This is a genomic window from Niallia taxi (assembly GCF_004005475.1).
Taxonomy (GTDB): Bacteria; Bacillota; Bacilli; order Bacillales; family Cytobacillaceae; genus Niallia; species Niallia taxi.
The window spans coordinates 1-115,343 of the sequence record NZ_RZTZ01000012.1; the positions used below are offsets into that span (position 1 = coordinate 1).

The following is a 115,343-nucleotide window of genomic DNA, read 5'->3' on the forward strand; positions in this document are numbered from 1 at the left end:
GTAAGCTAGTAAGATCCCTGAAAGATGATCAGGTTGATAGGTTTGAGGTGGAAGCGTGGTGACACGTGGAGCTGACAAATACTAATAGATCGAGGACTTAACTAAAACGAAAAGCGGAAAAAGCCCGCTTAAATTGATAGGCTTTTGAAGCTGGACATGAAAGATTACTCAAGCTTTTTTCTTACAACATAATCTAGTTTTCAGGGAATAAAACCTTGACAAATTAATTAAGGATATGATATTATATAATCTGTTCTTAAAAAATAGTCTGGTGGCGATAGCGAGAAGGTCACACCCGTTCCCATACCGAACACGGAAGTTAAGCTTCTCAGCGCCGATGGTAGTTGGGGGCTCTCCCCCTGTGAGAGTAGGACGTCGCCAGGCATACCATTATTCCGCAGTAGCTCAGTGGTAGAGCACTCGGCTGTTAACCGAGCGGTCGTAGGTTCGAATCCTACCTGCGGAGCCATAAAAACATTGAGTAATATGTTAGCAGCTTGCTTCCATAGCTCAGCAGGTAGAGCACTTCCATGGTAAGGAAGAGGTCACCGGTTCGAGCCCGGTTGGAAGCTTAGAATAAACAATAAAGGCCCATTGGTCAAGCGGTTAAGACACCGCCCTTTCACGGCGGTAACACGGGTTCGAATCCCGTATGGGTCACCAATATATATGGAGGATTAGCTCAGCTGGGAGAGCATCTGCCTTACAAGCAGAGGGTCGGCGGTTCGATCCCGTCATCCTCCACCATTTTTAATATAATAGAAGATTTTAGATACACGCCGATGTAGCTCAATTGGTAGAGCAACTGACTTGTAATCAGTAGGTTGGGGGTTCAAGTCCTCTCGTCGGCACCATTTATGAAATAAGAATTATTGTAATCCAATATTCGGAGGGGTAGCGAAGTGGCTAAACGCGGCGGACTGTAAATCCGCTCCTTCGGGTTCGGCGGTTCGAATCCGTCCCCCTCCACCATTTCAAATTGGACAGAGAATGTCCTTTTATTTTTGGGCTATAGCCAAGCGGTAAGGCAACGGACTTTGACTCCGTCACTCGTTGGTTCGAATCCAGCTAGCCCAGCCAAGAGCCATTAGCTCAGTTGGTAGAGCATCTGACTTTTAATCAGAGGGTCGCAGGTTCGAATCCTGCATGGCTCATATTTATTTAAAAACCAAGCAAACATTTGCTTGGTTTTTTTATGTATTTATGATTCATTAAATATGCGAGACATTAATTCCAATGTACTGTAATAGTATATAGGAGGCATATTTCGCAGTTAATGAATTTTATCAGTTTGCTTTAATAAAACTGTCATACTTATTCAGCAATTCGTCTAATTTTGCGCTTATATCAATTACTTTTGGGTGCGAAAAAGAAGTGAGATTTGCTAAATAGATCATCTTTTCTCGATGCTCCTCAATATCTTTTAACAACTTTTGCTCACACATTGGCTTCACCCTCATCCATTAGTTAATTTTCATTCTATCTGAAAAAAATTATGTTGTCATGATTTTAACATATTATTCCCTTTTTTTATAACCAATCTGAAAAAAATTAAACCACATGTTGTCATAATTTGTTAAAATAGTAGTAAAGTCATTCAAAAGTAGTAAATATACATATTAAGAAAAATGTTTAAAGTTACTTGCTTCCTGTTCCTCTTTAGAAGGAAGATGGATATATCAGTTTTTACAGGAAAAAACATGATTCTTTTATTTAGGTTTATTTTGGAAGGGCAGACATCCAATTGAATAATTTCTGTTAACTCTTTTTTTTTGTTCGGAGCATTGGATTTTAATTTATTAAGCTAAAATAGAAAAAAATAAAAAAAAATGAAACCTTATTCGCTATCGATACGTATTAATCGATTAGCCGCATTTAGAGCGGGGGTAAATAGATGGAAGCATTAATAAAAAAGAGAATTAAGCAAGTGATAAAAGGGGATCAAAATGCGTTCGGTGATATTATTGACATTTACAAGGACAAAGTGTTTCAAATTTGTTACCGGATGCTAGGGAATAGACATGAAGCGGAGGATATTTCACAAGAAGCCTTTCTTCGAGCATATGTTAATATAAATCGTTTTAACATGGACTTGAAGTTTTCTACATGGCTTTATCGAATTGCGACAAATTTATGTATCGACAGGATTAGAAAGAAAAAGCCAGACTATTATTTGGATGCTGAAGTGCCGGGTACTGATGGTCTGAATATGTACTCACAAATTTCTTCAGATACAAGGCTGCCTGAAGAAGATGTGGAAAGCTTGGAACTGCAAGCGTTGATACAGCGTGAAATATCAAAGCTGCCAGAGAAATATCGATCTGTGATTGTACTAAAATATATTGAAGAGCTGTCTCTAAACGAGATTAGTGAAATTCTTGAGCTGCCTCTTGGTACAGTGAAAACACGCATTCACAGGGGAAGAGAAGCTTTAAGAAAGCAATTACGGCATGTCTAATAAGAAGGTGAAAGAATATGACTTGTTCAACAGAAGTTATAGAATATATGCATCAATATCTTGATGAGGAAATCCTAGAACAAGATAAAGTAAAGTTAAAAAAACATCTGGATGAGTGTGAGGACTGTGCCATTCATTTTCATGAATTGAAAAAGACGATTGCATTAGTTCAAAGCACCTCCCATATACAGGCTCCAGCAAATTTCACTGAGAATGTGCTTGGACTTTTGCCAAAGGAAAAGAAACAGGCAGTTTTCAAAAGATGGGTGCGTAACCATCCTATTTTTGCAGCAGCATCTTTATTCATTGTACTGATGGTTTCAAGTCTCCTTTCTGCGTGGAATGAAAACCATGAATTTTCGGTGTCAAAGCAGCCTAATCTTGTCGTTGAAAATGATACGGTAATTGTTCCTAAGGGAGAAGTTGTTGAAGGGGACATTGTAGTTCGGAACGGTAATATAAAGATAGAAGGACAAGTAAACGGAAATGTCACTGTTATAAATGGGCAGAAATATATGGCCTCATCCAATCAGGTTACAGGTGAGATAGAGGAAGTAAATGAGGTCTTTGATTGGCTTTGGTACTATATTAAGAGCACTTTGGAAGATATAACTAATGTATTTAAAAGTGAAGAAGGAAGTAGTGGAAGTCTCCCTGCATATTGATTGCAGGGTTTTTTCTATTGTAAATAGTTGGGTTAAAAATATTAGATGAATCATATAATAAAATCAAGATTTTTCCTTTCTGTATGCACAATTACCTAAATCATTCTTCTGTTTTTTAAATTTAGTTTGTCCAGATTGGTATTAAACGCAAATGTGATATAATATGATAATTGTAGGTAAACAAAAAGAAGCAGCGATTGCTTATGAAATATATATGCTTTGGAGGAAGGAAAATGTCGTTAGCAGATTTCCCTTTTTTAAAATATTTAGCGAATACAGTGGACATTCTCCTTGTGTGGTATGTCATCTATAAAATCCTTATGATAGTAAAGGGCACAAAAGCAGTCCAATTATTAAAAGGTATCTTTGTGATTCTGATTGTAAAGCTGCTAAGTGATTATTTTAACTTGCAGACAATGGGAACGATGATGGAGCAAGTGATTCAGTGGGGTGCTCTTGGTCTTATCATCATTTTCCAAGGGGAGCTTAGAAGGGCGCTTGAACAGCTCGGCAGAGGAAAGTTCTTTTCACGAAGCGGAATACCAGAAGACCAGGCACAACAGCATGTGGTCGATTCCATTGTAAAAGCAGTCGATTATATGGCAAAAAGAAGGATTGGTGCGCTTATCTCCATTGAAAGGGAGACGGGCATGAATGATTATATTGAAACCGGAATATCCTTAGACTCAAAAATATCATCTGAATTACTAATAAATATCTTTATTCCAAATACTCCTCTGCATGATGGTGCCGTTATATTGCAGAAAAATAATATTGCTGCTGCCGCCTGTTATCTCCCATTATCAGAAAGTCCGTTTATATCAAAGGAGCTGGGTACAAGGCACAGAGCAGCGCTAGGCATCAGTGAGGTAACAGATAGCATAACGATCGTTGTTTCAGAAGAAACAGGGTCCATATCTATTACTAAAAATGGTGATCTCCATCGAGAGCTTAAATTGGAAGCATTTAAAGAACTACTGTCCAGTGCGTTAATTGCACCTTCTGCCAGACATGCTTCTTCTGTTAAGTGGGGCTGGAAGGGGAAGAATAAATGAATAAGTTATTTGACAGAATCGGTGAAAGTAATTGGTTTATGAAGGTAATTGCCTTTGCATTGGCATTGTTGCTGTTTTTATATGTATATGACGGCAGCGACAAATCCAATGATGTGAACGTTCCTAGTTCAGAAGACTCTGGACTGGTAGAGGATATGCCTGTAAAAGTGTATTACGATACAGATAATCTTATTGTTTCTGGAGTTCCGGAAACAGTGGATGTGAAACTTACAGGTCCGACTGTCCATGTTCAATCAGCAAGACTCCAAAAGAACTTTGAAGTGTATGTCGATTTGACTGATGCGGAAATTGGTACAAAAGAGGTTGCTCTTCAAGTCAAGGATCTGTCTGATAAGCTGGAAGCAGTCATCGATCCGGCCACTATCGAGGTTACATTGAAGGAAAAAGTATCAAAAGAAGTGAGTGTGGAAGCTGAGTATAACAGCAGCTTAATTGCAAAAGGTTATTCAACTGGAACAGCAACAATCAGTCCTTCCACTGTAACAGTGACAGGTGCAAAAGATGAAATTGACAAAATAGCTTATGTGAAGGCAAACGTAGAGCTTGAAGAAGGGACTAGCAAGGATATTAGCAAAAAAGCTGAAATATCTGCGTTAGACAGCAGTTTAAATAAATTAGATGTAGAAGTGGAACCAGAAACGGTGGAAGTGAATATCCCTGTAACAAGAACAAGTAAAACAGTTCCAATCAATATTGTGGAAAAGGGAGATCCGCCAGCTAATGTTACGATTGATTCCATAACATTAAACAAAACAGAAGCGACAATTTCAGGTCCAGAAGATATACTAAAAGAAGTGGACAGTACAAGAGTTGAAGTTGACCTGAGTGATATAGACAAGGATCAAAATATAGAGCTTCCTGTGATCATCTCAAACGGGGTAACAGCTGTAGAACCAGAATTGGTAACTGCAACCGTTAAGGTGACGGTAGGGAAGGAAGATACAAGTTCAAATGAATCTGCAAATGAGGAAGAGGATTCAGATGAGACAGCAACTATAGAAAAAACGAGCACGAGAACAATAAGTGGAATACCAATAAGTATACAAGGCTTAGGAAATGAGTTTGAGGCTGAGATAACAGATCCGGTTGATAAAAGCGCAAGCCTCGATGTAACAGGAGCAAACGACATTGTAAAAGGCTTGGCTGCATCAGATTTTTCTCTGTTTCTGGATTTGACAGGAATGTCTGCTGGAGAGCATGAGGTCCAGATTATGGTCGAAGGTCCGGATGATATTAGCTGGGAACTGGCAAAAGAGACAGCAAGTGTTTCAATAACGGAAAAAGATGCTTAAAAATTGATAAAGATTCATATTAGTTAGAAGGAGCGATTTAGGAATGGGTAAATATTTCGGTACGGATGGAGTACGAGGAGTAGCAAATAGTGAACTGACACCTGAAATAGCATTTAAGCTTGGAAGGTTCGGTGGCTTCGTCCTAACAAAAGATCAAGATCGACCTAAAGTGTTAATTGGTCGTGACACTCGTATTTCAGGCCATATGCTGGAGGGAGCCCTCGTAGCAGGATTGCTTTCCATTGGTGCAGAGGTAATGCGTTTAGGTGTCATATCTACACCAGGTGTATCCTATTTAACAAAAGTTTTGGGAGCACAGGCTGGAGTAATGATTTCCGCATCCCATAACCCTGTTGCCGATAATGGCATCAAGTTTTTCGGTCCAGATGGCTTTAAGCTTTCAGATGAGCAGGAATTGGAAATTGAAGCATTAATTGATCAGGATGTTGACTCACTACCAAGACCAACTGGAGCTGACCTTGGACAAGTTAATGACTATTTTGAAGGCGGACAGAAATATCTTCAGTTCTTAAAGCAGACTGTGGATGAAGAATTCGAAGGAATTCATGTGGCGCTTGACTGTGCACATGGTGCAACATCGGCTCTTGCTATGCACTTATTTGCAGATTTGGATGCGGACATTTCAACAATGGGAGCATCTCCAAATGGATTAAATATCAATGATGGCGTAGGTTCTACACATCCGGAAACATTAGCCGAATTCTTAAAGGAAAAGCAAGCTGATGTTGGATTGGCATTTGACGGCGATGGTGACCGTTTGATTGCGGTCGATGAAAAAGGAGATATTGTTGATGGTGACCAAATCATGTATATATGTGCTAAGTACATGAAAGAGACTGGCCGACTGAAGCAAGATACCGTTGTATCCACTGTAATGAGTAATTTAGGTTTTTATAAGGCTTTGGAACAGCATGGTATTAAAAGCATTCCAACTGCAGTAGGAGATCGTTACGTAGTGGAGGAAATGCGTAAGAATGGTTATAATCTTGGCGGAGAGCAATCTGGTCATATTATTTTCCTTGATTTCAATACTACTGGTGACGGACTATTAACAGGTTTACAGCTTGTGAATATTATGAAAGCAACGAAGAAGCCTTTATCAGAGCTTGCCGGAGAAATGAAAAAATTCCCGCAAAAACTTGTGAACATAAGGGTAACGGACAAGTATCATGTAACAGATAATGAGAAAGTAAAAGAAGTCATCAGTAAAGTGGAAGAGGACATGAACGGAAACGGCAGAATTTTAGTCAGACCGTCAGGGACAGAACCTCTTGTTCGCGTAATGGCAGAGGCTCCTACTAGTGAATTATGTGATGCATATGTCAATATTATTGCTGAAGTAGTAGAAAAGGAAATGGGATTGAAGGAATAGTAAGTCAGTCACATTATTATATAAGATGAATAGGATAGAGGGTAAGGAAGTTCGCTGATCGAATCTTCTTTATCCTCTTTTTTCATAAAAAGTAATATGTATTATGTATTAGTATTTGACGAATTATTTGTAAGTAAGGTATGATTAATCTGCTTTTGTGAAAAAAGCAAACGAAAGAAAAGGAGGGAGATTAAGAAGATTAGTTATACAAAGCGCCTGAACTAGCAGTGGACGAAGCGTGTGCTAGTTGACGAGGAGGAGGTTTATCGATATTTCGGCGGATACCTCCCGGTTATGTAGCAGATCGAGAGCTTTATTTTAAAACATTAAGGCAACTTAATGCACAAAGAATAGGGCATGCTAATATAAATGTTTATAAAAAATTACAGAGATAGGGGAGCAAGTTGTCCCCTAGTAAGGCTTCTTGCTCCCCTAGAACGGAGGAAAAGAAGTATGTGTGGTATTGTTGGTATTATCGGAAACCCGGATGCAAAAGAGATTTTATTAAAGGGCCTAGAAAAGCTTGAATATAGAGGATATGATTCTGCAGGTATTGCTCTTAGCAATGAGGCTGGAGTGAAGGTCTTCAAGGAAAAAGGCAGAATTGCAGATTTGCGCAGCATTGTGGATGAAACAGTCACTGCTGAAATAGGAATTGGCCATACTCGTTGGGCTACACATGGAGTACCAAGCAGATTAAACGCACATCCGCATAAAAGTGCTTCTAATCGTTTCACAATTGTTCACAACGGAGTCATTGAAAACTATGATCTGTTAAAAAAGGAATACTTGGCAGATGTTGAAATGAAAAGCGATACGGATACAGAAGTGGTCATTCAGTTGATTGAACACTTTGTTGAAAGCGGCAAAGATGTTAAAGCAGCGTTTGTGCAAACTTTAAAAATGCTAAAAGGCTCTTATGCTTTTGCATTATTAGATGAACAAAACAAAGATGTAATATATGTTGCCAAAAACAAAAGCCCGCTTCTTGTCGGTCTTGGTGAAGACTTCAATGTAGTAGCGAGCGATGCGATGGCTATGCTGCAAGTGACAGATCAATATGTTGAGCTTGTAGATAAAGAAATCGTGCTTGTATCAAAAGACAAAGTAGTTATTGAGACTTTAGATGGAGAAGTTATTTCCCGGGAAGCTTATACGGCAGAATTGGATGCTAGCGATATTGAAAAAGGAACTTACCCACACTATATGTTGAAGGAAATTGACGAGCAGCCGCTTGCTATTCGCAAAATCATTCAACAATATAGAGCTGAAGATGGGAAGCTGACAATTGATCCGGCTATCATTGATGCTGTTAAAGCAGCAGACCGTTTGTATATTATTGCTGCAGGTACTTCTTATCATGCAGGTTTGCTCGGTAAGCAATTTATCGAAAGCTTGGCGAAGATTCCAGTAGAGGTTCATGTTGCGAGTGAATTTAGCTATAATATGCCGTTGCTTTCTGAGAAGCCATTGTTTATCTTTATTACTCAAAGTGGTGAAACAGCGGACAGCAGAGCTGTGCTTGTGCAAGTGAAGGAGCTTGGTTATCCTGCTATCACGATAACAAATGTTCCTGGTTCTACACTTTCTCGTGAAGCAGATTATACATTGCTTCTGCACGCTGGCCCTGAAATTGCTGTTGCTTCTACGAAGGCTTACACTGCACAGATGGCAGTATTGTCCATCCTTGCAGAAGTGACAGGAAGAAGCAAAGGCTATGACAGTAGCTTTGACCTAGTGCATGAGCTAGGTATTATCGCTAACGCAATGGAAGTTGTTTTTGAACAAAAAGAAGAACTTGAAACGATTGCTAGAGAATACCTGTCTACAACAAGAAATGCATTCTTTATTGGCCGCGGAATCGATTATTATGTTGGTCTAGAAGGTGCGCTTAAGCTAAAAGAAATCTCTTACATCCAGGCAGAAGGTTTTGCAGGCGGTGAATTAAAGCACGGCACAATCGCTTTAATCGAAGATGGAACACCAATCATTGCCTTAGCAACACAGGAAAGTGTCAACTTGAGCATTCGTGGAAACGTTAAAGAGGTAGTTGCACGAGGTGCAAATCCGTGTATCATTTCTATGAAAGGTTTGGAAATGGACGGTGACCGCTTTATTGTTCCAGCTGTGCATGAGTTATTGACACCCCTTATCTCTGTATTACCGCTGCAGCTTATCTCTTATTATGCAGCACTTCATAGAGACTGTGACGTTGATAAGCCACGCAATTTGGCTAAATCTGTTACTGTTGAATAATAGTTATTTAAGTGCCCCTGTAGTCTCCAGACTGCAGGGGTTTTTTGTATTAAAAGTAAGTGTTAACCAAAAAAGCAGATTCTTGTCTTTTAAATAAACAATTGACAGAAAAGTAAAAAACAATTATTATAGTTGAGAATGATAATCATTGTAAAATGTGGTGAATCGAGCTGTGCTTAACATAAATTATTAAGGAAGTACCTTATCACTTTCGCCACTAATAAACTATTAATATATAAGAGGGGATTAAGTCATGCATACAAAACGTAGAAAGCCATTTCTTCAGCTATTGCTATTTTCAATTGTAGCAATCTTGGTTTTAGCAGGTTGCTCCAATTCTTCATCAAATGACTCAGATAAAAATGAATCTGCTTCTTCCAATTCAGATTCTGAATATCCAATAACAATTAAACACGCTTTAGGCGAAGCGGTTATTGAAAAGAAACCAGAACGTGTTGTTACAATTCAATGGGGAAATCAAGATGTGGCTTTAGCTCTTGGAGTGACTCCTGTAGGTTTCTCAGCAGCAAACTTTGGAGTACAAGATGACAGTGGTTTACTGCCTTGGACAAAAGAAAAGCTGGACGAGCTTGGTGTGAAAGACCCTAACGTATTCCAAGATACAGACGGACTTGATTTTGAGGCTATTTCAGATGCAAAGCCTGATGTAATTCTTGCTGCTTACTCTGGTATTACACAAGAAGATTACGATACTCTTTCTGAAATTGCTCCAGTTGTTGCATATCCAACTGCAGCTTGGGCAACAACTTGGCGTGAACAAGTTGAATTAAATGCAACTGGTATGGGAATGAAAAAAGAGGGCGAACAGCTTATTACAGATATTGAAGATATGCTTAAAGAGAAAGCATCTAAATACCCTCAAATTGAAGGCAAAAAGGTTGTTTGGGTTAACTTCTCAGCAGATGACTTGTCTAAATTGCATCTTTACACACCAGTTGATTCACGTGTTGCCTTCTTAAAAGAACTTGGTCTTGACTATCCAGATAGTGTGAAGGATTTAATTACAGACCCTAACAGTTACTCTCTAGAATTGAGTGCTGAAAACGTAGAGGCTCTTAATGATGCTGACGTAATTGTTGGTTATGGTAATGATGAGCTATATAACACAATTAAAGCTGATCCATTGCTTGGAAATATTCCTGCAGTTAAAAGAGGTTCAGTAGCATTTATTGCAAGTGACACACCATTGGTTGCTGCGGGAACACCAACTCCGCTTTCAATCGAATACACTATTGATGATTACCTTGAGCTAATTGGCGGAGCAATTGATAAAATAAATGAATAGTTTCTTCTTTCCAAAAGGTAAACAGATGGACCTGCATGTTCCAAAAAACTTTAAGCTGACTATAATTTTATCCATTATATTGTTGATTGCTTGTATTGTAGCTTCACTAGCATTTGGTGCTCGTGTAGTCAGTTTTCAAGACATTTTAGATGGTTTGTCTGGCAAAAATGAAGATTCGTTTGGGGCAAATATTGTACGTAAACGTTTGTCCAGAACAGTTTTCAGTTTGCTATGCGGAGCAGCACTTGGAGTATCTGGCGCACTGATGCAGGCTATTACGCGAAATCCACTGGCAGATCCCAGCATACTTGGTGTGAATACTGGTGCATCATTATTTGTAGTTTGTGGACTAGCATTCTTTAATATTAGTACAGCAAATCAATATATATGGTTCGCTTTACTGGGAGCAGCATTAACGGCAGCATTTGTTTTTGGAATTGGTTCAATGGGACGGGGCGGAGCAACACCAATAAAGCTTGTATTGGCGGGAGCTGCAACAACTGCAGCTCTCTCTTCCCTTGTCACCGCTATTTTAATTCCAAATTCTTATGCGATGGATCAATTCAGGTTTTGGCAGGTAGGCAGTGTGGGCTCAGGTACATGGGATTCTATCACAACCTTCCTTCCCTTTTTGGCTATTGGCATTCTTATTGCCTTTATTTCGGCCCCAGCATTGAACGCTCTTGCTTTAGGGGATGATGTTGCAACAGGACTCGGTGTGAGGCCTGGATTTTTGCGTCTTGGAGGAGCAATAGGCGGAGTTGTGCTATGTGGGGCAGCTACTGCATTAGCAGGTCCTATTGGCTTTATTGGTCTGATGTCTACACATGTGATGAGACTTATTCTTGGCCCGGATGTACGTTTTGTAATACCTATGTCAGCTATTACAGGGGCAATTATATTAACGTTTTCTGATGTGATTGGAAGACTAATTGCTAGTCCTGGAGAACTCGAGGTTGGTGTAGTTACGGCATTTATAGGTGCACCGATCCTAATTATATTAGCTAAGAAATCGAAAGTGCGGTCATTATGAAAAATCAATTTGGTGAAATAAACTTTATTATGACAGGCATCAGGAAAAGACGGCGGCGCTGGATACAAGTTACTAGCTTACTGTTTGTGCTAACTTGTATTCTTTGCTGCGCGATGCTATTGCTTGGAAACACTATTTATCCGATTCAGGAAGTGATTCGTTCCCTTTCCGGTGAGCGGATTGCAGGTGTTACTTTTGCTGTAAATACGATACGTTTACCAAGAATGCTAGCTGGTTTATTTGCTGGGTTTGCTTTCGGCGTTGCAGGCTACATCTTTCAAACAATGCTGCAAAATCCACTTGCAAACCCAAACGTATTAGGTATAACATCTGGCTCAAGTGCTGCGGCTGTTTTATGTATTACGATGTTCCATACGAGTAATGCAGTTGTTTCCTTTGCTTCTGTTATTGCAGGTCTCATTACGGTTGTTTTTATGTATTTGCTTTCTCGGGGAAAATCCTTTTCGATTGGCCGGTTAATACTTATTGGGATAGGGATACAGGCTATACTTGACGCAGTCATATCCTATCTTTTGCTAATTGGTTCACAGCAGGATATTCCAGCAGCACTTAGATGGCTTAATGGCAGTCTTAATGGTTCAAAAATAGATGAATTGCCGCCACTTATTATTACAGTCGTTATATTTACTCCAATTGTTCTCTTGTTAGGTAAACAATTGAATATTTTGGAGCTTGGTGAGCAAATGGCATCTTCGCTTGGTGTCTCAACAGATAAAACAAGAGTTTTACTTATTGTCAGTTCTGTCTTTATGATTGCTATTGCAACAGCTACAACGGGTCCCATTGCGTTTGTCTCCTTCCTTGCAGGACCGATTGCTAATAGATTAGTAGGCACTGGATTCTCTAATATTTTGCCGGCAGGTCTTGTAGGAGCCAGCTTAGTTTTAGTAGCAGATTTAGTTGGACAATTTGCATTTGTATACAGATTTCCAGTCGGTGTCATAACAGGCTTGCTTGGTGCACCATACTTAATCTTGCTATTAATTCGAATGAATCGGAAGGGAGAATTGTAATGGAAACGATACATGATTTTCGAGCGCAAAAATTAATAGCAGGCTACGATAATAAAATGATATTAAACGAAATTGAGCTGAAAATTCCCAGCAATAAAATCAGTGTTATTATCGGAGCAAATGGCTGCGGGAAATCGACACTGCTAAAAACCTTGGCTAAATTAATTAAGCCATCATCTGGTGAGGTTACTCTTGATGGTAAAGCAATCAGCAAAATTCCACCAAAACAATTAGCACGGGTTTTAGGTATATTACCGCAATCGCCGGTTGTTCCAGAAGGGATAACAGTAGCCGATTTAATTGGCCGTGGAAGATTCCCGCATCAATCATTGTTAAGTGGCTGGTCGAAAAAGGATTATGATGCGGTTGCAGAAGCAATGGAAATCATGAAGATTACAGAGTTTGCAAATCATGACATTGATGAGCTGTCAGGCGGTCAAAGACAACGTGTCTGGATTGCAATGGCACTCGCACAGCAAACGGATATTTTATTTCTAGATGAGCCGACAACCTTTTTAGATATTACGTATCAAGTGGAGATATTAGATTTGTTAACAGATCTTAATCGGAAATACGGCACGACAATTGTGATGGTTCTTCATGATATCAATTTGTCAGCTCGTTATGCTGACTATATATTTGCTCTTGAAAAGGGCAAGCTTGTAGGAGAAGGAAAGCCATCCGAGATAATTACAAGTACATTAGTAAAAGAGATATTTGGTCTGAATTGTACGGTTATTAATGACCCTGTTTCAGCAACACCTTTAGTTGTACCTAAAGGCAGATATCATGTTAAACCATAATAGCGATCCCTCCAGTTTAAAATGACTGGAGGTTTTTTATTTTAGCTCGTTTAGGTCTTGGTGCTTATTTTAGCTGTATTGTAACTTTTTAAAAGGATATTCGTAAAGCCTCTCGAAAAGGTTTGATAGTAAGCTATAAATTAATTAAGAGGAGGAGTTAGAATGTCTTTAAACAAATACGGTGTGCTAAAGGGCAAAGCAGTTGATGTGATGATGGGAAGCGGAGAAAATCCTCATTATCAAATTCATATACGGGACGAAGAAGGCGTTGATTACCGGATTGCAGTCAATATTGAGTCACAGTCGTATCCGTCTGAGGTTCTTTTCTATGTGGGAGAAGATTTTAATTCAGAGGACATCTCTAAGCTGCCTGCGTTAAAACATGGGTTTACGCTAATAAAAGAAAATAACCCTGACATTGGACTTGATTATGTTAGAGGCAATCTCTTTGATCCTCAAAAAATGGTTCCACTACCAGCAGATATTGATGGGGCGGACAATGACCTGAATGAGAAGCTGCAGTTTTATGTGAAAGAGGCGCTTGAACGGGATGCGGTTATCTATGCTTTTGGGGAAAGATGGGGGCCAGAGAATACTTTGGCTGATCGTTATTTCCACTTTAAGCCTGGTAATGGCATTCATGATATTCATATGAATCAAGGCAATGTGGGCAGATGGAAAAAGGATAATGGTGTTTGGCAGGATGGCGGCATCCTTATTCACTTTGAGGAGGAAAATCGCTGGGTAGGTATTTTTCTTGCGTTCCAATCACAATCATGGTGCACAGATGAAAACGGACATGCTATTAAGCCTGTGGAGGAATGCAGTTATTTAACGGTAAAGTAAAGGGGTGTGCGTCATTAGATCAGAACAAGAAATGCTTGAGCTTATCCTTACTGTAGCTAAAGGCGATGACAGAATTAGAGCGGTGTATATGAATGGATCAAGAGCAAACCCAAAGGTAAAAAAGGATATTCTGCAGGATTATGATATCGTTTATGTTGTCACAGAAACAGGACTCTTTATAGGGGATGAAGCATGGATCCAAGTGTTTGGCGAGCTTATCATGATACAGGAGCCTGATAGGATGGATTTAGCTGCTGGTCTTGAGGTGGACGTGAGCAGATCATATAGTTATTTAATGCTGTTTACAGACGGCAACCGGATTGACCTTCATATTGAAACAAAGGAAGCGATGCTTGAGCAATATGGAAAAGATTCACTGACAATACCTTTGCTTGATAAGGACGGAATTCTCCTGGAAATACCATTTGCCTCTGATGACAGCTATCATATAAAGGAACCAACTGCTATACGATATTTCCATGTTTGCAATGAGTTTTGGTGGTGTCAGCAAAATGTTGCAAAAGGAATATGGCGCAAGGAGATTCCATATGCCAAAAATATGGCAGAAACAATTGTCAGACCTATGCTTGATGAAATGGTGTCATGGTGGATTGGCATGAAGCACCATTTCCAGGTGAGCTCAGGCAAGATGGGTAAATATTTTCATGAACTTTTACCAGAGGAATATTGGAATATGTATAGGCAGACATATGGGGACAGTAGAGAAGAAAATATGTGGCAGTCCTTATTTATGATGAATGACTTGTTCAGGCTTCTGGGAGAAGAGGTAGCAAAGCAGCAGAATTTAAGTTATCCAGCCGAAGATGATATAAAAATGACGAAATTTTTGAAGCGACTCAGGAGCATGCCTATTCATGCAGAAAATATCTTTTAAGGACTGTGGTCTTTATTTTTGTTTTCCCTTTCGATATAGTTAGAAGATAGAATTGCACACAGGTAAAAGAGGCAGTTTTCTAGCGCTAAGGGGGAATACTTCATGAGAAAATACAAAACATTGCTGTTTGATGTAGATGATACTTTATTGGATTTTGCTGCAGCTGAGCGAGCGTCACTGAGTATGCTGCTGGAAAGCCAAGGAGTTCTATATGATGCTGAAAACCATAAAATTTATTCACAAATTAACAAACGACTTTGGAAGTCCTTTGAAGAAGGGCTGATTTCAAGTGATGAATTGTTCAACACGCGCTTTACCCTGCTGTTTAAGGAGCTTGGAAAGTCGGTTGACGGTCCGGAATTGGAAAAGCATTACCGCAGGGGACTTGGAGAGGGACATTATCTCATGAGTGGTGCGTTGGAAGTTATTACAGAACTGAAGGACCATTTTGATTTGTATATTGTGACAAATGGTATTTCACAAACACAGGATCGACGTTTAAAGCTGTCAGGGCTTTTTCCAGCTTTTAAAGCTGTTTTTGTATCGGAGGATACAGGCTTCCAGAAACCGATGAAGGGTTTTTTTGACTTTGTTTTTGAGAGAATTCCTAATTGCGAATTAAGTGAAACACTGATTATTGGAGACTCATTAACTGCAGATATTAAAGGTGGCATTTTAGCAGGTATTGATACTTGTTGGGTGAATCCTAATGATATTGAAAACACCACAGAATGGAAGCCTACCTATGAAGTGAAGAGCTTGGATGAGCTTTACAATGTTTTAGAAGTTACAAGGAAGACAGAATCTGTTTAATAGTTGAGCCATCTTTTGCAGATGGCTTTTTTTTATAGAATCAAACTATTTGAAGTTTTTATAGGTCGAATGAGACAATCTATATAGAAGAAAGGGAGGTCATATATATGAAAACTTTAGTCGTAGGTGCAAACGGGAAGATAGGAAAAATCCTTGTAGATTTACTTAAGGAAGAGGATAAGCACACTGTCAGGGCAATGGTTCGTTCAGCAGAGCAAAAGGAAGCTTACACAAGCCAAGGTGTGGAAGCAGTGCTTGCAGACTTAGAAGGAAGTGTCGACGAGTTGAGCAAAGCAATGGAAGGCTGTGATGCGATTGTGTTTACTGCTGGGTCAGGTGGAAGCACTGGTGCTGATAAGACGTTATTAATTGATTTAGACGGTGCTGTGAAAACGATAGAGGCAGCTGAAAAGGCGGGAATTGAACGCTTTATAATGGTTAGTGCTTTACAGGCACAAACAAGAGAAAACTGGAATGAGCATATATTACCTTACTATGTTGCTAAGCATTATGCTGACCGCATGTTACTCGCTAGCAAGCTTAATTATACAATTATCAGACCAGGTGGACTTACAGATGAACCTGGTACAGGACTGGTGCAAATTGAAGAAAACCTTACAAGGGGTTATATTCCGAGAGCAGATGTTGCAAAAGTGATAGTGGCATCACTTGATGATTCAAGAACATATAAGCGTTCCTTTGATTTGGTTTCAGGGGAAGCACAACTACCAGAAGCTTTTAATGGTTTGGCATAATAAAACGAGATAGGATTTTTCCTATCTCGTTTTGTTTGTTTATACAGCGTGGAAGTTTGTTCCATCTGTTACTGCTTTGACAACACCGGCACGAATGACGAAGTCTCCAAAGTGTTCACCATCTAATCTTTCTCTTGCGTAGCGCGGAAGAAGGACACCAAGCTCGCTTAAGATCTCTTCTTCACCGACATTTTCACGGTACAGCTTGCTCAATCTGCTGCCGTTAAAGGCTGCGCCAAGATACATGTTGTATTTGCCAGGACCTCTTCCGATAAATGCGATTTCAGCTATTGTGTGTCGAGCACACCCATTAGGGCAGCCTGTCATTCTAATGGTAATTTCTTTATCACGCAAGCCGTTTGCATCAACGATTTCTTCGATTTTATCGATTAAACGAGGCAGATAGCGCTCAGCCTCTGCCATTGCAAGACCACATGTCGGCAATGAAACACAAGCAAGGGAGCTTCTGCGCAGCGCAGAGAAGCGCTTGCCATCTAATAACCCGTATTGTTCAATCAGCTCTGTAATTTTTTTCTTATTTTTTGTTGAAATATTAGCGATAATTAAATTCTGATTAGCAGTTAGGCGGAAATCACCTGTATGGATTTTTGCAATTTCACGTAAGCCTGTCATCAGCTTGTAGTCATCAAAGTCTTTAATACGGCCGCCTTCAACAAATAATGTGAAATGCCATTTTCCTTTGACGCCTTTTTCCCAGCCATATCTGTCGCCATTATGATCAAAGTGGAATTCTCTTGCTTCTTGTAAGCTCCAGCCAAGACGGTATTCTAACTCTGCTTTGACATTTTCTACGCCGAGGCGATCGACTGTGTATTTGAAACGGGCATTTTTACGGACAGAGCGGTTTCCATAGTCGCGTTGGATGGTAATTACTTTTTCCGCAACCTCTAATACTTGCTCAGGCTCACAAAAGCCGATAACCTTACCGAGCTGCGGATATGTTTCTGTATCACCATGTGTCATACCCATACCACCACCGATGGAAATATTGAAACCAACCAATTTTCCGCTTTCAACGATTGCGATAAAGCCAAGATCTTGTGAGTAAACGTCCACATCATTGGAAGGTGGAACAGCTACTCCTATTTTAAACTTTCTTGGCAAGTAAACAGGACCGTACATTGGCTCTATATCTTCCTCTACTGTTGGAGAAGAAGCTACTTTTTCCTCATCCAGCCAAATTTCATGATAAGCGCGTGTACGTGGAAGCAAGTAATCACTTAATCTTTTAGACCAGCTGAATACCTCGCCATGTACTTCCGACTGGTATGGATTAGGATTACACATTACGTTCCGGTTAACGTCACCACAAGCTGCAATGGTATCAAGCATGGATTGGTGAATTTCCTGAATCGTACTTTTCATATTCCATTTCAAAATACCGTGCATTTGAAATGCTTGGCGTGTTGTAAGCTTTAACGTTTGGTTTCCAAAACGTTGGGCAAGATCATCCATTTTCAGCCATTGCTCAGGTGTTGCGACACCTCCGGGAGTCCGAACTCGAAGCATGAATTGATAGGCAGGCTCTAACTTTTGCTTTTGACGTTCATTACGAAGGTCACGGTCATCCTGCAGATAACTTCCGTGAAATTTCATTAGCACGTTATCATCGTGTGGGATACCTGATGTTAGCTGCTCTTGCATCGTATCCTTCAAGCTTCCGCGTAAATAGTTGCTGTCTATTTTTAATTGTTCATTTGGTGAGGGCGGTCCTTCTGGTGCAGTTAGTATTGGTCTAGCCATTGGAAAAACTCCTTTCAGTTAATCTTAATAAACATCACGCTGGTAGCGTTTATCCTGCTGCATTGCTGCAAGGTATTTTTCGGCATCTTCACGGTTGAGATTGCCTTCTTTTTCAATGATGTTAATTAATGTTTGGTGCACGTCATGAGCCATATGCTTTTCATCGCCACAAATATAAACTGAGGCACCTTCCTGCAGCCACTCGAATAATTCCTTGCTGTGCTCAAGCATACGATGCTGGACATAAACTTTTTCGGCAGTGTCGCGGGAGAATGCGACGTTCATTTTTGTTAATACCCCACTTTTAAGGTAGTTTTGCCATTCAGTTTGATAAAGGAAGTCTGTGACAAAATGCTGATCTCCAAAGAACAGCCATGATTTTCCTTCAATCTCTGCTTCCTCACGCTCTTGCAGGAAGGATCGGAATGGAGCGATTCCTGTTCCGGGTCCTACCATAATGACAGGAGTTTCAGGATTTTCAGGAAGCTTAAAGTTTTCATTTTGCTGAATAAAGACAGGGATTTTATCACCTGGGTTTAAGCGCTCCGCACAAAGAATGGAGCAAACACCTTTCCGATTACGGTCATGTGCGCTGTAACGGACTGCTCCGATCGTCAGGTGAACTTCTTCAGGATTTGCTGTATAGCTGCTTGCGATAGAATACAGACGGGCAGGTAATTTACGTAATTGTGCAACAAAGGTTTGCGCGGTAAAATTCCAAGGCCCGAAGTCCTTAATTAAATCGAGTAAGTCTCGTCCATCAATATACGCTTTCAATTTATCCTGGTTTTCCTTTTTAAGAAGATCCTGCAACGATTCGTTTGTCGAGTACGCTGTGAATTTTTCTATTAAAGGCTTTGTAAGAACAGTTATTTCAAATTCGGAAAGCAAAGCTTCCTTAATGGAGCGTATCTCGCCTTTTTTATTTATTGAAACAGTTTCCTCTGCATGAAAGGACAGCTCTGTTAGCAGCAGGTCAACAAGCTCTGGCTCATTTTTTGGATAAATTCCAAGGCTGTCACCAGGTTTATATGCTAGACCAGAGTTTTCAAGCGAAAGCTCAATATGAAGTGTTTCTTTATTTGAGCCTCTGCCGTTAAGGTTCTGGATTTCGAGTACCTCTGCAAGGAAAGGCTTTGATCTTGAATATTCTGTTTCTGAGAGTGTTGCTAATTCTTGTGTTTCTACGCTTGAAGCGGCTGTGCTTGTGTTTCCAAGCTCGCTCAACACACCTTCAAGCCATTCATTTGCCGGTTCTTCAAAGTCTAAATCACAATCAACGCGTGGTAACAGGCGCTTGCCGCCGATTTCCTCTAAGCGTTCATCAAATTCCTTACCAGTTTGACAGAAGAATTCATAAGAACTATCGCCGAGAGACAAAACGGAGAAGTTTAAGTTCTCTAATTTTGGTGCTCTTTTGCCATGCAGGAATTCATGGAATGTTAATGCTGTATCTGGCGGGTCTCCTTCTCCATGTGTGCTGACAATAATAAGTAAGTTATTGAGTTTCTTAATATTGTTTGGCTTAAAGTCACTCATTGATAATGTAGTGACTTGAAAACCTTTATCTGTCAGTATTTTCGCACTTTTTTTGGCAAGGTTTTGCGCATTTCCTGTTTGTGATCCGAAAAGGATTGTGACCTCCTTAGAGGCTGGTTCTGCAGCAACTGGTGCAATCGATGCAGCAGGAGTTTCGGCTGTGGGAACGGCCGCATTTGCGCTGACTGATAAGGATGCAGAAAGATAGCCATTCAGCCATATTTTCTGACTTTCGGATAAGGTTGGCAAAAGACGGTTCAACAGCTCTGTCTGTTCCTGGTTAAAAGGACTGTTCGTTACTAGTAATTGCAACAATATTCACCTCTTTAAAAAAAATCGATTCCATTTTCAACATTGTTTTTTTAAATCATATTTTTCATTCGGAACTAAGATTAGATTCTAAATTTATTAATCCAATAAGACAAATCGGATTTTAGGCAGAATCTTTTTCTGAAAAAAAAGGTATATTCTTAGTGCATATATAATTGTACTTTACTGGATGTTAAAGAATTAGTAAAATACATTTAACTTATTGGAGCTATTAATAATCTTAATAATAGCTATCATAATAAATTCGGTTTCATCTGATGAAAGGGAGTGTTTTTGTTGCAATATGATGCGTTAAAAACATTTGTCACACTTGTAGAAGTAAAGAACTTCACTAAAACAGCTGAAATTCTTTTGATGTCTCAGCCAAGTGTAAGTCTGCATATAAAAAATTTGGAAAAGGAATTTCAAACTAAATTGTTTGAAAGGTCGCCAAAATATTTAAAGGTGACTCCTACTGGAGAAATTCTTTATGACTGTGCAGTTCAGATGATCACTTTATATGAACAGACAAGGCAGAATATATTAGAGCACCATCATGCCATTAAAGGAGATTTAAAGATAGGTGCGAGCTTTACTATAGGTGAGTATATATTACCGCCACTGCTGCTTGAGCTTCAAACAACTCATCCAGATTTGGCCCTGCAAGTAACAATTGGTAATACGGAAGAGGTAGTAGAGTCAGTAAGACGCTACCAAGTTGATATTGGGTTAATTGAAGGTCAGACAAATGACAAGGAAATTTCTGTCCATCCCTTTATGGAGGACGAGCTGTTTGTTGTTTCTTCTGCTAAGCACCCTCTTGCTAACAAGGACAAGGTGCCTATGAAGGACCTGCAAAACCAAGCGTGGATAACTCGCGAGATAGGTTCAGGCACAAGGGAGTATTTGGATCATGTAATTCGTTCCAACGCATTGAAGGTAGGGACACTTCTGACAATAAGCAGCAACCAAGCGATTAAAGAAACGGTCATTAATGGTATGGGTTTGACGCTTTTATCTAAATGTGTGATTGAAAGGGATATTCAGGCAGGTAATCTTTCTGCAATCACGCTTGAGAAGGAAGTATTTAAAAGGACACTCTCCTATGTGTATTCGCCAATTATGAAGGAGAAGCAAAACGTAAAAACATTTATTCAAGCATTGAATAAGAAATATCCGTTTCATGAAGAGGAGCAGGATAAATAGAAATTCTTTTATGTGAAAAAATGCATAAGAAACGATAAACCGCAAATAGCTAGAAATAAGGCTTTTTTTAGTCTGTCACCTATTGTCTCTTGCGTATTTTGTAGTATGATAACGAAGAAGATTTTTTTCGTTAAAAGGAGTTAAGTTATGAACAAGAAAAATAAGACATTCCGAATTGTCCTATTAGGGATGCTTTCTGCCATTATTATTATTCAAACCACGATCCCGTTTTTAGGATATATACCGATTGGACCGCTTAGTTTGACGATTATTCAGGTGACAGTTATTATCGCAGCAATTGTCCTTGGACCAAAGGAAGGAGCCATTGTTGGTGGTATTTGGGGACTTATCACATTTATCAGAGCATTTGTAGCACCAACTAGTCCAATTGCGCCAATTGTTTTCACAAATCCGCTCATATCTGTGCTGCCTCGGGTTTTAATTGGTGTTGTTGCTGCATATGTATTTCATCGAATTCTTAGTGAAAAGCTTAGTGAAACAGTAAGAATGAGTATTGCTGGTGTGCTCGGGTCTTTAACAAATACTGTTTTAGTACTTGGACTGATTTATTTATTTTATCGTGAGCCATATGCGAATTTTCTAGAAATGGACATGGATAAGCTCTTGCCTGCGCTGTTAACAATCGTAGGTACTAATGGTGTAACAGAAGTAATCCTTTCCGGTATACTTGCGCCCATTATTTCAAAACCATTATTAAGATTAAGAAAGTAGCCGCCTTGGCTGCTTTTTTTTGTGCTGTTATTCATTAGTAATTAATGGTGGCTGTCATAATATTTTAATAAAACGGGACAATATTAGAGATTAATTTTGGAGGTGAGTTGTTTTGACAACTGTAAAAGAAATTATGACAACGGATGTTAAGGTATGTCAGCCCCATGACGCTATCGTGGAAGCTGCTAAAATTATGCGTGATGTTAACGTTGGGATTGTTCCTGTATGTGAAGGAAAAAAGGTAATTGGAATGATCACAGACCGTGATATTGTCATCCAAGCAATTGCTGATGGCAAAGACGGTAATACGGTTCATTGTCATGATGTTATGACAACGGATGTAACAACTTGCACTCCAGATATGGATATTCATGAATGTGCTAACATCATGTCAGAACAGCAAATCCGCCGCCTGCCTGTCGTTGAGAATGGCGAGCTTGTCGGTATTTGTGCAATTGGGGACCTTGCAAGAGTAAATATTCACATTGATGAAGCAGGACAAGCCTTAAGTGATATATCTGACCCACTCCATTAATTGCTTCAAAAAAGACCCACTGTCAAAGGTGGGTTTTTTTGGCATTAGGTTTTTAAGACATGCTGCTTATATTTTATTTTTGCATATGCTAATATATGGTTATTGGAAAATTATAAATGTTTAATGTTTTAATTCCGACTAAACAACTAGTAAAACTTGTTGACAATATAATCAATTGTGATAAAATTTAGAAAAAACATTGCTTATCAAGAGTGACAGAGGGAATTGGCCCGATGATGTCCAGCAACCTGCAATTGAAAAAAAGGCAAGGTGCTAAGTCCAACAAAATGGTCTCCATTTTGAAAGATAAGGTAGTTATATTACCTTGTTTCTTTCCGAAGATGGAAAGATTTTTTTATTGCCATGATTAACAGTACAGTTTTTTGTTTGTAGGAGGGATTTGTTAATGGGGGAAACAACAAATCAACTGGACAAAATTAAAGATCAGTTGGAGGAAATGTTAAAGAATATGAAGTTCGGCTCCATTACTTTAATTGTTCAGGATGGAAAAGTCATTCAAATTGAAAAAAGTGAAAAAATTCGACTTGGTAAATAAAATGCTGACTAGAGAAACTAGAGGCAGTTTTGGCACATATGCATCGTGTTAAAGCTGTCTTTTTTGCGCGCGTTAAACGGTGCAATGCACACAAAGTGAAAGGGAGTATGCAACTTGAGTGAACTATTAACTTATGAAAATATCGATAGTTATAGACTGCCAGCCTTTCCAAGCGATACAGAAACAAAAGGCGCTTTGGAAGTTCTAGAATGGGCCTATGATACTTATGAAGAAGAAATTGTTTATGCTTGCAGTTTTGGAATAGAAGGAATCGTTCTGATTGACCTAATATCGAAGGTAAAAGAAAATGCTAAGATTGTATTTCTAGATACTGATGTGCACTTTAAGGAAACATATGAATTAATTGCAAAGGTGAAAAAGAAATATCCACAATTGCAAATTGAAATGAAAAAACCAGAATTGACCCTGGACGAGCAAGCGGAACAGTATGGTGATGAGCTTTGGACAACGAATCCAAATAAATGCTGTGAAATCAGAAAAATTATCCCGTTGAATTCTGTGCTCTCTGGTTCTACAGCTTGGATTTCAGGCTTGAGAAGAGAACAGGGCGGTGCGAGGGCTAACACGGAATATATTAATATAGACAAAAAATTTAAAAGCATTAAAGTATGCCCGCTTATTCACTGGACTTGGAAGGATGTATGGAGATACGCCCATAAAAACCAGCTTGATTATAATGTTCTTCATGATAATGGTTATCCGAGCATCGGCTGCAGAACATGCACACAGCCTGCGTTCTCAATGGATGATTTACGCTCTGGAAGATGGACAGGAAAAGGGAAAACAGAATGTGGGCTGCATTTACAATAACTAGAAGGAAACAACTATTATGATGATTATTCTTGCCGGTTTAATGTCGTTATTTTTTGCAATGAACATCGGAGCAAGTGGAGCAGCAGCAAGTCTTGGGGTAGCATATGGTTCAGGTGCTATCCCGAAAAAAAGGCATGCCCTTCTTGTATGTGGTGTGGCGATTTTTCTAGGAGCCGTATTAGGAGGAAGTGAAGTAGTCAAGACTATCGGGGAGGGGCTTATCCCAAGCAGCTTATTAAACGCAAATATTGTTTTGATTATTTTGTCCTCTGCTGCCCTTTCCCTGTTTATCGCAAATCTTATGGGAATACCCTTATCAACAAGTGAAATTACTGTCGGTAGTGTTGTTGGTGTTGGAGTTGCATATAAAAGTATTTTTATAGGACATATTTTATGGATTGTTTTCTTTTGGGTTCTTATTCCTTTCATTTCTTTTGGAATAGCCCTTGCAGCAGGGAAATTGATTATAAGAGCTGAAAGGAAATACAACTGGCTTAAAGCGAGCAAATCGCAGCGGTACTTATCTGTTTTTGTTATTGTTGTTGGCTTTTTTGAAGCATTTTCGGCAGGGATGAACAATGTTGCTAATGCTGTAGGACCAATGGTAGGGGCAAACCTTATTTCGATGAGCAGTGGAATTATATTAGGAGGCTTGGCAATCAGTGTTGGTGCTATGCTGCTTGGTGGAAGAGTACTGCAAACAAATGGAAAAAAAATTGTCCAATTCAGCAAGCTTGAGGGCGGGGTTATTTCCAGCATAGGAGCGAGCTTAGTAACAATCGCCTCTGTTTTTGGATTGCCTGTGCCTTTGACTCAAGTTACGAGCACAGCAATCATTGGCATTGGCGTTGCGAAAAATGGCATGGGGCTATTCAAAAAGCAAATGATTCATCGCATTATAAAAGTATGGATTGTTTCACCTGTTTTGTCTCTCGTCATATCCTATTGCCTTGTACAGCTTTTCATTAAAAATGATTTTTACAATGTACTTGTTTTGACAAGTGTATGTATCGCTACATTAGGGACATTAAGTCTTGTTAAATCGATAAAGGAAGACAGTCGCTCTGTATATGAGGATGGGGGCGGCATTTGATAGGATCAAAGCCGTTTCTATTAAAATATAATACTAATATTACTAACTAGTTACTGGAAGGATAGGTGCAAACATTATGGCATTAAGCAAACCTCATGGAGGAACACTAATCAATTTATGGGAACCTAATTATGATATCAGTGGATTAACGAAGGAGCTTGAAATCGATGGGGTTGCATTAAGTGATCTTGAATTGATCGGCAATGGTGCTTTCAGTCCATTAACTGGATTTTTATCTCAAAAGGACTATGAATCCGTTGTACAAAATATGAGACTTGCTTCAGGGCAAATTTGGAGTATTCCGATTACACTTCCTGTTTCAGAGGAGCAAGCAAATAATCTAGAACTAAACGAAACAGTTAAGCTTGTTCATAATGGAGAGGTCTATGGTGTACTTACAGTCGAAGATAAATTTACACCAAACAAAGCAAAAGAGGCAGAGGCTGTTTACCGCACTGCAGATTTGGCTCATCCTGGTGTGAAGAAAGTATTTGATAGAGGCGATGTGTATGTTGGAGGAGCTATCAAATTATTAAAAAAACTAAAACGAACTAAATTTGAAAGCTTCTATTTGGAGCCAAAGGATACACGAGAAGTGTTCGAAAATAAAGGCTGGAGCACAGTTGTCGGCTTCCAAACAAGAAATCCTGTGCACCGTGCACACGAATATATTCAAAAGACTGCTTTGGAAACAGTAGATGGTTTATTCTTGAACCCGCTGGTAGGTGAAACAAAATCAGATGATATTCCTGCAGATGTGCGTATGGAAAGCTACCAAGTGCTATTGAAAAACTATTATCCTGAGGATCGAGTATTTCTTGCTGTTTTCCCTGCTGCTATGCGTTATGCTGGGCCAAGAGAAGCAGTATTCCATGCGCTTGTAAGAAAAAATTATGGCTGCACTCATTTTATTGTTGGACGTGACCATGCTGGTGTTGGCAATTATTATGGCACATATGATGCACAAAGAATTTTCGACCAATTTACATCAGAAGAATTAGGCATTAACCTGCTGTTCTTTGAGCATAGCTTCTATTGCAGAAAGTGCGAAAATATGGCATCTACGAAAACATGCCCTCATGACAAGGAGCATCACGAAATTTTATCTGGAACAAAGGTGCGCGAGCTTCTAAGAAACGGTGAAATTCCGCCAAGCACATTCAGCCGCAAAGAGGTAGTGGAAGTGCTGATAAGAGGCTTAAAGAACCAAGAGATCCATTCATAATACAGGGGGATACGGAAATGAGCGGCAAAAGTACAAATATTACTTGGCATGACCAGACAGTTTCAAAAGGACGCAGAAGAGAGAAAAGCAAACATCACAGCTATGTATTATGGTTCACTGGGCTTTCTGGTTCAGGAAAATCATCTGTAGCAAATGCAGTTGCAGAGCGATTGTTTCAGGATGAAACGCACACATATGTGCTTGATGGTGATAATATCCGATTCGGAATTAATAAGGACCTTGGCTTCTCGGAAGAGGACAGAAAGGAAAATATTCGCAGAATCGGTGAGGTCAGCAAGCTGTTTGTAGACAGCGGCCAAGTCGTGCTGACAGCATTTATTTCTCCTTTCCGGAATGATCGCGAGGAAGTAAGAGCATTGCTTGAAGATGATGAGTTCGTTGAAGTATATGTGAAGTGCTCCCTTGAGGCTTGTGAGGCAAGAGATCCTAAAGGTCTTTACGAAAAGGCTAGACAAGGAATTATTAAAGATTTCACAGGAATCAGCTCCCCGTACGAGGAACCGGCAAATCCGGAAATTGTGATAGATACAGAAAAATCTTCTATTGAAGATTGTGTAGAACAAATTGTTCAATTTTTGAAAGAAAAAGGCTATTATAGAAACATATAAATGATAGAAAAAGGAATTATAGTGTCTCGTTTGTGAGAATCCTATAATTCCTTTCTGTTAATATCGCTTGTTTTTAAGGGCTTTACTGCAGCAACAGAGGGAAGGTGAAATTGTGGGGAAAGTATATTTAGTAGGAGCAGGACCTGGAGATCCAGAACTAATTACAGTTAAAGGGCTGAATTGCATAAAAAATGCTGATGTCATTGTATATGATCGTCTTGTTAATGAGGAGCTGCTGCATTATGCAAAACCGAAAGCAGAGCTGATTTACTGCGGGAAGCTACCGCATCATCATGTGATGAAGCAGGAATTAATCAATCAGACTCTTGTGAAGCATGCTAAAAGAGGGAAAATCGTAACAAGGCTCAAAGGGGGAGACCCATTTGTTTTTGGCAGAGGCGGAGAAGAAGCGGAAGAACTAGCTAAAAACCAAATTCCATTTGAAATTGTGCCAGGCATTACGGCAGGCATTGCTGCACCAAGCTATGCTGGCATACCTGTAACGCATAGAAACTATGGTTCTTCTTTTGCATTTGTAACAGGGCATATGAAAAATGGGGAAGAGGATAGCATTAAATGGGAAGCACTATGTCATATTGATACACTTGCAATTTATATGGGTGTGAGAAATTTGCCTAATATAAGAGCAAAGCTGCTTTCGTTCCAAAAAAGCGGAGATACACCTGTTGCTTTAATTAATTGGGGTACAACAAGCAGCCAAAAAACGATTGTCACAACTTTAGACAAGGTAGTAGAAGATGCGGAAAAAGGAAAGATTGAGAACCCATGTATGATTATTATTGGTGAGGTTGTTCGGATGCGAGAAAAAATCCAATGGTTTGAAAATTCATTTGAAGATTCATTGGCGAAAGAAGTGGTTTTATAATGGAAGCTGTTTTATATATATGCCATGGCAGCAGAGTAAAGGAAGCGAGCGATCAAGCGATAACCTTCATAAAGGAATGTATGAAGGAAAGCAGTTACCCTATCCAGGAATATTCTTTTCTTGAGCTGTCTGAGCCTAGTATCGAGGAAGGCTTCAAGGCATGTGTAGCTAAAGGAGCAACGACTATTTATGCTGTGCCCGTTCTTTTACTGACAGCTGCACATGCGAAGGTGGATATTCCTGAAGTCCTTGATGAGCTTGTGAAGGAATTTCCAGCTATTCAATTGCATTATGGGCGTCCAATTGGTGTTCATGAAAAAATGGCAGAGATTGTGGCACATAAAGTTAAGCAGTCACAATCATATAAAGCAAAGGATGCTCTTGTTCTTTTAGTAGGCAGAGGAAGCAGTGATCCAGATGTGAAACGTGATCTAAGAGAAATAGGAGATATGGTGGAGAGCTCACTTAATGGAATAAAAGTGGAGGATTGCTATTTAACAGCCGCTTCTCCAAGCTTTGAGGATGCCCTTTTGGCTGCAAACCAATCCTCTTACGAAAATATTATCGTAATCCCATATTTACTGTTCACTGGAATATTGATGAATACGATGAAAAAAACAATAAATTCCCTTTCGAATGCAGAAAAGAAGTATGAGCTTTGCAGCTACTTAGGCTATCACCCATTTATCTCAAGCATTTTAAAAGACAGAATTAAAGAAGCGGCAGAGGCTGATAAGTATGTTCCCATTAATGGTTGATATGAAGAATAAGAAATGTGTTGTTGCCGGAGGAGGCAGTATTGCACTAAGGAAGGTGCGCGCACTTCTGGAAGCAGATGCAAGAATTACAGTCATCAGCCCTGAAATATGCCCAGAGCTTGAGGAGCTTGAGCGAAAGGGAGTAATTGCAGCAGTAAAAAGAGAAGTGACAGATGTAGATTTTGAAGGAGCCTTTTTTGTTGTCGCAGCTACAAATAATCCGCAAACAAATCATACTATTGCAAGTAAGCTGAGTGACCGCATGCTGGTGAATGATGTTTCAGCAATAGCCAACGGAAATTGTCATGTACCTGCTAGCCTTCAAAGGGGCAGGCTAACATTAAGTGTCTCCACAATGGGGGCAAGCCCGATTTTGGCAAGGAAAATTAAAGAGAGCTGGGCACAAGAGTATGAAGAGGACATGGAGGAATATTTGGATTTTCTGTTTAATGCCCGGGAAATGATTAAAAAGGCCAATTTGACTCCTGCAGATAAAAAAGGTTTGTTGGAGGAAATTACAGATAATAAATATAGACAGTCCTCCTTGTTAAGAAAGGACTTTCAGAGGATTTTCCAAAACTTCTAACAAGAGGATGTTAGAGGTTTTTTGCTTTGCTTTCGATTAAAAGCCTGCCGATATGCTAGCGGCAGGCTATCGTTTATTATTTAGTTTTTACAAATTCCATTACATAACGTACATATTTGTCATCCTTGCACATCCATGCACCGTGATTTCTCTTTAAGAAGTTTTCACCTTCCTGGAAAGAGGAAAATGTTTCAGGCAGCTTTGTCTTCTTTTTGTTAATGACCCATTGCTGCTTGCCGACTGGGTATAAATAAAACAACTCATCGTGTTTATTTTCATAGAGTGTACCTAATGGAGAGTTTTTCTTGTTATAATCGTTCTTTCTTGGGTCTTCCCTTAATGGTTCAAGTGGGAATGTATCTGTCACAAAGCTTTTATATGCTTCATTTGTCATTGTGCAGCCGGATGCCTTAACATGTCCGCCTCCACCATATGTACCAGCAATCTTGGAAACATCGACATGATCATGAATGGTGCGGAAGCCGACCCTTTTTCCGCCGATGTTAAGAATTGCAATATAATCCAGATGAGGATAATCCTTGCCTAACTCATTGCCTAGCTCTGAATGATAGGATTCAGCATAGACAACTCCGGCATAATAACCGTCGACCTGTGCTTGAACTAGCTCGCGCCTTTTCCGGCGAATATAGCGTTCAATTTTCTTTTCTTCTAAGTCGAGAATCTGTTTTTCAACTTCATCAAAGAAGAAGTGATCACTGTTTGCCAGTCTCTCCACCATTTTTTCTACAAATTCATCAAAAGAAATTAAGTAAAAAAGTGCATTAAGCTTTTGGGCGTCAAAGTTTTCATTTTTCTCCCAATCCCAAGTATCGTATTGTCTGACAAGCTCAACAAACTCTGCCATGCTGTCAGAGGCAGTTAGGTGTCCGTTTTTTACAAGGTACTCATACAATAAGGAAGTAGCACATGTGGATATCCCATCTGCATCCTCTACTAAAACATGTCCCCATTCAAAATCATTAAGATGCAAGGCTGTTTTATGGTGATCAATAAGTTGAACCTTGCCGCCCTTCTTATAATAATCATCAAGCCTGATGGCATTCTCTTCACTGACAGACAGGTCTGTCACAATTAGAAAGGTATCCTCAGGTTTGTGATCAAGGAATCTTTCCACTTCTAGATTAAGGCTGGAAACGGAATTATAGCGTACCTCTACGCTTTCTCCAAAGGCAAGCTTTGCAATGATTCCGCAGCCGACTCCATCCAGGTCGTTATGCGATAATAATTTATACATTTTTTTCACCTCTGCCCAATAGTATAATCTAATATGGAAAAAATAGAACAACTATCTCGAATAATTCTTCTTATTAGAACATAAAAAGAGAAGACCTAAGGATGCTACTTAGGTCACTCATTTACTATCATTCAAAAGAAACAAAAACCTGATAGTTGCCTACTTGCATTTCAACCATATTATCTGACATCTGATAATAGATGTTATTTAAAAGAATGCCACTGCTGATAAGGCTCTCGTGTTCCCTTACTAATGAAAGAAATTCCTGAGACCCGCCAAGCTTTAAATCAATACGCTTTTCAACAGGTAGGTTTTTCTGCTTTCTTAAGTCTTGAACAGAGCGAATAAAATCTCTTATGAAACCTTCCTGTGCCAACTCAGCAGTGATGCTCGTATCTATTATAACAGTAAAGTTTCTGTTTGATGCCTCACTATAGCCTGACCTAGAAGCAGACTTATAAACAAGCACATCTTCTTTTTGAAGCTCTACTTGTTGCCCATCCAGATTTAAAGTTAATTGCCAATCATGAAGAAATTGCTCAATCTCTTTCTGTGTCAAAGTGGAGAGGGCGTTATGAACAGGATTTGCCAGCTTGCCAAGGCGCTTGCCGGCATTTTTAAAGTTAAGCTTAAGGCTATGCTGAATATATCCCTTACTCGATTCGGCCCAATCTATCTGTTTCACATTCAGCTCACTCTTGATGATTTCACTAAAGCTTCGCAGTACATCAGAAGTTAGTTCGTTTGAAACGATTGCCATCATGGCCAAAGGCTGTTTTGTTTTGACTTGGGTCTGATGACGAATGCTTCTACCAAGCTCCACAATTTCTCTGACTGCGCTCATTTTCTGCTCAAGCTCTAAATCAATGGTCAATTCATTGCTTTTTGGGAAATCCTCCAAATGGACACTTTTGCCTGTCAGTTTATAATGTATATCTTCAGCTGTAAAAGGCGTAAATGGTGCAAGCAGCTTTGTTATTTGCACAAGCAGATTATAAAGGGTATGGTAAGCGCATGTTTTGTCTGCGGTCATTCCTTCACTCCAGAACCTTTCTCTGTTTCGGCGGATATACCAGTTGCTAACATCCTCAAGCAGATTGCCGATATGCCTTGCTGCGTTTGTAAGCTGGAAGTTTTCCATTTCCTTGTTTACTTGAGATACAGTCGAAGCAAGACGGGAATTAGCCCATTTGTCCATTAATGTTAACGAACCAGCTTCAATAGATGATTGTGGGCTAAATCCGTCAATGTCAGCATACAGCTTATAGAAATGATGAAGGCTTGTTAATGTATCGACTAATTTAGATTTTGCTTCTTGGACATTTTTAACTGAAAATCTTTTCTGGTTCCATGGAGCGCTGTCTTCGATCAATGCCCATCTTAATGAGTCAGCTCCGTATTCATAGATAAGCTCAACCGGATCGAGTGCGTTTCCTTTGCTTTTAGACATTTTCTGGCCATTTTCATCAAGTACATGGCCTGTTGCTAAAACATTTTTATATGGCAGTTCTCCATTATAAAGCGTAGATACAGCTAATAAGGAATAGAACCAGCCGCGTGTTTGGTCAATTCCCTCAACAACTACGTCTGCTGGATACTGGCTTTTCCATAGTTCCTTGTTTTCAAATGGAGCATGATATTGTGCAAAGGGCATGGAGCCACTGTCGAACCAAACGTCGATTACCTCAGGTGTGCGTACCATCAGCGTGCTACAGGAAGGACAAGGGAATGTTATGTTATCGACATATGGCTTATGAAGCTCAAGCTCATCCAAATTACTGTCTGTTAGGTTCTCTAAATCAGCGATGCTTTTTGGTGCCGTTTGTTTCTTACATGCAGGACATTCCCAAACATTCAAAGGTGTTCCCCAATACCTGCTGCGGCTGATGTTCCAATCTACCATTTGTTCTAGGAAATTCCCGAAGCGCCCATCCTTTATATGGTCTGGATACCAGTTTACCTGCTGGTTATTTGCTATCATTGCATCCTTCACAGCTGTTGTTTGAATGAACCAGCTTTCAAGTGCATAATACAGAAGGGGCGAATCACACCGCCAGCAATGAGGGTAGGAATGTTCATATTTTTCTTTATGAAATAATAAGCCTTTTTCATGAAGCAGCTTGATGATATCCACGTCACAGTCTTTAACAAATCTGCCTGCTAGTGGAGTGACTGCTTCTGTATATTTACCGCTCCCATCAACGACCTGAACAAAGGAAAGATCATTTTCTTGGACTAGACGATAATCGTCTTCCCCGTATGCAGGTGCGATATGGACAATGCCTGTTCCGCTGTCTGCTGTAACAAAATCTCCGTGGACGACATAATGGCCCTTATCGACAGTGATGAAGGAGAATGGTGCTTCATAATGAAGTCCGAGTAATGCACTACCTTCTATTGTTTCGAGAATAACGCTGTCAGCCGACATAGCCTTTTGGGCAAGAGCTTTAGCTGTTATATGGATTTCAGCACCTGTCTGTATCCGGACATATTCAAGCTTTGCGTTAACCGCAAGTGCAACATTTGCTGGTAATGTCCAAGGAGTTGTCGTCCAGCCGAGGATAAACTCGTTATCTCTGTCTTTTAGTTTGAATTTTACAGTTGCGCTTAAGTCTTTAACATCTTTATAGCCTTGCGCAACCTCATGGGAGCTTAAGGATGTTTGGCAGCTTGGGCAGTAGGGAGAAACCTTATGTCCTTTGTATAGCAGTCCTTTGTCATGAATGGTGCCGAGGATATGCCAAACAGACTCAATGTATTCATTGCTCATTGTCATATAAGGATTCTCCATGTCCACCCAATAACCTAATTCCTTCGTGAAATCCCGCCATTGCTTTTCATAGGAAAAGACGCTCTCCTTGCATTTTTGAATAAATGCCTCTACTCCATAGTCCTCAATTGCTTGCTTACCAGAGATGCCTAAAGCTTTCTCCACGCCAAGTTCAACTGGCAAACCATGTGTGTCCCAGCCAGCCTTGCGGACGACCTGCTTGCCTGCCATTGTCTGGAAGCGTGCGATGATATCCTTTATTGTTCTGCCAAGTGCATGGCCTACATGGGGCATACCATTAGCAGTAGGTGGTCCCTCGTAGAAAACAAAGGATTCTTGATCCTTTCTTGCTGCTACTGATTTTTCAAAAATATGCTCCTGCTCCCAAAATAAGCGTACCCTTTTCTCTCTTTCTGTTTGCGTTTGCTGTTGGCTTTTTTCCATGATAAATCCTCCTTTAAAGGTGAATGCTTACCAGAAGATACTGGAACATGACAGATTGAGTAAAAATAAAAAACACCCGTCCCTATAAAAAGGGACGAGTGTTATATACCCGCGTTACCACCCAAATTCTGCTGCAATAAGCAGTCAGCTCTTAGTCAACGTACCATCATACGTGTTCCTTGTTAACGGTGGAAGTCCCGGCAAGGCTTACTCCTATTTCAGCCTTGCATCTCAGAGGTGATGTTTCTGTCTGGATTCATTGCCGGCTTCCACCATACCCGGCTCGCTGTAAATTCATGCCAAGACGTACTTGTTCTCTTCATCGATTTTTATAAATTCTGGAATGTTTTGTATATAATAGCACTTATCAGTTCTTTATACAAGAGATAATAGCTGTAGTAGTATACTATACGGAATTAGTGTTCTTTAGTGACTGTAAATAATGGGAAATTGCCAGTAAGGGATAGATTTTGCTGTAGCTATGGTAATGAATATAGAATTGTCCAGGCAGCCCAATTCCTGTAGGATAGGTGCTGCTCAGCGTATTCTTGTTTGCTGTTAAAAGAAATTTTAGTCCTCTTGTAACTGCCTCACTTTTCGATTCACCTGCGGCTACAAGGGCATCAATTGCCCAAGCAGTCTGCGAATCTGTACTAAAGGGAAGGGCGATAAATGTGCGCTTTTCACTGCTTCGGCATGATTCACCCCAGCCTCCGTCCTGTCTTTGAATGGATTTCAACCACTTAACACCTTTTTCTATACTCGCATGCTTTTCGGAAAATCCAGCAGCCCTTAAACCAGTGATTGCTGCCCATGTCCCATAAATATAGCAAACACCCCAGCGCCCGTACCAGGAGCCGTCCCTCTCTTGGTTGTCTAGGAGCCATTGAACAGAGGCCTTTAAGTGAGGGTGATTTTCTGTTAAACCGGCAAAATTCCCTAAATATTCAAGTACTCTGCCTGTCAAATCTGGTGTAGATGGATCGACAGCAGCATCTTTGGCATTTTCAATTGGCACATGCTGAAGAAGCTCCCAATCTGTATTTTTTTCGAACGCTCCCCAACCGCCATCTTTGTTTTGCATGGACAGCAGAAAGTTAGTCCCACGCTGCCAGGCTTCGTGAATGACCTTATTATTGGCGGCTGATCTTGTTAAGGCTCTTAACGCAGCAGAGGTGTCATCATTATCTGGATTATTTGTATTAATGTCAGAAAACCCCCAGCCTCCAGGAGAGGTCCCTTTGTTATGAACATGCCAGTCTCCTAATTTTGTGTGCTGCTTTTTTAAAAGATAGTCAACAGATTTGGAGATGAAATCATCGTTTGGCAAACACCCTGCTTCTTGAAGGCTATAGCTTATTAATGCTGTGTCCCATACTGTGCTTGTTGAGTTCTCCAAATGGGCATGTGTTCCTGTTTTGTCAATAAGGGCGGACAGTCCTGACATAGCCTTTTGAATAACAGGTGAGTCTTTGCGATAGCCGAGTGACAGGAGCCCATAAATCATAAAAAAGGTTGCACTTGCATAGCTGTATAGTGTCCCATCCTCCTCGAGCCGGTCTAATATATATTTCTCAGCATAGTAATAGCCAAGCTGATGAAGATAGCTGGGCCATTTCCCAATTCTTTTCATTTCCTTCCAAACAAAAGAGAAAGGAGATCTTTCATCCTCTAAATACTCTATGGCAGGGGAGGCTTCGTCATTTCTAATATGAAGGTCACTTAGGTTTGGTTTGTTTTTGGATTTGATGGTGAATTTTTTATTAGAGGCAAGGAGCATTGGGATGAAATGAATACGCGCATATGCGCTGAATTGAAAGAAATTTACCGGTTGGAAGGACGGCAGCAGCAAAAAAGTCATGGGTACATAAATCATTTTAGACCATGGATAAAGCCCATTGACTGAAAGCATCCACCTAATCATAAAATGTGCTTTAGAAATACCTCCGTTTGTCACTATAAAGGACTTTGCTTTTTTCATGTTTTCATCAGACCGATTCACATACCCAGAATATAAAAGAGCTGTATAGGCGATAATTGTTGCAGATAAATGGCCGTTCGGTTCATCCTGATATGCTTTCCAATATCCTTCCTTCTGTTGGGAGGCTTTCAGTGAGTCAACAAGTAGCTTAATGTTTTCCTCCTCAGTTTTCATATCCAGCGCTCTGCATGTAATGATAAAGAAGGCATCTGTCATTAAACTGCCTTGAAAACGAAAGCGAAAGGAGCCGTCTGTATGTTGGAGACTCGCAAGTTCAGCTACTCTCCGTTTTTGTTCTCTAACAATCAGTTCTGTTTCCAAAGTAATCACCTCGGGTAACGATATTCTATTTTCTAAGGTATGCGGCTTAGCTGGGTTATCATGAATGAAAAGGGAAAAGAAAAAAATGGAAGCGGTTTTTATGAGCAAGAATTGAGGTATATGGAAAGAAAATAAAAGTGCAGAAAGAGGAGATTGTATGGTTCGGAAATTAGAGCTTGTGTTTGATGCGAATGCAGAATTAGGAGAAGGACCGTTTTGGGATGATAAGAAGGAACTGCTGTATTGGGTTGATATCGATAAAAGAAAAGTTTGTATCCATAATCCGAGCAAAAACGAAAATAAGGAAGTAGTACTTTCACAAAAAGTCAGTGCCATTATTCCAGTTCCTGACGGGAATAAAGCAGTTGTTGCGTTAGAAAACGGCATTCACTATTTAGACCTGGACAGCGGGGAATTGCAGGCTATCTTTGATCCAGAGGAGCACTTGCCTTCTAACAGGTTTAATGACGGGAAATGCGACGCACAAGGTCGTTTCTGGGCAGGAACAATGAGTACAGAGGATGAGAAGGAGAAAGCAGCATTATATTGTTTAGAGAAAGACGGGACCATTACGAAGAAGGTTGATAAGTTAAGCACTTCTAATGGGTTGGCTTGGTCTTTAGACAATAAGTACCTTTATCTTATCGATACACCTGTACAAAAGGTATATCAGTTTGATTATGATTTAGATTCTGGTGACATTGAAAATAAGCAGGCTATCATTGATTTTTCAGATGAAGACGGCTTCCCTGATGGAATGACGATAGATGAAGAAGGAATGCTGTGGATTGCCCATTGGGGAGGCGGACAGGTCTCAAGGTGGAATCCAAATAGCGGAAAGAAATTAGAGGCAATTAATGTGCCAGCACCAAATGTTACTTCCTGTGCATTTGGCGGAGAAAATACACAGGAACTGTATATTACTACAGCACGTACAGGTATGAGTACAGAGGAGCTGGAAAAATTCCCGTTATCAGGAGCACTTTATAAATGCAAGATGGATGTGAAAGGATTTCCTGGGAATTATTTTGGCGGCTGAAACGCATGAAAGAGAAAAAAGATTCATGGTAATGTATCCATGAATCTTTTTTTGATTATATTTAGCTTCCAGTTGGTTTTGCGTTTTGATTTTGGAAGATTGCCAGCTTATCAACGAGATTTTTGCTGGCAGAATCTAAGCCGATAATATTGACTGAGTTGTCATTTTCTCTGAGCTTAAGAACAACTTTATCAATGGCTCCAACAGCAGAATCATCCCAAATACGGGCTTCAGAAAAATCAATAACGATATTTTTGTTCTGGTATGCGTTGTTAAATGCGGCTACAAAGCTGTCGACAGATGCAAAAAACAGTTGGCCCTGCACAAAGAATTTATGCTCATTTTCCGTAAATTTCTTCGTTACATTAACATGTGATATCTTCGCTGCAAAAAAGACAGCACTCAAAATAACACCTGCAATGACTCCTTTTGACAAGTCATGTGTAGCAACTACAATAACCACTGTAACAAGCATGACAATTGCGTCTGTTCGCGGAGCTTTTACTAAGTACTTGAAGGAAGACCAATCAAATGTGCCAATACAAACCATAATCATAATGCCAACAAGCACTGGCATTGGTATTTGGACAACAAGATCTCCTAGCACTATGATTAAAAACATTAAAAAAGCCCCTGCGACAAAGGTGGATAGTCTGCCTCTGCCTCCTGATCTTACATTAATTCCAGATTGGCCAATCATAGCACAGCCAGCCATACCACCGAAGAAGCCTGTAATGATGTTAGCAATCCCTTGTCCTCTGGCTTCTCTGTTCTTATTGCTGTTTGTGTCTGTTGCATCATCAAGAATACTTGCTGTTAGCAGTGACTCTAATAACCCTACAACTGCCATGGCGATGCTATATGGAAAAATAATAGCAAGTGTTTCAAGGTTGAATGGAATATCTGGAATCAAGAATGATGGCAAGGTTTTTGTTATATTGCCTAAATCGCCCACGGTTTCAAGCTGCATATTTCCAAAGATAGATACAATCGTTAACACTATAATAGCAATTAAAGGTGCTGGGACGACTTTAACATATCTAGGCAAAATATAAACAATCAATAAAGTGATGGCAACGAAAACATACGTCATATTGGAAATCCCGAGGAAATGGGGCATTTGTGCCATAAATATTAAGATGGCAAGGGAATTCACAAATCCAATCATAACTGCTCTTGGTATGAACTTCATTAGCTTGGCAATTTTAAAAATGCCAAAAACCACCTGGAAAACTCCTGTAAGAATTGTTGCTGCAAACAAATATTCCAGCCCGTAATCTCTTACTAATGGCCCCATCAGCAATGCCATCGCCCCTGTTGCCGCAGATATCATCGCAGGTCTTCCGCCAGCAAAAGAAATGATTATGGCAATACAGAAGGAAGCATATAACCCAACCATTGGGTCAACACCCGCAATAATCGAGAAGGCAATTGCTTCTGGGATCAATGCCAATGCAACGACGATACCTGAAAGAATATCAGCTCGGACATTGAAAAACCATTCACGTTTTATTTTTTCTATCAAAATTATTCACCTCATTATAGTTGGCAAGTCTCAATAAGGAGAAGTGTAACAGAAATTTTCCCAAAAGGGAATATATATTGGGACGATTTTTACAAAAGCCATTTTCCTATCTATAATAATTAATAGCAGAAATAACAAGGGAGGCATAATGATGATAATTGGCTATATGCGGCCTGCCCAGGAGGATACGGATTGTAAGCTTCAGGAACAGAAGCTTACTGGCTTATGCGCAAGGATAGTAAAAGAAGGGCACTCCTCTGCAAAAAAAAGAACGGTGCTTCACCAGCTGCTGGAGCAGTTAAATAAGGGAGACAAAATTGTAGTATGCAGATTGTTTACACTAGCAGACTCTAGCAGGCATCTTTTTGAATTACTGGAGGTCCTTGAGCAAAAGGGAGTCTATTTGCAGACATTGCATGAAGAGATTGATATGGAGCAGCAAAAAGAATATTCCTTGAAGAAAATGGTTGGACATTTAGTTGAATTTCAAAATGAGATTATTAGTGAACGAACTAAAAAGGGAATGGAATATGCGAAGAAAAAGGGTATATCGACAGGAAGACCCCGTAAAGCAGATGAAAATGTAAAAAAGGCTATTGAAATGTATCAAAGTAAAAGATATAGCTTAAAAGAAATTAAAGAGGCCACAGGTATAAGCAAATCTACTTTATACCGTTATTTAGAAAACTAATAAGGTGGTGAGCTTATGCGCAAAGTTGAGGTGTGCACATATAGGGAAGAGTGGATTTCTCTGTTTGAAGAAGAAAAACGGCAGATTGAAAATATTTTCGGCCAAGAAATACTGGAAGTACATCATATTGGAAGCACGAGCATACATGGCATGAAGGCAAAACCCATTATTGATATAATGCCTGTTGTTACAAATATACATAATGTGGAGAAGTTTTATAATGAAATGGCCGAATTAGGTTATGAAGCGAAGGGTGAGAATGGGATTCCCGGCCGAAGATATTTGCAAAAAGGCGGAGAGGAACGCACACATCATCTCCATATTTATGAGAAAGATAATAAGGACATATTCCGTCACCTTGCATTCCGTGATTATTTACGTGTAAACAAGGAGGATGCTAAACAATACGGTGATTTAAAAGCAGCATTAGCACAAAAGCACCCAAATAATATAAATGCTTATATATTGGGAAAGCATGAACTTACAGCAGCTCTTGAGCAAAAGGCATTAGCTTGGGCAAACTGCAAAAAAAATACCTCTACTTCTTAAATGAAAAACTCCCGCACATACAGTCTCCATTTTATTAGCTAGACTAATAATAAAAAAAAGTAAAAAGGAGAATATTAAGTATATCAACTTTGCGCGGGAGGAAAATCATGCCAGAACAGAAGATAGAGCTTACCTCGACTGAGATAGCTTCGTTATGGACCTCTTATATGAATAACACGATGAGTAAATGTGTGCTAAGCCATATGAAACAGTATATTACAGATAAAGAGATAGCCGAGATTGTGGAAAGTGCGAATTCAATCTCCATCGAGGAAGTGAATAAGCTTCAGCATATTTTTCATGAAGAGAATTTTGCACAGCCATATGGTTTTACAGATAAAGATGTTCATCTTGATGCCCCTGCTTTATTTACAGATACCTTCTCTTTATTATATATAAATCATATGGCAAAAGCGGGGATGCTTGCCTATAGTGGTTTCACTGCTATGAGCTATCGAGAGGATATCATTGAGCACTTTATTTTATCCCTGCAATTAACTGTTAAGCTCTATAAACACAGTAATGATGTGTTAAGGAAAAAAGGCTTGTTAGTCAGGTCACCTTACATTTTGCCGCCTTCCAATATAGATTATATTGACAGTAACAGCTACTTAAGCGGTTTGAATTTCTTCCATAAAAAGCGTCCATTGAATGCAATCGAGATATCTCATTTGTTCATGAATATCCAAACCAATAATATTGGCTATAAAATCAGTCTTGCCTTTGGACAAACTTCTGATAATAAAGATGTCCAGGAATACATGGTTCGGGGTAAGGATATTTCGAAAAAACATGTAAAAATTTTTGCGGACACTTTAATTGATGGAAATATCCAGAGTCCAATGTCATCTGATATTGGAATAACGCAATCAACAATCAGAACATTCTCTGATAAATTAATGATGTTTCATATGTCCCTATTGAGCGCCTCAGGAATTGGCAATTATGCAACAGCTGCTGGTGCGAGCCAAAGGAGTGATATTGCCGTCAATTATGAACGCCTTTCCTTCGAAATAGCTCAATATGCAAAGACTGGGGCAAATATTATGATCGAAAACAGCTGGCTTGAGCAGCCTCCAGCAACAGCAGATAGGGAAAAACTTATTAAAGAGAAGCAATCGGAGTAAATAGGAACGCTTTCTATTAGCGTAAAAATAAAGACAAAGCCTGCACAAAAAGTGACGGCTTTGTCTTTATTTTACGTAGCAGGGTTTTTTAAATGCTGTTGAATTATGTGAGCGCTTTCTTCTAATATGTACATTACTGGCATTTGGGAGGTGATATTAGAATCTCCCAAAAACACTTCTGTCACATAATAGGCAATGTTTATGTCTGAAATTTTTGCAAGCTGGCAGTTTTTGTTGTTCGTGATACTTACAATGTTGGAGCCTTCCATTTTAAGTTGGTTAGCTAAATTAAGGGTGAAATCTGTCTCACCAGAAACAGAGAGAATGATGGAAGTGCTGTTTTTTAATTCTTTACTGTTTATTGGATAAAAAGGGTCTTTAATATAGGAGGAAAATTTGCCAAGACTAGAAAAATACCTTGCGCCATATTCAGCAAGTATTCCTGAGCTCCCTGTGCCTACAAAAATGATTTTGTCTGTCCGCAGCACAAGCTCTGCCATTTTTTGAATATGTGATTCGAAATTTCCCTTCATCGTCCGTTCAAGAAACTCAGATAGATAGTACTTTGTAGATTTTAAATTTTCTTGCTCATTTCTGTCCAAAAACAGCTTGAGCTTCACTTTAAATTCTGAAAAACCATCACAGTTAAGCTTTCGGCAAAAACGTAAAATACTTGAGGTGGATACATGGGTTTGATCTGACAGCTCTCTTATCCGCATATAAATGACCTTATCGCTGTTTTTCGTTATGAAGTTGTAAAGAATCATTTCCAATTCATTAAATGTTTGGACCGTCTCTCTTGTAAACAGGTTGATCTCCTCCCAAGCTAGGATTTGTTCTTTTTAGCATTTATTTCAAACCACATTATAACTATAAAACAACATGTGCCATAATTGAAACAATTTCCTTAAAATGAAACAAAAATCTAAGTTACAAAATGTTATTGATAAATTAATGAAAGCGTATACAATACAATACAAGGAGGAGTTAACAAAGAATATATAGGAGAAAAATTAGGAGGGGTTCATAATGAAAAAGCTTTTGTTAGTTTGTGCAGCGGGAATGTCTACAAGTTTGTTAGTTAACAAGATGAAGGATGCGGCAGAGGAGAAGGGAATAAGCATTGAAATCTTTGCATTGCCAGTATCAGAATGTCAAAGTGTTGCTGATCAAGTCGATGTTGTTTTATTAGGGCCTCAGGTTCGTTACCAAAAGCCACAGGTTGAGTCCATTATTGCTGGCAGAGTACCGGTAGAGGTAATTGATATGAGAGCATATGGAACGATGAATGGCAAAGCTGTTTTAGACAGAGCGCTTGAACTGCTGTAGGAATAAAAATAGAGAAAAATAAGTCAGGCAAGACCTCCTGTACAACATGAAAAAAACATCCATCTGCCTGTCAAACAGATTCTACATCTAAAGGGTGCAGAATTATAATTTAATAGGGGGAGTAACATATGGGTTTTATGGCCAATTTTGAAAAGTTTGCTGAGAAGGCTCTGGTGCCTGTTGCGTCTAAATTGAACTCACAGCGGCATATTGTAGCAATTCGGGATGCATTTATTTTATCTTTTCCGATTACCCTTGCTGGTTCACTTATCGTTTTGCTCAATTTTGCTGTTTTGGCGCCAGACGGATTTATCGCTAAAATATTATTTCTTCATAAGCTATTTCCAGGCTTAGCTGACCTGCAATCCGTTTTTTCTCCGGTACTAAACGGATCAACGAACATTTTGTCCATGTTCATCGTCTTTCTCGTAGCAAGAAATATGGCCATCTCACTTAAATCAGATGAACTGCTGAGCGGTTTGACGGCATTGTCCACCTTCTTTATTATTTATCCGCCATACACTGCGGTAGAAGGCACAAGCTTCTTAACAACGCAATGGGTAGGAGCACAAGGGCTTTTCGTAGCTATAATTGTTGGTTTGCTTGTTGGGGAATTTTTCAGTGTGCTTTCCAAGTCGAAGAAATTGCAGATAAATATGCCAGCATCTGTCCCGCCTGCTGTTGCACGGTCATTTAAGGTGCTGATTCCAATCATCATTATTACGGTGGCGTTCGCAATTGGAAACGCTATCATTAATGCTTTTTATCCAAAAGGCTTGCATGAATTTATTTATGCTGTCATTCAAACACCATTAAAGCATTTGGGCACTAATATCTTTTCACTTGTCATATTGGCAATCGTTTCAAACCTTTTATGGGTATTCGGTATTCATGGTCCTAATACAATTGCTGCGATTCGTGAGGCTATGTTTGCTGAAGCGGGTCTTGAGAACTTAAACTACGTGGCAGAGCATGGTTCTGCATGGGGCGCGCCATATCCTGTGACATGGGCAATCAATGATGCCTTTGCTAACTATGGTGGATCAGGCATGACCTTAGGTTTATTAATTGCGATATTTATTGTCGCAAAACGGAAGGATTACCGAGATATTGGGAAGCTTTCCATAGCTCCAGGTTTATTCAATATCAATGAACCAGTTATTTTCGGTTTACCGGTCGTGCTTAACCCAATCTTAATCCTGCCGTTTATATTGGTTCCTGCTATAAACATTATTATCGGCTATGCTGCTATCGTTACAGGACTGATTCCGCCTATCGCTTATTCAGTGCCGTGGACAACACCTGGGCCGCTGATTGCATTCCTAGGAACTGGCGGAAACTGGCTCGCACTAGTCGTTGGATTTGTCTGCTTGGCTGTTTCGACACTGATTTATATTCCGTTTGTAATGGCAGCAAACAAAGCTGCTGCTGAAAACAATATTGGCTCTGGTGATTCGGAGAAATCAGCATAATAAAATGAACGAATATACATTTGAGTTTTATTGTGGTCAAATCAGATTTGTAAAAGATTTTTTTGCGGAATATGAGGACAATTATGTGTCAACAACTGTGGAGCAAACCAGCAGAATAAAAGCACTAGTAATAGTGAAGACGTTGTTTTCTACACAGGAAGCATTAAAACATCTTGAAAATGTTTTTAAACAATCTAAATATGGTTGTGCACTTCACTTCACGGCAAAAGCTGTTGGTGATCCCTTTTAATAAAAGCAAAGAGACCTCTATAATAAAGAGGTCTCTTTGCTATGCTAAAAAACTAAAGGCTCATGGTGTACCAAAAAAATTACATAATGGGCAATACAGTGGAGGACTTGATTTCCCTAAGTGCAAGGCTAGTATTGATTTTGGAGATACCAAGCTTGTTCAGTTTTTTAATAAAGCTTTCTAATCCTCTTGTGTCTTTATTGGCAACCTTTAAAAGATAATCATATTCGCCTGTCAAACAGTGACATTCCAAAATTTCCTCCATCCTGCTTAAAACATCTTCAAGCTCTGCAATCGCCTCTTCCTGGTGAATATTAGTGGAGATAGAAATATAGCATAGTAAATCAAAGCCCAGCTTGTTATGGTTAAGAATGGCAACCTGCTTGTCAATAAAACCCTCTTTTTCCAAACGCTTAATGCGAGCATGTGTGGCAGGTGGAGACAAGTTAACGAGCTTAGCCAGTTCTGCATTAGAGAGCTGTGCGTTTTTTTGTAACAAGTCCAGTAGATTCAAGTCAATTCCATCAAGTACTTTATTAACAATGGTTTCCATCGAGTTGGCCACCTTTCTTTTATTCAGTATTCTCCCTCGGAAAGCAGCTGGAAATGAATATAATTAATTAAATCTATATAATAATTAATAAAATTTTGTATTTACTGTATTATACAAAATTTTATACCGTTAAGGAAGACACGGTGATACGATATTAACAAGAATAACGCATATTGCTTATGCGAAGGAGCTGTTAGTATGCCGTATGTTTTTCTGCTGATAACGAGTTTTTTATTTGGGGGGAATTTTGTTTTAGGTAAATCACTTGTTGGTCATGCATCGCCAGGCACGCTGACAAGCCTGAGATGGGTGCTTGCTGTTATATGTTTACTGCCAATCATTTGGAGACAAGAGAAACGACTTATCCCACCAAAGGAAGCATTACTACCTTTGATCTTAATGGGATTAACAGGAGTGGCTGCTTTTAATCTCCTGCAATTTCATGCACTTGAGTATACATCAGCCAGCAATGTTGGCTTAATCTCCACGTTAAATACCATTTCTATTGCTTTATTTTCCTTCCTTTTTTTAAAGGAAAAAATTAATCGCTGGCAGGTCGCTTCCATGCTTTTGTCCCTTTTTGGAGTTCTGCTTGTATTAACAGAAGGAAGGCTAGGATTGTTGTTGGAACTGCGCTTTAATAAAGGAGATCTATACATGATTGCAGCTGTTTGCATATGGGGCATTTACTCTGTGTGCAGCAGATGGGCAATGAGAAAAACATCGCCGCTAATGGCGACATTTGCTTCTGGGGCAATTGGTGTTATTCTGATGTTACCGTTTAATGCTGTTGATTTCTCCATTACGAATATAAATGCTTCCTTTATAACATCAATCATCTATACTGGTGTTGTTTCAACTGTCATATGTATGGTGCTTTGGAATATTGGAGTTCAAAAGCTCGGTGCTACCGAAGCAGGTTTATTCCTTAATTTCAATCCGATATTTACGGCGATATTGGCATTTATATTTCTTAATGAAAAAATGAGTTGGATGCAGGCTATAGGCAGCATTGTTGTTATAGCCGGCTGTTACTTATTCACAAAGCTGAAAAAATTTTCTGATCATTAATTAAAGGATACGGTCCATTTAGAACAGGAAAATTCGACAATATTCGTGCATGGAAAAAAGTAGTTCTTCCTATTTTAGTCGAAATTTACTATAATATATGTACACATAAGCAAGGGGGGATTTCATATATTGGAGTCTCCTTTTGTTTGTTTAAAAATTTATTATAGAATATAGCAAGTGAGCAATGAGTTTTTACTGTTTCCGCTTTTGTTGTATAGTTATGTATAGTTAAATATAAATGTAAAAAAAATTGATAGAACAGGATGTTGAAATTATGAGTGAAAAACCATATAGAGTACTTCTTTACTATAAATATGTAACTATTGAGAACCCAGAAGAATTCACTAGCGAACATTTAGCTTTTTGTAAGGAGCTTGGTTTGTTAGGACGTATTCTTGTATCTTCTGAAGGAATTAATGGAACGGTTTCTGGAACAGTTGAACAAACAGATAAATATATGGAAGCATTTAGACAAGACCCACGTTTGGCAGATACTATTTTTAAAATAGACGAAGAAGAAGGGCATGCCTTCAAAAAAATGCATGTGCGTCATAAGAAAGAATTGGTTAACTTAAGTCTTGAAGAGGATGTTAATCCATTAGAATTAACTGGTAAACACTTGAAACCAACTGAGTGGTTTGAACAAATGCAAGATCCTAATTCAGTGATTATTGACGCTCGTAATGACTATGAATTTGACCTAGGTCATTTCAGAGGGGCAATCAAGCCTGACATTGAAACATTCCGTGAGCTGCCACAATGGATTCAAGACAACCGTGAAATGTTAGAAGGAAAGAAAATTTTGACTTACTGTACAGGTGGAGTTCGTTGTGAGAAATTTTCAGGCTGGCTTAAGCGTGAAGGATTCGATGATGTATCACAGCTTGACGGTGGTATCGTAACATACGGTAAAGATTCAGAGGCGCAAGGTAAGCTTTGGGATGGACAATGCTATGTATTCGACCAACGGATTAGTGTCCCAGTTAACAGAGTGGAGCATGTAGTTGTTGGTAAAGATTACTTTACAGGAGAACCATGTGAGCGTTACGTGAACTGTGCAAACCCAGAATGTAATCGTAAAATCCTTGCTTCACCAGAAAGTGAAGAGAAATTTATGAAGAGCTGCAGCCATGAGTGCCGTACACATCCAAGAAATCTATATGTGAAAGCAAATGAGCTGACACCAGAGCAGGTTGAAGCTAGAGTGAAAGAAATTGCAGAATGGGAAGCTAACCATTCAAGCAACTTAGCATAATAATAAAAAAGCTGTTTTCCTATTAAGGAAAGCAGCTTTTTTATGGATTTTACAGTTCGATGCTCTCTCCAAGCTGAAGAACCTTGCCTTTAATGCCGCGTTCCTCCAACGCTTTGACAAATGCGTCTCCATCTTGTTCGATAGCAGGGAAAGTATTGTAGTGGATAGGAATAATCAATTTCGCTTTGTACCATTCTGCAGCCTGAACAGCATCTTCTGGTCCCATTGTATAGTGGTCACCAATTGGAAGGAATGCTACATCAATATCATGTCTATCTCCGATAATCTTCATATCACCGAACAGGCCTGTATCGCCTGCGTGAAGAATTGTTTTTCCTTCTGCCTCAATGACAAATCCAGCTGGCATTCCGCCATAAAGAATGTTTTTGTTTTCTTCGTCAATTATTCCTGAGCTGTGGAAGGCATGAGTCATTTTGGCTTTTGCAAATTGAAGATCCAATGTACCGCCAATATTCATTCCAATTGTTTCTGCGCCCTTCCAGGACATGTATGCGGCCAATTCAGGAATTGCTACAATTGGGGCATTATTTGCTTTAGAGATTGGTGCTGCGTCCAAAATATGATCTCCATGAGCATGTGTCAACAGCACAGCATTCACACTTATATCCTCCACACTAACTTTAGCTGCAGGATTGCCGCTAATGAAAGGGTCGATAATAAGTGACTTTCCGTTTGCTTCTATTACAATTGTTGACTGTCCGTGATATGTAATTTTCATCATACCATCTCCTCTTTTTAGCTTTCTAATAATGACGCTAATTTTCACTATTTAGATTAGAATAGTTTAGCCGCTTTTGCCAAGCAATATGCTTGAACTATCGTTTTGAGGGCAGCTCTTAATTCCCGGAGAGGAATGTATGATAGGATGATGCCAATTTAGCTTTTTCATCTACAGACAGAATAGAAATAGGCTCACGACAATAACCTGCATGAATACCTTGCTCGTTAAGCAAGTGTTTTATGGATCTTAATATACCTAACTCTAGCATTGTTCCCAATAAAGGCTTAACCTTGTCAAAGATAGCCTTTGCTGTATCTGATTCTCCGAAGCTGATAGCTTTTGATATAGCTTGCATCTCGTTAGGAATAATATTTCCGATAATGCTTGTGATGCCATCATAGCCGTAATCTTTGTTTTCAATAATAGTAAGGTCGGATCCTGATAAAACAGGGAAGTCATGGCCTAATTGCTGTTTAACATGAAGGATTTCTGCTGTATCACCAGCTTCCTTCAACGCCATGATTTGTGGGAATTGACCTGCTAAGGAAAGCAGTGTCTCTGTTTCTAGGTTGAATCCTGTTCTTGGAGGATTATTATATAGCATGATTGGCAGAGAAGTATGAGAACAAATTTTTTCTACATAATGATGAGCTTCTTGTTGACTGATTCTTAAATAAGGTGGAAAACCGAGCATAATACCATTAAGTCCGGCACTTTCTGCTGCAGCTGCAAGCTCTATTGCATCCTTTGTTAGAACGGCAGCAACACCTCCATATAATAGAAAATCATCGGAAGCTGCTTTTTTCACTTCATGAAATAAGGATACTCTCTCACGTATTGTCATGGAGTGCTGTTCACCTGTTGAGCCGCTAATTAAAAGAGCAGGAACCTTGTTTTTTCGGTAATGTTCCACTAATGAGGGAATGCCTTCTAAGCTAAGATTACCGTCCTCCGTGAAAGGGGTAATCATTGCAATGCTAAATGGGATAAATGGATTAGACATTTTCATTTCCACTCCTTCTATAATATTTTATAATTATTGTAGCTGGGGGGATTCAGAAAATCATCATTTTTCTGAAAAAAAGAGGGGGATTAAATGAAGACAGAAAAGGTGGCATTAAATTATGCTCTGATGATTGAACAAGTAAAAAGCAATGACGTTAACGATGAGGAAATTCTTATGGCATTGGCAAAAGGAAATATTGCCTTTTTCAGAGAGTTCGGCAGGGGGCTGCCTGATTGGGAAGCGCTGTTCACATTCTATCAAAACAATCGAAATAAGTTAGAGCAGCTGCTAAAAGGAGAATATGAAATCAGCTTCTTAACGAAGGGGACATTAAAAAGGTTTCTATTATTCAAATTTGGTTTACAGGAAGGAAAAGACTATAAAGACAGAGGAGAAATACTTGCTGGCTTGATATTATCACATGAAGACTATGAGAACTTAATGAAAAATATTGCGCGAAACTGGGTCGTAAATATATTGGAACATGCAGAGGAAAAGGTGCGGTTTAATATTGAGCTGAGGATTAAGCCAGTTATTTAATAAATTTCTTTTAAAACAGGTTGTTATTTTTCTAGAAAATCTTTCTTTATTAAATAGAGGGAGGAAAGAAAGATTGATTAAATACGAACCTGGAAGGATATGCTATAATAAAACTGGCTAATGAAAGTTAGCCCCTTTTTTTACACTAAAAACAGAACACATGTTCCTTTATTAGGAGGTGCTTAATGAATGTTTGAAGAATCTGTTGATGAAGTAGCAAGGTTTATGGAAGAAAATAAAGACTTTATGGAAAATGTGATTGTACAAGGTTTTTTGCAAGAAAAAAGGAACTTTAAGCTGTTTAAAGATGCAGTTTGCCATCCTTCAAAGGAAAACAAGGACAAAGTAGATGAAGCGTTTAAGAAGTATTATTTCACAATCCGCTTCACTTCCTATATTTCCTCCTCTATCCATTTCAGTGCATTGAATTTTTATAAGAAAATAAACCTCCGCGAGAAAAGATTTCCTTTGCTGTTTGATGCAGATGCCGAGGATGGAGGTAAGTCATATAAGGATTATATGGAAGACCCAACATCTAATTTTGAAATATATGCAGAAAGCGAGGGAATACGAGAAAGTATAACAGAATATATTGCTGATCCACTTTTATATGCTGCCATACAATCACTCTCAAATGCTCAAAAAACCGTTTTGTATTATGCATATATTAAAAAGCTAAATGATACGGAAATAGGAGCAGTCATCCAGAAAACACAGCAAAATGTATCGAAGTCACATCAGAATGCTTTAAAAAAGATTTACAGCTATATGGCAAGAAAAAAAGGAGGAATGTAGCCGATGAGTATCGGAGATTTGACCCAATGGATGTCGATTATAAGTAATTATGCATTTCCCGTCAGTGTTTCGTTATATCTTTTATTAAGAATAGATAAAAAGCTCGACATGCTGAAAAAAGACTTGGCAGAAAAAACAAAAGACGACAGAAAGGAAAATGCATAATGGCTACCTTGTATTCATTAGTAAAAGAGTCAAAAAATAATCCTGAAGCTTTAGAGGAAGTAATAGAAATGTTTGGTCCTAAAGTCAGCAAAGCTATCGCTCAGACTTCAGCAAATGAAAAGGATGATTTGTCACAGGAGCTGAAGATATTGTTAATGAAATGTATTCAGCTATATGACTTAGATAATGTCCCAGGCTTCTGGGAATTTAAAGACAAGCTTAGCAAGAGAAATTCCTCCTAAATAATAGCTTCTCCGTCCAAGTGGTGATGGAGAAGCTTTTTTGTTTTCCAAAATAAAGAAAAAATAATTTAGTACCTTGCAATGAACAATAGCTGGTGTTATATTATTAATTAAAGAGTAGTACTGTTTATTGAACAGTACTGAAAGAAAGGTGATTAGTGTTTGAACGTCCAATTTAAAAAAGGAGTCCTTGAGCTTTGTGTTCTTGTCCTGCTCGATAAAAAAGACAGATACGGATATGAGCTTGTCCAAAAAATTTCCGATCAGATAGAGATATCGGAAGGCTCTGTTTATCCACTGTTAAGAAGACTAACAAAAGAAGAGTACTTTACAACCTATTTACAGGAATCCACAGAAGGCCCCCCAAGAAAATATTACACACTAACAGAAAAAGGGAGGGAATACCTCCAAACATTGCTGCTGGAATGGCAGCAATTCAGAGATGGTGTTGATACTTTAATTAAAGAAGGTGCTAGTGATGAGTAAGGAACAATTTATAAAAGAACTGTCTGTATTATTAAAGGATTTAAGTGCACAAGAAAGACAAGAGGTATTGAATGATTATGAAGAGCATTTTCAATTTGGTATGGATGAAGGAAAAACAGAGAACGAAATTGCAGCATCATTAGGGTCGCCTAAAATTCTTGCGAAAGAAATACTCGCTAATTATCATATAGAAAATGCGAAAGGAGCTCAAACAGCTGGAAATGTCGTGCGGGCAGTATGGGCAGTGATTGGGCTAAGCTTCTTTAATCTAGTCTTCGTACTAGGCCCATTCATTGGGCTAGTTGGGATTATATTTGCAGGATGGATTATTAGTTTTGTTGGAATAGCTTCTCCGATTTTTGTTCTTATAAATAATCTTTTTGGCAGGTATTTTGACTCCTTTGAATGGTTTATGGCAATAGGATATTGCGGTATTGGTCTACTTCTTCTTATTGCAATGCAATGGATCACAAAATGGTTCACAAGAGGTTTTATCCGGTATATTTCATACAATGCAGCATTAGTTAAAGGAGGCGTTAAGCGATGAACAAACGAAAGCTACTTTGGGCTGGAGCAATTTTGCTTGTTATCGGACTTCTTGGCAGTGCTGCTACCTATAAGCAAAGCACAGCAAAATATGCTATAAATGAAAATAAGACAATAGAAAGCGAAAAATTCGAAAATGTAGAGGTTTCTGCGGATAATGCTACGATTGAAATTTATCCATCTGAAGATTCTGCTTCATATGTTGAGTTAACAGGAACGAAAAGAGGGAAAAGAGAGCTGGACTTTTCTGCTGATGTTAATGGAAACACATTAAAGGTGACAGCTAAGGAAACAGGAAGTCAGCTATTTTCAGTGAATTTCTTTGAAGGCAGTGAGCTTAACTTGAAGCTATACTTGCCAGATAAACAATATACTAAAATATTGGCGGAAATTAGCAACGGCAAAATTGCCATCCAGGAGCTGTCTGCTAAACAGGTTGATGTTCAGACTGACAATGGCCGATTGGACCTCGCTAATCTTAATGCAGACAAAGTGAAGGCAAGGTCTGCCAATGGACGAATCCAGCTGGACAATGTTTCAGGCGAGATAGAAGGAAAAACAATGAACGGAAGAATAGAACTGAACACAGAGACATTGGATGAGAATATTCGCTTAGAAACAAATAATGGCGAAATTTCGATAACAACTGAAAAGGAGCCTGAGAATACGAGCATAACGGCAGAAACGGATAACGGTGATATTGAAATGTTCAACAATTCCAATTCAAACCTTATCTTTGGAAATGGTGGAAATAAAGTAAGCTTAAAAACAAACAATGGCGATATTGAGGTAAATTAATAAAAAAGGAGGCTGGGACATAAGTATGTGAACCAGCGTAAAGACCGAACTACTTAATCAACTATTGATTAAATAGCTCGGTTTTTTGTTTTTAGTTTAAATACAAAAAATTAGAAATTTTAGTGGAATGGAGCGGAGGCCACTCGACTACTAAGGGAAATAGAGGAAAGGATGAGACCCCGCAGGCCAAGACGAGGAGGCTCAGCTTCCTCCCCGCGGAAAGCGAGTGGGTGCAGCGCAATGAAACGAACTAACTTTAACTCAACATTCTATTTAGACACAACCTTCATGTTTCAAATAAAGTTGTAATTCTAATATTCGTGTTTAGAAAGCTCATCTTTTGTTTAGGGAATTTTTATGAAATAAAGCTGTTGACAAGTAAACGTTTACACAATTACCTTTATATAGACCAATCGTTATAATTTTTTTGGGGAGGATATTAATTTGGGTGAAAAGGGAAACACTCGTGAGCTGATTCTGGAGACAGCCTCTCGATTATTCCAGACACAGGGCTATTATGGTACTGGCTTGAATCAAATAATTGCAGAGAGCAAAACGCCGAAAGGATCACTTTATTACTATTTCCCTAATGGTAAAGAGGAATTAGCAATAGAGGCAATAAAATATACAGAAAATCTACTGCTTCAGAAGACAAAGGAAATGCTGTTTTCAACAAGTGATCCAATAGTAGCCTTTCAGCTACATCTTAATGAAATTGCCGCTGATTTTGATAAAAAGGAAAGTGTACAGGGCATGCCGATTGGACTTATCGCATCGGAAACAGCATCGACTTGTGAGCCGATAAGAAAGGCGTGTGTAGTGTCATTTGAAAAGTGGCAAGCTGTTTATACGGAGAAGCTAATAGAAAGCGGATTTCCTGCGGAAGAGGCTGCAGATTTAAGCATTGTTATTAATTCTATGATAGAGGGAGCAATTGTGTTGTGTTTGACAAAACAGTCAGGCAAACCATTGAGAATTGTTTCCGAAAAGCTTTCAAAGCTGCTGTCTCAAGAAAAGTAAGAAAGAAAGAAGGGGATTAAATAATGGAAATGAATATGGACGCGGTAAAGGGGAAGTCAATGGAGGGCAAGCAGTTTAAAACAGTGCCTATCGTAGCTTCATTCCTGATTGCCGGTTTTATAGGTATGTTCAGTGAAACAGCCTTAAATATGGCATTAAATGATTTGATTACAATTTTTAATATTGCGCCGACAACGGTTCAATGGCTTACAACTGGATTTTTACTAACATTAGGAATTCTTGTTCCGATTTCAGGGTTATTATTGCAATGGTTTGAAACAAGACAGCTATTCTTTGCTTCATTGGCCTTCTCTATTCTCGGAACATTGATTGCTGCTCTTGCACCGACATTTGAATTTTTGTTAGTGGCTAGAATTGTGCAGGCTGTTGGTACTGCATTGCTGCTGCCTTTAATGTTTAATACGATACTGCTTATCTTCCCTCCAGAAAAAAGAGGAGGAGCTATGGGAATGATCGGGCTTGTTATCATGTTCGCTCCTGCTACTGGACCGACGATTTCAGGTTTGATTATTGAAAATCTTACATGGCATTGGATTTTCTGGATTTCCCTACCGTTCTTAGTATTTGCTTTATTATTCGGAATTCGTTATATGGAAAATGTCTCAACTGTCACAAAACCGAAAATCGATATATTATCAATCCTGCTTTCTACATTAGGATTTGGTGGAATCGTGTTTGGCTTCAGCAGTGCTGGAGAAGGTGGAGATCACTCAGGTGGCTGGGAAAGCCCAGTTGTCATTGTCTCATTAATTGTAGGTGTGCTTTCACTTCTATTATTCTCTATCCGACAGCTTAAAATGGAACAGCCAATGATCAATCTGCGCACATTTAAATATCCAATGTTTGTATTAGGACTTCTATTAGTATTTATGTCAATGATGATTATTCTTTCTACCATGCTGCTACTTCCTATGTACCTGCAGGGCGGTTTAGGATTAACTAGCTTTACAGCAGGCCTATTATTGCTCCCTGGTGGTTTAATTAATGGATTCCTATCACCTGTTATGGGAAGGCTGTTTGACAAATATGGACCGAAATGGCTTGTCCTTCCAGGGCTTGCACTGTGTACAGTAGTGCTTTGGTTCTTCACTGGTGTTACAACTACGTCAACAGTTGCTTTAATTATCGTGCTGCACAGCTGTTTAATGATTGGAGTTTCTATGATCATGATGCCAGCACAAACAAATGGGTTGAACCAGCTTCCACCACAGCTATATCCTGATGGAACTGCAATCATGAATACATTACAACAGGTTGCTGGTGCTATTGGTACGGCAATTGGTGTTTCTATCTTGGCATCTGGTCAGAAAACCTTCTTGGCAGGTGTAAGTAATCCAGCAGATCCAGTTAATATCCCGGGAGCTTTAACTGCTGGTGTGCAAAATGCCTTTGTTTTTGCATTGATAGTTGCAGCAATTGGATTTGCTTGTAGTTTCTTTATTAAAAGAGTTAAACCAAAGCATTAATAATAAAAGAAAAGCAGTCTACTTTATGTGGACTGCTTTTTTTGTTTCAAAAATTGTAGAATTACCACGAATTTTTTCCAGGTTACAGTCGACAAATCTTCTGGATATGCCTTTTAATGAAGGCTCTTCTAAAACCAAAGAACTAATTTTCTTCATTATTAAAACTATCTTTACAAACATTTACCAATATTTAATTTTCGCTAAACGATTCCCATACAATCTAATTCTATACTTGACACAAAGGTTCAAAATACACATAAACAGTCTACGAGGTGACAATAAATGCGTGAAAAGAGCTTGAATATCTACCACGATTATTCCATTGTCGAAGGGGAAAACTTCTCCGTACCAAAGGAAGCAGCATACTACTTGTATACGAAAAGGTGTTTAGATCTGCTGCTTGCAAGCATTGGAATAGTCTTGGCGATACCAATCATAGCTGTCTTCGCTATCCTAGTTGTATTAGAGAGCCCTGGCTCACCATTTTATATCCAGCAACGAGTTGGAAAAAACGGAAATTACTTCAATTTAATAAAGCTTCGCTCGATGAATAATGACGCGGAAAAAGAAGGCGCTAAATGGGCTGAAGCAAATGATCCACGTGTAACAAAGATTGGGAGTTTTATGAGAAAAACAAGAATAGACGAGCTTCCACAGCTTTTATCTGTTTTGAAGGGTGACATGTCCATTATTGGCCCACGCCCGGAAAGACCAGTATTTACAGCTCAGTTTGACAGTGAAATACCTGGCTTTGCAAAAAGGCTTGCAGTAAGGCCTGGTTTAACAGGGCTCGCACAGGTAAGTGGAGGGTATGAAATCACTCCTGGTGAAAAGCTTAAGTATGACCTTGAGTACATATCCAACCTGACGTTTAAGCTGGAGTTAAAAATCATGCTGAAGACAGTAAAAGTATTGGTTACTGGAGAGGGTGCCCGTTAATTGTTTACATTCGCGCAGGAGAAATCAGCATTTTCAACATATAGCAGTAAGTAGTTAGTGCTGCTTTTTAAGACAAGCTGGTTTTTCTCATTGTGTGGTTAGAGGACGTGCTTTATTCACTAAAAAAGGCACCTCCTATTTTTATATTTGGAAGGGTATTTTCAGATTTTAGTCACCCACTTTGGGTTAGTTAATTTCTGTTTGATTAGTATAAAATAGTTGGCTGTTTTTTATTCTTAGTGGCTTTTGTATCAAGCACATCCATATTCAAGTTGTAAATACAATTGTGTATGTTCAGCTTATTAGTATGCTTTATTTCCGAAGTTATCAGTTGGTTTAAATAAAACGAAAAAGGAAGAGAAGCATGAAAATTCTTTGGATTACGAGCGTTTATCCAAGTAAAGAACAGCCTGGCAATGGCGTATTCCATGAGACACAGGTTCAAGCTTTAAAAAAACTTGGGCTAAGTATAACGGTAATCTGTCCAACACCGCAAAATCACGCTGTTATAAGGACGTTAAAGAAAACATATAAGCGGAAGAGCCTGCCGTTCTTTGAAGTGCGAAATGGAGTGGAGGTTTATCGGCCAATCTACACAGCGCTTCCAGGGCAACTCAGATGGGCACAGCCTGATAAAAGAATTGCTAAGGCGGTTTTGGAGACGATTCAAGATAAGCAAATCCAATTTGATATGATACACGCTCATTTTGCTATGCCGTCAGGAGGTGCTGCTCATATCGTTTCAAGAGAGCTGGAAAAACCATGGCTGCTTACACTGCACGGAAGCGATGTACATGTTTATCCCTCCTTCAGCAGGAGTGCGAACCGTGCATTTCAGCGCTCTGTTCACGCTGCTGATGAAGTAGTAGCTATTGGAAGAAATCTCGCTGAAGCAGCCCAGAAAAAGACGGGGAGGAAAAGCATTGTTCTGCCGATTGGTATAAACCTCTCTGAATTTAATTATGAAGAAATACCGAAGGAGAAGGTCAGAAAGGAGCTTCAGCTTCCTTCTGACAAAAAGCTGATTACCTTTATTGGCAGGCTTGTAAAGGAAAAAGGAGTTTACGAGCTTGCGGATAGTCTAAACCGTTTGCCAGACGATATGGCTGTTGTGTTGGTCGGAGATGGTCCGGCAAGGGATGATTTGAAAAAACATGAACACTATGGAAAACGGCTGTTTCTGCCAGGTCAAATTAGTAATGATAAGGTGAAAGACTTCTTACAGGCAAGTGATATATTCGCGTTGCCTTCCTATTCTGAAGGAATGCCAACTGTTGTTATTGAGGCAATTTCTATGAAAGTACCAGTTGTCTGCACAGCAGTAGGAGGTGTCCCTGACCTTTTCGGTGAGTACAGTCATTTGCTAATACAGCCGAAATCGGTCGACAGCATTGTTGAAAGAGTAATGGACTATACATCAGGTAAATACGATCTTTCTGCTATTAAAGGAAATTTGTTTAAGTCAGTACAAGACAACTTTCATGTAGGCAGGAATGCCGTAATCTTAGAAGAACGCTATCGAAAACTGGCATTAGGTCAAAGTCATTTAACAAAGCATTAAGGGGGAGTAAGGATGAGCAGAGTAGTTATAACAGGAGGAGCAGGATTTATTGGTTCCCATATTGCAGAAGAGTTGTTAGCAAATAATTATGAAGTGATTGTGATAGATAATTTAACTACAGGTAATTATCGAAATATTAGCCATCTTCCAATTAAGTTGTACGAATATGATATTACCGATTCCTCCAGCATAGATTTCATTTCTTCTTTAGAACCAGAGTATATTATCCATCAAGCTGCTCAAGTGAGTGTGGCCGAATCTGTCCATGATATTCTGCATGATGAAAATGTTAATGTGAAGGGATCATTGCATGTTATTAAAGCAGCTATAAAAGCATCTGTTAAAAAGCTCGTGTTCGCATCGTCTGCAGCTGTCTATGGAAATCCGGTTTTCTTGCCTGTTACAACAGATCATCCGACAATGCCAGAATCTCCATATGGTTTGACAAAGCTGACAGTGGAGAGGTATTTGCAAATGGCCTATAAGTTTTATCAATTGCCATACAGCATTCTTCGTTACAGTAATGTATACGGTCCAAGACAGGATGCAAAGGGAGAAGGTGGTGTCGTCTCTATTTTTGCTGACAAGATAGCTGAAAGAAAAGCACCAGTTATATTCGGAGATGGAGAGCAGACAAGGGACTTCATTTATGTAAAGGATGTCGCAAAAGCGAATGTTAAAGCCTTAACGGCTCAAGGTAATATATGTGTGAATATTTCTACTCAGACGCAAATCACAGTCAATGCGTTATGGGAGACAATGGTTAGAGCTGGTGATATTCAATTAAAGGCAGAGCACAGGGATGCTAGGCTGGGAGATATTTTGCATAGTACCTTATGTAATAAAAAAACGTTAGAACTATTGGATTGGGCCCCGCAAACAAGCCTGGAGGATGGTTTGAAGGATACATTAGCTTTTACGAGAAGTCTACTCCAAGGCACAAATTGACTAACGGAAAGAAAGGGTCTGAACAGTAAATGGAAAGCAAGCAACTAGTCCGCCAGACAATTGGAGCGCTAATCGTTGTCATGGTGTTACTCCCCCTTCTTTATGCGATGAGGGAAGCCGATATGAGGCTTGCGCTTCTTCTGCTTGTGAGCTTAGGGGGGGTGCTCCTTTTTTTATATTTAAAATCGACGTTTGGCTTGGAGGATATGGCGAGGGGAGCAGTATATGCAACCCTCGTTACTACCTTTTTGAACCAGTCTATTTTAAGCGTCAACATTGGTTTTTTTAGTTTATTTCTTTACAGAATTTTACTTATTGCCGCAGTAGCCACTTATATCTTGTATACACTTTCAGAAAAAGGTCTAAAAGCAGATTTTGACAGGATTTCTGTTAAAGGTATATGGCTGTTTTTAGCTATTTGGCTTGCTTATGGCACAGTATCAATGCTTTGGTCGAAATCTATTATTGATAACTTCAAGTACATGTCTCTCATGTGGATGGGAGTGTTATTCGTATACTTGGCCAATGTCATATTTACGCGAATATCCCGTCTATTAATCTTTTACGGAATTTGGATGGGAATGACCATCTTTTTGTTGGTGCTTGGATTAATAAATCATTTCCTTCGTATTCAACTGCCGAGCTCGAGTCTTTATGGTGCTGGTGAATATAGGAATGGCTTTCCAACAGCAGTGTTTACGAATCAGAATGATTTTGCTACGTTTTTAAGCATTACATTCTTTTTCTATGTGGCAGCAGCCAAAAATAGCAGCAGTATAAAGGTGCGGATACCTGCTCTTTTCTTGAGTATTTTAACCCTTTATGTCATCTATTTGACTGAATCACGTGCAGGCATTCTTGCAGTCATTATCGGGCTGTGCTTATATGTCTTCCTGCTGGTAAGTGACAAAGTGAAAAAGCTGCTTTTAATAGGTTCTGTCTCTGTAGCAGGGATTGCTATTCTATTACTTTCTGGAAGAATATTAGACAAACTCCAGCTCGCTTTCACACAAGCAAGCTATTATGGTGCAACTGAAACAATGCCCTCCAACTTAGCGAGAATAAATTTGCTGCGAAACACCTTTCAGTATATCGTTGATACTTTCGGATTGGGCGTGGGAGCAGGAAATATCCCATATTATTTAAAGCACAATCCAGTCTTTTCAACAGGTGGTGTACAGCAAGTACATAATTGGCTGGCTGAAATAGCTGGCAACTTTGGAGTTTTTATTCTTCTCGGTTATGTCGGGTTAATCCTTTCGTTATTTATCCAATTGTACAGGATTTACAGAAAGGCTAACGGCCGAGCTTATAAAATGCTTTTAGAGGCAAGTATGGTCGGACTGGCAGCATTTATGGCGTCTAGTATCAGCCCGAGTACAATCAGTAATTTGTATTTTCATTGGGTATTGATGGGCTTTGTCATTTCCGTTCTGTCAGTATTTAAAAACAGACTTAACACCGTGGATAAGGGGATTGGAATTCATGAAAGATAGTTTGAAACGTATTGTTGGCAGATTGAAGAAATATGGATGGGCAATTTTAATTATATGCCTCGCAATGCCAATACTCGGCTGGTTTATGCCTATAGGTAACAACAACGGGCAGTCGGAATATAGTTCAGAAGCGATAATTAAACTGGGAAACTATGAAAATAGCTATTTAACTAATGCCGATCAGCTTGTTTCCTTGTTATCAAATGAAACATCATTTAAAAAAATTCTGCCAGATGTGTGGGAGGAAGGCATTACGGAAGAGCTAACTGTCTCTGTTACCCCAAGTAAATTGGTTGTGTTGAATATAACGGGGGATGATGAGCAAATAGTAGACAGACTTTCTGAATTGGAGAATGCAATCATGAAGCTAGATCAGTCTGCCTATGAGGAAAAAAGCGAAATAATTGAATCTAGCATACAAGCTTTAGAGTCAGCAAATGCGAGCAGTGATGCGATTGTTGACCAAGAGCGTTTTCTGTATGAATTGAAAACAGAAAGGCTTGGTTTAGAACCAGCTATGTTAATCAAGGAAGCTTATTTAAAGGGGCAGATCCAAGAGGCTTCTGCAAAGGATAGAGTTGTTTTAGGTGCGTTATTAGGTATTCTCGCTAGTGTTCTAATCCTAATCACCCCAGAATTCATCCGCGCACATTCTAAATAATGAGGTGTCTTTGTGAAAGAACTGGTTTCAATAATTATGCCGTCTTACAACAGCAAGGATTTTATTTCTGATAGCATTCAGTCTGTTATGAGTCAGACCTATTCCAATTGGGAGCTGATCATTGTAGATGATTGCTCGACAGATGGAACCCAAGCACTTTTGGCTGAGTGGGAACAAGCAGATAAAAGGATACATGTGAAGTACAGAAAAGAAAATGGCGGAGCAGCTATGGCAAGAAATATGGCTATCGATAATGCTTCTGGAAGATACATTGCCTTTTTAGACAGTGATGATAGGTGGAAGCCACATAAGCTGGAGCTGCAGCTTGGCTTTATGCAGGAAAACAGCTATGCTTTTACATTCTCTTCCTATGAATATATAACAAGAGATGGTGAATCACTTAAGAAGTGGGTCCATGCACCAAAGGTCATCTCCTATCAAGATATGCTTAAAAATACAATCGTGGGCTGTCTAACAGTTATTGTTGACCGAAGCATTGTTGGACCATTCCAGATGCCAAATATACGGACTCGGCAGGACTTGGCAACATGGCTTAGCATCTTAAAAAAAGGACATAACGCTTATGGAATGACGGAGATACTTGCAGAATACCGTGTTGGCAATGACTCTATCTCAAATAATAAATGGAAGTCAGCCCAGAAGACATGGTTTGTCTATCGGGAAATTGAGAGACTAAATCTTGCTAAAGCAGCTTGGTGTTTTTCGCATTATGCCTACCATGCGATAAGAAAAAGAATGTAAGGTGGTCTGGATGAAATCAATTCATGTACTTGTAGCAACTGGAGAATGGGAAAACGACCAATTGCGCTATAGAAGACATCGTTTGGCAGAATATTTACAAAAACAAGAGGATACACATGAAGTTATTTGGTTATGTCCTGGGAAATCACTGGACAACAATGCCGAGAAGCTGTTGGAAAATGGTGTTAGGCAATGGAAAATTGCTGACCTAGGAGAAAGTAAACTATTACGTTTCAGTCGGTTTATTTCCATTTTCTATAAAAACAAACTAGCTTCACTTATTGCCTATTTAAGGGATAAAAAGGATATGTATGAGATTAAGCTATGGTACACATACCCCGCATTTCCAAATTTGGCAAACATGTTTCCTTGGAACAAGATTATATATGACTGCAGTGATCTATGGGCTGAATCGATTAATGGCAGTAAATCAGCAGTATCGATGCTCAAGCATAAAATAATTCATAATGGTGAGAGCACCATTATCAATAAGGCCAATATTATCACATGTACCTCTGTGTTTTTAGAGGAGCAAGTGAAAGAAAGATTGCAAGGCTCAAGCAGAGAAAAAGTATACACATATGAAAATGGTGTGGATTTTTCCCTTTTTCAACATAAGGAAAAGGCTGATCATGTTATAGGTAAGGGTAATGGACCTGTGTTAGGGTATATTGGTGGCATAAAGCCAAAGCTGGATTTCGCCCTCATTCAGGCAACAGCAGAGCGCAGGCCGGATTGGCAGTTCCTATTTGTGGGGCCTGACGGAACGAATGGAAATGAAGAGTTTCAAAGACTGTTGAAGCTTCCCAATGTGACATGGACAGGTAGTGTACCTCCGCCACTCGTTTCCCATTATATGAATTTAATTGATATCGGCATAATGCCATACAAACCATCCATTTATAACAAAGCAATATTTCCTCTTAAACTTTTTGAATTTCTTGCTGCAGGAAAAGCAGCCATTGGAACGAATTTGCCATCCACAGAGGGATATGCTGAAAAGGGTGTATATATTTGTCTAGAAGGCAGTGATACAGACAGCTTTATATTAGCCTGTGAGGAAATGAGGACAAATAAAGCGGTAAAGAATATAGAAGAAAGACGGATATCGCTAGCGAAAACAAAGGATTGGAACAGTATCTTTGCACAAATGACAAAGCTATGAAAGAAAAAAATCAGCTATTATAAGCCCAAACCATTACGTGGAACTTTAAGCCTTCGCATAATGGTTTGGGTTATTTATTTTGGTTCATTCTCTTCCTTTCATTTATTAATAAGCTAGTTAAAAGCGATTCTCGGTAAACAATGCTAAAATAATGAATAGTTCTAAGTGGCTATACTAAATAGTTAACAAAAAAGTCATTATATATATTCTCTTTTTTAATGGGAATAATGGCATAATATATACAGGAAAGATTCGCGAGGCGGTGTAATTATTTTGAAGAATGTAGTCGTTGTTGGTGGAGGCATAACAGGTTTATCTGCCATGTACTATTTACAGAAAATAAAAAAGGAACATAAGCTGGATATCAAGCTTATATTAATAGAAGCAGAAAAGTTCCTAGGTGGAAAGATTCATACGATTCAAAAAGGGGACTTTATTATGGAAACCGGAGCGGATTCCATTGTAGCGAGAAACAAGAATGTTCTCCCTTTCGTCAAAGAGCTGGGATTAGAGGAAGAGCTTGTATATAATGCAACTGGAATTTCCTATATTCATACGAAGGATAAGCTTTTAGAAATACCAAAGGACTCTGTATTTGGTATCCCGATGACGTTAGAATCCTTGTTTTCGAGTGAGTTAATTTCTACAAAAGGAAAGCTCGAAGCACTTAAGGATTTGTTCAAAACAAATAAACATTTTACGAAGGAAACCTCCATAGGAGAGTTCTTGGAATACTTCTTAGGGAAGGAAATTGTCAAGAAACAAATTACACCTGTATTGGCAGGAGTATATTCTGGAGGCTTATATAATTTGACGATGGCTTCAACCTTACCGTATTTGCTTGATTATAAAGAGAAGTACGGCAGCATCATTTACGGATTAGGAAAAAATAAAAGTCAATTTCAGTCTGCTTCGAATAAAAAATTTATATCCTTCCAAAATGGACTCTCGACAATTATTAACCGTCTTGAGGAAGTGTTAGAAGATGTTGAAATCAAAAAGGAAACTGCGGTTACCTCCATTAGAAAAGTGGAGCAGGGCTACAATATTGGTCTGGCATCAGGCGATAGTCTACAGGCCGATCATATTGTGCTAACTGCACCGCATCAGGTAGCTGAAAAGCTGCTTGCGACAGAAGGTCTTGCAGAGGAGTTTGCTAAGCTTCAAAACTCGTCCAACATTACGATGTACCTTGCTTATGACATTCCAGACGACCGACTTCCTAAGGATGGGACGGGATTCATAGTTGCAGAGGACAGTGATTTAACCTGCAATGCATGTACATGGACAAGTAGAAAGTGGACACATACCTCTAAAAGCAGCAGCCTGTTGTTGAGATTATTCTATAAAAAGTCGAATACGGCATACAATCATCTTAATTCATTAACAGAAGAGGAACTGTTAAAGGTAGCGGTTAAGGATGTTGAAAAGAGTCTCGGAATCACGGAAAAGCCAACGAGCTATGAAGTGACAAAATGGAATGACTTAATGCCTGTTTACTCGCTGCAGCATAAGTCTGCAATTGATTCAATAAACAAGGGAATGGCTGACGTTTACCCGAATATACTGCTCGCAGGCAGTTCTTATTATGGAGTGGGAATTGCCGCGTGTATCGCAAATGGAGAGGAAATTGCTGGTGAATTAGCAAAATCTTTTTTATAAGTGAAAAGGTGCTGGTGTAAACCAGCACCTCTCTTATGGCCGTTTTTTCTTAAATCTAATGAACACTAGGATTAGCAGGAGCAGGGATATAAAGAAGGCTGTGTAAGATACAGCAAGCTCAGTCTGCCAATTTTTAATCCCGATTGCAATATAAGCCCAGATAATTACGAGGGAATAAGCCCAATCCTTTTCCATAACACGGAAGAATATCCCTAAAATTCCGCCGACAGCAAGTAAAGAGACAGTCCAAAGTGGCTCAGGTGGACCTAAACCAATGTATGTAAGGAAATAGCTTATATTAACAATGGAAGCAACGGATATCCAGCCTATGTAAATGGAGAATGGAAAGACATCGAAAAAGCGGTAAGCAGCAGATTTTATTGCTTTATAAAGTATAAGCAGTGTTAACAGCAATAATAGAATAACTATTACCGATATGGCAAACAGCTCATAGTGCCATACGAGAATCCAGGTAGCGTTTAGAATACATGTAATCACAAATAGAGTGCTGCTTGTTTTCGTATATGAAATTCCCCTGTATTTTTTTATGAAGCCCCGCACGAGCCAGACAGCCAACAATACGTAAATCAGTCCCCATATCATAAATGCATAGGAGGCAGGAGTTATGAGCACTTCTAGCTTATTTGAAATTTCACCAGTTGTTTGACCATTGATTGGGATGATATTGGCTAGTGCGTTTACTATGACCATAATCAAATAAAACAACAGGCTAAGAATGAGATAGGACAATTCAAACCCTCCTTTTTTTCATTCTTATTCCACCAATCTAAAACATATAATCATCTGATGAAAATATTAGGAAAGTTTTTGCTTTGATGGAGAACAATACTAATGATTTAATATATTCTTATTTTTTTGTAGAAAGCATCTTCATACATTTATTATAATGAAAGCTGGGTGAAAAAAAGACATTAGAATTCCTAAATAGGGGCTATTAAAAATGATGGACCAAATTATATTAACATATATTGTAATAATGGCTACAGGTGGCGTATTGCAGCTTGTACTGGCTTTTATTGGCTATACAAATAGGCATGTTTTTGCAGGAACCCAAACATTTGCTTGGCTGTCGCTGTTTTCTGCTATTTATGCGTTTGGACATGCACTTGAACTTACAAGTACGACAGGGGAAGGTGTCATGTTTTGGGTTGTCTTCCAATACTTAGGTATGCCTTTTTCTGCGCCAGCAACTTTGATTCTTGTTTTGCAGTATATAGGCCTAGATAAGCATATCAATAGAAAAACATTGTTTCTTTATTATCTTATTCCTTTGCTCACATTTCTTTTTATATCAACAAATAACTACCACCACTTATTTTACAAACATGTTGATTTTGTTATGAACCATGGGGCTTTATTACTGGATATGACAGTTGGACAATGGTATGTTGTCCACGGAAGCTACACATTCGGCACATTGTTTGTCGCAGCACTTTTTCTAATATGGTATTGGATTAAGACAAAGACAAAGCATTGGAAGCAAATTTTAACATTATTAATTGGCGTTTTGTTGCCGATTACAACATCCTTGCTGTATTTATTAGGGATGACACCATATGGCATAGACCCTGTACCAATTGTTATGTGTTTCACAGGATTGTTGTATTTATGGGCGATTATGTCCACACATATGCTGACAGTGGCTCCTGTTGCTAAGGATTATTTGTTTGAAAGCATGAGGGACGCGGTCATTGTTCTGGATTTGTCGAGAAAGGTGGTTGAATATAACCCACTTGCATCCCAGCTCTTTCCGGCTTTGAAGAATGGAAAACGGATTGATGATATAATGATGTACAATGGTGAAATCTTACCGTTTCATAACAGTGTGAATGAGGATTCTGTTAATGAGCTAGAATGGAAAGATAGAGACAAATATTATCAAATAAGAATTTCGCCAATTCATAAGCGAAATCATATTGTTGTAGGAATTGCAATTGTTATTAATGACATAACAGAGTTAAAGCAAGTACAGAAGCAGTTGCGAGAATTGGCTTATAAAGATGGCCTTACTAAAATATATAATCGGACATATTTTATGGAGAAATCCAAGCAAGCAATTATGGAAAATAGCCAAGCTCAGGATTGTACATCCTTGCTTCTATTTGATGTAGATCATTTCAAAAGAATTAACGACACGTATGGACATTTTGCTGGAGATGATGCTTTACGGCATATCGTCTCTGTTACACAAGGTCTGCTGGAGAAGGATATGCTTTTTGGCAGATATGGCGGAGAGGAATTTGTGCTGCTACTTCCTGGTTACTCCCTTGAATCAGCAGCAGAAGCAGCAAATCGAATTAGAGCTACACTTGAAGTATCGAGTTTCCATTCAAAAGGTGATGCACTAACTATTACGGCAAGCTTTGGAGTTGCAGCTAAAAGGAATATCAGTAATCCTGAGGAAGCGTTAAGCGTTCTAGCCGAAAAGGCAGATCTGGCATTGTATGAAGCGAAAAGAAATGGCAGGAACAGCGTGTATGTCGAAATAAATAAAGAGTTTCGAGAACAAGGCAATATATATTCTGTAAAATAATTTTTAGGACAAGCATTAGCACATTATTTAAACGCATGATTGCGTTAGGCAGGGAATAGGCAAGGAGTGAAGCTTCTAAATGAATATCCTTACAGCAAAAGATATAAAGATAGGCTATGACGAAAAAATTATTGTGGAGCAATTGAGTTTGGAAATAGAAACTGGGAAAATCACGACAATAATCGGACCAAATGGTTGTGGAAAGTCAACGATATTAAAGGCTTTAGCTAGGTTAAATAAAGTGAAGGCTGGTGCCATTTACTTGGATGGCGAAGCCATTCAAAAGATCCCCACCAAAAATATCGCCAAAAAAATGGCAGTGCTGCCCCAATCTCCAGATTCTCCGAACGGCTTAACAACGTATGAGCTTGTTTCCTATGGTCGCTCCCCTCATCAAAAGGGCTTTGGCAGATTAGGGGAAAGAGATAAAGAAGTAATAGAATGGGCCCTTGAGGTTACAGGCTTGTCTGAATGGAAATACCAAGAAGTAGATACCTTATCAGGCGGACAAAGACAAAGAGCATGGATAGCAATGGCAATTGCTCAAGAGACGGAGCTTCTTTTACTTGATGAGCCGACTACCTATCTTGATATGGCCCATCAGCTAGAGGTGCTTCAGTTACTTAAAAAGCTTAACGAAGAAGAGCAAAGAACAATTGTGATGGTGATCCATGATCTTAACCATGCTTCGCGTTTTTCTGATAAGATGATTGCAATGAAAAAGGGCCAGCTGATAAAAGAAGGTACGCCAAATGAGGTAATGACAGCAGCGGTTTTGAAGGATGTTTTCCATGTGGATGCAGAAATAGTGACAGACCCAAGAACAAATAAGCCTGCTTGCTTGTCGTATGACTTGGTAGGAATGGAACCGAGAAAAGAAAAATCGTTGGCTCCAAGCTGAGATAACGGCCAGTTATAAAGACATAAAGCAGCTGGTTACCACATATAATGTTACAAAAATTAAAATTCATATAAAAAAGATAATTGTTGTCGTTAGGATAAGTAAGATTGTTATACAATAATAAAGTGCTTTTAAAGACCGAAATATTAACAGAAGGTTGAGATTATGAAAAATTATGATGTGAAAGAAAAATTACTGCAGATAATGACAGAAGATGAAGTAAAAATAGATGAGCCTTTAAGTCAGTATACGTATACAAAAATTGGCGGAAATGCAGATTACCTGTTATTCCCGACTACGTTTGAACAGCTTCAGCAAGCGTATAAAATAGCGCTTCTGGCCGAAATCCCAATAACGATTTTAGGGAATGGTTCAAATGTGCTAATCAAGGATGGCGGAATTCGCGGTGCTGTGTTCAATTTGACGAAGCTTGCGGATATTCGACTAGAAGGCGATAAGGTATTTGCTCAAAGTGGAGCAGCCCTCATTGACACATCTAGATTTGCATTGGAGCAATCCTTAACAGGTCTTGAATTTGCGTGTGGAATTCCAGGCTCAATCGGTGGTGCCCTTTACATGAATGCCGGAGCTTATGGTGGTGAAATTGCAGATGTGTTAGAAAGCGCCACTGTACTTACAGCCGATGGTGAAATTATCTCTGTTCAAAAGGAAGACTTGGAACTAGGGTACCGCACTAGTAATATTGCGAAAAACAATTATGTAGTGATAGAAGCAGTCTTTCAGCTTCAAGCTGGAAGCTATGATGTGATTAAAGCGAAGATGGACGAATTAACCTATCTTCGAGAATCAAAACAGCCTTTAGAATATCCGTCATGCGGCAGTGTTTTCAAAAGGCCGCCAGGTTACTTCGCCGGAAAATTGATCCAAGACAGTAATCTTCAAGGAACAAAAATCGGAGGGGCGCAAGTCTCTACAAAACATGCCGGCTTTATCGTAAACGTAGATAATGCGACTGCAGACGATTATATTTCCCTAATCAAACATGTCCAAAAAACAGTCAAAGAGAATTATAATGTTAACTTGGAAACAGAAGTTAGAATTATTGGGGAAGATAAGTAGATATAAAAGGAAAAGCCACATTGCTTTTAAGCAATGTGGCTTTTTTCATTATTTTTTAGTTAGTCCTTGGTTTGTCTGGATATTTTCCGGATATTTATTTTTCAATATCTTTGTAAATCTATATAAAAAATATCCTAAGAGGCTTCCAAATACATTCAAAATAAAGTCATCAATATCTGCGGCGCGCTCAACTGTAAAAAAGTATTGAGTAACCTCAATTGTTAACGAAGCAAAAGCCCCTAGAAAGATTGTAACAAGCCATTTGAATCTGCGCCGATAAATGGCGGGTACTAGTAAGCCGAAAGGAATAAACATGATAATATTGCCTAGTGTATATAGCATCCAAAATATAGAGGGCTTATTTTCATATTGATAAAGTATTTGCACATACGGTACCAAGTTGATATTCCCTCTATTGCCAGAAGGAGTGAAATGGAAGGGAGTCAATGTTACATACATGACCATCAATAAATAAAGAAAAAAGATATTAACGAGAAATTCTCTTTTCGCGTCGACAACTTGTTTTTTCTTCGAACGATAAATTCTGTAGTAAACCCACATTGGTACAAGCAGAAGGAGGATTATTGGAAAGTTGAGAGCCAATTCGATATCCGTCTGAATCCATATGATAAATAAAAGAGTCAGAAAAGCTAGTAGGATGATTTTTTTCGGTATGTACACTTTCAAATCTCAAAATCCTTTCATGTTATAAATACATTATATATATATGGTATCTTAAATTAAAGTAGAAGGCGAAAATGCAGAAGTGCAGATTACTTTACTATTTATCCAAGGATTCCCATAATAGAAGAGAAGGGCAATATCTTTTCAGGAATTTGATTTTCCTACAATCCCGAATATGGAAACAAGGAGATGGATCATTTTGAGTAGCAAAGTTCAAATTGGAAAAACCTCGATGCAAGTGACAAAGCTAGGTTATGGAGCAAACTCAGTTGGAGGACATAATTTATTTCCTAACTTAAAGGATGAAACTGGTAAGGAAGTAGTCAATGCAGCCTTGGATGCAGGAGTAGACTTCTTAGATACTGCTTTTATTTATGGGCTTGGAAAGTCAGAGGAATTAATCGGGGAAGTGCTCAAAGAGCGTGGAAACAGAGATAAAGTAGTAATTGCCAGCAAAGCAGCGCATAAGCCAGTGGACGGAAAAATTGTGTTAGATAATAGCCGTCAATTCTTAAGAGACTCTGTAGAGGAAAGCTTGAAAAAACTGCAGACTGATCATATTGATTTGTTTTATGTTCATTATCCAGATGGTACCACTCCTTTGGCAGAAGTGGCAGGTACGCTTAAGGAGTTAAAGGACGAAGGGAAAATAGGAGCAGTTGGAGCATCTAACTTAAATGCAGAGCAATTGAAGGAATTTAACAAGGATGGTTACTTGGAAGTCTTTCAAGGAGAATATTCGCTTTTAAAAAGAGAAGCGGAAAATTCCTTTTTGCCATATTGTGTGGAAAACGGTATAAGCTTTGTACCATATTTCCCTTTAGCATCAGGTTTGCTGACAGGGAAGTTCTCCAAGGATGCTAAATTTGATGATATTCGTGCGAGTGATCCACTTTTTCAAGGTGAGGCATTCCTGCAAAACCTGGAAAAGGTTGAGCAGTTAAAAGCATTGGCTAAAGAAAAAGGCTTTGATGCAACTCACTTGGCGCTAGCGTGGCTTTTAAAGCAGCCTGCAGTGGATGTAATTATACCAGGTGCTAAAACGGTCGCACAGCTGCAAAATAACTTAAGAACATTAGATGTCGATTTGACAGATGATGAAACAGCAAAGATTAGCAGGATCTTTTCCTGATTAGCTTGATGTGCACCCTAATTTGCTAGGGTGCTTTTTTTATAAGAATAAAGCTATTTTGAAATAATAAATCAGCAGCAGTCTAGCAGAAGAAAAGAATAAATAGAAGTGAAATTATGTTAGAATACTTAACGTGGAATGTGATGACGGTCCTTATTTTAAAAGATAAAGAGTGTTTTGTATGATAAATTTATTTTTTCTGAAAACGATGAGAAGAAATTATACCAATTTTTCTATGATAGTGTTACAATGATTTAAAGTTTAAATATACAGATAATTCTTTTTAATCGGAAAATGGAGGGGTATAAGTGGCAGAGTTAAGAAGCAACATGATCAAAAAAGGTTTCGACCGGGCACCGCACCGAAGCCTATTGCGAGCTGCAGGGGTAAAAGAAGAGGATTTCAATAAACCATTTATTGCGGTGGTAAATTCATATATTGATATTGTTCCAGGACATGTCCATTTACAAGAGTTCGGAAAAATCGTGAAAGAAGCGATTAGAGAAGCGGGCGGAGTGCCATTTGAAATGAATACAATTGGTGTTGATGATGGGATTGCTATGGGTCATATTGGGATGAGATATTCTCTTCCAAGTAGAGAAATCATTGCAGACTCTATTGAAACAGTAGTTTCTGCGCACTGGTTTGATGGAATGGTTTGTATCCCGAACTGCGACAAAATCACACCAGGGATGATGATGGCAGCGATGCGCCTTAACATTCCGACAGTATTTGTCAGCGGCGGACCAATGAAGGCTGGGGTTACAAGCGATGGCAAAAAGATTTCTTTATCATCTGTATTTGAAGGTGTAGGAGCTTTTCAATCAGGAAAAATTGACGAAAAAGGATTGCTGGAATTAGAGCAATTTGGCTGTCCGACTTGTGGATCATGTTCAGGTATGTTCACAGCTAATTCTATGAACTGCTTAGCAGAGGCTTTAGGACTTGCTTTGCCAGGAAACGGAACGATTCTAGCTGTTGCTCCAGAGCGCAGAGATTTCGTTAAGAAATCAGCAAAACAATTAATGGAATTAATTGATAAGGACATCAAGCCGTTAGATATCGTAACAGAAAAAGCGATCGATAATGCATTCGCATTGGACATGGCATTGGGCGGTTCGACAAATACTGTCTTGCATACATTGGCATTGGCTAATGAAGCAGGAATTGATTATCCGCTTGAAAGAATTAATGAAGTGGCAAGCAGGGTTCCTCATCTGTCGAAATTGGCTCCTTCCTCTGATGTTCATATTGAAGATTTACATGAAGCTGGTGGTGTTTCAGCAGCACTTAATGAGCTGTCGAAAAAAGAGGATGCCCTTCATTTAGATACATTGACTGTAACTGGCAGAACACTTGGTGAAAATATTGCTGGCTGTGAAGTGCAGAACTATGATGTTATTCGTCCAATTGATAATCCGCATACAGAAAAAGGCGGATTGGCAGTATTGTTCGGAAATTTGGCTCCAGATGGTGCAATCATCAAAACAGGAGGGGTCCAAAATGGTATCACAAAACACGAAGGTCCTGCTATTTGTTTTGAATCACAAGAGGATGCCCTTGAAGGAATTTCAAAAGGCAAGGTACAGCCTGGCCATGTTGTAATCATCCGCTATGAAGGTCCAAAGGGTGGACCGGGAATGCCGGAAATGCTTGCACCGACATCACAAATTGTTGGTATGGGTCTTGGACCAAAAGTAGCGCTTGTAACAGACGGACGATTCTCTGGAGCTTCCCGCGGCTTATCTATCGGTCATGCTTCACCGGAAGCTGCTGAAGGCGGACCGCTTGCATTCGTAAAAGACGGCGATCATATTGTGATTGATATCGAAAATCGAACAATGGATGCTATTGTTGACGAAGCAGAATGGGAGCAAAGAAAATCGGAGTGGAAAGGCTTTGAGCCAAAGGTAAAAACAGGCTATCTTGCTCGATACTCCAAATTGGTTACATCCGCAAGTACTGGCGGAATCATGAAAATCTAACAAAAAAAGTCGATGGTAATTACTCCATCGACTTTTTTTGTTTATCTTCCGTATGAATACTCTGAACTTGGAGGATATCAAGCAGGAATACAAATACAGGTATCCCGAGAATTAAACCCCAAACTCCAAAGAAATGCTCTGAGAAAATCAGCACAATGAATGTGAAGAAAACAGGCAAATCTGTTTTGGAAGACATTAATTTTGGATTAAGAACATAGGCTTCCAGCGCATGTATTATGCAGATAAATACGATGAGGATAATTATATACATATAACCGCCAATCGTATAACCTATTGTTAAAAGCGGGATTAAAGAAATAATAACTCCAGCTACGGGTATCAAACCAAATAGGAAAACCATGATGGAAAGGCCGAGCAATTGAGGGAATCCTAAAATCCATAAACCAATCGTTGTTAAAATACAATTGACTAACGCAATAATAAACTGTGCTTCAAGAACTTTTCCGAATGTTAAAACGAATTTTTTTCCGAAAAAAGCTATTTCGTTATAAAAAGCAGCAATCTTGCTTGTTTTAAAGTTTTCTTTGTATTTAATGAGTCTTGGCTTTTCCAGCAAGAAGAAAAAGCTTAATATAATCGCGAGCAAGAACTGAATGCTAAATGCACTGATATTGGTAAAGTATACGACGATAAAACCAAGTCCTTGTTCCAAATAGCTGTTAATGTCCCTGGCTTGAATGGCTGTTACGACATAATTCAAGACGGCATTATCGTGAGGGCGAGAGTAAAAATCAATAAGCTGCCTAATCAATGCTGTAATTTCCTCAACGAGCATCGGTAAATACTTAATAAATCCATACGACAATAAACTGATTGTTATAAGGTAAAGCAGGCTGACGATAATGTTTCTTTTAATTGGAATCTTTTTGGAAATGATTTTTTCTAGCCTATCCATTAAAAATGAAAGGATAAAGGTAAAAAGCATAAGGTTAATCATACTTCTTAAAAAGTAAATCCCAAGAATAAGCAATCCGAAAATGACAATTCGTTTTGCACTTTTATTTGCTATTAATTTATTTACTAACTCCATTCTCCTTCTCCTGACCCTTATTGATATACATCTTTACCTTAATTTTACCTTAAATGGAGAAATATCATAACAAAAAGTTATGATATTTGGCTGGTTTTTTTCTTTTTTGTGTCAACTTTTTTCCATTTGAAGATTTTATTCAGGAAATAGAAGATTTTTGATGATTCTTTTGTTAGCAAAGGACCTAAGATAGCCAGTATTAAAACGTAAAGGGCTGAAAATGGTTTGAGCATAGGCATGAGTCCGCCAGCGATTCCTAAGTTTGCGACAATGATGGAAAACTCGCCGCGAGACACAATGGTTAAACCGATGTTTGCGGATGCTTTATGTGACAAGCCTGTTCTTCTACCGGCAATCATACCTGCGATAAAGTTCCCGAGAATGGTCAGAATGACAGCGCCAAGAGTAAACCAGATTGCACCGCCTAACTCAAATGGGTCAATCGTTAATCCGAAGCTGAAGAAGAAGATAGCCCCGAAGAAATCACGGAAAGGAACAACAAGCTGTTCGATACGATGGCTGTGTTCTGTTTCAGAGAAAACAAGTCCAAGTAGTAGTGCGCCGATAGCTTCTGCAACATGGATTGTTTCTGAGAAGCCTGCAACAAAAAACAGTGCTGCGAAGATGACAATAATAAAAATCTCGTTAGAAGAGATATCAAGCAGTTTATTCAATAGAGGTGCGCCTTTTCGGGCAATAACGAAAAATAGCAGCATATATCCGAGTGCAGTACCTATGCTAAGCAGTGTTCCGCCGATGGATGTGGCGTCTCCTAATACGAGACCAGAAATGACTGATAAATAAACGGCAAGGAAAATATCCTCAAACATGATAATACCAAGTATTAGCTCCGTTTCAGCATTACCAGTTCTGCGTAAATCGACGAGTACTTTTGCTACTATTGCGCTTGAGGAAATAGTAATAATACCCGAAATAATAAAGACCTCGATTACGTCAAAGCCATTTAAGAAGCCGTATATAAGCCCTAGTGAGAAGTTAATTATTATATATATTGTGCCGGCAGTGACAATAGAGCGACCTGATTTAATCAGTTTGCCAACGGAGAATTCTAACCCTAAATAGAAGAGGAGGAATAGCACACCTATTCTGCCCATAAAGTTAATGATTTCGGCACTTTCAATGAATCTGAGGTCAATGATTCCAAAATGGGGTGCATGGGGACCAACCAACATGCCGACAATGATTAAAAATGGAATAATGGAGAACTTCAGTTTGCCCGCCAAAATGGCTGCAAGGGCAACAAGAAGTAATGCGGTACCAACTTCAAAAACTAAGTGATCCATTAAGTGTCACCTCCAGTGCTTTTAGTTAATTGCTCAAGTATTATTTTCTTTAAGTGCTGCCTTTCTCCTGATATGACAAGGGTGTCGCCTGCTTCAACTAATGTCTCCGGTCCAGGGCTAAGCATCTTGTCAGCGCCTTTTTTCATGATGGCAATAACATTTACTTTATAGTTATTGCGAATATCCATATCCCCAATCGTATGATTCGCAGCTTTAGAGTCGCGCTCCACCTTATACCATTCGATAATTAAATCATTAAAAGCCATTTCAATATTTTCTAAAGCTTTTGGTTTGTACGCCATCCCGCCAAGGATACCTGCAATTTGTCTTGATTCCAAATCGTTGAAAGTAACACTTGAGATGCTTTCCTCATGGTCATCATCATCAAAATGATAAACCTCGCGTCTGCCATCATCATGAATGACAATTACTACCTTGTCGTTGTTTTTTGTTATTAGTTCGAATTTTTTTCCAATGCCAGGGAGTTCAGTCTCTCTGATATTCATCTTTCTTTCCTCCTTAATATATTTTTTATAAATTTACATCGATGCGAGGAATGGTTACCTCTTCTTTGTTAATCCCAAGGAACTTGTAAGTCTCTTGCTTTGTTGAATGGTGGAAATGCTTTTGCAGTAAGGAAATAGCAACACCTCGCTTATAAGCATGATAGCCAAATGTCTTGCGCATCGAATTAGTGCCGATATTGGAGCCGATTCCTAACGCTTCAGCAGCCTGGTGAATGATTCTGTAAGCCTGCTGTCTGCTAAGATGGTTTTTGGATTTTTTCGACTGGAATAAATAGCTGTCAGGTTCATGTTTGTTTGCTGAGACATAATGCAATATTTCCTTTTTTACCTTTTGGTTTAAATAAACCTTACGCTCATCCCGAAGATCATCCTTTTTAATCGTGTAGAAATCGCAGATTCCATCTCCCTCAAGAAGATCCGAAATACGGATATCTAATAGCTCCGTTATCGTCAAACCAGTATTGATGCCAAGCAAAAACAGCAAATAGTCACGTTCAGATTGTTTTTTCAAGTAACGCTTCATGCTGTTTATCTGCTTTAAGTCCTTTATTGCTTCTACAACTTCCATATTCTTTGCTCCTTTAGATATAATGTAACTCAACATATAGAAATTATAGTATTGAGTAACATAACTTAATTATAGGGTATTACAGAAGATGAGTCAAATGTAAACGTTCCATTATGCAACAATGCTTGTATTCCAACATTTAGACTAGCTTAAAAAGGGTTTTTTCTTGAATATTATTCGTGTTCACCTATATAATTATTTCATTCAATTAAAACGTTTTTATGGGGGGTGGAAGAAATGGGGCTGTGCAACTAAATAAAATTACAAATAGGGTAAAACGAAATGATATTCATTACACGAACCAAAGTCTATCCATCCTGAATTTCTGCTGCATATTATGTGTTACGGCGAAGCTACAAATAGTTTCATTATATAGATGAAGTAATGCATAGAAAAAAGGCTTAGATTGGATGGGATTATGGTATGTAATGAAATATGGCCCCCATTACAAATCACAGTATGCAACCCAGAAATATGTGGGGGATTGTCCTGTTAATATGCATTTGGGTGCCGACATAAAAAGAGGGAAGTTAGAAATACTATTTCAGATGAGAGTATTTCCTTCTTTGCAGACATTGCTGCTAATTTAAGCTAATTTTCTTATAATATCAGGAGGTGTAAGCCTTTTTAGGCTGTTCATTGGAAATTTTTAATATAATTTTATTCGCAATACTTATAGCTTTTACAGGTTTTTTCGTTGCAACAGAGTTTGCGATCGTTAAAGTAAGGGGTTCAAGGATAGATCAGCTTGTAGCAGAAGGAAGAAAAGGTGCGTTAGCTGCGAAAAGAGTAATTAGCCATCTTGACGAATATCTGTCAGCTTGTCAGCTGGGTATTACAGTAACGGCGCTAGGTTTAGGGTGGATTGGTGAACCTACGGTGGAAGCAATACTTCATCCGGTATTCGAGAAGCTTCATGTATCGGGATCTGTTTCGACCATTTTATCTTTTGGGATAGCCTTTGTGTCTGTTACCTTTATCCATGTGGTTGTCGGAGAACTTGCTCCTAAAACAGTCGCTATCCAAAAAGCTGAAATGATTACTTTGCTTTTCTCTCCGCCGATTATTTGGTTTTACAGGCTGTTGTATCCATTTATTTGGCTTTTGAACGGATCTGCTCGTGTTTTAACAGGAATGTTTGGCCTAAAGCCAGCATCAGAGCATGAGCTTGCCCACTCAGAAGAGGAACTCCGTATATTAATGTCTGAAAGCTATAAAAGCGGTGAAATAAATAAAAATGAATTAGCATACGTAAACAATATTTTTGAATTTGATGAAAGAATAGCGAAGGAAATTATGGTTCCTCGAACAGAGATGGTAACAATCAGTGTAGACAATACCTTTGATGAAATTATGGACATTTTAGAAGAGGAAAACTATACCCGTTATCCATTAGTGAATGGTGATAAGGACAATGTTATTGGTTTAATCAACATTAGAGAATTCTTAACAGCAAGGATACAAGAGCAGGAGCAGATGGATCTAGAGAAATATATGAAGCCGATTATCCGTGTGATTGAAACAATACCGATTCGTGACTTGCTTATTAAGATGCAAAAGGAACGAACCCATATGGCAATCCTGCTCGATGAGTATGGCGGAACATCGGGAATTGTAACCGCAGAGGATATATTAGAAGAAATCGTCGGCGATATTCGTGATGAGTTCGATGACGATGAAGTAGCGGAAATCCGCAAAATAAAAGAAAATCACTATATTTTGAGCGGGAAAGTACTTATCAGTGAAGTTAACGACCTTCTTGGCATCCATTTATCTGAAGAGGAAGTGGATACAATCGGAGGCTGGTTCTTGACTAATAATTTTGAAGCTGTCGAAGGCGATGAAATTGAAGAAGAAGATTATGTTTTTAAGCTGAAAAGCATAGAGGAGCATCATATTCATTTCATCGAAGTATTTAAAACACCCATTAAAAAAGAAATAATTTAAAAAAAGAGGACTTCATTGTGCATGAAGTCCTTTTTTTTGTGGAAAATAAACGAAGGTTATGCCATAGTAACTGGTTTATAGTTTAAAAAAGTCAGAAAACCCAATAATAGGTATTTTTTTAAACTAATAATTGGAAAAGAATCATTCTATTTAATTATGTCAACATTGTGTCCGTCAAAGTTGTACTTAGTTTAAATTGTAACGAGGCTGAAACCGCTTTATCATTAAGGTAGAAAGAATAAGGGGTGAACAATTAATGTCGAACGAAAATAATAAAGGTTTTCGCGTTAAAATACAGCGTTTTGGAAGTCACCTAAGCGGAATGGTAATGCCGAATATCGGCGCATTTATCGCATGGGGGATTATTACAGCACTTTTTATACCATCTGGATACTTTCCAAACGAAAATTTTGCACAACTAGTTGATCCAATGATCAAATACTTGCTGCCATTATTAATTGGTTATACTGGCGGTAAAATGGTATATGATGTGCGCGGGGGCGTAGTCGGTGCTATCGCAACGATGGGTGTTATCGTCGGTTCTGATATTCCGATGTTCCTTGGAGCAATGGTTATGGGACCTCTTGGCGGTTACTTGATCAAAAAAGTCGACGATCTGTTCAGAGGTAAAGTAAAAGCAGGCTTTGAAATGTTAGTAAACAACTTCTCAGCAGGTATTTTAGGTGCAATTATTACACTTCTTGCATTTAAATTTGTAGGACCACTTGTTGAAGCGTTAAGCCAAATGCTTTCAAACGGCGTAGAATTTATTGTAGATGCAAATCTTCTACCACTTGCAAGTATTATCATTGAACCAGCTAAAGTCTTGTTCTTGAACAATGCAATTAACCAAGGTATTCTTGGACCAATTGGTGTAGAACAAGCGAAAGAAGTAGGAAAATCAATCCTATTCTTATTAGAAGCAAACCCAGGACCAGGTCTTGGTGTGTTATTGGCATATAGCATTTTTGGTAAAGGTACATCAAAACAAACTGCACCTGGTGCGGCGATTATCCACTTCTTAGGTGGTATTCATGAAATTTACTTCCCTTACATCCTAATGAAGCCTGCAATGCTGCTGGCAGTTATTGGTGGAGGAATGAGTGGTGTGTTCACATTCACTGTATTCAATGCAGGGCTTGTTGCAACACCATCACCAGGAAGCATAATTGCATTAATGGCAATGTCTCCAAAGGGTGAGCATTTAGGAGTATTAGCTGGTGTAATTGTAGCAGCTGTTGTTTCCTTCGTAATTGGTGCAATTGTTTTGAAAACAAGCAAAGGCGAAGCAGAAGATATTAATGCTGCTGCTGAAAAAATGCAAGAGCTTAAAGGTAAAAAGAGCTCTGTTGCAGGTGCTGTTACTGGCGCTGATGCATCTGTTGAAGCTGCTGAAGCAACTAACGAAGCTGCAGAATTTGACTATAGCACTGTGAAGAAAATAATCTTTGCATGTGACGCAGGTATGGGTTCAAGTGCTATGGGTGCTTCCATCATGCGTAATAAGGTGAAAAAAGCTGGCATTGAAGGTGTTGATGTAACAAATACATCTATCGCAAACCTTCCAAATGATGCTGACCTTGTTATCACACATAAAGATTTGACAGACCGTGCAGTGGCTAAGCTTCCAAACGCACAACACGTATCTGTAGAAAACTTTATGAACAGCCCTAAATATGACGAGATCATCAATAACTTGAAATAATGTTGGAAGGAGCATTACCTTAATTAGGTAATGCTCCTTTTTATGTTGTAAAAGTCTTAAAAGCGGGTAAAATAAACCATCTATTAATTTGTTCGATCGTAATTTAATAATGGCAACATTAGATGTGAAAAAAATGCCTTAACAACTGATTGAGTCTTGTTAAACCCTTATTTATAATTAAATTATGTCAAGAAAACAAGGTGGTATGGCATGGTTATTTCTGCAAGAGAAAGACTGATTTTGCAATTTTTGCTTGAAGATATGAAAGAGGATGTCACAATCAAGCAGCTTGCTGATATTGTGAATGTAAGTGAGCGGACAATCCACCGTGACCTGAAAAATATTGAAGATGTTTTGCAGGCGTTTCACTTAAAGCTTCAAAAAAAAGCAGGAGTGGGAGTAAAGGTAATTGGCGCACAAGGTGATATTTACCAATTAAGAGTAACAATTCTTAAACAGGATTTTACAGAATATACACCGGATGAAAGGCTTATCGTCGCATTATGTACATTGTTGGATAACAAAGAGCCTATAAAGCTTTTTTCTCTTGCGAACGATATGGGTGTAACAACAGCAACTGTCAGTCACGATTTGGATAAACTTGAACCGATAATTAAACGATATGATCTGCAGCTTGTACGTAAGCGGGGTTATGGAATCGAACTGGAAGGTTCAGAGGATGCAAAAAGAAAGGCAATAACAAGTCTTATCTCGGAAAGATTTGACGTGCCAGAATTTTTGAAGATGGTCAGAGACAATATTCAAAAGAAATCCACCAATAAAATAGATTCTATTTCAGAAAGGCTGTTAGGCCTAGTTCATAAAGAAAAGATCATCTTGATAGAGGGAATCATTGAGGAAATCAATGAAGAGCTGCCGTACAGTCTAGCAGACAGTTCTTATGTTGGGTTAGTTGTCCATATTGCCTTGGCGATGGAACGAATCCAGAGGGGCGAAAATATTACTCTTCAAGAAGACTATTTGCGAGAGTTGAAATCGACAAAAGAGTTTAGTTTTGCTCGAAAAATTGCTGCTCGCTTAGAAAGAACGTTTGAAGTCACCATTCCTGATGAAGAGATTGGTTATATTACGATGCATTTGCGTGGAGCAAAAATCCGCTATGACAAGGATATAGGGATTAAGGATGAAAATATCGAGGTTGCTGTCATTGTACAGAGTTTAATCAAAAATGTCGAGAATCTTCTCCACACAAGATTATTGGATGAAACCTTATCACAAGGGCTGTTGGCACATCTTCAGCCTGCGTTATACAGATTAAAGCAAAAAATGAGAATTTCCAACCCGCTGCTGAGCAATATTAAAGATGACTATTATGATTTGTTTAAAGTCGTAAAAAAGGCAGCAGAGCTTACCTTACCCAATCAAGATATACCGGAAGAGGAAATCGGTTATTTGGTTTTGCATTTTGGAGCGGCATTAAATTCAAAACAGCTTACGACTAAATTAAGGGTTTTAATTATATGCTCAAGTGGAATTGGTACATCAAAAATGCTTGCCGCAAAAATTGGCAATGAGATTCCTGGTCTTTCTGAAATTAAAACGGCATCTGTTTTTGAAATGAAGAACATTTCTCTTGATGAATATGATGCCATCCTATCAACGATTCCAATTGAGGATATGAACAGAGATTATTTTGTTGTCAGTCCGATTTTGACGAATCAGGAACTCGAACTTGTCAAAAACTATTTGCAAGAAAAAGGTGGACAATTAACAGAAAAAGCAGAGCCGGTTAATGAAGGGGTTGAGATATTATCCCTCAGCTTTCAACACTTTGATCAACTAGGCAAGCAAGTAACAGTTCTTGCAGACCTATTGAAGGATTTTGAGGTATGGAAAGCAGGCGATGCTGATTTAAACAAGGTATTACAGGATGGGCTGGAAAGGCTTTTGTATAAAGGTTCTATCTTAGACGCTAACGAAGTGTTGTGCTCTCTAAAAAATAGAGAAAAGATAGGCGGCTTAGCTATTCCGGATACAACACTTGCCCTTTATCATACAAGAAGTAATAAAGTGGCATACCCATCTTTTAATATAATAGATGCAACAACTGCTTATGAATTGAAGGCGATGAATGGGGGAAGCGAAAAAGTAACAAGAATTTTGCTGTTGCTGGCACCATTCGAGCTGACTTCATCAACATTGGAATTATTAAGCTTTATTAGTTCCTTGATTATTCAGTCGCAAACTAGCATCAAGCTGTTTGAAAATGGAACGAAAGATGAATTAGCACATTTCATTAGCAACCAATACTTAAAAAACTATATTCATACAAATCAGGAGGCAACAAAATGTCTATATTAAAAAAAGAAAACATCATCCTAAACAGCAATGTATCTGAAAAAACAGAGGCTATTAAATTAGCTGGTCAAATCTTGGTAGACCAAGGCTATGTTTCAGCAGATTATATTCCAGCAATGCTTCAAAGAGAAGAGCTATCTTCTACTTACATGGGTAACTTCCTAGCGATTCCACATGGTACAGATGAAGCAAAAGCAGCTGTTCTACAATCTGGTCTATCAGTAGTACAAGTTCCAAACGGTGTTGACTTCGGTGATGGAAACATTGTGAAATTACTAGTTGGTATTGCAGGTAAAGACGGAGAGCACTTAGAGATTTTGTCTCAAATTGCTATCGTATGTTCAGAAGAAGAAAATGTTGAAAAGCTTGTACAAGCTAAATCAGAAGAGGAAATCATCTCAATTCTAAGCGAGGTTAACTAATATGAAAGCTATCCATTTTGGAGCAGGAAATATTGGGAGAGGCTTTATCGGCCTTTTATTACATCAATCAAAGTATGAAGTTCACTTTGTAGATGTAAATGAAAAAGTCATTGATGAAATCAACCAAGAGGGCACATACAATGTGTTTTTGGCAAATGATGCGAAGGACCAATTTACAGTAACTAATATTAAAGGTATTAACAGCAAAGTAAATCCGGAAAAAGCAGTGGAAGAAATTGCCTCTGCTGATTTAGTTACAACAGCTATTGGTCCAAATATCCTTAAGTTCATTGCACCATTAATTGCAGATGGATTAAAAGCAAGAAAAGCAAAAAATGGACAATTCTTGAATATCATTGCGTGTGAAAACATGATTGGTGGAAGCACAGAGTTGAAGAAGTTCGTGTTTGAGCACCTAAATGATGAAGAAAAAACATGGGCGGAAGAATATATTGGATTCCCTGATTCTGCAGTGGACCGTATTGTTCCGAATCAGTCAAATGAAAAGCTGTTGGACGTACTTGTTGAGCCATTCTTTGAGTGGGTTATTGATGAAACGAAAATCAAAGGTGAAAAACCTGAGATTCCAGAAGCGCATTTCGTTGAAAACTTAACTGCTTATATTGAAAGAAAACTGTTCACTGTTAATACAGGTCATGCTACAACAGCATACCTTGGTAACATAAAGGACTATAAAACAATTTCTGAAACAATTGCTCACAAAGATGTTGAGGAAAAGGTATTGCAAGTCTTAAGTGAGACAGGAAAAGTGCTTGTTGAAAAATACAAGTTCGACAAGGAAGAGCATCAAAAGTATATTCAAAAAATCATCGGAAGATTCTCTAACCCACATATCGTTGACGATGTGAAAAGGGTTGGACGTTCTCCACTACGCAAATTAAGCCGTAATGACCGCTTAGTTGCACCAGCAATGGAATATGTTGAACTATTCAAGGAAATTCCTGCAGGATTAGTGGAAGTAATGGCTTCAGCGATGCTGTTCTTCTCATCAGAAGATCAAGAATCAGTTGAGTTAAAAGAATTGATTCAGGCTAAAGGAGCAGAACAAGCATTCATCGAGGTTTCTGGACTGTCAGCAGACAACAAGCTAGTTAGTGCTGTAGCTGCAGCTTACAAAGAAATTCAATAACTTGGTTAGAGAGCTGTCCTTAAATAGGACAGCTCTTTTTGTATTATTTTCCAATAAGTTTTGTGGAATTTGGACAAGGGTAAATAAGGAGCATACAGAAAGGAGAGAAAGTGTAAAATGAATACTAATAAGACTATCCATGTGGTTTCTTCAACAGATGATAATTATGTTCCCCATCTAGGAGTAATGTTTGTTTCTCTCTTAGAAAATACCCAACAACACAGAAAGGTGCAGCTATATGTGCTGAATGGTGGCATAACAGAGAAGAATAAACAATGGCTGCAAAAGACTGTAGCTCCATATCAAACTTCCATACAATTTTTGGATGTTGATCCAAAACAATATGAGAACGCAATCGAAAGCAGACATATCACAAAAGCCTCCTATTACCGTATTTCCATTCCAGATTTAATTTCTGATTCAGATATTGAAAAGGTCCTCTATATCGACAGTGATACTGTAGTGCTAGATGATGTTTCCAAAATCTATGATCAGGATATATCGCCTAATATTGCTGCGGCAGTAATTGACTGCGGACTTCATGACAGACTTCAAACACTTAAAGTCAGCGAGGATGCAAACTATTTTAATGCAGGCATTATGCTAATAGACTTAAAAAGCTGGAGAGACAATAATATAACAGACAGAGCCTTTGATTATATAAAAAATGCAACAGATGAACAGCTAGAATACCATGATCAAGATATTCTTAACACATTGCTTTGTGATAAATGGCTCGAGCTTCATCCGAAGTGGAATGCTCAAGCGTATTTATTGTTAAAACAAAAGAAATTAGAATTTATTGATGAAATCAAAAAGCAGGAAGCGTTCAGTAAGCCTGCGATTGTTCATTTCTGCGGGGAAGAAAAGCCATGGCTGAAAGGATATGTCCATCCATATAAAAAGACGTATTATCATTACTTAGAAAAGACTGCTTCAGGATTGGAGCAAGGAGCAAGTGCAAAAAACATATGATGAAAAAAGGCTGAAACTGTTAAGTTTCAGCCTTTTTAATTTAGTTTGGCATTCGTGAAGCAGAGCCGCCTTTAGACTGCTTTCTCTTTTCCATCAGTTTTTTGACGATAGGATAAATGACTGGAGCCCATTTAATAGCTGTTCTTATCATTTTCTTCATATCTATCACTCCTTTTTCTTATCTATTCCCAGCCAGAGGAATAGATAAACAAGCCAAAAAGAGGGAAAGTCAAGTGTTTTGGCTATAATATATATTGTATTTGCTCCTGAAAGAGCATATAGTTTTTATAGAATGAACTGCAACAATTTATGGCAATATTACGTCTAAATAGAAAGTATAGAGAATGAAGAAAAGGAAAGGGTAAAATGATGGAGAAAATCAAATCTCTGCTAGGTATGTTCTGGCGGTTTTGGAAAAGAAGACATTTAACACAAATTCTTTTGTTAGCATTGTTATTATTTGTACTAGTTTCTATATTATATTTCATGTATTTGGCAAGCCAAGCAAACGTAAGTACGTTGAAGGCTGGATTAAGCCAGGCTACCGTCATTTATGACAAAGACGGCGATGAGGCGACGGAAATAAAGACAGAAAGAACGGAAGGAATAGAGCTGAAGGATCTTCCGGACTATGTGCCGGGGGCTGTAGTCTCCATTGAGGATGAAAGATTCTACAGTCATAATGGTTTTGATTTAAAAGGAATAACACGGGCATTCTTTAAGAACCTTCTTGCTGGCAGTATAACGGGCGGAGGCAGCACAATCACACAGCAGCTTACCAAAAATGCCCTGTTATCTTCTGAACAGACATATAAACGAAAAGCAGAAGAATTATTTCTAGCTGTGGAAATAGAGAAGCATTACAGCAAGGATGAAATTCTCCAAATGTATCTCAACCATGTATACTTTGGGAGCGGTGCATGGGGAATAGATCAAGCAGCTAAAAAGTACTATAACAAAAACATTAAGGATGTTTCTATAAGCGAAGCAGCACTGATTGCGGGCTTGCTACAGGCACCGTCTGCTCTTGATCCGTATAAAAATTATGAAGGTGCGATTAAGCGGCGAAATGTAGTGCTTGGCAAGATGAAGGAAGAAAAAGTAATCTCGGAAGCTGAATATAAAAAAGCGATTGATGAAAAGATTGTGCTGGAAGACGGCGGAGGCTCGTTCATTGATAGAGATTATCCTTACTTTGTTGATTCAGTAATAGATGAGGCAATATCTCAATATGGGCTAACCCAAGAAGAGATTTTGACAAGAGGCTATAAAATTTATACAGAAATGGACCAAAACCTGCAATCAACACTAGAAAAAACATTTGCGAACGACTCCTTATTTCCATCAAGCAGTGATGGAACATCTTCACAAGGAGGTGCTGTGTTGCTTGACCCTGAGACAGGCGGTATTAGAGGTCTTGTTGGAGGCAGGGGTGAACAGGTTTTCAGAGGGTATAACCGTGCAACACAAATTAAGGTTCAGCCAGGATCAACAATGAAGCCGCTGGCGGTTTATACGCCGGCATTAGAAGCAGGCTATAAGACTACCTCTATTCTGAAGGATGAACCGTTTAAAAAAGGTGACTATGAGCCGCAAAACTTTACTAAAACCTATCAAGGGGATGTGCCGATGTACGAGGCGCTCGAGAAATCCTTAAATGTTCCTGCAGTTTGGTTATTGGATAAAATAGGACTTGATAAAGGACTCGATGCTTTAGATCGATTTGGAATTCCATATGAAAAGGATGATGAGTACTTAGGAATTGCCCTTGGAGGAATGACGAAGGGGGTTTCCCCGCTGCAGATGGCAGAAGCATATTCCACCTTCCCAAATAACGGAGTTCGGATGGAAGGCCATTTGATTACTAAAATTGTCGGGCCTACGGGCAATGTTATTGCAGAGTATCAATCAAAGTCGACTAAAGTGACATCAAAGTCTGTTGCGGAGAATATGACCTCCATGCTGTTGGATGTTATAGATTCAGGTACAGGTCAAGGAGCAAAGGTAACTGGCTTTGAAATAGCTGGAAAAACAGGTTCGACACAATTGGTTAACGCTAATCTGTCTGGTACAAAAGATCAGTGGTTTGTCGGCTATACGCCTAACTTAGTTGGAGCAATGTGGCTCGGCTATGACAAAACAGATAATCAGCATTATCTTAAGAGTAAAAGCTCAGGAGATGTCGTACCAATATTCAAAACAATCATGGATCAAGCAGTCCAGTATGTGGAGCCAGAGAACTTTTCTGTTATATCTGTGAGCGACCAGCTTGCAGGTAAAAAAGAGCGTACACAGAAAGTGGAAGAGACAAAAGAAGCAATCAAGGAAAAGGCAAAAGAAATTCAAACAACGATTGAAGAGAATTCTTCCAAATGGAGTCAAGTGGTAGATGAAATGAAGGAAGATGCAGGCGTTATCAGCGGGAAGCTGAAAGACAAATGGAATGAAATAATGGGTCAATAAAAACAAAAGGCTGGAACGAATTGTTCCAGCCTTTTATATATTGATTTTCATGAAAAAAAAGTATATATAATAGAAGCGTTTTGTTTGGGTAATAATGGTTATATATCCTTTTAAAAAAGTAGATGTGACAAGTTTATGGACATAGATTTTCATAGCCACATCTGCTATAATTACTGAGTTGGTATCTTCTTGGAAAATGTTTGCTAGATTTAAGTGCAAAACAAATGTGATAATTGGAAAAAATATCCTTACGATTTTTGTCACATTTACATGCTTCGAGATATGATATCATCATACTGGTAGTAATAATAGTATTTTACCTATTTAAAATGAATGTTCTATGTCTAATTCTTGAACATTCTGTGAATATTTTAACATTTAAAAGTTAAATTGGAAGGAGATGCACTAAATGAAGTCAAAAAAAGGCTTATTATTATCACTTCTAGCGATTGTGCCAATTTTTGTACTTAGCGGCTGTGACAGTATGGTTGTATTTGATCCAAAAGGCCCTGTAGCTAAAAGCATTATGGATTTAATTAACTGGTCGCTTATCTTTATGGCAATTATCGTAATAGTTGTTTTTGGTTTGTTCGGTTACATTGTTTGGAAATACCGTGCTAAACCTGAAAATGAAGGGTATGAACCGCCAGAGGAGCACGGAAGTACAGTGCTTGAGATTGTCTGGACAGTTATTCCTTTCTTAATCATTATTGCTTTGACAATTCCAACTGTCAAAACAATCTATGCAGTGGAAGATATTCCAAAGAATTACGAAGATCAGGAACCAGTTGTGATTAATGTCACATCTGCAGACTGGAAATGGATTTTCAGTTATCCAGAAGAGGGAATTGAAACAGTGAACTACGTTAAAATCCCTGCTGGTGTTCCGATTGAATTTAAATTAACTTCTGCTGGAACAATGCAATCTTTCTGGGTTCCACAGCTTGCTGGTCAAAAATACACAATGTATGGAGCTGAAACAGAGCTATACCTAGTTGCAGATCATACAGGTGAATATTTAGGACAAAACACAAACTTCAACGGTAAAGGATATGCAGAAATGCAATTTAACGTAGAAGCTGAAACACAAGATGATTACAATGCTTGGGTAGATGAAGTAAAAGATACTGCACCTAAGCTATCAGAGGATAAATATAAAGAATTGTTGAAGCCTACGCATTTAGGACGCATGACATTCTCTAATACACATTTAGAATGGATTGATCATGGTAAAGGCGGAACTTCTAACTATTACTTGAACCCTGAATTATACAAAGTTCATGGTTACCAAGGTAAAATCTTCGATCATGAAGATGCAGACAGCGAAGAGAAAACTGATGGGGGTGAGCATTGATGGACATTAAGTGGAATGAAATCCTTGTTAAAGGAGACCCGTTGATCCTTGGCTCCCAAATCGGTATCGCATTGACGATGATTGGTGCTTTAGTTCTAATCACGTATTTGAAAAAATGGCGTTACCTATGGGATGAATGGATCACAACTGTCGATCATAAACGTATTGGTATAATGTACATTATTGTTGCGGTATTAATGTTCTTCCGTGGCGGTATTGATGGTTTAATGATGAAAGCACAAACAGCGGCACCAGACATGAAGTTCCTGGATGCACAGCATTATGATGAAGTATTTACAACACATGGTGTTATCATGATCTTGTTCATGGCGATGCCTGCATTAATTGGTCTTATGAACGTTGTTATTCCATTGCAAATTGGAGCACGTGACGTTGCGTTCCCGCAATTGAATGCTTTGAGCTTCTGGCTAACTTTCTCAGGAGCAATGCTTTTCAATATTTCTTTCGTAGTCGGTGGTTCTCCAGATGCTGGTTGGACATCGTACTTCCCGCTTGCAGGTAAGGAATTTACACCTGGAGTAGGTAATAACTATTACGCAATTGGCTTGCAGATTGCAGGGGCAGGTACATTGATGACAGGTATTAACTTTGTTGTCACAATCCTGAAAATGCGTACAAAAGGCATGACATTAATGAAAATGCCTATGTTTACTTGGACTGCTTTATTGACAAACGTTTTAATCATATTTGCATTCCCAATTCTTACTGTTGCTTTAGCATTGATGACTTTTGACCGTATGTTCGGTACACATTTCTTCACTGTTTCAGCAGGAGGAAATGCAATGCTTTGGAACAACCTATTCTGGCTATGGGGACATCCTGAAGTTTATATCGTTGTTCTGCCTGCATTTGGTATGTTCTCAGAGATTATTTCAACTTTCTCAAGAAAAACATTATATGGATATAAATCTATGATTATTTCTATTGTCGGAATTGCAATCTTGAGTTTCGTCGTTTGGGTTCACCATTTCTACACAATGGGATCTGGGCCAGTCGTTAACTCAGTATTCTCTATTACGACAATGTTAATCGCTGTTCCTACAGGGGTTAAAATTTTCAACTGGCTGTTTACAATGAGAAAAGGTCGCATCCAGTTTACAACTGCAATGCTATGGTCACTTGCTTTCATTCCGACCTTCACTATTGGTGGGGTAACAGGGGTTATGCTTGCAATGGCTGCAGCTGACTATCAATACCATAATACTTTATTCCTAGTAGCTCACTTCCATTATGTGTTGATTCCAGGGGTAGTATACGCGGTATTTGCAGGATTCTATTACTGGTGGCCAAAGATGTTCGGTCACGCATTGAACGAACGTCTTGGAAAATGGCATTTCTGGTTGTTCAACATTGGTTTCAACTTAACATTTATGCCTATGTTCTTCCTAGGCTTAAAAGGTGCAGTAAGACGTTCTTATACATTCTCTGCAGAGTCAGGGTTTGCACCATTATTCGCACTTTCTGCAGTAGGTTCATTGATTCTTGCGGCTGGATTCGCAGTATTAGTGTATAACATCTACTGGAGTGCACGTTATGCAAAACGCAATATTTCTACAGATCCATGGGATGCAAGAACTCTAGAATGGCATACAGCTTCACCTGTACAATTCTATAACTTTGCACAATTGCCTGAAGTTAAAACATTAGATGCTTTCTGGCACATGAAGAAGAAAGATAAAGATGCGTTAGTATTAAAAGAAAATGAATTAGAAGAAATTCATATGCCGAGCAATTCTGGGCTTCCATTTATCATGTGTGTAATCTTTGGCGCTGCCGGATTCTTCATGGTATTCGAGTGGATTCCTCTAGCAGCAATTGCGGCTGCATTTATATTCGTTGGCTTACTTGTTCGTTCATTTGATTATAATGACGGCTACCATGTGAAAGTCGACGACATCAAGAAAATTGAGCGTGCATGGAGGGATGAAAAATAATGGCTAAAGTAGATACTTCTTTACCGTTGGAGTACCAAACGGAACAGAACCGTCTTAATATCTTTGGTTTCTGGATCTTCCTAGGTGCTGAAATAGTCTTATTTGCATCATTGTTCGCCGCACACGGTTCTCTATACAATGCTTTTGCAGATGGACCTACTCCTAAAGATTTGTTTGTATTAAAAGACGTTATGATTGAAACAATGCTACTATTAACAAGTAGTTTCACTTGCGGTATTGCTATCTGGTATATGCGCCGCAATAACTTGAAAGGCTTGTTGGTTTGGCTTATCATTACTTTATTGCTTGGTGCTGGGTTCGTATTCTTCGAGGTGACTGAGTTCATCCATTATGTTCATGAAGGTGCGAAAATGCAGACAAGCGCATATTTCTCAAGCTTCTTTGTTCTGTTAGGAACACACGGACTTCACGTTTCTATCGGTATTGGCTGGGCGATTGCGGTAATTATCCAATTGGCTAAACGTGGATTGACACCTACGACTGCGCGTAAAACGTTTATTATCAGCTTATATTGGCACTTCTTAGACGTTGTGTGGATCTTCATCTTCACATTCGTTTATCTAGCAAGGATGGTGTAATTTATGGCTAAACATAATAGCAGTTTTCCAACTGGCCACGTTGCAGGATTCATCGTTTCTATTTTGCTGACTTTTGCAACTGTAGGTGCTGTAAGATATACAGATTTGCCGTTTGTGACAATTATGTGGCTTATTGGCTCTTTAGCAGTAATTCAAGCATTGCTTCAACTTTTCATGTTCATGCATTTGACTGAAGGGGAAGGCAAAATGCAATTAGTCAATATTTTCTATGCGTTCTTCTGTGCGATTGTTGTCGCTGCAGGAACAATATGGGTAATGACATCAGGACATGTTCATTACTAATAAGAAAAACCTCCGAGAAATCGGAGGTTTTTTTGTTGCTTTTATGCTAGTTCATTGGAACCATTTCGGAGGAAATCCATAAAAAGGTGGAATTTTGTACTATAAATCCCATTGACGTTAATAAAAAAAGTGTTAAAATCAATTTATAAATCTAAGTGATAATGAAAATCAGTTGAGAATTTGTTGAACTACATCCGTGTCTAAGGAGGGGAATAGAAAGAGGCTCTTGGCTCAATCTACCATCAATGAAGATAAGATATTTAAGCATCATGTTAGTACTGTTATCGACTGCCTCCTTGTTTATAGGAGTAATTGATATTAATCCTCTAAGCATATTTGAATTAACAGAGGATCAGAAAGAAATTTTATTAATCAGCAGATTTCCTCGTCTAATAAGTATTATTATTGCAGGTATAAGCCTAAGCATTTGCGGACTAATTATGCAACAAATCACTAGAAATAAATTCGTGTCCCCAACGACTGCGGGGACAATGGACTGGGCGAGATTTGGCATTCTTATTGCGCTAATGATGTTCACTACTGCAACCCCAATTGTTAAGATGCTTGTTGCCTTCGTTTTTGCATTGCTAGGTACATTCTTGTTCATGCAAATACTAAATCGGATAAAATTTAAGGATGCTATATTTATTCCACTTGTTGGTTTAATGCTTGGAAACATAATTAGCTCGATTACAACATTCTTTTCTATGAAGCATGATCTTGTGCAAAACATGTCATCATGGCTCCAAGGTGATTTCTCACTCATAATGGAAGGAAGATACGAGTTATTATACATAAGTATTCCAGTAGTCATCGTCGCATACCTATATGCAAATAAATTCACAATTGCTGGAATGGGTGAGGAATTCTCAAAGAATTTAGGTCTAAACCATAAGAGAGTTGTTAATATCGGACTTGTGATTGTGGCGCTTGTATCATCAGTTGTTTTGCTTACAGTCGGCATGATTCCATTCTTAGGTCTCATCATCCCTAATATAGTTTCCCTTTACAAGGGTGATAACTTGAAGAATAGCTTAACACATACAGCATTATTAGGGGCAAATTTCGTTCTTATATGCGACATACTTGGACGGGTTATCATTTATCCATATGAAATCTCGATAGGTGTAATGGTTGGGGTTATCGGAAGTGCTATCTTCCTTTATTTATTGGTAAGGAGAAAAAAGTATGAATCAGCCTAAGACTAAACTGTTACTTCTTTCCATAATAGCTGTACTGCTTATTGCAGTATTCATGCTAATAAAGGTTAGTAGTGTGAACTGGGAATATGTAATGCCAAGGAGAGCAACCAAAATATTAGCAATATGCTTGACAGGCGGATGTATTGCATTTTCATCAATGGTTTTTCAAACCATTACAAATAACCGAATCTTAACTCCCAGCATTCTTGGACTAGATTCTTTGTACTTATTTATCCAAACATTTGTGGTTTTCTTTTTCGGCTCACAAAGCTTAACGATGCTGAATAGTAATGTCAACTTTCTATTATCAGTTGGGTTGATGATTATTTTCTCAGTTGCTCTGTACTACTTGTTTTTCAGGAAAGGAAGTCAAAATATCCTGCTGCTTCTGCTTATTGGAATCATACTTGGCAGCTTCTTCTCAAGTCTTTCATCCTTTATGCAGATGCTGATAGATCCGAATGAGTTTCTGATTGTCCAAGATAAAATGTTTGCAAGCTTCAATAGCGTAAACACAGATATATTGACTATTTGCATTGTAATTATTGCAGCTGTTGCTTTATATGTGTCGCGGTATAGTAAATTCTTCGATGTAATGTCACTTGGAAAAGAGCAAGCGATCAATTTGGGGATAGATTATGATCGTGTTGTAAGGAATATGCTTGTTGTCGTGGCGATTTTGGTCAGTGTTTCGACTGCACTTGTCGGACCAATTACCTTTCTAGGATTGCTCGTTGTAAATCTGGCAAGGGAGTTTCTGAAAACATACAAACATAGCCAGCTTATTGCAGCTTCTATTCTACTAAGCATAATAGCCCTCGTCGGCGGTCTGCTTATTGTAGAAAGAGTATTTACATTCTCCACAACAATCAGTGTCATCATCAACTTTGTCGGCGGCGTTTATTTCATCTATTTATTGTTAAAGGAGAGAAGAGCATGGTAGAGGTCAAGAATGTCAGTAAACAATACAATGGAAAAAGCGTCCTTGAAAATGTATCTCTTTCCATTGAAAAAGGAAAAATCACTTCCTTTATCGGTCCAAACGGTGCAGGGAAAAGTACATTGTTATCAATTATCAGCAGACTGATTAAAGGTGACAGCGGTGATATCTTAATTGACGGGCAAAGCGTTTTTACGACAAAAAGCAATGTGCTTGCAAAAAAGATATCCATTCTCAAGCAGAGCAACCACATTAATATTCGGCTGACTGTAAAGGAGCTAGTTAACTTCGGTAGGTTTCCATATTCCCAAGGGAGACTGACGAAAGAGGATAAAGCTGCTGTTGCAGAAGCAATTTCTTATATGGAGCTTGATGAAATACAGCATAAATATTTAGATCAATTGAGTGGCGGTCAAAAGCAAAGAGCCTACATTGCGATGGTTATTGCTCAAGATACTGAATACATCTTGCTGGATGAACCGCTGAATAACCTGGATATGAAGCATTCAGTGCAAATCATGAAGGTTCTCAGAAGGCTTGTTAATGAGCTTGGTAAAACAGTGGTTATTGTTATTCATGATATAAATTTTGCCTCTGTCTATTCTGACAATATCGTGGCATTAAAGAATGGCAAACTTGTTAATGATGGACCTGCAGACAGCATTATTAATGAAGCTGTCTTAAAGGATATTTATGATATGGACATGCAGATAGAGGAAATTAATAATCATAAAATCTGTGTCTATTTCGCTTAAAATCGTAAATTGTTTGGCTGCAAAGAACAAACGAGGCTAATGGTAGTTATATTTAAAGCTGAAAGGAGGCAGTGCTTCTATGGCAAACTTAACACTAAGTCTCTTCGCCAGAAGATCCATATAACACTACCATTAGTATAGTAATTATTATGTGACATTCTAGGAAAATGTCCCGTAAGAATTACTAATATCTCAATCATAGGATATTCTGTTTATCATTGCAATCAATTTAATTTAAATAATCTAAATATAAATAGAGGTGTCTTAATTGAAGAAAAAATTAACGATTCTTTTTCTAGCATTAGTTATGGCTGTTTTGGCAGCATGTGGCAATACATCTACTAGCAGCAAATCATCTGATGAAGCAAAAGCAGCAGAGGAAATAACGGTTAAACATGAGCTTGGAGAAGCTAAAGTAAAAGCAAATCCGAAAAAAGTAGTTGTTTTTGATATGGGTATTTTGGATACATTAGACAAATTAGGTGTAGAAGTAGCAGGTGTACCTCAGGAAAGTCTGCCAGAATATCTATCAAAATATGAAGATAGCAAATATACAAATGTTGGTGGTCTTAAAGAGCCAGACTTAGAAGCAATCAGCGAACTAGCTCCAGATGTTATCTTTATTTCTGGGAGACAATCAGCAGCATATGAAGACTTAAGCGAAATTGCACCAACTGTTTATGTAGGTGTTGATACAACTAAATATATGGATTCATTTAAGCAAAACATGGAATTGGTTGGACAAATCTTCGGAAAAGAAGATGCAGTGAAGAAAGAATTAGCAAGCATTGATGATACAATTACAGCACTTAACGACAAAGCGAAAGCAGTAGAAGGCAAGTCCTTAGTTGTATTAGTGAATGACGGCAGTGTGAGCGCATATGGATCTGGGTCAAGATTTGGAATCATCCATGATGTATTCGGATTAGCACAAGCAGATGAAAACATTGAAGCATCAACACATGGACAAAGTATCTCATTTGAGTATATTGCAGATAAAAATCCAGAATATCTATTCGTAGTGGATAGAGGAGCTGTTGTTGGCGGTGAATCATCTGCAGCTAAAGTGTTAGATAATGAACTTGTTAACGGTACAGATGCTGCGAAAGACGGTCATATCATATACTTGAATCCTAACTATTGGTACCTGTCAGGTGGAGGTCTAGTGTCAACTGAAGAAATGGCAAAAGAAATCGATGCTGGTATTTCAAAATAAAAAGCTATGAACCACTAACCCAATTTGCTAAAAAGCAGATTGGGTTTTTTCATTTGCAATTTATGAAAATACGGCTATAGAGTTGCTTTTTCGTAAATTTAGATAGAAAATATAATAGATAAAGTATGTTGTAAGATGGACAAGGAGGAAAGTCATGAGTGTTCGATTTGGTATTATAGGAACAAACTGGATTACAGAATCATTCATACAAGCAGCAAGCATGGTGGAGGAGTTTACCTTGGCTGCTGTATATTCAAGATCAGAAGAAAAAGCAGCAGCATTTGCAAAAAAATATAATGCGAAACATATATTCACAAGTTTGACTGAAATGGCGGAGAGCGACAAAATTGATGCAGTTTATATTGCTAGTCCCAACTCACTGCATGCAGAGCAGTCCATCCTATTTCTAAACAACAAAAAACATGTTTTAACAGAAAAAGCTTTTGCATCCAATGTAAAGCAAGCTCAAGAAATGGTTAAAGCTGCTAAAGAAAATAATGTCCTGTTAATGGAAGCATTAAAAACAACGATGCTGCCAAACTTTAAGGTGATAAAAGAAAATATACATAAAATAGGAAAAGTTAGACGAGCTTTTGCGAGCTATTGTCAGTATTCATCAAGATATGATGCTTACAAGGAAGGCAATATCCTTAATGCATTTAAACCGGAGTTTTCTAACGGTGCATTGATGGATATCGGTGTTTACTGCATTTATCCAATGGTCGCATTGTTTGGAAAACCAGAGTCGGTTAAAGCATCTAGTTACATGCTGGACAGCGGCGTTGATGGGGAAGGCAGCATCATAATGTCCTATGCAGAAATGGATATTGTGCTAATGTACTCAAAAATAACAAATTCCCTTATCCCCTCAGAAATTCAAGGTGAGGATGGCAATATTCTTATCGATCAAATGAATACACCGCAAAGAATAGAAATAGCTTATCGTAACGGGGAAAAAGTTGATGTTTCTATTCAGCAAAAAGAAGAAGCTATGTATTATGAGGCAAAGGAATTCATTGATACTATTCTTGCTGGCAAGTCAGAATCTGCCATAAATTCACTTGATTTATCAGTAGCAGTAATTGAAGTAATGGATGAAGTGAGAAGACAAACGGGAATTGTGTTCCCAGCAGATGAGAAATAACAGTTGCTAGGAAAAACTTAAAATGGCTTTTGCTGTTTTAAGAGGAATAATTGAAAGCGTTCTTATTAGAGATGAAATGGGGGAGAAATGCATGAAATTATTTGGTGCAATAGAAGCTGGAGGAACAAAATTTGTTTGTGCTGCTGGTACGGAAACAGGGGAAATTAAAGAGAGAGTTTCCATTGCTACAACAACACCTGAAGAAACAATGCCAGAGGTAATTGCTTTTTTTAATAAACATAAAGTAGAAGCGATCGGCATTGGCTCCTTTGGACCGATTGACGTAGATAAAAACAGTCCAACGTACGGAAATATCACGACTACTCCGAAGCTTGCATGGCGAGATTACCCTTTATTAAGTTCAGTGCAGAAGGAGTTTTCCATCCCAATCGGCTTTAATACAGACGTTAATATAGCGGCTATGGGAGAAGCAGTTCTTGGTGCAGCAAAGGGTCTTGACAGCTGCCTGTATATAACGGTTGGAACTGGTATTGGTGCAGGAGCATATATTCAAGGCGAACTATTGCAGGGGTTAACGCACCCTGAGATGGGTCATATCCTTGTAAGAAGACACCCTGAAGATAGCTATAAAGGAAGATGTCCATATCATGGTGATTGCCTTGAAGGTCTAGCTGCTGGTCCTGCGATTGAAGAAAGATGGGGAACAAAAGCAGCTGAACTGAGCAACAACGACAAGGTTTGGGAAATGGAGGGTTATTATATTGCTCAAGCCCTTATGCAATATATATTAATCCTATCCCCGAAAAAAATCATCCTCGGTGGAGGAGTCATGAACCAAGAACAGGTTTTAGAATACATTAACAAGTATCTGAAGGAATTTTTAAATGGCTATTTAGAATTTCCGCAAGTATCAACAGATATGGGAAGCTATATTGTAAGACCTGGATTAGGTGATAATGCTGGTATTACAGGTGGTTTACTGCTGGCGAAAAGAGTATATGAGGAAAGTAAATAACCACTAAAAACAAGCCCCTTTTATAGGGGCTTATTTAATTTTTTCTCTAGCTGAACAAGATAAAGTCCTTCACAAGAAGTAAAGGTGTTTGTTATTTCGAACCCGAATTGTTGATAAAGCCTGACAGCAGGTGTGTTTTTCATTGCGGTACATACATAAATTGGTTTGTTTTGATCGACTATTAGACTTCTCAGCATATTAGCAGCAATCCCTTGGCGAAAGTACTCTGGATGGACAACTAGTCTGCAGATGAGTATGCTTTTGTCTGTTTCCTCGTAGGATAAAACACCTGTCAGAATTCCATTTACCATCCATCCTAAAAACACTTCCTTACTTGATTGGATATGGAGTATATCCTCTTGTAAAGGAGGAATATTGTAATAGCCGATTATTTCTGCTTCCACATTGTAAGACAGTTTTTGTAATGTAAGAATTTTAGCTGCAATTGAATTATCTGATTGCTGTAGACTTGTAAGCATATAGATTGCTCCTTGCTTGTTTATTTATTTATTTATTTATAGTATACAGCTTGTGAAAAAATTTGAAATTATGAACAAATTATTTCTTAAACATTAACATTCATTTAAACATGTCAGAGAACTGTTGCAGTAAAACGGGAAAGCGGGTTTAATTAATAAAAAAGCAAGTGACGGAGGGCAGCAAATATGCAAGTTTTAGTAATAGAAGATAATGTTGGTGTTTGCTCCATGTTAGAAATGTTTTTTGGAAAAGAAGACTTTAATGGAGTATTCCTGCATGATGGATTAGAAGGATACAAGCATTTTATAGATAATGAGTATGATATGGTTATTTTAGATTGGATGCTGCCGAGTATGGATGGAATTACAGTATGCCGCAAAATAAGAGAAGTAGATAAAAATGTGCCAATTATCATGCTTACAGCAAAGGATACAGAATCGGATCAAGTGTTAGGTTTAGAAATGGGCGCGGATGATTATGTGACAAAACCGTTCAGCCCATTGGCATTGACTGCGAGAATGAAGGCGATTGTGAGAAGACAATCAAAGGAAAAAAATAATTTGGAAGACGCAATAGAAACGAGTATCATTAAGATTAACAAGGAAACACGGGAAGTATTCATCTCAGATAAACTCATTTCTAATCTTACTCCAAAGGAATTCGATCTTTTGTCTTTTTTTGCACAGCATCCGAAACAAGTCTTTTCAAGAGATCAAATACTTGAGCGAGTATGGGGCTTTCAATTTTACGGAGATGATCGTACAGTAGATGTCCATATCAAAAGATTGAGAAGAAAAATTGGCCGTGATAACCAGCCATTCTTCCATACTGTATGGGGAGTAGGCTATAAATATGATGAAACGGTGGTCATAAATGAGAATTAAGTACTTATACCAGCAGCTGATCAGCCATATTAGTGTCATTGTCGTTGCATTTTTAGTTGTAAGTATTGCCTCGACTCATTTTGTTGAGAAGGTAGTACTTACTATTAAAGGACAAGAGCTGTATGACTATGGCATTAATATTCTCACAGATATACAAGGAAACCAAATGCAGTCTTCGGCTCAGGACACACTGCTGAATTATGCAGATGTACTGAAAAGCAGAGGTGTTACATTTGGCATTTTTGACACACAGCAAAATGTTATTGCATCTGTCGGGAAAAGAATTAATATCACGGATGAGGAATGGAATGCCATTAAGGATGGAGAAAACAATAAAGTTATTAAAAGCAGTACGAGACGAGGCAATCAGGAAGTTACATTAGTTGCCATTCCTTATAGTGTTAATGGAGAGGTCGCAGGTGGAATCTTGCTTACTGCCCCTTTAAGTGATTCGAAGCAGCTCATCAATGAAATAAACAAATACCTTGTTTACTCTGTATTTATTGCCTTTGGCGTGGCGCTGCTGCTCAGTGTTATATTATCTAGAATTCATGTTAGACGAATTAAGAAGCTTCAAGAAGCGACAAGTCTTGTTGCGGTTGGAGATTATAGTGTTAGGGTACACTCATCTAATTTTGATGAGATCGGCGAATTGGCGAGTGACTTTAACTCAATGGTTGACCGTCTCCGCGTTTCGAAGGAAGAAATAGATGCCCTAGAAAACAGAAGAAGGCAATTCATGTCAGATGTTTCCCATGAATTGAAGACACCTTTAACAACCATTAGCGGTGTCATTGAAGGACTTAACAATAACATGATTCCAGAAGCGGAAAAAGGCAAGGGTATTACACTCGTAAGCCAGGAAACGAAAAGGCTGATCAGACTTGTCAATGAGAATCTCGATTATGATAAAATACGTTCTAATCAGATTGTGCTCATGAAGGAATCCATTCAGCTTGCCGAAGTCCTTGAAATAATACAGGAGCAGCTCTATACGCAGGCAATAGAGAAGGGATTGGCTATTAATGTGGATGTTGCCGATAATGTTTACATTTATGCAGACTATGACAGGTTAATCCAAATCATCATGAATATAACAAAAAACAGTATTCAGTTTACCGATGCAGGTGAAATTTGGCTAAAGGGCAGAGCAGATGATGGCTTCACGATTATAGAAATAGAAGATACTGGTATTGGAATGGATCCGGCAGAAATCGAAAATATTTGGAAAAGATTCTATAAGGCTGATATTTCAAGAACAAATAATCCATACGGGGAGTTTGGGTTGGGCTTGTCCATTGTCAAACAGCTTGTCCAATTCCACCATGGTACAATTGAAGTAAGCAGCCAAAAAGGAACTGGAACGAATTTCACCATTTATTTTCCTATTGAGCATAAATAATAATTGCTTCTGATCATGCTGGACAAATTTTCTCAGCATGACAGAGCTTTTTTTCTTTTCTGTCAGCAAATTATCGATAATTTCTCTTTTTCTTCCCTGATTTTTCTAGGTCTATTAAAACTTTGTTAATAATTTATTCATATATAGGTTTTATTATATAAGCATGAGATAAATAAAATAACTAACTTCTTCTTATAGATGATACACAATGATAATAATTATAGGAGGTATATTCGATGAATGAGTTTGATAAAAACAAAGATAATGAAAACGGAGAAAAAGAGTTTGAAACGGAAAAGGATACTTTAAACAGTGCGGATTTTTCAGAAAGTAGAGAGGAAGGTTCTTCATACGAAGCAAATGACATAAATAAGCCAGAGGAAAAAGTAGAAGAACAAGAAGTAAAAGCAGAGGGTCAGGAATTTACAAGCGAATATCCTCAAACAGCAAGCTATAATAGGGCAGATGAGTTAGTTCGTGATTACGAAAGAGTAATGAGCGATGGCACTGATGAGAGAGTGGCTGCTGAAAAACAGATTCATGAGAATAAGACAATGACTGCTGCTGCAACTGCTGATCAACAGCCTGCTGGTAAAAGAGGCAAGGAACGACCATCATCAGGAAATCCTAAATGGAAAGGCTTCTTTTCCTTATTAGCTGCAGGTGTTGTAGGCTCTGCATTAACATTTGTAGCTATTCCTCATACAGATTTACTTGATGGAAAATATACTAAACTGGAACAGCAGGTGGAAGATTTGAGCAGTAAAGTAAGCAGTAATAGCAGCTCAGGCGATATTAAAGCACAGACAACGTCAGCGACAGCCTCTGAAAGCAGCTCTTCCTCAATTGCAGATATGGTTGAGACTTCTTCTAAGGCTATTGTTGGTATTGTGAATGTGCAAAAGCAGGCGACAAATCAATTTTCACAAAGCACAACCACAGATTCCGAAGTTGAATCTGGATCAGGATCTGGTATCATCTTCAAAAAGGATGATAAATATGCTTACATTGCTACAAACAATCATGTTATTGAAGGGGCAAATTCTTTAGAAATCTCCCTTTATAATGGCGATAAAACAGAAGGTAAATTGATTGGGGCAGATGCACTGACAGACTTAGCTGTTGTCAGAATTGATGCGAAATATGCTACAGATGTTATTGAATTTGGAGATTCATCAACACTTCGTCCAGGTGACCAAGTTTGGGCAATCGGTAACCCGCTTGGACTTGATTTATCAAGAACGGTAACACAGGGAATCGTGAGTGCAGTGGACAGAAGCATAACTGTTAATACATCTGCTGGTGATTGGGAGTTCAATGTTATTCAAACAGATGCTGCCATCAATCCTGGTAACAGTGGCGGAGCATTAATTAACGCTGCTGGTCAAGTTATCGGTATCAACAGCTTGAAGATTTCAGAAGATGGAGTAGAGGGACTTGGCTTTGCGATTCCAAGTAATGACTTGCTTCCAATCGTCAATGAAATAATTGAAAGCGGTGAAGTAGAGCGTCCGTATATCGGCGTCGGTTTAGCAAGCTTAGAGGAAGTTCCGCAAATGTACCTGCAAGACCTTCCTGACTCTGTCACAAAAGGTGTAATGGTAACAAATATTGATTCCAACTCTGCAGCCGCTAAAGCAGGCCTTGAAGTACAAGATGTGATTGTATCTATAAACGGAACCGATTTAGATGGTTCATCTGATTTAAGAAAATATCTTTACACAAAGGTGGATATCGGCGATAAAGTTAAATTAGTCGTGTATCATGATGGAAGCAAGAAAACGGTGGAACTGACTTTAACAAGTAATAGTGGCAGCTCCAACTAATAACTTACAGCATAAGAAATAATACTAAAAATCTCATCTGGTAAAAATAATAAAAATCAGATGGGATTTTCTATTTTTGTTAATATTTTTGTAATATTTTTATGGTATGATGTATTTTATGTGATAGTGAAATTATCATATCAATTATGATAGTTTTAGTAGATTAAAATATTGTTTAGAGAGGAAACAGGATGAAAAACAAAAAGATCATTTTACCCATTTTAGGAATTGTATTAATAGCATTGATCGTTGTTGCTGTTATTCTAGTACAAAAGAGTAACACAGTGGCATCTGTCGATGGAGAAAAAATTACGCAGAATGATTTGGACGAAGCATTGAACAAGCAGTATGGTACTTCTATCCTTCAAACATTGATTGCAAATAAAGTTGTTGACCTTGAAGCGGAAAAAGAAAAAATTAAGGTTACTGATAAAGAAAAAAAGGCAGAGCTTGATGATCTTATTGAATCTTCAGGCGGTGAGGATGCCTTTAATGCTGCATTAGAAGCAAACGGCGCATCAAAAGCTGATATTGAAGAGGAACTATTGCGTTACTTGAAAATCAAGAAATTGCTTGAGCCAAGAATTGAAATCACAGATGACCAAATTAAGTCATACTTCGATGAAAACAAAGCAAGCTTTGATACTCCTGAGCAAGTAGAAGCAAGCCATATTCTTGTTGCAGATGAAAAAACAGCTAAAGAAGTGAAGAAAAAGCTGGATGACGGCGAAGACTTTGCTGACCTAGCAAAAGAGTACTCTACAGATACGGCAACAAAAGATAACGGCGGTGAGCTTGGTTACTTCTCATCTGGACAAATGGTTGAAGAATTCGAAAAAGCTGCATTCTCAATGGATGTTGATGAAATTAGCGATCCTGTAAAAACAGACAACGGCTGGCACATCATTAAAGTAACAGGTCATAAAGATGCAGTTGAAGCTAAGTTGGACGACCATAAAGACGAAATTAAAGATACACTATTTGAGCAACAAATGAACACAGAGTACAGCACATGGTTGACAGAAATCGAAGCAAAATACGATATCGATAACAAATTAGACACTAGCAAAACAGACAGCACTTCAAGCGCTAGCTAATAAAAAAAGAGAGACTTCCCTTTTTGAGGGAAGTCTCTTTTTTTGATTAAAGCGGCTTGATATCCATATTCTCAGGCAGTTGGAATGGATTAGTGCTGTTTATATGATCTGGGAAAAGAATCCCGTTTAAATGGTCGATTTCATGCTGAAATACGATTGCTTCATAGTCTTTTAGTTTAATTCTTACTTCCTTGCCATTAATGTCGAAGGCTTTCACTGTTATTCTTTGATAGCGTGGTACAAAGCCAATAACAGGGCGATCAATGGAAAGGCAGCCTTCGCTGTCAGGAAGGTATATCATGCTTGTGGAATGGCTTATTATTTTCGGATTAATAAGCATATGTTCAAAGTTATTGCCATTTTGGCCTTTAATAAAAGCAGCAAACATTCGCTTGTTCAGCCCAATTTGGTTTGCAGAAATGCCTACCCCTGGGCGAAGCTTGTGTTTTTTTGCTAGGCTTGGTTCTTGGCTGTTTTTTAAATACTGTAGCATGCAGAGAAGCTCTTCCTTATCCTCCTCAGTTGGCGGCAATGTCAGCTCTTTTGTTTTTTCTCTTAATATCTCTGCGCCTTCCCTTACGATGTCACTCATAGTAATTACATAAGATTGATTAAACTTGCTCATTAAATGATCAACTCCATATTTTGTCCTTTAAGTCGAAAAACCATATATGTAAAATAGCAAAAGAACGGCAGGAAGTCTAATTCTAATTTACTGTGTTCATCTAAAAAAAATGCTGATAAGTCTTATTTTAAGATAAAAAAATTACATAAATTATGAAACGAAGGAAAAGATAGGAGGGAAAGATATTAAAGGAGGATTTATAGTGAAAAAATTAGTGATAGTCGGATTATTGACACTCGGTTTATCGATGCCTAGCTTTATACATACAGCAAAAGCTGCCCCGGAAAACCCGCCAAGCCATCATCAGGCTCCAGAGGAAGACCAGGCATTCATTAAGAAGATGGCCGAAAGCTTAGGAATAAAAACGGACGGAAAAGATGGAGAAGCACTTAAAAAAGAGATTCATGAAGCTTTAATTAAAAAAGAAGCAAAAAATCTCGGTATAAAAACAGATGGAAAAGACATGAAGCAAATTGCTGCAGAGGTACATGAGAAAAGATTACAGGCAGAAGCAAAAAAACTTGGAATTAGTACAGAAGGGAAAGATCCGAGCACCTTAATGAAGGAGCTGTACGAAGCGAAAATCATGCAAAAAGCGAAAGAGCTGAACATTAAGACAGATGGTAAAACATTGGAACAGCTCAGCAAAGAAGTAAGGGAACAGCTTATTTTATCTGAAGCAAAAAAACTGAACATTAAAACAGACGGAAAAGATTTAAGAGCACTTGCAAATGAAGTAAGAGAAATGCAAATTACAAATGCAGCCAAGAAGCTGGGTTTAGATACAAAGGATAAAACACCGAAGGATTTGCTGAAGGAAATGATGATCAACTATCCAGATGAGGTAAAAAAGCTAAAGCTGCTGCCTTTTCATGAAGGGCCGATGATGGGACATCATAAAAGAGGCAAAGAAGCAATTGAAAACTAAAGTAAAAGGGGCGCTGTCATACCGGCAGCGCCTTTATAGTGTCCATATTATCTTCATGTGCTTTGTATTTTTATACAGTAGCCAGTTGAATGATAAATGGACTATGAAACGGAAGAATAGATGGAAAATTTTTAATAAAGGGAGTATTTGGAAGTATAACTACTTCCATACAAAGTTATTTAATGTATTTATTTTCCATTGTTATACGTAATTACTACTGGTGTTCTATATATTGAAATGATAGTTTTTACCTATTAACAATTTCATTTCTCAATCCTAATATCTATTTTTGTGAAAAATATGCATAAATGAATGTTATTTTCGTTAATGATTAGTATGCTTATTTTAAAGGGGTCTGTCTTTATATCATAATAGATAGAAATAGGATATAAGTCAGCCTGACAAACTATCGAAAAAGGGAGCAGCAATAGGAGGAATAAATTTTGAAACAATATTCCAAACTACGAATTACCGAAAAAGATCAAAATATATACAACGCTTTGTGTGATTTGTATAAGGAAAAGAACGAGGAAGCTGGCATAGGTCCAACTGAGATAGGGATAAGAGTTGGTAGGGATTCCTATGACGCCTCTGCTTACTGCAATGCTTCATTAAAAAAGCTTATACACTTCGGGAAAATAGAAAAAGTCGAGAATGGAAAGTATAGACCGTTAGAAAAAGAATAAGTTGATTTAGCTGGGGAGGATTTTGCATATGCAAGGTCTTCTTTTTTTTGTTTTAATATTGCAGTGGAATTAAAATAATGTATAATAGACGTTGCGAAACTAAACATAAAGTTTAGTTTGAATAAACTTTTATGACTTTGAGTTTACTATTTCTAAACTAAAAAGTAGGTTAAAAATATGGATATTGGTAAAAAGATAAAGAACTTACGTTTGAAAAAGGGTTTGACGCAAGAAGAGTTAGGGGAAAGGACAGATTTAAGCAAAGGTTATATATCACAGCTGGAAAGGGACTTGAGCTCCCCATCGATTGAAACCTTTTTTGATATTTTGGAAGTATTGGGCTGTTCCCCAAAAGACTTTTTTGATGATGAAGAGAGAAGGCAGAAGGTTGTTTATAAAGAAGAGGATGTCACTGATTTCTTTGATGAAGAAAAAGGATATCATATTCAATGGCTAGTGCCGGAATCTAATGAGAAGGAAATGGAGCCAATTAGGCTCAGCTTTAACAAAAAAGGAGAATTTAAGAAGTTTGAGCCATCCCTTTCAGAAACATATGCATATGTGATAGAGGGAGAAGTCTTGTTAAAGCTGGGAAAACAGGAATATAGGGCAAAAAAAGGGGAGTCCATGTATTTTCACGCGACAGATGAACACCAGTTTTTTAATATTGCAGACGGTTTATCCACGCTTTTACTTGTAGCGACCGATTCTTACTTATAAAGCTTGTTATTTAAAATAAAAAATAGTGTAAAGGAGATTATTATGCCAAGTGAATCAATAATCAGGTTTGAGAACGTAACGAAAGCCTATGACCAAAATACGACTGTACTTGAAAATGTCAGCTTTGAAATAGAAAGAGGCAAATTTTATACACTTCTTGGTCCATCAGGTTGTGGTAAAACAACAATCCTGCGTCTTATCGCTGGATTCATGGAGCCAACAGAGGGTAATATCTACTTTCATACAAAAGTAATGAATAAAATTCCTGCCAACAAAAGACAGGTAAATACAGTATTTCAAGACTATGCGCTATTTCCACATTTAAATGTTTTTGAAAATGTAGCCTTTGGCCTGCGCATCAAAAAGCTAAAAAAACAGGAAATTGAAAAGCGAGTAAAAGATGCTTTGCGCTTCGTAAACCTGGACTCATATGAAAACAGAGAAATCAGTGAAATGTCTGGTGGTCAGAAGCAGCGTGTTGCTATCGCAAGAGCAATTGTAAATGAGCCGGAAGTTATTCTTCTTGACGAGCCTCTTTCTGCATTGGATTTAAAGCTGCGGACAGAAATGCAGTATGAATTAAGAGAGCTTCAGCAAAGGCTTGGCATTACCTTTATATTTGTTACACATGACCAGGAAGAAGCATTGGCGATGTCCGATGAAATTTTTGTATTGAATAAAGGGAGAATTGAACAAAGCGGCACACCAACAGATATTTATGATGAGCCGATAAACAGATTCGTTGCTGACTTTATCGGAGAGTCTAATATCGTTTCAGCAAGAATGGAAAAAGACTTTGTCGTCCATTTTGCCAGCAAAACATTTGAATGTGTTGACCAAGGCTTCCATGACAATGAAATGGTTGAGGTTGTGATTCGTCCCGAGGATTTAAATATCACGTCACCAGAAGCAGGAAAGCTAAAGGTAAAGGTAGATTCTCAATTATTTAGAGGAGTCCACTATGAAATAGGCGGATATGATGAGGAAGGAAATGAATGGCTTGTTCATTCTACAAAAAAGGTAGTTGTAGGAGAGGAAATCGGACTGGATTTTGAAAAGGAAGCAATTCACGTTATGAGAATAGGAGAAACAGAAGAAGAGTTTGATCGCCGCCTTGAGGCATATGATGGTGCAAATGATGAAGAATAAGTCAAAATGGTATACGATTCCCTATTACTTATGGATTGCGCTGTTTGTAATTGCTCCAGTGCTATTAATAGTTTATTATTCATTTTTTGATATTGAAGACAAACTTACTATCAGCAACTACGCTAAGTTCTTCACACCAGTCTATTTGAAAATGACGCTGAATTCCTTCTGGTATGCGTTTTTAATAACGTTTTTCTCATTAGTCATTGCTTACCCTACCGCATATATATTGACGAAGACAAAGCATAAGCAATTATGGCTGCTGCTTATTATTTTGCCGTCCTGGATTAACCTGCTTCTTAAGGCTTACGCATTTTTAGGAATATTTGGTACATATGGTGCTACAAATGAGGTGCTTGAATTCCTTGGAATCGGGAAACAGCAAATCCTGTTCACAGATTTTAGCTTCTTGTTTGTCAGTGTATATATCTTTATTCCATTTATGATATTGCCAATCTTTAATGCACTGGAGAAGTTAAATCCTACTCTTGTTGATGCCTCAAAGGATCTAGGGGCATCCGCTTGGACTACTTTTGCAAAAGTTATTTTTCCATTAACAGTTGACGGTGTTAAGTCAGGCTGTCAGGCAGTATTTATTCCTGCATTATCTTTGTTCATGATTACAAGACTAATTGCAGGAAACAGGGTTATTACACTAGGAACAGCTATAGAGCAGCATTTTCTGATAACGCAAGACTGGGGAATGGGTTCAACGATTGCTGTATTCCTAATCATTATTATGATTGTTATCATGATGTTGACTGGGAGTAAGAAGGAGAGGGGAGTAAGATGAAGAAACTGTCAAAGATATCTGTACTATATTTAGTTTTAGTTTTTATCATTTTATATGCCCCGATCTTTTATCTAATTTTTTATTCCTTTAACAGCGGTGGCACAATGAATAATTTCCAGAACTTCACATGGAAATGGTATAAAGAGTTATTCCAAGACACAAGGCTGCTTGTAATTGTGTTAAACACAGTTATCATCGCACTTTTATCCGCATCCATTGCCACAATCATTGGTGTTTTTGGAGCGATCAGCATTTCTATGATGAGAAGAAAACAGCTAAGAAATACAATCCTTTCTTTAAACAACGTATTGATTGTAAGTCCTGATGTTATCATCGGTGCATCCTTTTTAATTTTCTTTACAATATTGGGAATCAAACTTGGCTTTGTGTCTGTGCTATTGTCACATATTGCCTTTTGCATACCGATAGTGGTTATAATGGTGCTTCCGAAGCTTCAGGAAATGAGCCCAACCTTAATGGATGCTGCCTTTGACCTTGGCGCAAGCTGGAGGGAAGTCCTTTCTAAAGTTATTCTTCCATATATAGCTCCAGGTATTTATGCTGGATTCTTTATGGCGTTGACATATTCATTGGATGATTTCGCGGTTACTTTTTTCGTAACAGGAAATGGTTTCTCTACTCTGTCTGTAGAAATTTATTCACTTGCTAGGAGAGGTATTTCCCTTAACATAAATGCTCTGTCTGCCCTGCTGTTCTTCATTACGCTGTTGCTTGTCATCGGTTATTATTTCGTTTCCAAGCGAGCAGTCAGAAGGAATAAAACGGGGGTGAACCAATGAAGGGACTAATAAGAGGTTTGGCAGCAGCCCTTATCTTATCAGCTGTACTTATGTTAGTTGTTCACCAAGTAAACAGCAGCAGAGGTTATGCAGGCGGCAATACGTTAACTGTCTACAACTGGGGAGATTACATTGATGCCGACCTTATTGATAAGTTTGAAAAAGAAACAGGGATAAAGGTAATTTATGAAACCTTTGACTCTAATGAAGCAATGATGACAAAGATAGAACAAGGTGGCACAAACTATGATGTTGCCATTCCATCTGAATACATGATTGATAAGATGAAGGAGGAGGATCTCCTGCTTCCAATCGATCATTCAAAAATACCAAACCTTAAAAACATCGACGATAGATATTTAAATCTTTCGTTTGACCCAGAAAATAAATATTCCATTCCTTATTTTTGGGGAACGGTAGGAATTGTTTATAATCCAAAAATGCTTGGAGGAAAAAAGATAACCTCTTGGAATGATTTATGGGATAGTGATTTGAAAAATCAAATTATGCTTATCGATGGGGCAAGGGAAATTATGGGGATGAGTCTAAATAGCTTACATTATTCTCTTAATGATAAAGATCATGACCATTTAAGAGAAGCAAAAGAGAAGCTTGATACTTTGACGCCTAATGTCAAAGCAATCGTCGGAGACGAAATCCGGATGCTGATTGAAAATGAAGAAGCCGCCATTGGTGTATTATGGTCAGGCATGGCTGCAGAAGTCATGTGGGAAAATGAAGATGTAGAATATGTCGTTCCAGAGGAAGGCTCTAATCTTTGGTTTGATAATATGGTTATCCCGAAAACAGCGAAAAATATTGATGGAGCACATAAGTTTATAAACTTTATGCTTGATGCAAAAAACGCCGCGCAAAATACAGAGTATGTTGGTTATTCAACACCGAATAAGGCAGCAATGAAATATTTACCTGAAGAAATTATCGGTGATAAACGCTTTTACTTGGATGAGGATATGACCTCTAAACTCGAAGTGTATGAAAACCTTGGGCAGCGTTCGCTTGCAGAGTATAATGATTTGTTCCTTGAATTTAAAATGCATCGGAAATAATGAATGTCGACTTAGCTATAATGCTGAGTCGACTTTTTTGTTGTTGTTTAATCTGTGGATGAAGTCAGGCTAAGAAGAAAATACTAAGAAAAAAAGAGGTGTGCTTATGGGAAAATCCTTTATTCTATGTTGCTTGCTTACGTTTACCTGTTTGCCTGTATATGCTGCAAAAGAGGAGAATCAGGTGAAAAAAGAGCTTGCGATTGTTATTGATGACTTCGGAAACAACATGAGAGGGACAAAGGAAATGTTAAATTTGCCTGTGCCTATCACCGTTGCGATTATGCCTTTTATGTCCACAAGCAGAGAGGATGCCATCCAAGCACATAAAAAGGGGCATGAGGTAATAGTTCATATGCCGCTCGAGCCAAAGCACGGCAAAAAAAGCTGGCTTGGTCCCGGAGCTATTACAACAAATTTAAGTGATGAAGAAATCAGAAAAAGAGTGTCATCAGCAATTGATAATATTCCTTATGCAGTGGGAATGAATCATCATATGGGTTCGAAGGCTACTGAAGATGAAAGAGTTATGAGGATTATTTTAGAGGAATGTAAAAAGCATGATCTATTTTATTTGGATAGTAAAACGACAGGGAAAAGTGTTGTGAAAAAACTGGCAGAGGAATTGCAGGTTCCCTATTTAGAGAACAATATGTTTTTTGATCATATATATTCCAACCAGCATATCCAGAAGCAGGCAACCAAGCTTGTAGAAAATCTTAATAAAAGAGGGGAATATATCGCGATAGGCCATGTTGGCATATCAGGTCCTGCGGTTGTTACGGTGTTAAAACAATATATCCCTGTCTATCAAAAGGACGCGGATATAGTACCATTATCCACATTGGTGGACGGCTATGAACTGCTTGATACAGATTTGCCGTAAAGATATGTTAAAGCAGCGGGCAGTTATCATTACGCTATGCCTCAGACAGCATATTACGCTGATATCTGCACCGTTTCATTAAGCATATACTATGAAATTGGTTTCATATCAATAAATAATGATCAAAAAATGCAGTTATTCTGATAATAAAAAAACTCCGCCATATATATGCGGAGTTTTCTTTATGAGAGAGAAATGGTTAGATGCTGCTGTTACCATCGTTTTTATTGATTTTAGATTCATCCATTTTTGCATCTAACTTCCCTAGTCTTTTTGCTGCGAAATCTTTACCTCCAAGACCAAATGCTAGTCCGAAGGCAAGTGCCAATCCACCAAGGATAAGAACAAAGGCAGATGTGACGATAGAAGATGCAACCCCTAATTGGTCTAAAGCCATAAAGATTGTTATCGCAATAATAGCGTATTTTGCAACAGAAGGCAGAAGTCTGAACGCTGGTCCGTGAAGCAAGCCGCCAAGTGTGTTTTTGACAAGTACTCCTAGCCATAAGCCAACACCAATAATCACAACAGCTGCAATGACTTGTGGCAAGTATGCTACTACAGCAGTCGATAATGTTACTAAGAATTCAAGGCCGAGCAGATTTAATGCTTGGACTGCTAATAAAAAGACAACTAATATTTGAGCGATTGAGCCGATAAGGTTGGCAATGCTTGTTGTAGGAGCGATTCCCATTTTGTGAACATAGTTGTCAAGACCTAGGCCTGATAGCAATGATGTAACCATTTGTTTAATCCATTTACCAATCCAAACACCTAGAAGGACAAGGAAAATGGCAATTGCTATATTTGGGATCATTGTTAAAATATCATTTAGCATATTAATTGCCGGTTGTGAGATTCCTTCAATATCTAGTTTTTCCAACGCAGAAATAACGACAGGAATCATGATGAAAATGAAAATCACATTCCCAATAATAGAAGCAAGCGATGTATTTTCAAATAACTTCGTCAATCCGAAGCGGTTCGCCAATGATTCTAAACCAATGCTCTGTAAGAAGCTTGTAACAATTGTGCGAACAATCTTTGCTGCAAACCAGCCGACTAAAATGATTACTGCTGCTGCAAGAAGCTTAGGCAAGAACGCTAGTATGTTTTGAAGCATATTAGCAAACGGCTCAGAAACTCCATATAGGTTAAGAGCACCTAATACTGCAGGCAAGAAAAGAAGCAGCACAAGGTAAAAAGCAATATTAGCTACCTTGTCCATTAAGTTAGGCTGTTGTTGATTATTATCTAATAATTTCCATTTATTTAGCTTTTCATGTACTTTCAATGTATTGCCTGATTTTTTGATTAAGAATTTTAAGCCTGAAGCGACTAGCCATGCAACCAATAAAATAATGGCAGCTTTTAAGATATTTGGGATTGCCCCAAAAATAGATGAAAGCATGGATACTAGTGGTGATGTGATGACAGTAAGATTCAGGATGTTAAAGAATAAACTGAATACATATACGAGTAAAATAAAGTAGATAATCTTACTGATTATTTTTTCGGAAGAGTATTTCCTTGATGCTCCTTCAGGAAATATTTTGTCATCTAATTTTGATTTCTGAAGTCCTTTATAAATTGCTTTTTCAATAATTTTCGCGATAATCCAACCGAGGATTAATACGACTACTGCCAAAAGAAAATCTGGCAATCTGTCTAAATAGTTGTTCCATCCATTCCAATTTCCACTGTTATTTATCATATTATTCCTCCTTGTCTTGACTTATTGTCCTTATTACCCGTCAAGAAAAAGAATAAACGCAAAAATTTTTATGTTGGAATAGAGGTTGAGGTGAAATATAGGAGCATATCAGTGTCTTGCTGAATATTTTTCACCATAAAAAAAAACGGAGATTCTCCGCATAGTTCTCCGTTTATAGTCCATCCTTTTCAAATTGATAAATATCTTCATTACTACCGATGACAATCAGTGTATCGCCTTTTAAAATCTTCTCCTCAGCAGCAGGAGAGACGATTGTATCCCCTTTTCGCTGGATTCCAATAATGGTACAGCCGTAATTTGCCCGGATATTCAATTCAAGAAGTGATCGCTGATGCACTTTGTCTGAGGCTGCCAGCTCCACAATACCGTGTTTCTCCGATAACTCAATATAATCAATCATTTTTTCTGATATTACATGATGGGCAATCCTTTTTGCCATATCCCGTTCTGGATGAATAACCTTGTCTGCACCAATTTTCTCTAACACTCTTTTATGGTAGACATCGGCGGCCTTTACCCATACCTGCTTCATTCCCATTTCTTTCAAAATAAGTGTTGTAAGCACACTTGACTCAATATCGTCACCTAATGCCACAAAGGCATGATCCATGTTGCGGATACCAAGCTGTGTGAGTGTGGCTTCACTCATGGTGTTGACTTGTACACAGTGTGTTGCAAACGGTCGGTATTTTTCGACTCTTTCCAAAGATTGGTCTATTGCCAACACCTCTGTACCCGCATCAAAAAATTCCTTGACGAGACTTCCGCCGAAATTGCCGAGACCGATAACTACAAATTGTTTTTTCACAAAGGTTCCTCCACGGTTCGAGATTTATGGATTTAATTCTAACACAATGTTATATCTTTCCAAAATTAAGGACAGGAAGTTAGAAATTCCTGCATTTATGGGTATAGGGTAAAAAAAAGGAGGGTTTATCTCGATATGAAATACAAAAATGCCCTTTTTATCTATAATGGAAATGCAGGGAAAAAGGAAATAGACGTACAGCTTCAAAGCTGTTTGCATGTGTTTGCGAAGGAAATTGATCATTTGCAGGTATTTAAGACAAAAGGACCGAATCATGCTGCTGAGATTTGCGAGAAATATGGAGAACAGACAGAACTTGTTATTGTTCTTGGCGGAGATGGAACCATCCATGAATGTGTCAACGGTTTAGCTGGCTTACAAAAAAGGCCGGTGCTAGCCATCCTTCCAGGAGGGACATGCAATGATTTCAGTCGTACATTAAATATACAGCAAAATCTGCAAAGGGCTGCTGAAGAGTTAGTTTTATACGGAGTCGAGGAGCCTGTAGATATTATTCAGACAGACTCTGCTTTTTTCCTGAATTTTTGGGGGATAGGTCTTGTAGCTGAAACATCAAACAATATTAGAGAAGAAGAAAAAAACATCCTTGGCAGGGCCAGCTATTTACTGAGTGCCATCAGAACTATTCAAAATACCGAGCCGAAAGAGCTTGTCATGAATATAGATGGAAAGGAAATAAGAGAAAAGGCTGTTTTGGCAATGGTTGTGAACGGCAAGTATATTGGTGGAAAACAACTTCCATTTTCAACAATATCCTATAACGACGGTTTAGTAGATGTCTTTATTGTTAAAAATACCAATCTTCATTTGTTAAAGGAGCTTAATGATCTCCGTAAAATAGATTTTGAAACGGATGAAGAGCTTAAAGAAGAAGTACTGTATATGAGTGGAAAACATATTAAAATAAGCTCTGAACATTTTGTAGATGTCGATATGGATGGAGAGGTATACACAAAAACACCAAGCGAGCTGAAGGTGCTCCCGAGTCATATAAAAATGCTTCGACCTGATTTTTAATAAATGAAATAAGGCATCCTTTAATGGATGCCTTATTTCTTATTCGTTAGAAGCCTACTTTTTATTCTGATAAGTATGCTGTTAACATCCATAGATGTTTTTCGATTTTTTCTGTCAATCCAATTGCAATGTCATGTGTTACTGTATCTCCAAGCTCGTCTGCGTGCTCAGCTAAAGATCTTAGTTGTGTATTGATTTGGCTATAATCTTCTACAAGAGATCTCACCATTTCAGTTGCAGATAATTTTTCCGTACTTTCTGCCAGTGTCGAAGTCTCCGAAAATTCTTTCAAAGTAGAAACAGGTTTTCCGCCAATAGCAAGTAAGCGTTCAGCAATTTCATCCACTACATCTGCTGCCTCATCGTAAAGCTCCTCAAATTTCTCATGTAATGTAAAGAAGAAAGGTCCTTTAACATACCAATGATGCTGATGAAGTTTTGTGTAAAGTACGCTCCAGTTTGCTACTTGTACATTCAATTCTTTTTGTAATTCAACTTTAGTTTGTAATCCCATTATTATTAGCTCCCTTCGGTTGTTTGTATTTTAATTATAACAAGTTTTAATTTAAAATCAATACTTATTTATAATTATTTTAATTTAGTTTTTATTTTAATTTATTAATAATTATTTCTACTTCTATCATATACAGGAAAGTTATGGAAGACTAGTAAGTAGCTCAAATGTTCATAAATCTTTCAAATATCTTCGTTATTTTCTGCAACTGTTAAAAAACTATACCCTGATAACAGTCGTACTTAAACAATCAAAAAAGAGGAAGAGACAAAACAAAAGATAACCTTTCTAAACACGAATAATAAAATTACATCTAAATTTGAAGCATGTGACTATATAATTAGTTCGTTTCATTTCGTCCTCGCGCTTTCCGCGGGGTCTAGCCTTTCTTCCATATCCCTTAGTAGTCGAGTGTACTCCGCTCCATTCCACTAAGCTTTTTTAATTATAGTATTACAACTAAAAACGTAAAAAAAAAACCGAGTTATTTAATCGACGGTTGATTAAATAACTCGGTTTTGATGCATACTCCATTATTTATGACCAAACCTCTTATTAAACAGCAAGACGGGAAGAAAACATATAAGTACGATGATGATAACGAATGCTGAAGATGAGTCCCATTGCCATCATGTTTGTCATTAATGAGCTACCTCCATAACTGATAAAAGGTAATGGAATTCCTGTAATGGGAAGAAGCTGTATTGTCATTCCAACGTTTTCAAACACATGGAAAGCTATCATGCTGATAACACCTACAC

110 protein-coding genes, 8 tRNA genes, 2 rRNA genes, 1 riboswitch and 1 other annotated feature (1 of these 122 running past the window's edge) are annotated in these 115,343 nt (G+C 38.4%); of the genes, 96 read left to right on the forward strand and 24 right to left on the reverse strand.

Going from position 1 to position 115,343, the window contains the following annotated elements; translation table 11 throughout:
• The 10 genes from EM808_RS21380 to EM808_RS21425 all read left to right on the forward strand — a co-directional run.
• Window positions 1-105, forward strand: a 23S ribosomal RNA gene (locus tag EM808_RS21380); the annotation flags it as partial.
• A 162-nt stretch (window positions 106-267) separates the two neighbouring features.
• Window positions 268-384, forward strand: a 5S ribosomal RNA gene (rrf, locus tag EM808_RS21385).
• A 10-nt stretch (window positions 385-394) separates the two neighbouring features.
• Window positions 395-469 (forward strand) — tRNA-Asn (locus EM808_RS21390).
• Window positions 470-499: 30 nt separating this feature from the next.
• A tRNA-Thr gene (locus EM808_RS21395) sits at window positions 500-572 on the forward strand.
• A 16-nt stretch (window positions 573-588) separates the two neighbouring features.
• Window positions 589-663, forward strand: a tRNA-Glu gene (locus EM808_RS21400).
• Between the two features lie 8 nt (window positions 664-671).
• Window positions 672-747, forward strand: a tRNA-Val gene (locus EM808_RS21405).
• Window positions 748-778: 31 nt separating this feature from the next.
• Window positions 779-854, forward strand: a tRNA-Thr gene (locus EM808_RS21410).
• Between the two features lie 34 nt (window positions 855-888).
• Window positions 889-972 (forward strand) — tRNA-Tyr (locus tag EM808_RS21415).
• A 33-nt stretch (window positions 973-1,005) separates the two neighbouring features.
• Window positions 1,006-1,080 (forward strand) — tRNA-Gln (locus EM808_RS21420).
• A 1-nt stretch (window position 1,081) separates the two neighbouring features.
• Window positions 1,082-1,154 (forward strand) — tRNA-Lys (locus EM808_RS21425).
• 132 nt (window positions 1,155-1,286) lie between these two features.
• Here EM808_RS21425 and EM808_RS21430 read toward each other — a convergent pair.
• Window positions 1,287-1,445: an aspartyl-phosphate phosphatase Spo0E family protein gene (locus EM808_RS21430; RefSeq protein WP_127740612.1), complete on the reverse strand. Its 159-nt coding sequence runs from the start codon at window positions 1,443-1,445 to the stop codon at window positions 1,287-1,289.
• A 449-nt stretch (window positions 1,446-1,894) separates the two neighbouring features.
• Between EM808_RS21430 and sigW the strand changes: the two genes are divergently transcribed.
• The 14 genes from sigW (at window position 1,895) to EM808_RS21500 (ending at window position 16,625) form a co-directional block, all read left to right on the forward strand.
• Window positions 1,895-2,458, forward strand: coding sequence for an RNA polymerase sigma factor SigW (sigW, locus tag EM808_RS21435; protein ID WP_127740614.1), 564 nt, complete (start codon window positions 1,895-1,897; stop codon window positions 2,456-2,458).
• Between the two features lie 17 nt (window positions 2,459-2,475).
• Complete coding sequence (locus tag EM808_RS21440; RefSeq protein ID WP_127740616.1) at window positions 2,476-3,123, forward strand: anti-sigma factor family protein; 648 nt, start codon at window positions 2,476-2,478, stop codon at window positions 3,121-3,123.
• Between the two features lie 233 nt (window positions 3,124-3,356).
• Entirely contained in the window at window positions 3,357-4,178 is an 822-nt protein-coding gene (cdaA, locus tag EM808_RS21445; protein WP_127740618.1) for a diadenylate cyclase CdaA, read from the forward strand.
• Window positions 4,175-5,491 carry a CdaR family protein gene (locus EM808_RS21450; RefSeq protein WP_127740620.1) on the forward strand — a complete coding sequence of 439 codons (1,317 nt, stop codon included), beginning with the start codon at window positions 4,175-4,177 and terminating at the stop codon, window positions 5,489-5,491. Before cdaA ends, EM808_RS21450 begins: the two co-directional genes overlap by 4 nt.
• Before the next feature lie 43 nt (window positions 5,492-5,534).
• On the forward strand, window positions 5,535-6,884 hold the full coding sequence (gene glmM, locus EM808_RS21455; protein ID WP_127740622.1) for a phosphoglucosamine mutase: 1,350 nt from the start codon (window positions 5,535-5,537) through the stop codon (window positions 6,882-6,884).
• Window positions 6,885-7,337: 453 nt separating this feature from the next.
• Window positions 7,338-9,140 carry a glutamine--fructose-6-phosphate transaminase (isomerizing) gene (gene glmS / locus EM808_RS21460; RefSeq protein ID WP_127740624.1) on the forward strand — a complete coding sequence of 601 codons (1,803 nt, stop codon included), beginning with the start codon at window positions 7,338-7,340 and terminating at the stop codon, window positions 9,138-9,140.
• A gap of 253 nt (window positions 9,141-9,393) precedes the next feature.
• A complete protein-coding gene (locus EM808_RS21465) occupies window positions 9,394-10,446 on the forward strand; it encodes an iron-siderophore ABC transporter substrate-binding protein (RefSeq protein ID WP_127740626.1) in 1,053 nt (350 codons plus the stop codon).
• 25 nt (window positions 10,447-10,471) lie between these two features.
• On the forward strand, window positions 10,472-11,479 hold the full coding sequence (locus tag EM808_RS21470) for a FecCD family ABC transporter permease (RefSeq protein WP_412758969.1): 1,008 nt from the start codon (window positions 10,472-10,474) through the stop codon (window positions 11,477-11,479).
• Complete coding sequence (locus EM808_RS21475; RefSeq protein ID WP_127740630.1) at window positions 11,476-12,513, forward strand: FecCD family ABC transporter permease; 1,038 nt, start codon at window positions 11,476-11,478, stop codon at window positions 12,511-12,513. The genes EM808_RS21470 and EM808_RS21475 overlap by 4 nt, the downstream gene beginning before the upstream one ends.
• Window positions 12,513-13,316 carry an ABC transporter ATP-binding protein gene (locus tag EM808_RS21480; RefSeq protein WP_127740632.1) on the forward strand — a complete coding sequence of 268 codons (804 nt, stop codon included), beginning with the start codon at window positions 12,513-12,515 and terminating at the stop codon, window positions 13,314-13,316. Before EM808_RS21475 ends, EM808_RS21480 begins: the two co-directional genes overlap by 1 nt.
• Window positions 13,317-13,478: 162 nt before the next feature.
• A complete protein-coding gene (locus EM808_RS21485; RefSeq protein ID WP_127740634.1) occupies window positions 13,479-14,162 on the forward strand; it encodes a DUF2278 family protein in 684 nt (227 codons plus the stop codon).
• 4 nt (window positions 14,163-14,166) lie between these two features.
• Complete coding sequence (locus EM808_RS21490) at window positions 14,167-15,057, forward strand: aminoglycoside 6-adenylyltransferase (protein ID WP_328169424.1); 891 nt, start codon at window positions 14,167-14,169, stop codon at window positions 15,055-15,057.
• 102 nt (window positions 15,058-15,159) lie between these two features.
• Window positions 15,160-15,870: a YjjG family noncanonical pyrimidine nucleotidase gene (locus EM808_RS21495; protein WP_127740636.1), complete on the forward strand. Its 711-nt coding sequence runs from the start codon at window positions 15,160-15,162 to the stop codon at window positions 15,868-15,870.
• A gap of 107 nt (window positions 15,871-15,977) precedes the next feature.
• Complete coding sequence (locus tag EM808_RS21500; RefSeq protein ID WP_127740638.1) at window positions 15,978-16,625, forward strand: SDR family oxidoreductase; 648 nt, start codon at window positions 15,978-15,980, stop codon at window positions 16,623-16,625.
• Window positions 16,626-16,664: 39 nt separating this feature from the next.
• Here EM808_RS21500 and cysI read toward each other — a convergent pair whose 3' ends face one another.
• Both cysI and EM808_RS21510 read right to left on the reverse strand, forming a co-directional pair.
• The gene (cysI, locus tag EM808_RS21505; protein ID WP_127740640.1) at window positions 16,665-18,389 is read right to left on the reverse strand and encodes an assimilatory sulfite reductase (NADPH) hemoprotein subunit; all 1,725 of its coding nucleotides are present in this window, start codon (window positions 18,387-18,389) and stop codon (window positions 16,665-16,667) included.
• Window positions 18,390-18,413: 24 nt separating this feature from the next.
• On the reverse strand, window positions 18,414-20,240 hold the full coding sequence (locus EM808_RS21510) for an assimilatory sulfite reductase (NADPH) flavoprotein subunit (RefSeq protein WP_127740867.1): 1,827 nt from the start codon (window positions 20,238-20,240) through the stop codon (window positions 18,414-18,416).
• A 294-nt stretch (window positions 20,241-20,534) separates the two neighbouring features.
• Here EM808_RS21510 and EM808_RS21515 point away from each other — a divergent pair, with 294 nt between their 5' ends.
• The 11 genes from EM808_RS21515 to EM808_RS21565 all read left to right on the forward strand — a co-directional run bounded on the left by EM808_RS21515 (window position 20,535) and on the right by EM808_RS21565 (window position 29,277).
• Complete coding sequence (locus tag EM808_RS21515) at window positions 20,535-21,443, forward strand: LysR family transcriptional regulator (protein ID WP_127740643.1); 909 nt, start codon at window positions 20,535-20,537, stop codon at window positions 21,441-21,443.
• A 147-nt stretch (window positions 21,444-21,590) separates the two neighbouring features.
• Complete coding sequence (locus EM808_RS21520; protein WP_127740645.1) at window positions 21,591-22,175, forward strand: ECF transporter S component; 585 nt, start codon at window positions 21,591-21,593, stop codon at window positions 22,173-22,175.
• A gap of 112 nt (window positions 22,176-22,287) precedes the next feature.
• Entirely contained in the window at window positions 22,288-22,710 is a 423-nt protein-coding gene (locus tag EM808_RS21525) for a CBS domain-containing protein (RefSeq protein WP_127740647.1), read from the forward strand.
• Between the two features lie 200 nt (window positions 22,711-22,910).
• A riboswitch (SAM riboswitch) is annotated at window positions 22,911-23,023 on the forward strand.
• Between the two features lie 93 nt (window positions 23,024-23,116).
• Window positions 23,117-23,266 carry a YezD family protein gene (locus EM808_RS21530; protein ID WP_127740649.1) on the forward strand — a complete coding sequence of 50 codons (150 nt, stop codon included), beginning with the start codon at window positions 23,117-23,119 and terminating at the stop codon, window positions 23,264-23,266.
• A 114-nt stretch (window positions 23,267-23,380) separates the two neighbouring features.
• Entirely contained in the window at window positions 23,381-24,097 is a 717-nt protein-coding gene (locus EM808_RS21535; protein ID WP_127740651.1) for a phosphoadenylyl-sulfate reductase, read from the forward strand.
• Between the two features lie 22 nt (window positions 24,098-24,119).
• A complete protein-coding gene (locus tag EM808_RS21540) occupies window positions 24,120-25,193 on the forward strand; it encodes an inorganic phosphate transporter (RefSeq protein ID WP_150911076.1) in 1,074 nt (357 codons plus the stop codon).
• Window positions 25,194-25,269: 76 nt separating this feature from the next.
• A complete protein-coding gene (gene sat, locus EM808_RS21545; protein ID WP_127740655.1) occupies window positions 25,270-26,418 on the forward strand; it encodes a sulfate adenylyltransferase in 1,149 nt (382 codons plus the stop codon).
• A gap of 17 nt (window positions 26,419-26,435) precedes the next feature.
• Window positions 26,436-27,047, forward strand: coding sequence for an adenylyl-sulfate kinase (gene cysC / locus EM808_RS21550; protein WP_127740657.1), 612 nt, complete (start codon window positions 26,436-26,438; stop codon window positions 27,045-27,047).
• Between the two features lie 112 nt (window positions 27,048-27,159).
• Window positions 27,160-27,933, forward strand: coding sequence for a uroporphyrinogen-III C-methyltransferase (gene cobA, locus EM808_RS21555; RefSeq protein ID WP_127740659.1), 774 nt, complete (start codon window positions 27,160-27,162; stop codon window positions 27,931-27,933).
• Complete coding sequence (locus EM808_RS21560; protein ID WP_127740661.1) at window positions 27,933-28,691, forward strand: sirohydrochlorin chelatase; 759 nt, start codon at window positions 27,933-27,935, stop codon at window positions 28,689-28,691. The genes cobA and EM808_RS21560 overlap by 1 nt, the downstream gene beginning before the upstream one ends.
• Window positions 28,672-29,277 carry a precorrin-2 dehydrogenase/sirohydrochlorin ferrochelatase family protein gene (locus EM808_RS21565; protein ID WP_127740663.1) on the forward strand — a complete coding sequence of 202 codons (606 nt, stop codon included), beginning with the start codon at window positions 28,672-28,674 and terminating at the stop codon, window positions 29,275-29,277. Before EM808_RS21560 ends, EM808_RS21565 begins: the two co-directional genes overlap by 20 nt.
• A gap of 76 nt (window positions 29,278-29,353) precedes the next feature.
• Here the strand turns inward: EM808_RS21565 and EM808_RS21570 are convergent, their stop codons facing one another.
• The 3 genes from EM808_RS21570 to EM808_RS21580 form a co-directional block, all read right to left on the reverse strand.
• Window positions 29,354-30,532 (reverse strand): DHH family phosphoesterase, encoded by a 1,179-nt coding sequence (locus tag EM808_RS21570; RefSeq protein ID WP_127740665.1) that lies wholly within the window; start codon window positions 30,530-30,532, stop codon window positions 29,354-29,356.
• A 127-nt stretch (window positions 30,533-30,659) separates the two neighbouring features.
• Window positions 30,660-33,746: an isoleucine--tRNA ligase gene (gene ileS, locus EM808_RS21575; RefSeq protein WP_127740667.1), complete on the reverse strand. Its 3,087-nt coding sequence runs from the start codon at window positions 33,744-33,746 to the stop codon at window positions 30,660-30,662.
• Between the two features lie 87 nt (window positions 33,747-33,833).
• Window positions 33,834-34,078, reverse strand: a binding site (T-box leader).
• Between the two features lie 74 nt (window positions 34,079-34,152).
• Window positions 34,153-36,048: a terpene cyclase/mutase family protein gene (locus EM808_RS21580; RefSeq protein WP_412973755.1), complete on the reverse strand. Its 1,896-nt coding sequence runs from the start codon at window positions 36,046-36,048 to the stop codon at window positions 34,153-34,155.
• A gap of 157 nt (window positions 36,049-36,205) precedes the next feature.
• Between EM808_RS21580 and EM808_RS21585 the strand changes: the two genes are divergently transcribed.
• Window positions 36,206-37,087, forward strand: coding sequence for an SMP-30/gluconolactonase/LRE family protein (locus EM808_RS21585; RefSeq protein ID WP_127740671.1), 882 nt, complete (start codon window positions 36,206-36,208; stop codon window positions 37,085-37,087).
• Between the two features lie 61 nt (window positions 37,088-37,148).
• Here the strand turns inward: EM808_RS21585 and EM808_RS21590 are convergent, their stop codons facing one another.
• Window positions 37,149-38,612: a SulP family inorganic anion transporter gene (locus EM808_RS21590; protein ID WP_127740673.1), complete on the reverse strand. Its 1,464-nt coding sequence runs from the start codon at window positions 38,610-38,612 to the stop codon at window positions 37,149-37,151.
• Between the two features lie 151 nt (window positions 38,613-38,763).
• On the opposite strand from EM808_RS21590, the gene EM808_RS21595 reads away from it, so the two are divergent.
• The 3 genes from EM808_RS21595 (at window position 38,764) to EM808_RS21605 (ending at window position 40,979) form a co-directional block, all read left to right on the forward strand.
• Window positions 38,764-39,303, forward strand: coding sequence for a recombinase family protein (locus EM808_RS21595; protein WP_127740869.1), 540 nt, complete (start codon window positions 38,764-38,766; stop codon window positions 39,301-39,303).
• A 15-nt stretch (window positions 39,304-39,318) separates the two neighbouring features.
• Entirely contained in the window at window positions 39,319-39,852 is a 534-nt protein-coding gene (locus tag EM808_RS21600; RefSeq protein WP_127740675.1) for a GrpB family protein, read from the forward strand.
• 107 nt (window positions 39,853-39,959) lie between these two features.
• Window positions 39,960-40,979 carry a DUF3231 family protein gene (locus tag EM808_RS21605; protein ID WP_127740677.1) on the forward strand — a complete coding sequence of 340 codons (1,020 nt, stop codon included), beginning with the start codon at window positions 39,960-39,962 and terminating at the stop codon, window positions 40,977-40,979.
• 71 nt (window positions 40,980-41,050) lie between these two features.
• Here the strand turns inward: EM808_RS21605 and EM808_RS21610 are convergent, their stop codons facing one another.
• Entirely contained in the window at window positions 41,051-41,788 is a 738-nt protein-coding gene (locus EM808_RS21610) for a MurR/RpiR family transcriptional regulator (protein WP_127740679.1), read from the reverse strand.
• A 220-nt stretch (window positions 41,789-42,008) separates the two neighbouring features.
• Here EM808_RS21610 and EM808_RS21615 point away from each other — a divergent pair, with 220 nt between their 5' ends.
• The 3 genes from EM808_RS21615 (at window position 42,009) to EM808_RS28730 (ending at window position 44,030) form a co-directional block, all read left to right on the forward strand.
• Window positions 42,009-42,308 (forward strand): PTS sugar transporter subunit IIB, encoded by a 300-nt coding sequence (locus EM808_RS21615; RefSeq protein WP_127740681.1) that lies wholly within the window; start codon window positions 42,009-42,011, stop codon window positions 42,306-42,308.
• A gap of 128 nt (window positions 42,309-42,436) precedes the next feature.
• The gene (locus tag EM808_RS21620; protein ID WP_127740683.1) at window positions 42,437-43,780 is read left to right on the forward strand and encodes a PTS sugar transporter subunit IIC; all 1,344 of its coding nucleotides are present in this window, start codon (window positions 42,437-42,439) and stop codon (window positions 43,778-43,780) included.
• Window positions 43,781-43,865: 85 nt separating this feature from the next.
• Entirely contained in the window at window positions 43,866-44,030 is a 165-nt protein-coding gene (locus tag EM808_RS28730) for a hypothetical protein (RefSeq protein WP_164849741.1), read from the forward strand.
• A gap of 79 nt (window positions 44,031-44,109) precedes the next feature.
• Here the strand turns inward: EM808_RS28730 and EM808_RS21625 are convergent, their stop codons facing one another.
• On the reverse strand, window positions 44,110-44,583 hold the full coding sequence (locus tag EM808_RS21625; protein ID WP_127740685.1) for an Lrp/AsnC family transcriptional regulator: 474 nt from the start codon (window positions 44,581-44,583) through the stop codon (window positions 44,110-44,112).
• 198 nt (window positions 44,584-44,781) lie between these two features.
• Between EM808_RS21625 and EM808_RS21630 the strand changes: the two genes are divergently transcribed.
• Window positions 44,782-45,654 carry a DMT family transporter gene (locus tag EM808_RS21630; RefSeq protein ID WP_127740687.1) on the forward strand — a complete coding sequence of 291 codons (873 nt, stop codon included), beginning with the start codon at window positions 44,782-44,784 and terminating at the stop codon, window positions 45,652-45,654.
• A gap of 274 nt (window positions 45,655-45,928) precedes the next feature.
• Window positions 45,929-46,909, forward strand: a complete 981-nt coding sequence (gene trhO, locus EM808_RS21635; RefSeq protein WP_127740689.1) for an oxygen-dependent tRNA uridine(34) hydroxylase TrhO — start codon at window positions 45,929-45,931, stop codon at window positions 46,907-46,909.
• Between the two features lie 49 nt (window positions 46,910-46,958).
• Here the strand turns inward: trhO and EM808_RS21640 are convergent, their stop codons facing one another.
• Together EM808_RS21640 and EM808_RS21645 are read right to left on the reverse strand one after the other, a co-directional pair.
• Complete coding sequence (locus EM808_RS21640) at window positions 46,959-47,651, reverse strand: metal-dependent hydrolase (protein WP_127740691.1); 693 nt, start codon at window positions 47,649-47,651, stop codon at window positions 46,959-46,961.
• 115 nt (window positions 47,652-47,766) lie between these two features.
• Window positions 47,767-48,660 (reverse strand): dihydrodipicolinate synthase family protein, encoded by an 894-nt coding sequence (locus tag EM808_RS21645; protein ID WP_225314818.1) that lies wholly within the window; start codon window positions 48,658-48,660, stop codon window positions 47,767-47,769.
• Window positions 48,661-48,747: 87 nt separating this feature from the next.
• Here EM808_RS21645 and EM808_RS21650 point away from each other — a divergent pair, with 87 nt between their 5' ends.
• From EM808_RS21650 to EM808_RS21730, 17 genes are all read left to right on the forward strand, one after another.
• The gene (locus tag EM808_RS21650) at window positions 48,748-49,197 is read left to right on the forward strand and encodes a hypothetical protein (RefSeq protein ID WP_127740693.1); all 450 of its coding nucleotides are present in this window, start codon (window positions 48,748-48,750) and stop codon (window positions 49,195-49,197) included.
• A gap of 189 nt (window positions 49,198-49,386) precedes the next feature.
• Window positions 49,387-49,992: a sigma factor-like helix-turn-helix DNA-binding protein gene (locus EM808_RS21655; protein ID WP_127740695.1), complete on the forward strand. Its 606-nt coding sequence runs from the start codon at window positions 49,387-49,389 to the stop codon at window positions 49,990-49,992.
• Between the two features lie 3 nt (window positions 49,993-49,995).
• Complete coding sequence (locus EM808_RS21660; protein WP_127740697.1) at window positions 49,996-50,157, forward strand: YvrJ family protein; 162 nt, start codon at window positions 49,996-49,998, stop codon at window positions 50,155-50,157.
• Window positions 50,157-50,399, forward strand: coding sequence for a helix-turn-helix domain-containing protein (locus EM808_RS21665; RefSeq protein WP_127740699.1), 243 nt, complete (start codon window positions 50,157-50,159; stop codon window positions 50,397-50,399). Before EM808_RS21660 ends, EM808_RS21665 begins: the two co-directional genes overlap by 1 nt.
• 162 nt (window positions 50,400-50,561) lie before the next feature.
• The gene (locus EM808_RS21670) at window positions 50,562-50,885 is read left to right on the forward strand and encodes a PadR family transcriptional regulator (RefSeq protein WP_127740701.1); all 324 of its coding nucleotides are present in this window, start codon (window positions 50,562-50,564) and stop codon (window positions 50,883-50,885) included.
• Window positions 50,878-51,432, forward strand: a complete 555-nt coding sequence (locus tag EM808_RS21675) for an HAAS signaling domain-containing protein (protein WP_127740703.1) — start codon at window positions 50,878-50,880, stop codon at window positions 51,430-51,432. Before EM808_RS21670 ends, EM808_RS21675 begins: the two co-directional genes overlap by 8 nt.
• Window positions 51,429-52,229 carry a DUF4097 family beta strand repeat-containing protein gene (locus tag EM808_RS21680; RefSeq protein ID WP_127740705.1) on the forward strand — a complete coding sequence of 267 codons (801 nt, stop codon included), beginning with the start codon at window positions 51,429-51,431 and terminating at the stop codon, window positions 52,227-52,229. The genes EM808_RS21675 and EM808_RS21680 overlap by 4 nt, the downstream gene beginning before the upstream one ends.
• A 444-nt stretch (window positions 52,230-52,673) precedes the next feature.
• Window positions 52,674-53,249, forward strand: coding sequence for a TetR/AcrR family transcriptional regulator (locus EM808_RS21685; RefSeq protein WP_127740707.1), 576 nt, complete (start codon window positions 52,674-52,676; stop codon window positions 53,247-53,249).
• Between the two features lie 59 nt (window positions 53,250-53,308).
• On the forward strand, window positions 53,309-54,736 hold the full coding sequence (gene lmr(B) / locus EM808_RS21690) for a lincomycin efflux MFS transporter Lmr(B) (protein WP_235856682.1): 1,428 nt from the start codon (window positions 53,309-53,311) through the stop codon (window positions 54,734-54,736).
• Between the two features lie 282 nt (window positions 54,737-55,018).
• A complete protein-coding gene (locus tag EM808_RS21695; RefSeq protein ID WP_127740709.1) occupies window positions 55,019-55,675 on the forward strand; it encodes a sugar transferase in 657 nt (218 codons plus the stop codon).
• A gap of 364 nt (window positions 55,676-56,039) precedes the next feature.
• On the forward strand, window positions 56,040-57,236 hold the full coding sequence (tuaC, locus tag EM808_RS21700) for a teichuronic acid biosynthesis protein TuaC (protein WP_127740711.1): 1,197 nt from the start codon (window positions 56,040-56,042) through the stop codon (window positions 57,234-57,236).
• Window positions 57,237-57,248: 12 nt separating this feature from the next.
• Window positions 57,249-58,184, forward strand: a complete 936-nt coding sequence (locus EM808_RS21705; protein WP_127740713.1) for an NAD-dependent epimerase/dehydratase family protein — start codon at window positions 57,249-57,251, stop codon at window positions 58,182-58,184.
• Window positions 58,185-58,213: 29 nt separating this feature from the next.
• Window positions 58,214-59,680 (forward strand): teichuronic acid biosynthesis protein TuaE, encoded by a 1,467-nt coding sequence (tuaE, locus tag EM808_RS21710; protein ID WP_127740715.1) that lies wholly within the window; start codon window positions 58,214-58,216, stop codon window positions 59,678-59,680.
• A complete protein-coding gene (locus EM808_RS21715; protein ID WP_127740717.1) occupies window positions 59,670-60,341 on the forward strand; it encodes a hypothetical protein in 672 nt (223 codons plus the stop codon). Before tuaE ends, EM808_RS21715 begins: the two co-directional genes overlap by 11 nt.
• Before the next feature lie 36 nt (window positions 60,342-60,377).
• Complete coding sequence (tuaG, locus tag EM808_RS21720; RefSeq protein ID WP_127740875.1) at window positions 60,378-61,103, forward strand: teichuronic acid biosynthesis protein TuaG; 726 nt, start codon at window positions 60,378-60,380, stop codon at window positions 61,101-61,103.
• Between the two features lie 10 nt (window positions 61,104-61,113).
• On the forward strand, window positions 61,114-62,268 hold the full coding sequence (gene tuaH / locus EM808_RS21725; RefSeq protein ID WP_127740719.1) for a teichuronic acid biosynthesis protein TuaH: 1,155 nt from the start codon (window positions 61,114-61,116) through the stop codon (window positions 62,266-62,268).
• A 273-nt stretch (window positions 62,269-62,541) separates the two neighbouring features.
• On the forward strand, window positions 62,542-63,930 hold the full coding sequence (locus tag EM808_RS21730; protein ID WP_127740721.1) for a protoporphyrinogen oxidase: 1,389 nt from the start codon (window positions 62,542-62,544) through the stop codon (window positions 63,928-63,930).
• 33 nt (window positions 63,931-63,963) lie between these two features.
• Here EM808_RS21730 and EM808_RS21735 read toward each other — a convergent pair whose 3' ends face one another.
• Window positions 63,964-64,680 carry a tryptophan-rich sensory protein gene (locus tag EM808_RS21735; protein ID WP_127740723.1) on the reverse strand — a complete coding sequence of 239 codons (717 nt, stop codon included), beginning with the start codon at window positions 64,678-64,680 and terminating at the stop codon, window positions 63,964-63,966.
• A gap of 211 nt (window positions 64,681-64,891) precedes the next feature.
• Here EM808_RS21735 and EM808_RS21740 point away from each other — a divergent pair, with 211 nt between their 5' ends.
• From EM808_RS21740 to murB, 3 genes are all read left to right on the forward strand, one after another.
• Window positions 64,892-66,484, forward strand: coding sequence for a histidine kinase N-terminal 7TM domain-containing diguanylate cyclase (locus EM808_RS21740; RefSeq protein ID WP_127740725.1), 1,593 nt, complete (start codon window positions 64,892-64,894; stop codon window positions 66,482-66,484).
• A 79-nt stretch (window positions 66,485-66,563) separates the two neighbouring features.
• Entirely contained in the window at window positions 66,564-67,385 is an 822-nt protein-coding gene (locus EM808_RS21745) for an ABC transporter ATP-binding protein (RefSeq protein ID WP_127740727.1), read from the forward strand.
• Window positions 67,386-67,550: 165 nt separating this feature from the next.
• On the forward strand, window positions 67,551-68,465 hold the full coding sequence (gene murB / locus EM808_RS21750) for a UDP-N-acetylmuramate dehydrogenase (RefSeq protein ID WP_127740729.1): 915 nt from the start codon (window positions 67,551-67,553) through the stop codon (window positions 68,463-68,465).
• 48 nt (window positions 68,466-68,513) lie between these two features.
• Here murB and EM808_RS21755 read toward each other — a convergent pair whose 3' ends face one another.
• The gene (locus EM808_RS21755) at window positions 68,514-69,146 is read right to left on the reverse strand and encodes a VanZ family protein (RefSeq protein WP_235856683.1); all 633 of its coding nucleotides are present in this window, start codon (window positions 69,144-69,146) and stop codon (window positions 68,514-68,516) included.
• Between the two features lie 235 nt (window positions 69,147-69,381).
• Here EM808_RS21755 and EM808_RS21760 point away from each other — a divergent pair, with 235 nt between their 5' ends.
• Window positions 69,382-70,281 (forward strand): aldo/keto reductase, encoded by a 900-nt coding sequence (locus EM808_RS21760; RefSeq protein ID WP_235856684.1) that lies wholly within the window; start codon window positions 69,382-69,384, stop codon window positions 70,279-70,281.
• Window positions 70,282-70,589: 308 nt separating this feature from the next.
• Window positions 70,590-72,266 carry a dihydroxy-acid dehydratase gene (ilvD, locus tag EM808_RS21765; protein WP_127740735.1) on the forward strand — a complete coding sequence of 559 codons (1,677 nt, stop codon included), beginning with the start codon at window positions 70,590-70,592 and terminating at the stop codon, window positions 72,264-72,266.
• 19 nt (window positions 72,267-72,285) lie between these two features.
• Here the strand turns inward: ilvD and EM808_RS21770 are convergent, their stop codons facing one another.
• From EM808_RS21770 to EM808_RS21785, 4 genes are all read right to left on the reverse strand, one after another.
• Window positions 72,286-73,317, reverse strand: a complete 1,032-nt coding sequence (locus EM808_RS21770) for an AI-2E family transporter (RefSeq protein ID WP_127740737.1) — start codon at window positions 73,315-73,317, stop codon at window positions 72,286-72,288.
• A gap of 77 nt (window positions 73,318-73,394) precedes the next feature.
• Window positions 73,395-74,621, reverse strand: coding sequence for a cation:proton antiporter (locus EM808_RS21775; protein WP_127740739.1), 1,227 nt, complete (start codon window positions 74,619-74,621; stop codon window positions 73,395-73,397).
• On the reverse strand, window positions 74,621-75,127 hold the full coding sequence (locus EM808_RS21780) for a cation:proton antiporter regulatory subunit (protein WP_127740741.1): 507 nt from the start codon (window positions 75,125-75,127) through the stop codon (window positions 74,621-74,623). The genes EM808_RS21775 and EM808_RS21780 overlap by 1 nt, the downstream gene beginning before the upstream one ends.
• A 25-nt stretch (window positions 75,128-75,152) precedes the next feature.
• A complete protein-coding gene (locus EM808_RS21785) occupies window positions 75,153-75,716 on the reverse strand; it encodes a tyrosine-type recombinase/integrase (protein WP_127740743.1) in 564 nt (187 codons plus the stop codon).
• A gap of 639 nt (window positions 75,717-76,355) precedes the next feature.
• On the opposite strand from EM808_RS21785, the gene EM808_RS21790 reads away from it, so the two are divergent.
• The 6 genes from EM808_RS21790 (at window position 76,356) to EM808_RS21815 (ending at window position 84,234) form a co-directional block, all read left to right on the forward strand.
• Window positions 76,356-77,663, forward strand: a complete 1,308-nt coding sequence (locus EM808_RS21790) for a hemolysin family protein (RefSeq protein WP_127740745.1) — start codon at window positions 76,356-76,358, stop codon at window positions 77,661-77,663.
• A gap of 256 nt (window positions 77,664-77,919) precedes the next feature.
• Window positions 77,920-79,368 (forward strand): PTS mannitol transporter subunit IICB, encoded by a 1,449-nt coding sequence (locus EM808_RS21795; RefSeq protein WP_127740747.1) that lies wholly within the window; start codon window positions 77,920-77,922, stop codon window positions 79,366-79,368.
• Window positions 79,369-79,578: 210 nt separating this feature from the next.
• Complete coding sequence (locus EM808_RS21800) at window positions 79,579-81,690, forward strand: BglG family transcription antiterminator (RefSeq protein ID WP_127740749.1); 2,112 nt, start codon at window positions 79,579-79,581, stop codon at window positions 81,688-81,690.
• Complete coding sequence (locus EM808_RS21805) at window positions 81,678-82,109, forward strand: PTS sugar transporter subunit IIA (RefSeq protein WP_127740751.1); 432 nt, start codon at window positions 81,678-81,680, stop codon at window positions 82,107-82,109. The genes EM808_RS21800 and EM808_RS21805 overlap by 13 nt, the downstream gene beginning before the upstream one ends.
• Window position 82,110: 1 nt before the next feature.
• Window positions 82,111-83,259, forward strand: coding sequence for a mannitol-1-phosphate 5-dehydrogenase (locus tag EM808_RS21810; RefSeq protein ID WP_127740753.1), 1,149 nt, complete (start codon window positions 82,111-82,113; stop codon window positions 83,257-83,259).
• A 117-nt stretch (window positions 83,260-83,376) separates the two neighbouring features.
• A complete protein-coding gene (locus EM808_RS21815) occupies window positions 83,377-84,234 on the forward strand; it encodes a glycosyltransferase family 8 protein (RefSeq protein WP_127740755.1) in 858 nt (285 codons plus the stop codon).
• 40 nt (window positions 84,235-84,274) lie between these two features.
• Here the strand turns inward: EM808_RS21815 and EM808_RS29235 are convergent, their stop codons facing one another.
• Window positions 84,275-84,394, reverse strand: a complete 120-nt coding sequence (locus EM808_RS29235; RefSeq protein WP_235856680.1) for a hypothetical protein — start codon at window positions 84,392-84,394, stop codon at window positions 84,275-84,277.
• A 209-nt stretch (window positions 84,395-84,603) separates the two neighbouring features.
• Between EM808_RS29235 and EM808_RS21820 the strand changes: the two genes are divergently transcribed.
• From EM808_RS21820 to EM808_RS21870, 11 genes are all read left to right on the forward strand, one after another.
• Window positions 84,604-86,697: a transglycosylase domain-containing protein gene (locus EM808_RS21820; RefSeq protein WP_127740877.1), complete on the forward strand. Its 2,094-nt coding sequence runs from the start codon at window positions 84,604-84,606 to the stop codon at window positions 86,695-86,697.
• Between the two features lie 409 nt (window positions 86,698-87,106).
• Entirely contained in the window at window positions 87,107-88,051 is a 945-nt protein-coding gene (gene qoxA / locus EM808_RS21825) for a cytochrome aa3 quinol oxidase subunit II (protein WP_127740757.1), read from the forward strand.
• Window positions 88,051-90,006: a cytochrome aa3 quinol oxidase subunit I gene (gene qoxB, locus EM808_RS21830; protein ID WP_127740879.1), complete on the forward strand. Its 1,956-nt coding sequence runs from the start codon at window positions 88,051-88,053 to the stop codon at window positions 90,004-90,006. The genes qoxA and qoxB overlap by 1 nt, the downstream gene beginning before the upstream one ends.
• Complete coding sequence (qoxC, locus tag EM808_RS21835; RefSeq protein ID WP_127740759.1) at window positions 90,006-90,605, forward strand: cytochrome aa3 quinol oxidase subunit III; 600 nt, start codon at window positions 90,006-90,008, stop codon at window positions 90,603-90,605. Before qoxB ends, qoxC begins: the two co-directional genes overlap by 1 nt.
• A gap of 3 nt (window positions 90,606-90,608) precedes the next feature.
• Window positions 90,609-90,908 (forward strand): cytochrome aa3 quinol oxidase subunit IV, encoded by a 300-nt coding sequence (gene qoxD / locus EM808_RS21840; protein WP_127740761.1) that lies wholly within the window; start codon window positions 90,609-90,611, stop codon window positions 90,906-90,908.
• Window positions 90,909-91,153: 245 nt separating this feature from the next.
• Window positions 91,154-92,110 (forward strand): ABC transporter permease, encoded by a 957-nt coding sequence (locus EM808_RS21845; protein ID WP_127740763.1) that lies wholly within the window; start codon window positions 91,154-91,156, stop codon window positions 92,108-92,110.
• Window positions 92,097-93,053, forward strand: a complete 957-nt coding sequence (locus EM808_RS21850) for an iron chelate uptake ABC transporter family permease subunit (protein WP_127740765.1) — start codon at window positions 92,097-92,099, stop codon at window positions 93,051-93,053. Before EM808_RS21845 ends, EM808_RS21850 begins: the two co-directional genes overlap by 14 nt.
• Complete coding sequence (locus EM808_RS21855) at window positions 93,047-93,805, forward strand: iron ABC transporter ATP-binding protein (protein ID WP_127740767.1); 759 nt, start codon at window positions 93,047-93,049, stop codon at window positions 93,803-93,805. The genes EM808_RS21850 and EM808_RS21855 overlap by 7 nt, the downstream gene beginning before the upstream one ends.
• A gap of 268 nt (window positions 93,806-94,073) precedes the next feature.
• Window positions 94,074-95,021, forward strand: a complete 948-nt coding sequence (locus EM808_RS21860) for a siderophore ABC transporter substrate-binding protein (protein ID WP_127740769.1) — start codon at window positions 94,074-94,076, stop codon at window positions 95,019-95,021.
• 154 nt (window positions 95,022-95,175) lie between these two features.
• A complete protein-coding gene (locus EM808_RS21865) occupies window positions 95,176-96,165 on the forward strand; it encodes a Gfo/Idh/MocA family protein (RefSeq protein WP_127740771.1) in 990 nt (329 codons plus the stop codon).
• Window positions 96,166-96,256: 91 nt separating this feature from the next.
• The gene (locus EM808_RS21870) at window positions 96,257-97,141 is read left to right on the forward strand and encodes an ROK family protein (protein WP_127740773.1); all 885 of its coding nucleotides are present in this window, start codon (window positions 96,257-96,259) and stop codon (window positions 97,139-97,141) included.
• Window positions 97,142-97,161: 20 nt separating this feature from the next.
• Here EM808_RS21870 and EM808_RS21875 read toward each other — a convergent pair whose 3' ends face one another.
• The gene (locus tag EM808_RS21875) at window positions 97,162-97,620 is read right to left on the reverse strand and encodes a GNAT family N-acetyltransferase (protein ID WP_127740775.1); all 459 of its coding nucleotides are present in this window, start codon (window positions 97,618-97,620) and stop codon (window positions 97,162-97,164) included.
• Window positions 97,621-97,806: 186 nt separating this feature from the next.
• On the opposite strand from EM808_RS21875, the gene EM808_RS21880 reads away from it, so the two are divergent.
• From EM808_RS21880 to EM808_RS21895, 4 genes are all read left to right on the forward strand, one after another.
• Window positions 97,807-98,505, forward strand: a complete 699-nt coding sequence (locus EM808_RS21880; RefSeq protein WP_127740777.1) for a response regulator transcription factor — start codon at window positions 97,807-97,809, stop codon at window positions 98,503-98,505.
• Window positions 98,495-99,907, forward strand: a complete 1,413-nt coding sequence (locus EM808_RS21885; protein ID WP_127740779.1) for a sensor histidine kinase — start codon at window positions 98,495-98,497, stop codon at window positions 99,905-99,907. The genes EM808_RS21880 and EM808_RS21885 overlap by 11 nt, the downstream gene beginning before the upstream one ends.
• A 236-nt stretch (window positions 99,908-100,143) precedes the next feature.
• Window positions 100,144-101,733, forward strand: coding sequence for a S1C family serine protease (locus EM808_RS21890; protein WP_127740781.1), 1,590 nt, complete (start codon window positions 100,144-100,146; stop codon window positions 101,731-101,733).
• A 191-nt stretch (window positions 101,734-101,924) separates the two neighbouring features.
• On the forward strand, window positions 101,925-102,830 hold the full coding sequence (locus EM808_RS21895) for a peptidylprolyl isomerase (RefSeq protein ID WP_127740783.1): 906 nt from the start codon (window positions 101,925-101,927) through the stop codon (window positions 102,828-102,830).
• Window positions 102,831-102,876: 46 nt separating this feature from the next.
• On the opposite strand, the gene def is transcribed toward EM808_RS21895, so the two are convergent.
• Window positions 102,877-103,455: a peptide deformylase gene (def, locus tag EM808_RS21900; protein WP_127740785.1), complete on the reverse strand. Its 579-nt coding sequence runs from the start codon at window positions 103,453-103,455 to the stop codon at window positions 102,877-102,879.
• A gap of 202 nt (window positions 103,456-103,657) precedes the next feature.
• On the opposite strand from def, the gene EM808_RS21905 reads away from it, so the two are divergent.
• The 8 genes from EM808_RS21905 (at window position 103,658) to EM808_RS21940 (ending at window position 110,487) form a co-directional block, all read left to right on the forward strand.
• The gene (locus EM808_RS21905; protein ID WP_127740787.1) at window positions 103,658-104,383 is read left to right on the forward strand and encodes a hypothetical protein; all 726 of its coding nucleotides are present in this window, start codon (window positions 103,658-103,660) and stop codon (window positions 104,381-104,383) included.
• A gap of 443 nt (window positions 104,384-104,826) precedes the next feature.
• Window positions 104,827-105,069 carry a hypothetical protein gene (locus EM808_RS21910; RefSeq protein WP_127740789.1) on the forward strand — a complete coding sequence of 81 codons (243 nt, stop codon included), beginning with the start codon at window positions 104,827-104,829 and terminating at the stop codon, window positions 105,067-105,069.
• Window positions 105,070-105,246: 177 nt separating this feature from the next.
• Window positions 105,247-105,789: a helix-turn-helix domain-containing protein gene (locus EM808_RS21915; protein WP_127740791.1), complete on the forward strand. Its 543-nt coding sequence runs from the start codon at window positions 105,247-105,249 to the stop codon at window positions 105,787-105,789.
• A 42-nt stretch (window positions 105,790-105,831) separates the two neighbouring features.
• On the forward strand, window positions 105,832-106,938 hold the full coding sequence (locus tag EM808_RS21920; protein WP_127740793.1) for an ABC transporter ATP-binding protein: 1,107 nt from the start codon (window positions 105,832-105,834) through the stop codon (window positions 106,936-106,938).
• On the forward strand, window positions 106,928-107,731 hold the full coding sequence (locus EM808_RS21925; RefSeq protein ID WP_182102800.1) for an ABC transporter permease: 804 nt from the start codon (window positions 106,928-106,930) through the stop codon (window positions 107,729-107,731). Before EM808_RS21920 ends, EM808_RS21925 begins: the two co-directional genes overlap by 11 nt.
• The gene (locus tag EM808_RS21930) at window positions 107,728-108,531 is read left to right on the forward strand and encodes an ABC transporter permease (RefSeq protein ID WP_127740797.1); all 804 of its coding nucleotides are present in this window, start codon (window positions 107,728-107,730) and stop codon (window positions 108,529-108,531) included. Before EM808_RS21925 ends, EM808_RS21930 begins: the two co-directional genes overlap by 4 nt.
• Window positions 108,528-109,601, forward strand: coding sequence for an ABC transporter substrate-binding protein (locus EM808_RS21935; protein WP_127740798.1), 1,074 nt, complete (start codon window positions 108,528-108,530; stop codon window positions 109,599-109,601). The genes EM808_RS21930 and EM808_RS21935 overlap by 4 nt, the downstream gene beginning before the upstream one ends.
• Window positions 109,602-109,707: 106 nt before the next feature.
• The gene (locus tag EM808_RS21940; protein ID WP_127740800.1) at window positions 109,708-110,487 is read left to right on the forward strand and encodes a divergent polysaccharide deacetylase family protein; all 780 of its coding nucleotides are present in this window, start codon (window positions 109,708-109,710) and stop codon (window positions 110,485-110,487) included.
• A gap of 199 nt (window positions 110,488-110,686) precedes the next feature.
• On the opposite strand, the gene EM808_RS21945 is transcribed toward EM808_RS21940, so the two are convergent.
• Window positions 110,687-112,201, reverse strand: a complete 1,515-nt coding sequence (locus EM808_RS21945) for a mechanosensitive ion channel (protein ID WP_127740802.1) — start codon at window positions 112,199-112,201, stop codon at window positions 110,687-110,689.
• Window positions 112,202-112,373: 172 nt separating this feature from the next.
• The gene (locus tag EM808_RS21950) at window positions 112,374-113,030 is read right to left on the reverse strand and encodes a potassium channel family protein (RefSeq protein WP_127740804.1); all 657 of its coding nucleotides are present in this window, start codon (window positions 113,028-113,030) and stop codon (window positions 112,374-112,376) included.
• A gap of 135 nt (window positions 113,031-113,165) precedes the next feature.
• Between EM808_RS21950 and EM808_RS21955 the strand changes: the two genes are divergently transcribed.
• The gene (locus EM808_RS21955; protein ID WP_127740806.1) at window positions 113,166-114,068 is read left to right on the forward strand and encodes a YegS/Rv2252/BmrU family lipid kinase; all 903 of its coding nucleotides are present in this window, start codon (window positions 113,166-113,168) and stop codon (window positions 114,066-114,068) included.
• 61 nt (window positions 114,069-114,129) lie between these two features.
• Here EM808_RS21955 and EM808_RS21960 read toward each other — a convergent pair whose 3' ends face one another.
• Both EM808_RS21960 and EM808_RS21965 read right to left on the reverse strand, forming a co-directional pair.
• Window positions 114,130-114,582, reverse strand: coding sequence for a Dps family protein (locus EM808_RS21960; RefSeq protein WP_127740808.1), 453 nt, complete (start codon window positions 114,580-114,582; stop codon window positions 114,130-114,132).
• A 555-nt stretch (window positions 114,583-115,137) separates the two neighbouring features.
• On the reverse strand, window positions 115,138-115,343 hold the 3' end of the coding sequence (locus tag EM808_RS21965; RefSeq protein ID WP_127740810.1) for an FtsW/RodA/SpoVE family cell cycle protein. The gene runs 955 nt beyond the window's last position; only the last 206 of its 1,161 coding nucleotides appear in the window; its start codon lies off the right edge, out of view; the stop codon is at window positions 115,138-115,140.

Coding starts and splice junctions, on each gene's coding strand:
- EM808_RS21960 (WP_127740808.1), bottom strand. CDS start 114,582: ATGGGATTACAAACTAAAGTTGAATTACAAAAAGAATTGAATGTACAA.
- EM808_RS21805 (WP_127740751.1), top strand. CDS start 81,678: ATGTCTATATTAAAAAAAGAAAACATCATCCTAAACAGCAATGTATCT.
- EM808_RS21540 (WP_150911076.1), top strand. CDS start 24,120: ATGATTATTCTTGCCGGTTTAATGTCGTTATTTTTTGCAATGAACATC.
- EM808_RS21955 (WP_127740806.1), top strand. CDS start 113,166: ATGAAATACAAAAATGCCCTTTTTATCTATAATGGAAATGCAGGGAAA.
- EM808_RS21585 (WP_127740671.1), top strand. CDS start 36,206: ATGGTTCGGAAATTAGAGCTTGTGTTTGATGCGAATGCAGAATTAGGA.
- tuaC (WP_127740711.1), top strand. CDS start 56,040: ATGAAAATTCTTTGGATTACGAGCGTTTATCCAAGTAAAGAACAGCCT.
- EM808_RS21845 (WP_127740763.1), top strand. CDS start 91,154: ATGAAGATAAGATATTTAAGCATCATGTTAGTACTGTTATCGACTGCC.
- EM808_RS21520 (WP_127740645.1), top strand. CDS start 21,591: ATGAACAAGAAAAATAAGACATTCCGAATTGTCCTATTAGGGATGCTT.
- EM808_RS21865 (WP_127740771.1), top strand. CDS start 95,176: ATGAGTGTTCGATTTGGTATTATAGGAACAAACTGGATTACAGAATCA.
- EM808_RS21895 (WP_127740783.1), top strand. CDS start 101,925: ATGAAAAACAAAAAGATCATTTTACCCATTTTAGGAATTGTATTAATA.
- EM808_RS21645 (WP_225314818.1), bottom strand. CDS start 48,660: ATGAAAATGTCTAATCCATTTATCCCATTTAGCATTGCAATGATTACC.
- tuaG (WP_127740875.1), top strand. CDS start 60,378: ATGCCGTCTTACAACAGCAAGGATTTTATTTCTGATAGCATTCAGTCT.
- tuaE (WP_127740715.1), top strand. CDS start 58,214: ATGGAAAGCAAGCAACTAGTCCGCCAGACAATTGGAGCGCTAATCGTT.
- qoxB (WP_127740879.1), top strand. CDS start 88,051: ATGGACATTAAGTGGAATGAAATCCTTGTTAAAGGAGACCCGTTGATC.
- EM808_RS21630 (WP_127740687.1), top strand. CDS start 44,782: ATGCCGTATGTTTTTCTGCTGATAACGAGTTTTTTATTTGGGGGGAAT.
- EM808_RS29235 (WP_235856680.1), bottom strand. CDS start 84,394: ATGAAGAAAATGATAAGAACAGCTATTAAATGGGCTCCAGTCATTTAT.
- EM808_RS21570 (WP_127740665.1), bottom strand. CDS start 30,532: ATGTATAAATTATTATCGCATAACGACCTGGATGGAGTCGGCTGCGGA.
- def (WP_127740785.1), bottom strand. CDS start 103,455: ATGAGCAAGTTTAATCAATCTTATGTAATTACTATGAGTGACATCGTA.
- EM808_RS21940 (WP_127740800.1), top strand. CDS start 109,708: ATGGGAAAATCCTTTATTCTATGTTGCTTGCTTACGTTTACCTGTTTG.
- sat (WP_127740655.1), top strand. CDS start 25,270: ATGGCATTAAGCAAACCTCATGGAGGAACACTAATCAATTTATGGGAA.
- EM808_RS21795 (WP_127740747.1), top strand. CDS start 77,920: ATGTCGAACGAAAATAATAAAGGTTTTCGCGTTAAAATACAGCGTTTT.
- EM808_RS21430 (WP_127740612.1), bottom strand. CDS start 1,445: ATGTGTGAGCAAAAGTTGTTAAAAGATATTGAGGAGCATCGAGAAAAG.
- EM808_RS21925 (WP_182102800.1), top strand. CDS start 106,928: ATGAAGAATAAGTCAAAATGGTATACGATTCCCTATTACTTATGGATT.
- EM808_RS21560 (WP_127740661.1), top strand. CDS start 27,933: ATGGAAGCTGTTTTATATATATGCCATGGCAGCAGAGTAAAGGAAGCG.
- EM808_RS21485 (WP_127740634.1), top strand. CDS start 13,479: ATGTCTTTAAACAAATACGGTGTGCTAAAGGGCAAAGCAGTTGATGTG.
- EM808_RS21760 (WP_235856684.1), top strand. CDS start 69,382: ATGCAAGTGACAAAGCTAGGTTATGGAGCAAACTCAGTTGGAGGACAT.
- EM808_RS21780 (WP_127740741.1), bottom strand. CDS start 75,127: ATGAATATCAGAGAGACTGAACTCCCTGGCATTGGAAAAAAATTCGAA.
- EM808_RS21695 (WP_127740709.1), top strand. CDS start 55,019: ATGCGTGAAAAGAGCTTGAATATCTACCACGATTATTCCATTGTCGAA.
- murB (WP_127740729.1), top strand. CDS start 67,551: ATGAAAAATTATGATGTGAAAGAAAAATTACTGCAGATAATGACAGAA.
- EM808_RS21945 (WP_127740802.1), bottom strand. CDS start 112,201: ATGATAAATAACAGTGGAAATTGGAATGGATGGAACAACTATTTAGAC.
- EM808_RS21875 (WP_127740775.1), bottom strand. CDS start 97,620: ATGCTTACAAGTCTACAGCAATCAGATAATTCAATTGCAGCTAAAATT.
- EM808_RS21880 (WP_127740777.1), top strand. CDS start 97,807: ATGCAAGTTTTAGTAATAGAAGATAATGTTGGTGTTTGCTCCATGTTA.
- cysC (WP_127740657.1), top strand. CDS start 26,436: ATGAGCGGCAAAAGTACAAATATTACTTGGCATGACCAGACAGTTTCA.
- qoxA (WP_127740757.1), top strand. CDS start 87,107: ATGAAGTCAAAAAAAGGCTTATTATTATCACTTCTAGCGATTGTGCCA.
- EM808_RS21655 (WP_127740695.1), top strand. CDS start 49,387: ATGTTTGAAGAATCTGTTGATGAAGTAGCAAGGTTTATGGAAGAAAAT.
- EM808_RS21440 (WP_127740616.1), top strand. CDS start 2,476: ATGACTTGTTCAACAGAAGTTATAGAATATATGCATCAATATCTTGAT.
- EM808_RS21775 (WP_127740739.1), bottom strand. CDS start 74,621: ATGGATCACTTAGTTTTTGAAGTTGGTACCGCATTACTTCTTGTTGCC.
- EM808_RS21770 (WP_127740737.1), bottom strand. CDS start 73,317: ATGGAGTTAGTAAATAAATTAATAGCAAATAAAAGTGCAAAACGAATT.
- EM808_RS21885 (WP_127740779.1), top strand. CDS start 98,495: ATGAGAATTAAGTACTTATACCAGCAGCTGATCAGCCATATTAGTGTC.
- EM808_RS21850 (WP_127740765.1), top strand. CDS start 92,097: ATGAATCAGCCTAAGACTAAACTGTTACTTCTTTCCATAATAGCTGTA.
- EM808_RS21500 (WP_127740638.1), top strand. CDS start 15,978: ATGAAAACTTTAGTCGTAGGTGCAAACGGGAAGATAGGAAAAATCCTT.
- EM808_RS21915 (WP_127740791.1), top strand. CDS start 105,247: ATGGATATTGGTAAAAAGATAAAGAACTTACGTTTGAAAAAGGGTTTG.
- qoxD (WP_127740761.1), top strand. CDS start 90,609: ATGGCTAAACATAATAGCAGTTTTCCAACTGGCCACGTTGCAGGATTC.
- tuaH (WP_127740719.1), top strand. CDS start 61,114: ATGAAATCAATTCATGTACTTGTAGCAACTGGAGAATGGGAAAACGAC.
- EM808_RS21675 (WP_127740703.1), top strand. CDS start 50,878: ATGAGTAAGGAACAATTTATAAAAGAACTGTCTGTATTATTAAAGGAT.
- EM808_RS21530 (WP_127740649.1), top strand. CDS start 23,117: ATGGGGGAAACAACAAATCAACTGGACAAAATTAAAGATCAGTTGGAG.
- sigW (WP_127740614.1), top strand. CDS start 1,895: ATGGAAGCATTAATAAAAAAGAGAATTAAGCAAGTGATAAAAGGGGAT.
- EM808_RS21855 (WP_127740767.1), top strand. CDS start 93,047: ATGGTAGAGGTCAAGAATGTCAGTAAACAATACAATGGAAAAAGCGTC.
- EM808_RS21450 (WP_127740620.1), top strand. CDS start 4,175: ATGAATAAGTTATTTGACAGAATCGGTGAAAGTAATTGGTTTATGAAG.
- glmS (WP_127740624.1), top strand. CDS start 7,338: ATGTGTGGTATTGTTGGTATTATCGGAAACCCGGATGCAAAAGAGATT.
- EM808_RS21680 (WP_127740705.1), top strand. CDS start 51,429: ATGAACAAACGAAAGCTACTTTGGGCTGGAGCAATTTTGCTTGTTATC.
- EM808_RS21665 (WP_127740699.1), top strand. CDS start 50,157: ATGGCTACCTTGTATTCATTAGTAAAAGAGTCAAAAAATAATCCTGAA.
- trhO (WP_127740689.1), top strand. CDS start 45,929: ATGAGTGAAAAACCATATAGAGTACTTCTTTACTATAAATATGTAACT.
- EM808_RS21600 (WP_127740675.1), top strand. CDS start 39,319: ATGCGCAAAGTTGAGGTGTGCACATATAGGGAAGAGTGGATTTCTCTG.
- EM808_RS21605 (WP_127740677.1), top strand. CDS start 39,960: ATGCCAGAACAGAAGATAGAGCTTACCTCGACTGAGATAGCTTCGTTA.
- EM808_RS21495 (WP_127740636.1), top strand. CDS start 15,160: ATGAGAAAATACAAAACATTGCTGTTTGATGTAGATGATACTTTATTG.
- EM808_RS21890 (WP_127740781.1), top strand. CDS start 100,144: ATGAATGAGTTTGATAAAAACAAAGATAATGAAAACGGAGAAAAAGAG.
- ileS (WP_127740667.1), bottom strand. CDS start 33,746: ATGGAAAAAAGCCAACAGCAAACGCAAACAGAAAGAGAGAAAAGGGTA.
- EM808_RS21935 (WP_127740798.1), top strand. CDS start 108,528: ATGAAGGGACTAATAAGAGGTTTGGCAGCAGCCCTTATCTTATCAGCT.
- EM808_RS21920 (WP_127740793.1), top strand. CDS start 105,832: ATGCCAAGTGAATCAATAATCAGGTTTGAGAACGTAACGAAAGCCTAT.
- EM808_RS21820 (WP_127740877.1), top strand. CDS start 84,604: ATGGAGAAAATCAAATCTCTGCTAGGTATGTTCTGGCGGTTTTGGAAA.
- EM808_RS21470 (WP_412758969.1), top strand. CDS start 10,472: ATGGACCTGCATGTTCCAAAAAACTTTAAGCTGACTATAATTTTATCC.
- EM808_RS21810 (WP_127740753.1), top strand. CDS start 82,111: ATGAAAGCTATCCATTTTGGAGCAGGAAATATTGGGAGAGGCTTTATC.
- EM808_RS21465 (WP_127740626.1), top strand. CDS start 9,394: ATGCATACAAAACGTAGAAAGCCATTTCTTCAGCTATTGCTATTTTCA.
- EM808_RS21715 (WP_127740717.1), top strand. CDS start 59,670: ATGAAAGATAGTTTGAAACGTATTGTTGGCAGATTGAAGAAATATGGA.
- EM808_RS21800 (WP_127740749.1), top strand. CDS start 79,579: ATGGTTATTTCTGCAAGAGAAAGACTGATTTTGCAATTTTTGCTTGAA.
- cysI (WP_127740640.1), bottom strand. CDS start 18,389: ATGGCTAGACCAATACTAACTGCACCAGAAGGACCGCCCTCACCAAAT.
- glmM (WP_127740622.1), top strand. CDS start 5,535: ATGGGTAAATATTTCGGTACGGATGGAGTACGAGGAGTAGCAAATAGT.
- EM808_RS21650 (WP_127740693.1), top strand. CDS start 48,748: ATGAAGACAGAAAAGGTGGCATTAAATTATGCTCTGATGATTGAACAA.
- EM808_RS21595 (WP_127740869.1), top strand. CDS start 38,764: ATGATAATTGGCTATATGCGGCCTGCCCAGGAGGATACGGATTGTAAG.
- EM808_RS21565 (WP_127740663.1), top strand. CDS start 28,672: ATGTTCCCATTAATGGTTGATATGAAGAATAAGAAATGTGTTGTTGCC.
- EM808_RS21660 (WP_127740697.1), top strand. CDS start 49,996: ATGAGTATCGGAGATTTGACCCAATGGATGTCGATTATAAGTAATTAT.
- EM808_RS21815 (WP_127740755.1), top strand. CDS start 83,377: ATGAATACTAATAAGACTATCCATGTGGTTTCTTCAACAGATGATAAT.
- qoxC (WP_127740759.1), top strand. CDS start 90,006: ATGGCTAAAGTAGATACTTCTTTACCGTTGGAGTACCAAACGGAACAG.
- cdaA (WP_127740618.1), top strand. CDS start 3,357: ATGTCGTTAGCAGATTTCCCTTTTTTAAAATATTTAGCGAATACAGTG.
- EM808_RS21745 (WP_127740727.1), top strand. CDS start 66,564: ATGAATATCCTTACAGCAAAAGATATAAAGATAGGCTATGACGAAAAA.
- EM808_RS21740 (WP_127740725.1), top strand. CDS start 64,892: ATGATGGACCAAATTATATTAACATATATTGTAATAATGGCTACAGGT.
- EM808_RS21480 (WP_127740632.1), top strand. CDS start 12,513: ATGGAAACGATACATGATTTTCGAGCGCAAAAATTAATAGCAGGCTAC.
- EM808_RS21870 (WP_127740773.1), top strand. CDS start 96,257: ATGAAATTATTTGGTGCAATAGAAGCTGGAGGAACAAAATTTGTTTGT.
- EM808_RS21615 (WP_127740681.1), top strand. CDS start 42,009: ATGAAAAAGCTTTTGTTAGTTTGTGCAGCGGGAATGTCTACAAGTTTG.
- EM808_RS21640 (WP_127740691.1), bottom strand. CDS start 47,651: ATGATGAAAATTACATATCACGGACAGTCAACAATTGTAATAGAAGCA.
- EM808_RS21930 (WP_127740797.1), top strand. CDS start 107,728: ATGAAGAAACTGTCAAAGATATCTGTACTATATTTAGTTTTAGTTTTT.
- EM808_RS21620 (WP_127740683.1), top strand. CDS start 42,437: ATGGGTTTTATGGCCAATTTTGAAAAGTTTGCTGAGAAGGCTCTGGTG.
- EM808_RS21705 (WP_127740713.1), top strand. CDS start 57,249: ATGAGCAGAGTAGTTATAACAGGAGGAGCAGGATTTATTGGTTCCCAT.
- EM808_RS21475 (WP_127740630.1), top strand. CDS start 11,476: ATGAAAAATCAATTTGGTGAAATAAACTTTATTATGACAGGCATCAGG.
- EM808_RS21625 (WP_127740685.1), bottom strand. CDS start 44,583: ATGGAAACCATTGTTAATAAAGTACTTGATGGAATTGACTTGAATCTA.
- EM808_RS21785 (WP_127740743.1), bottom strand. CDS start 75,716: ATGGAAGTTGTAGAAGCAATAAAGGACTTAAAGCAGATAAACAGCATG.